Source organism: Gardnerella sp. KA00288 (genome assembly GCF_049244085.1).
GTDB lineage: Bacteria > Actinomycetota > Actinomycetes > Actinomycetales > Bifidobacteriaceae > Bifidobacterium > Bifidobacterium greenwoodii.
Map to the genome: position 1 here is coordinate 1,268,774 of NZ_CP058373.1, position 115,343 is coordinate 1,384,116.

Annotated in this window: 108 protein-coding genes, 7 tRNA genes and 1 pseudogene (1 of these 116 cut by a window edge); 19 read left to right on the forward strand and 97 right to left on the reverse strand. The window is 43.7% G+C overall.

The genetic code is table 11. The annotated features are described in order from the left end of the window. The 29 genes from rpsE to HXT52_RS04990 form a co-directional block, all read right to left on the reverse strand. A protein-coding gene (gene rpsE / locus HXT52_RS04850) for a 30S ribosomal protein S5 (RefSeq protein WP_004134284.1) crosses the window boundary here: on the reverse strand, window positions 1-234 show its start. The gene continues 495 nt to the left of window position 1, outside the view; 234 of the gene's 729 nt are visible here — the first part of the coding sequence; the start codon lies at window positions 232-234; its stop codon lies off the left edge, out of view. Then, window positions 231-602 carry a 50S ribosomal protein L18 gene (gene rplR / locus HXT52_RS04855; protein WP_004135717.1) on the reverse strand — a complete coding sequence of 124 codons (372 nt, stop codon included), beginning with the start codon at window positions 600-602 and terminating at the stop codon, window positions 231-233. Before rplR ends, rpsE begins: the two co-directional genes overlap by 4 nt. Window position 603: 1 nt before the next feature. After that, window positions 604-1,143: a 50S ribosomal protein L6 gene (rplF, locus tag HXT52_RS04860; RefSeq protein ID WP_004135719.1), complete on the reverse strand. Its 540-nt coding sequence runs from the start codon at window positions 1,141-1,143 to the stop codon at window positions 604-606. Window positions 1,144-1,159: 16 nt separating this feature from the next. Next, window positions 1,160-1,558: a 30S ribosomal protein S8 gene (rpsH, locus tag HXT52_RS04865; protein ID WP_004105495.1), complete on the reverse strand. Its 399-nt coding sequence runs from the start codon at window positions 1,556-1,558 to the stop codon at window positions 1,160-1,162. Window positions 1,559-1,644: 86 nt separating this feature from the next. Beyond that, the gene (locus HXT52_RS04870; RefSeq protein WP_003808046.1) at window positions 1,645-1,830 is read right to left on the reverse strand and encodes a type Z 30S ribosomal protein S14; all 186 of its coding nucleotides are present in this window, start codon (window positions 1,828-1,830) and stop codon (window positions 1,645-1,647) included. Between the two features lies 1 nt (window position 1,831). Continuing rightward, entirely contained in the window at window positions 1,832-2,404 is a 573-nt protein-coding gene (rplE, locus tag HXT52_RS04875) for a 50S ribosomal protein L5 (RefSeq protein WP_004129048.1), read from the reverse strand. Beyond that, window positions 2,401-2,736 carry a 50S ribosomal protein L24 gene (gene rplX / locus HXT52_RS04880; protein WP_004129050.1) on the reverse strand — a complete coding sequence of 112 codons (336 nt, stop codon included), beginning with the start codon at window positions 2,734-2,736 and terminating at the stop codon, window positions 2,401-2,403. The genes rplE and rplX overlap by 4 nt, the downstream gene beginning before the upstream one ends. Window position 2,737: 1 nt before the next feature. Further along, window positions 2,738-3,106, reverse strand: coding sequence for a 50S ribosomal protein L14 (gene rplN / locus HXT52_RS04885; protein ID WP_004129052.1), 369 nt, complete (start codon window positions 3,104-3,106; stop codon window positions 2,738-2,740). Window positions 3,107-3,197: 91 nt separating this feature from the next. Continuing rightward, on the reverse strand, window positions 3,198-3,464 hold the full coding sequence (gene rpsQ / locus HXT52_RS04890) for a 30S ribosomal protein S17 (RefSeq protein WP_004114365.1): 267 nt from the start codon (window positions 3,462-3,464) through the stop codon (window positions 3,198-3,200). Window positions 3,465-3,466: 2 nt separating this feature from the next. Next, window positions 3,467-3,718 (reverse strand): 50S ribosomal protein L29, encoded by a 252-nt coding sequence (rpmC, locus tag HXT52_RS04895; protein ID WP_004129054.1) that lies wholly within the window; start codon window positions 3,716-3,718, stop codon window positions 3,467-3,469. After that, window positions 3,718-4,137, reverse strand: a complete 420-nt coding sequence (gene rplP, locus HXT52_RS04900) for a 50S ribosomal protein L16 (protein WP_421775839.1) — start codon at window positions 4,135-4,137, stop codon at window positions 3,718-3,720. The genes rpmC and rplP overlap by 1 nt, the downstream gene beginning before the upstream one ends. 4 nt (window positions 4,138-4,141) lie before the next feature. Then, window positions 4,142-4,957 carry a 30S ribosomal protein S3 gene (rpsC, locus tag HXT52_RS04905; RefSeq protein ID WP_004129057.1) on the reverse strand — a complete coding sequence of 272 codons (816 nt, stop codon included), beginning with the start codon at window positions 4,955-4,957 and terminating at the stop codon, window positions 4,142-4,144. Between the two features lie 2 nt (window positions 4,958-4,959). After that, window positions 4,960-5,319 (reverse strand): 50S ribosomal protein L22, encoded by a 360-nt coding sequence (gene rplV, locus HXT52_RS04910; protein ID WP_004105510.1) that lies wholly within the window; start codon window positions 5,317-5,319, stop codon window positions 4,960-4,962. A gap of 16 nt (window positions 5,320-5,335) precedes the next feature. Further along, window positions 5,336-5,614: a 30S ribosomal protein S19 gene (rpsS, locus tag HXT52_RS04915; RefSeq protein WP_004114357.1), complete on the reverse strand. Its 279-nt coding sequence runs from the start codon at window positions 5,612-5,614 to the stop codon at window positions 5,336-5,338. Between the two features lie 15 nt (window positions 5,615-5,629). After that, window positions 5,630-6,460 carry a 50S ribosomal protein L2 gene (gene rplB, locus HXT52_RS04920; protein WP_004129060.1) on the reverse strand — a complete coding sequence of 277 codons (831 nt, stop codon included), beginning with the start codon at window positions 6,458-6,460 and terminating at the stop codon, window positions 5,630-5,632. A 34-nt stretch (window positions 6,461-6,494) separates the two neighbouring features. After that, a complete protein-coding gene (gene rplW, locus HXT52_RS04925) occupies window positions 6,495-6,791 on the reverse strand; it encodes a 50S ribosomal protein L23 (protein WP_004105515.1) in 297 nt (98 codons plus the stop codon). Window positions 6,792-6,796: 5 nt separating this feature from the next. After that, window positions 6,797-7,462, reverse strand: coding sequence for a 50S ribosomal protein L4 (gene rplD, locus HXT52_RS04930; RefSeq protein WP_004135723.1), 666 nt, complete (start codon window positions 7,460-7,462; stop codon window positions 6,797-6,799). A 5-nt stretch (window positions 7,463-7,467) separates the two neighbouring features. Then, window positions 7,468-8,118 (reverse strand): 50S ribosomal protein L3, encoded by a 651-nt coding sequence (gene rplC / locus HXT52_RS04935; RefSeq protein WP_004135726.1) that lies wholly within the window; start codon window positions 8,116-8,118, stop codon window positions 7,468-7,470. A 13-nt stretch (window positions 8,119-8,131) separates the two neighbouring features. Further along, window positions 8,132-8,440: a 30S ribosomal protein S10 gene (gene rpsJ / locus HXT52_RS04940; RefSeq protein ID WP_003808013.1), complete on the reverse strand. Its 309-nt coding sequence runs from the start codon at window positions 8,438-8,440 to the stop codon at window positions 8,132-8,134. 321 nt (window positions 8,441-8,761) lie between these two features. Further along, complete coding sequence (gene adhE / locus HXT52_RS04945; RefSeq protein ID WP_004135728.1) at window positions 8,762-11,464, reverse strand: bifunctional acetaldehyde-CoA/alcohol dehydrogenase; 2,703 nt, start codon at window positions 11,462-11,464, stop codon at window positions 8,762-8,764. A 343-nt stretch (window positions 11,465-11,807) separates the two neighbouring features. After that, window positions 11,808-12,296 carry a 30S ribosomal protein S9 gene (rpsI, locus tag HXT52_RS04950; protein WP_004129066.1) on the reverse strand — a complete coding sequence of 163 codons (489 nt, stop codon included), beginning with the start codon at window positions 12,294-12,296 and terminating at the stop codon, window positions 11,808-11,810. Window positions 12,297-12,313: 17 nt separating this feature from the next. After that, a complete protein-coding gene (gene rplM, locus HXT52_RS04955) occupies window positions 12,314-12,763 on the reverse strand; it encodes a 50S ribosomal protein L13 (RefSeq protein ID WP_004129067.1) in 450 nt (149 codons plus the stop codon). 273 nt (window positions 12,764-13,036) lie between these two features. Then, the gene (malQ, locus tag HXT52_RS04960) at window positions 13,037-15,202 is read right to left on the reverse strand and encodes a 4-alpha-glucanotransferase (RefSeq protein ID WP_410314559.1); all 2,166 of its coding nucleotides are present in this window, start codon (window positions 15,200-15,202) and stop codon (window positions 13,037-13,039) included. A gap of 8 nt (window positions 15,203-15,210) precedes the next feature. Next, window positions 15,211-15,843, reverse strand: coding sequence for an AbrB family transcriptional regulator (locus HXT52_RS04965; RefSeq protein ID WP_421775840.1), 633 nt, complete (start codon window positions 15,841-15,843; stop codon window positions 15,211-15,213). Between the two features lie 39 nt (window positions 15,844-15,882). Beyond that, the gene (locus tag HXT52_RS04970; RefSeq protein ID WP_421775841.1) at window positions 15,883-16,560 is read right to left on the reverse strand and encodes an IMPACT family protein; all 678 of its coding nucleotides are present in this window, start codon (window positions 16,558-16,560) and stop codon (window positions 15,883-15,885) included. A 6-nt stretch (window positions 16,561-16,566) separates the two neighbouring features. Next, on the reverse strand, window positions 16,567-16,860 hold the full coding sequence (locus HXT52_RS04975; RefSeq protein ID WP_004135739.1) for a metal-sensitive transcriptional regulator: 294 nt from the start codon (window positions 16,858-16,860) through the stop codon (window positions 16,567-16,569). A gap of 196 nt (window positions 16,861-17,056) precedes the next feature. Continuing rightward, window positions 17,057-19,957, reverse strand: coding sequence for a peptidase (locus tag HXT52_RS04980; RefSeq protein WP_421775842.1), 2,901 nt, complete (start codon window positions 19,955-19,957; stop codon window positions 17,057-17,059). A 306-nt stretch (window positions 19,958-20,263) separates the two neighbouring features. After that, window positions 20,264-20,350, reverse strand: a tRNA-Ser gene (locus HXT52_RS04985). A 99-nt stretch (window positions 20,351-20,449) separates the two neighbouring features. After that, window positions 20,450-21,382 (reverse strand): EamA family transporter, encoded by a 933-nt coding sequence (locus HXT52_RS04990; protein WP_421775843.1) that lies wholly within the window; start codon window positions 21,380-21,382, stop codon window positions 20,450-20,452. A gap of 97 nt (window positions 21,383-21,479) precedes the next feature. On the opposite strand from HXT52_RS04990, the gene dinB reads away from it, so the two are divergent. Further along, the gene (dinB, locus tag HXT52_RS04995; protein WP_421775844.1) at window positions 21,480-22,790 is read left to right on the forward strand and encodes a DNA polymerase IV; all 1,311 of its coding nucleotides are present in this window, start codon (window positions 21,480-21,482) and stop codon (window positions 22,788-22,790) included. A gap of 34 nt (window positions 22,791-22,824) precedes the next feature. Here the strand turns inward: dinB and fdxA are convergent, their stop codons facing one another. The 15 genes from fdxA to HXT52_RS05070 form a co-directional block, all read right to left on the reverse strand. Then, complete coding sequence (gene fdxA / locus HXT52_RS05000; protein ID WP_415699622.1) at window positions 22,825-23,157, reverse strand: ferredoxin; 333 nt, start codon at window positions 23,155-23,157, stop codon at window positions 22,825-22,827. A gap of 167 nt (window positions 23,158-23,324) precedes the next feature. Beyond that, complete coding sequence (locus tag HXT52_RS05005; protein WP_421775845.1) at window positions 23,325-24,956, reverse strand: APC family permease; 1,632 nt, start codon at window positions 24,954-24,956, stop codon at window positions 23,325-23,327. Window positions 24,957-25,235: 279 nt separating this feature from the next. Further along, on the reverse strand, window positions 25,236-26,516 hold the full coding sequence (locus HXT52_RS05010) for an FAD-binding protein (protein WP_421775846.1): 1,281 nt from the start codon (window positions 26,514-26,516) through the stop codon (window positions 25,236-25,238). Window positions 26,517-26,640: 124 nt separating this feature from the next. Then, a complete protein-coding gene (gene rpmG, locus HXT52_RS05015) occupies window positions 26,641-26,811 on the reverse strand; it encodes a 50S ribosomal protein L33 (RefSeq protein ID WP_004105548.1) in 171 nt (56 codons plus the stop codon). 53 nt (window positions 26,812-26,864) lie between these two features. Further along, a tRNA-Met gene (locus HXT52_RS05020) sits at window positions 26,865-26,938 on the reverse strand. Between the two features lie 4 nt (window positions 26,939-26,942). Beyond that, window positions 26,943-27,014, reverse strand: a tRNA-Thr gene (locus HXT52_RS05025). Window position 27,015: 1 nt separating this feature from the next. Continuing rightward, a tRNA-Tyr gene (locus HXT52_RS05030) sits at window positions 27,016-27,097 on the reverse strand. A 111-nt stretch (window positions 27,098-27,208) separates the two neighbouring features. Beyond that, complete coding sequence (gene hisC, locus HXT52_RS05035; RefSeq protein ID WP_421775847.1) at window positions 27,209-28,306, reverse strand: histidinol-phosphate transaminase; 1,098 nt, start codon at window positions 28,304-28,306, stop codon at window positions 27,209-27,211. A 134-nt stretch (window positions 28,307-28,440) separates the two neighbouring features. Beyond that, window positions 28,441-28,734, reverse strand: a complete 294-nt coding sequence (groES, locus tag HXT52_RS05040; protein WP_004127748.1) for a co-chaperone GroES — start codon at window positions 28,732-28,734, stop codon at window positions 28,441-28,443. A 175-nt stretch (window positions 28,735-28,909) separates the two neighbouring features. After that, the gene (locus tag HXT52_RS05045) at window positions 28,910-29,881 is read right to left on the reverse strand and encodes a hypothetical protein (RefSeq protein ID WP_419389126.1); all 972 of its coding nucleotides are present in this window, start codon (window positions 29,879-29,881) and stop codon (window positions 28,910-28,912) included. 316 nt (window positions 29,882-30,197) lie between these two features. Next, window positions 30,198-30,965, reverse strand: a complete 768-nt coding sequence (locus HXT52_RS05050) for a hypothetical protein (RefSeq protein WP_421775848.1) — start codon at window positions 30,963-30,965, stop codon at window positions 30,198-30,200. 197 nt (window positions 30,966-31,162) lie between these two features. Further along, complete coding sequence (locus HXT52_RS05055; protein ID WP_029600038.1) at window positions 31,163-31,339, reverse strand: FmdB family zinc ribbon protein; 177 nt, start codon at window positions 31,337-31,339, stop codon at window positions 31,163-31,165. 120 nt (window positions 31,340-31,459) lie between these two features. After that, window positions 31,460-31,666: a hypothetical protein gene (locus tag HXT52_RS05060; protein ID WP_004127727.1), complete on the reverse strand. Its 207-nt coding sequence runs from the start codon at window positions 31,664-31,666 to the stop codon at window positions 31,460-31,462. Then, a complete protein-coding gene (locus HXT52_RS05065; protein WP_421775849.1) occupies window positions 31,663-35,412 on the reverse strand; it encodes a helicase in 3,750 nt (1,249 codons plus the stop codon). Before HXT52_RS05065 ends, HXT52_RS05060 begins: the two co-directional genes overlap by 4 nt. A gap of 16 nt (window positions 35,413-35,428) precedes the next feature. Continuing rightward, the gene (locus HXT52_RS05070; RefSeq protein WP_421775850.1) at window positions 35,429-36,859 is read right to left on the reverse strand and encodes an FHA domain-containing protein; all 1,431 of its coding nucleotides are present in this window, start codon (window positions 36,857-36,859) and stop codon (window positions 35,429-35,431) included. A gap of 374 nt (window positions 36,860-37,233) precedes the next feature. Here HXT52_RS05070 and HXT52_RS05075 point away from each other — a divergent pair. Further along, window positions 37,234-37,398, forward strand: a pseudogene (locus HXT52_RS05075) (ATPase); the annotation flags it as partial. A gap of 342 nt (window positions 37,399-37,740) precedes the next feature. On the opposite strand, the gene HXT52_RS05080 reads toward HXT52_RS05075, so the two are convergent. From HXT52_RS05080 to HXT52_RS05175, 20 genes are all read right to left on the reverse strand, one after another. Beyond that, on the reverse strand, window positions 37,741-38,505 hold the full coding sequence (locus tag HXT52_RS05080) for a hypothetical protein (RefSeq protein WP_421775851.1): 765 nt from the start codon (window positions 38,503-38,505) through the stop codon (window positions 37,741-37,743). 596 nt (window positions 38,506-39,101) lie between these two features. Further along, a complete protein-coding gene (gene rplL / locus HXT52_RS05085; RefSeq protein ID WP_004134236.1) occupies window positions 39,102-39,482 on the reverse strand; it encodes a 50S ribosomal protein L7/L12 in 381 nt (126 codons plus the stop codon). Between the two features lie 97 nt (window positions 39,483-39,579). Continuing rightward, a complete protein-coding gene (gene rplJ / locus HXT52_RS05090) occupies window positions 39,580-40,101 on the reverse strand; it encodes a 50S ribosomal protein L10 (RefSeq protein WP_004129547.1) in 522 nt (173 codons plus the stop codon). Window positions 40,102-40,481: 380 nt separating this feature from the next. Continuing rightward, window positions 40,482-41,876 (reverse strand): NCS2 family permease, encoded by a 1,395-nt coding sequence (locus HXT52_RS05095; RefSeq protein ID WP_019260703.1) that lies wholly within the window; start codon window positions 41,874-41,876, stop codon window positions 40,482-40,484. A gap of 255 nt (window positions 41,877-42,131) precedes the next feature. Next, on the reverse strand, window positions 42,132-42,911 hold the full coding sequence (gene pstB / locus HXT52_RS05100) for a phosphate ABC transporter ATP-binding protein PstB (protein WP_004135767.1): 780 nt from the start codon (window positions 42,909-42,911) through the stop codon (window positions 42,132-42,134). A 53-nt stretch (window positions 42,912-42,964) separates the two neighbouring features. Continuing rightward, on the reverse strand, window positions 42,965-44,002 hold the full coding sequence (pstA, locus tag HXT52_RS05105; protein ID WP_415682650.1) for a phosphate ABC transporter permease PstA: 1,038 nt from the start codon (window positions 44,000-44,002) through the stop codon (window positions 42,965-42,967). Continuing rightward, window positions 44,003-44,887 carry a phosphate ABC transporter permease subunit PstC gene (gene pstC, locus HXT52_RS05110; RefSeq protein ID WP_421776188.1) on the reverse strand — a complete coding sequence of 295 codons (885 nt, stop codon included), beginning with the start codon at window positions 44,885-44,887 and terminating at the stop codon, window positions 44,003-44,005. A 219-nt stretch (window positions 44,888-45,106) separates the two neighbouring features. Continuing rightward, entirely contained in the window at window positions 45,107-46,333 is a 1,227-nt protein-coding gene (pstS, locus tag HXT52_RS05115) for a phosphate ABC transporter substrate-binding protein PstS (protein WP_415682647.1), read from the reverse strand. A gap of 207 nt (window positions 46,334-46,540) precedes the next feature. Beyond that, entirely contained in the window at window positions 46,541-47,266 is a 726-nt protein-coding gene (gene mtnN / locus HXT52_RS05120; RefSeq protein WP_415682645.1) for a 5'-methylthioadenosine/S-adenosylhomocysteine nucleosidase, read from the reverse strand. Further along, entirely contained in the window at window positions 47,259-47,765 is a 507-nt protein-coding gene (locus HXT52_RS05125) for a hypothetical protein (protein ID WP_415682643.1), read from the reverse strand. The genes mtnN and HXT52_RS05125 overlap by 8 nt, the downstream gene beginning before the upstream one ends. A 112-nt stretch (window positions 47,766-47,877) precedes the next feature. Further along, on the reverse strand, window positions 47,878-49,059 hold the full coding sequence (locus HXT52_RS05130; RefSeq protein WP_421775852.1) for a 3-deoxy-7-phosphoheptulonate synthase: 1,182 nt from the start codon (window positions 49,057-49,059) through the stop codon (window positions 47,878-47,880). Window positions 49,060-49,214: 155 nt separating this feature from the next. Then, entirely contained in the window at window positions 49,215-50,549 is a 1,335-nt protein-coding gene (locus HXT52_RS05135) for a C1 family peptidase (RefSeq protein WP_375169115.1), read from the reverse strand. Window positions 50,550-50,618: 69 nt separating this feature from the next. Next, window positions 50,619-52,052: a cell division protein gene (locus HXT52_RS05140; protein WP_421775853.1), complete on the reverse strand. Its 1,434-nt coding sequence runs from the start codon at window positions 52,050-52,052 to the stop codon at window positions 50,619-50,621. A 169-nt stretch (window positions 52,053-52,221) separates the two neighbouring features. Next, complete coding sequence (locus HXT52_RS05145) at window positions 52,222-52,893, reverse strand: pyroglutamyl-peptidase I (protein WP_421775854.1); 672 nt, start codon at window positions 52,891-52,893, stop codon at window positions 52,222-52,224. A 29-nt stretch (window positions 52,894-52,922) separates the two neighbouring features. Further along, window positions 52,923-53,888: a polyphenol oxidase family protein gene (locus HXT52_RS05150; protein ID WP_415682638.1), complete on the reverse strand. Its 966-nt coding sequence runs from the start codon at window positions 53,886-53,888 to the stop codon at window positions 52,923-52,925. Window positions 53,889-53,901: 13 nt separating this feature from the next. Then, a complete protein-coding gene (locus HXT52_RS05155; RefSeq protein ID WP_004135784.1) occupies window positions 53,902-54,765 on the reverse strand; it encodes an aldo/keto reductase in 864 nt (287 codons plus the stop codon). A gap of 122 nt (window positions 54,766-54,887) precedes the next feature. Beyond that, a complete protein-coding gene (locus HXT52_RS05160) occupies window positions 54,888-57,680 on the reverse strand; it encodes a polyribonucleotide nucleotidyltransferase (protein ID WP_004135786.1) in 2,793 nt (930 codons plus the stop codon). A gap of 288 nt (window positions 57,681-57,968) precedes the next feature. Next, window positions 57,969-58,238, reverse strand: a complete 270-nt coding sequence (gene rpsO, locus HXT52_RS05165) for a 30S ribosomal protein S15 (RefSeq protein WP_004135787.1) — start codon at window positions 58,236-58,238, stop codon at window positions 57,969-57,971. A 132-nt stretch (window positions 58,239-58,370) separates the two neighbouring features. Further along, window positions 58,371-58,703 (reverse strand): hypothetical protein, encoded by a 333-nt coding sequence (locus tag HXT52_RS05170; protein ID WP_421775855.1) that lies wholly within the window; start codon window positions 58,701-58,703, stop codon window positions 58,371-58,373. Between the two features lie 368 nt (window positions 58,704-59,071). After that, window positions 59,072-59,842, reverse strand: coding sequence for a hypothetical protein (locus tag HXT52_RS05175; protein ID WP_032841583.1), 771 nt, complete (start codon window positions 59,840-59,842; stop codon window positions 59,072-59,074). Window positions 59,843-60,082: 240 nt separating this feature from the next. Here HXT52_RS05175 and HXT52_RS05180 point away from each other — a divergent pair, with 240 nt between their 5' ends. Together HXT52_RS05180 and HXT52_RS05185 are read left to right on the forward strand one after the other, a co-directional pair. Next, a complete protein-coding gene (locus tag HXT52_RS05180; protein WP_421775856.1) occupies window positions 60,083-60,751 on the forward strand; it encodes a DedA family protein in 669 nt (222 codons plus the stop codon). Between the two features lie 106 nt (window positions 60,752-60,857). Further along, window positions 60,858-60,930, forward strand: a tRNA-Ala gene (locus HXT52_RS05185). Between the two features lie 63 nt (window positions 60,931-60,993). Here HXT52_RS05185 and HXT52_RS05190 read toward each other — a convergent pair. From HXT52_RS05190 to HXT52_RS05235, 10 genes are all read right to left on the reverse strand, one after another. Next, window positions 60,994-63,411, reverse strand: coding sequence for a hypothetical protein (locus tag HXT52_RS05190; RefSeq protein ID WP_004135793.1), 2,418 nt, complete (start codon window positions 63,409-63,411; stop codon window positions 60,994-60,996). A gap of 102 nt (window positions 63,412-63,513) precedes the next feature. Next, window positions 63,514-65,439 carry a serine/threonine protein kinase gene (locus HXT52_RS05195; protein ID WP_004135796.1) on the reverse strand — a complete coding sequence of 642 codons (1,926 nt, stop codon included), beginning with the start codon at window positions 65,437-65,439 and terminating at the stop codon, window positions 63,514-63,516. Window positions 65,440-65,606: 167 nt separating this feature from the next. Beyond that, on the reverse strand, window positions 65,607-66,968 hold the full coding sequence (murA, locus tag HXT52_RS05200; RefSeq protein ID WP_050543282.1) for a UDP-N-acetylglucosamine 1-carboxyvinyltransferase: 1,362 nt from the start codon (window positions 66,966-66,968) through the stop codon (window positions 65,607-65,609). Window positions 66,969-67,078: 110 nt separating this feature from the next. Continuing rightward, the gene (locus tag HXT52_RS05205) at window positions 67,079-68,371 is read right to left on the reverse strand and encodes a metallophosphoesterase (protein ID WP_004129597.1); all 1,293 of its coding nucleotides are present in this window, start codon (window positions 68,369-68,371) and stop codon (window positions 67,079-67,081) included. A gap of 503 nt (window positions 68,372-68,874) precedes the next feature. Further along, window positions 68,875-68,946: transfer RNA gene (locus HXT52_RS05210), tRNA-Gln, on the reverse strand. A 40-nt stretch (window positions 68,947-68,986) separates the two neighbouring features. Next, a tRNA-Glu gene (locus tag HXT52_RS05215) sits at window positions 68,987-69,059 on the reverse strand. A 185-nt stretch (window positions 69,060-69,244) separates the two neighbouring features. Further along, window positions 69,245-70,807, reverse strand: a complete 1,563-nt coding sequence (gene gltX / locus HXT52_RS05220) for a glutamate--tRNA ligase (RefSeq protein WP_004135799.1) — start codon at window positions 70,805-70,807, stop codon at window positions 69,245-69,247. Window positions 70,808-70,834: 27 nt separating this feature from the next. Next, window positions 70,835-71,815 carry a hypothetical protein gene (locus HXT52_RS05225; RefSeq protein WP_421775857.1) on the reverse strand — a complete coding sequence of 327 codons (981 nt, stop codon included), beginning with the start codon at window positions 71,813-71,815 and terminating at the stop codon, window positions 70,835-70,837. A gap of 44 nt (window positions 71,816-71,859) precedes the next feature. Beyond that, a complete protein-coding gene (locus HXT52_RS05230; protein ID WP_421775858.1) occupies window positions 71,860-72,576 on the reverse strand; it encodes a histidine phosphatase family protein in 717 nt (238 codons plus the stop codon). Between the two features lie 15 nt (window positions 72,577-72,591). Further along, the gene (locus HXT52_RS05235; RefSeq protein WP_421776189.1) at window positions 72,592-73,101 is read right to left on the reverse strand and encodes a GtrA family protein; all 510 of its coding nucleotides are present in this window, start codon (window positions 73,099-73,101) and stop codon (window positions 72,592-72,594) included. Between the two features lie 84 nt (window positions 73,102-73,185). Between HXT52_RS05235 and HXT52_RS05240 the strand changes: the two genes are divergently transcribed. Further along, window positions 73,186-73,533, forward strand: a complete 348-nt coding sequence (locus tag HXT52_RS05240) for a phenylpyruvate tautomerase MIF-related protein (RefSeq protein ID WP_016636848.1) — start codon at window positions 73,186-73,188, stop codon at window positions 73,531-73,533. 29 nt (window positions 73,534-73,562) lie between these two features. Here the strand turns inward: HXT52_RS05240 and HXT52_RS05245 are convergent, their stop codons facing one another. The 11 genes from HXT52_RS05245 to HXT52_RS05295 all read right to left on the reverse strand — a co-directional run bounded on the left by HXT52_RS05245 (window position 73,563) and on the right by HXT52_RS05295 (window position 89,127). Further along, a complete protein-coding gene (locus HXT52_RS05245; RefSeq protein ID WP_004134179.1) occupies window positions 73,563-74,627 on the reverse strand; it encodes a LacI family DNA-binding transcriptional regulator in 1,065 nt (354 codons plus the stop codon). After that, complete coding sequence (locus HXT52_RS05250; protein WP_116794366.1) at window positions 74,624-76,018, reverse strand: glycoside hydrolase family 13 protein; 1,395 nt, start codon at window positions 76,016-76,018, stop codon at window positions 74,624-74,626. The genes HXT52_RS05245 and HXT52_RS05250 overlap by 4 nt, the downstream gene beginning before the upstream one ends. 55 nt (window positions 76,019-76,073) lie before the next feature. Then, on the reverse strand, window positions 76,074-76,916 hold the full coding sequence (locus tag HXT52_RS05255) for a carbohydrate ABC transporter permease (protein ID WP_004135807.1): 843 nt from the start codon (window positions 76,914-76,916) through the stop codon (window positions 76,074-76,076). Further along, a complete protein-coding gene (locus tag HXT52_RS05260; RefSeq protein ID WP_116794367.1) occupies window positions 76,900-77,865 on the reverse strand; it encodes a carbohydrate ABC transporter permease in 966 nt (321 codons plus the stop codon). Before HXT52_RS05260 ends, HXT52_RS05255 begins: the two co-directional genes overlap by 17 nt. A gap of 2 nt (window positions 77,866-77,867) precedes the next feature. Beyond that, window positions 77,868-79,148: an ABC transporter substrate-binding protein gene (locus HXT52_RS05265; protein ID WP_421775859.1), complete on the reverse strand. Its 1,281-nt coding sequence runs from the start codon at window positions 79,146-79,148 to the stop codon at window positions 77,868-77,870. Window positions 79,149-79,518: 370 nt separating this feature from the next. Continuing rightward, a complete protein-coding gene (gene brnQ, locus HXT52_RS05270) occupies window positions 79,519-81,066 on the reverse strand; it encodes a branched-chain amino acid transport system II carrier protein (protein WP_421775860.1) in 1,548 nt (515 codons plus the stop codon). 256 nt (window positions 81,067-81,322) lie between these two features. Continuing rightward, window positions 81,323-83,119 (reverse strand): arginine--tRNA ligase, encoded by a 1,797-nt coding sequence (argS, locus tag HXT52_RS05275; protein WP_421775861.1) that lies wholly within the window; start codon window positions 83,117-83,119, stop codon window positions 81,323-81,325. A 119-nt stretch (window positions 83,120-83,238) separates the two neighbouring features. Next, window positions 83,239-85,998, reverse strand: coding sequence for a valine--tRNA ligase (gene valS, locus HXT52_RS05280; protein ID WP_421775862.1), 2,760 nt, complete (start codon window positions 85,996-85,998; stop codon window positions 83,239-83,241). Between the two features lie 47 nt (window positions 85,999-86,045). Beyond that, the gene (locus HXT52_RS05285; protein WP_415704092.1) at window positions 86,046-87,536 is read right to left on the reverse strand and encodes an ABC transporter substrate-binding protein; all 1,491 of its coding nucleotides are present in this window, start codon (window positions 87,534-87,536) and stop codon (window positions 86,046-86,048) included. Between the two features lie 136 nt (window positions 87,537-87,672). Further along, the gene (gene nth / locus HXT52_RS05290; RefSeq protein WP_421775863.1) at window positions 87,673-88,344 is read right to left on the reverse strand and encodes an endonuclease III; all 672 of its coding nucleotides are present in this window, start codon (window positions 88,342-88,344) and stop codon (window positions 87,673-87,675) included. 9 nt (window positions 88,345-88,353) lie between these two features. Then, on the reverse strand, window positions 88,354-89,127 hold the full coding sequence (locus HXT52_RS05295) for a winged helix-turn-helix transcriptional regulator (RefSeq protein WP_421775864.1): 774 nt from the start codon (window positions 89,125-89,127) through the stop codon (window positions 88,354-88,356). 273 nt (window positions 89,128-89,400) lie between these two features. Between HXT52_RS05295 and HXT52_RS05300 the strand changes: the two genes are divergently transcribed. Next, complete coding sequence (locus HXT52_RS05300) at window positions 89,401-90,192, forward strand: beta-carotene 15,15'-monooxygenase (RefSeq protein WP_421775865.1); 792 nt, start codon at window positions 89,401-89,403, stop codon at window positions 90,190-90,192. A gap of 89 nt (window positions 90,193-90,281) precedes the next feature. Here the strand turns inward: HXT52_RS05300 and HXT52_RS05305 are convergent, their stop codons facing one another. Continuing rightward, window positions 90,282-90,776 (reverse strand): inorganic diphosphatase, encoded by a 495-nt coding sequence (locus tag HXT52_RS05305; protein WP_119521433.1) that lies wholly within the window; start codon window positions 90,774-90,776, stop codon window positions 90,282-90,284. A 189-nt stretch (window positions 90,777-90,965) separates the two neighbouring features. On the opposite strand from HXT52_RS05305, the gene HXT52_RS05310 reads away from it, so the two are divergent. From HXT52_RS05310 to pgl, 4 genes are all read left to right on the forward strand, one after another. After that, window positions 90,966-93,467 carry an acyltransferase family protein gene (locus HXT52_RS05310; protein ID WP_421775866.1) on the forward strand — a complete coding sequence of 834 codons (2,502 nt, stop codon included), beginning with the start codon at window positions 90,966-90,968 and terminating at the stop codon, window positions 93,465-93,467. A 131-nt stretch (window positions 93,468-93,598) separates the two neighbouring features. Further along, entirely contained in the window at window positions 93,599-95,179 is a 1,581-nt protein-coding gene (gene zwf / locus HXT52_RS05315; protein WP_004135828.1) for a glucose-6-phosphate dehydrogenase, read from the forward strand. Next, the gene (locus tag HXT52_RS05320) at window positions 95,176-96,117 is read left to right on the forward strand and encodes a glucose-6-phosphate dehydrogenase assembly protein OpcA (RefSeq protein WP_102695020.1); all 942 of its coding nucleotides are present in this window, start codon (window positions 95,176-95,178) and stop codon (window positions 96,115-96,117) included. Before zwf ends, HXT52_RS05320 begins: the two co-directional genes overlap by 4 nt. Before the next feature lie 78 nt (window positions 96,118-96,195). Continuing rightward, window positions 96,196-97,020 carry a 6-phosphogluconolactonase gene (gene pgl / locus HXT52_RS05325; protein ID WP_421775867.1) on the forward strand — a complete coding sequence of 275 codons (825 nt, stop codon included), beginning with the start codon at window positions 96,196-96,198 and terminating at the stop codon, window positions 97,018-97,020. Window positions 97,021-97,101: 81 nt separating this feature from the next. Here pgl and gndA read toward each other — a convergent pair whose 3' ends face one another. Further along, complete coding sequence (gndA, locus tag HXT52_RS05330) at window positions 97,102-98,556, reverse strand: NADP-dependent phosphogluconate dehydrogenase (RefSeq protein WP_421775868.1); 1,455 nt, start codon at window positions 98,554-98,556, stop codon at window positions 97,102-97,104. Window positions 98,557-98,918: 362 nt separating this feature from the next. On the opposite strand from gndA, the gene nrdH reads away from it, so the two are divergent. The 5 genes from nrdH (at window position 98,919) to HXT52_RS05355 (ending at window position 104,143) form a co-directional block, all read left to right on the forward strand. Then, window positions 98,919-99,179 (forward strand): glutaredoxin-like protein NrdH, encoded by a 261-nt coding sequence (nrdH, locus tag HXT52_RS05335; RefSeq protein WP_004129649.1) that lies wholly within the window; start codon window positions 98,919-98,921, stop codon window positions 99,177-99,179. 3 nt (window positions 99,180-99,182) lie between these two features. Next, the gene (gene nrdI, locus HXT52_RS05340) at window positions 99,183-99,683 is read left to right on the forward strand and encodes a class Ib ribonucleoside-diphosphate reductase assembly flavoprotein NrdI (protein WP_004135836.1); all 501 of its coding nucleotides are present in this window, start codon (window positions 99,183-99,185) and stop codon (window positions 99,681-99,683) included. A 78-nt stretch (window positions 99,684-99,761) separates the two neighbouring features. Next, the gene (gene nrdE / locus HXT52_RS05345) at window positions 99,762-101,996 is read left to right on the forward strand and encodes a class 1b ribonucleoside-diphosphate reductase subunit alpha (RefSeq protein ID WP_119521425.1); all 2,235 of its coding nucleotides are present in this window, start codon (window positions 99,762-99,764) and stop codon (window positions 101,994-101,996) included. A gap of 110 nt (window positions 101,997-102,106) precedes the next feature. Beyond that, on the forward strand, window positions 102,107-103,186 hold the full coding sequence (gene nrdF, locus HXT52_RS05350) for a class 1b ribonucleoside-diphosphate reductase subunit beta (protein ID WP_004129655.1): 1,080 nt from the start codon (window positions 102,107-102,109) through the stop codon (window positions 103,184-103,186). Between the two features lie 363 nt (window positions 103,187-103,549). Further along, window positions 103,550-104,143: a hypothetical protein gene (locus tag HXT52_RS05355; protein ID WP_415704013.1), complete on the forward strand. Its 594-nt coding sequence runs from the start codon at window positions 103,550-103,552 to the stop codon at window positions 104,141-104,143. Window positions 104,144-104,523: 380 nt separating this feature from the next. Here HXT52_RS05355 and HXT52_RS05360 read toward each other — a convergent pair whose 3' ends face one another. Genes HXT52_RS05360 through HXT52_RS05370 form a run of 3 tightly spaced genes read right to left on the reverse strand, consistent with a single transcriptional unit; the run spans window position 104,524 to window position 106,880 of the window. After that, complete coding sequence (locus HXT52_RS05360; protein ID WP_421775869.1) at window positions 104,524-105,696, reverse strand: exodeoxyribonuclease V; 1,173 nt, start codon at window positions 105,694-105,696, stop codon at window positions 104,524-104,526. A 34-nt stretch (window positions 105,697-105,730) separates the two neighbouring features. Next, entirely contained in the window at window positions 105,731-106,384 is a 654-nt protein-coding gene (locus tag HXT52_RS05365; RefSeq protein ID WP_308582999.1) for a response regulator transcription factor, read from the reverse strand. Window positions 106,385-106,418: 34 nt separating this feature from the next. Then, window positions 106,419-106,880, reverse strand: coding sequence for a hypothetical protein (locus tag HXT52_RS05370; protein WP_004129675.1), 462 nt, complete (start codon window positions 106,878-106,880; stop codon window positions 106,419-106,421). A 589-nt stretch (window positions 106,881-107,469) separates the two neighbouring features. On the opposite strand from HXT52_RS05370, the gene HXT52_RS05375 reads away from it, so the two are divergent. Together HXT52_RS05375 and HXT52_RS05380 are read left to right on the forward strand one after the other, a co-directional pair. Beyond that, entirely contained in the window at window positions 107,470-109,668 is a 2,199-nt protein-coding gene (locus tag HXT52_RS05375) for a hypothetical protein (RefSeq protein WP_415704011.1), read from the forward strand. Window positions 109,669-109,674: 6 nt separating this feature from the next. Beyond that, the gene (locus HXT52_RS05380; RefSeq protein WP_421775870.1) at window positions 109,675-110,346 is read left to right on the forward strand and encodes an ABC transporter ATP-binding protein; all 672 of its coding nucleotides are present in this window, start codon (window positions 109,675-109,677) and stop codon (window positions 110,344-110,346) included. Between the two features lie 89 nt (window positions 110,347-110,435). On the opposite strand, the gene HXT52_RS05385 is transcribed toward HXT52_RS05380, so the two are convergent. The 6 genes from HXT52_RS05385 to HXT52_RS05410 form a co-directional block, all read right to left on the reverse strand. Further along, a complete protein-coding gene (locus tag HXT52_RS05385; protein WP_421775871.1) occupies window positions 110,436-110,723 on the reverse strand; it encodes an addiction module antidote protein in 288 nt (95 codons plus the stop codon). Beyond that, window positions 110,717-111,028 (reverse strand): type II toxin-antitoxin system RelE/ParE family toxin, encoded by a 312-nt coding sequence (locus tag HXT52_RS05390; protein ID WP_004129677.1) that lies wholly within the window; start codon window positions 111,026-111,028, stop codon window positions 110,717-110,719. The genes HXT52_RS05385 and HXT52_RS05390 overlap by 7 nt, the downstream gene beginning before the upstream one ends. Before the next feature lie 118 nt (window positions 111,029-111,146). Continuing rightward, window positions 111,147-111,320 (reverse strand): hypothetical protein, encoded by a 174-nt coding sequence (locus HXT52_RS05395; protein WP_004129684.1) that lies wholly within the window; start codon window positions 111,318-111,320, stop codon window positions 111,147-111,149. Beyond that, window positions 111,317-111,610 carry a DUF2089 family protein gene (locus tag HXT52_RS05400; RefSeq protein ID WP_004134118.1) on the reverse strand — a complete coding sequence of 98 codons (294 nt, stop codon included), beginning with the start codon at window positions 111,608-111,610 and terminating at the stop codon, window positions 111,317-111,319. The genes HXT52_RS05395 and HXT52_RS05400 overlap by 4 nt, the downstream gene beginning before the upstream one ends. 273 nt (window positions 111,611-111,883) lie before the next feature. Beyond that, window positions 111,884-113,107: a histidine kinase gene (locus tag HXT52_RS05405; protein WP_102695034.1), complete on the reverse strand. Its 1,224-nt coding sequence runs from the start codon at window positions 113,105-113,107 to the stop codon at window positions 111,884-111,886. Further along, a complete protein-coding gene (locus tag HXT52_RS05410) occupies window positions 113,101-113,841 on the reverse strand; it encodes a LuxR C-terminal-related transcriptional regulator (protein WP_421775872.1) in 741 nt (246 codons plus the stop codon). Before HXT52_RS05410 ends, HXT52_RS05405 begins: the two co-directional genes overlap by 7 nt. A 193-nt stretch (window positions 113,842-114,034) precedes the next feature. Between HXT52_RS05410 and HXT52_RS05415 the strand changes: the two genes are divergently transcribed. Beyond that, entirely contained in the window at window positions 114,035-114,538 is a 504-nt protein-coding gene (locus tag HXT52_RS05415) for a hypothetical protein (RefSeq protein ID WP_032841559.1), read from the forward strand. A 4-nt stretch (window positions 114,539-114,542) separates the two neighbouring features. Here the strand turns inward: HXT52_RS05415 and HXT52_RS05420 are convergent, their stop codons facing one another. Next, on the reverse strand, window positions 114,543-114,809 hold the full coding sequence (locus HXT52_RS05420) for a hypothetical protein (RefSeq protein ID WP_375169579.1): 267 nt from the start codon (window positions 114,807-114,809) through the stop codon (window positions 114,543-114,545). A gap of 262 nt (window positions 114,810-115,071) precedes the next feature. On the opposite strand from HXT52_RS05420, the gene HXT52_RS05425 reads away from it, so the two are divergent. Then, window positions 115,072-115,308: a hypothetical protein gene (locus HXT52_RS05425; protein WP_004135860.1), complete on the forward strand. Its 237-nt coding sequence runs from the start codon at window positions 115,072-115,074 to the stop codon at window positions 115,306-115,308. Window positions 115,309-115,343: the final 35 nt, after the last annotated feature.

Here is a 115,343-nt window from a genome sequence, read left to right on the forward strand (position 1 = left end):
TGCTGCAAAGCTGAAGGTACGACCACCCTTGTGGGTCTTGGAAACACGGTTAATAGTAACTACGCGATCCAGAAGCTCTTCGCCGCGGTTTTCTTCACGACGGTTACGACGCTCGCCGCGCTTACCCTCGCCCTTATTGCGGCGAGAACGACGATCATCGTTGCGTTCCTCAGCGGATGCCTGAGTGTTCTGAGTTTCTTCAGCCACTTGGGTTTCCTTTTCGTTGTCGCTCACAGTGCTAGACCTCCCTGACGGGCGCCTTCAGCTACTGCTGCGACGCGACCATGATATTTGTTACCGCCACGGTCGAAGACTACAGCGGTGATGCCCGCTTCCTTCGCCTTAGCCGCTACTAATTCGCCAACCTTGGTTGCAGCTTCAGTCTTCGTACCGGTGAAACCAGCGAAGTCAGCTGTCAAAGTGGAAGCGCTTACCAAAGTAATACCCTTGGTATCGTCCACAATCTGAGCAACCATGTGACGGTTAGAACGAGAAACAACTAAACGAGGACGTTCAGATGTGCCAGCAATGCGCTTACGAAGACGGGCGTGACGACGCAAACGTGCGACTTTGGTACCCTTACCGAAAATCTTAACGCTCATATCACTTACCAGCCTTTCCAGCCTTGCGCAGGATACGTTCATCGGTGTACTTAATACCCTTACCCTTGTAAGGTTCTGGAGCACGAAGCTTGCGGATGTTAGCAGCAACCTGGCCAACAGCCTGCTTATCGGTTCCCTTAACGATTACCTGGTTAGGATTTGGCAACTCGAACTCAATACCTGCCGGTGGTTGAACGGTAATAGTGTGAGAATAACCGAGCGAGAACTCAATGCCCTTGCCCTTCATTACTGCACGATAACCGGTACCAACAATATCCAAAGTCTTGGTGTAGCCTTCGTGCACACCCTTAACCATGGAAGCAACAATTGCGCGAGCCAAGCCGTGCTTTGCACGAGTTGGACGCAAATCGTCAGCTGGAGTCAAAACAATCTGATTCTCAGCAACTTCCGCGGTAATACCCTCTGGAATTACATAGGAGTCAGAACCCTTAGCGCCCTTGACGCTGAAGGACTGACCTTCAATCTTTACTTCCACGCCTTGAGGAATGTCGACGGGGAGCTTACCAATATGCGATGCCATCTTCAGCTCTCCTTTCTCACCATACGTAGGCGACAATTTCGCCGCCAATGCCTCGGTCGAGGCATTCCTTCTGAGTCAACAATCCCGAGCTGGTCGAGATAATAGCGATACCGAGACCACCAAGAGGCATTGGCAAAGCATCAGACTTAGCGTAACGACGCAAGCCTGGCTTAGAAATGCGCTTGATGCCCTGGATAGAACGCTGGCCATTGGAGCCATACTTCAACGTAATTTCCAACGTCTGTCCAACCTTAGCTTCCTTAGCAGCGAAGTCCTTAATGTAGCCTTCGTGCTTAAGGATCTCGGCGATATTCGCCTTGAACTTGGAGTACGGCATTTCCACGGTATCGTGCTTTGCCGCGCTCGCGTTACGCAGACGTGTCAACATGTCTGCGATTGGATCTGTCATTGTCATGTGGGCTAACGCCCTTTCTCGCCGTGGTTTCCACCGCCTCTATATAAGACCTTTGTCTTTAGGCAGTGGACCTTCAGCGTCGATATTTACCAACTGGACTTCGTAACACCCGGCAACTCACCGCGATGAGCCTTCTCACGAAGGCAGATGCGGCACAGACCGAACTTGCGATACACGGAGTGAGGACGACCACAAACCTGGCAACGCGTATAAGCGCGTACCTTGAACTTCGGCTTAGCGGCCGCCTTGTTTTTCAGAGCGGTTTTTGCCATTTCAGTTCTCCTTGAATGGGAAACCGAGGTGCTTAAGCAAAGACTTGGCCTCCACATCGTCCTTGGTGGTAGTCACCACGGTGATGTCCATACCACGCTGATGATCAATCGAGTCAGGATCAATCTCATGGAACATAGACTGTTCCGTAAGACCGAAGTTGTAATTACCCTGACCGTCAAACTGGTTGCCGTTAATACCACGGAAATCGCGGATACGAGGCAAAGCCAGAGTAAGCAAACGATCCAAGAATTCCCACATACGATCGCCACGAAGGGTTACGTAAGCACCGATAGCCTGGCCTTCGCGCAGATGGAACTGTGCGACAGACTTCTTTGCCTTAGTGACCTTTGGCTTCTGGCCGGTGATCAAAGTGAGATCCTTAATCGCACCTTCGATGAGCTTGGAATCACGTGCTGCAGCGCCGACGCCCATAGAGACGACAACCTTCTGTACACGAGCCACCTGCATAGGATTGGTGTGGCCAAATTCCTTCTCCAAGGCTGGAACGATTTCATCCTTGTATTGTTGCTTTAAGCGCGGAGTTGCCGGCAACTCAACTGTAGTATCGGTCATGCCAGCTCCTTTCCGGACTTCTTGGCGACACGCACGCGCACGGTCTTAACCTTGCCGTCACGAGCCTCTTGCTTAACAATCACGCCGACGCGAGTAGGCTGCTTGGTTTCTGGATCAATAACCATCACGTTAGAGCGATGGATTGGAGCCTCAACCGAAACAATGCCCGACTGCTGACCCTGCTGGGTGGCGCGAACGTGCTTCTTAACGACCTGAACGCCTTCTACGACTAAACGGTCGTCGGCAAGTACGCGAAGTACTTTGCCTTCCTTACCGCGATCCTTACCGCGGATAACCTTCACCTGGTCGCCGGACTTAATCTTGGCTACCATATCAGATCACCTCCGGGGCAAGGGACACAATCTTCATGAAGTGCTGATCACGCAATTCACGACCGACTGGTCCGAAGATACGAGTGCCTTTTGGTTCACGGCCAGAGCCGAGAATGACGGCGGCGTTCTCATCGAACTTAATATAGGAACCATCGACACGGCGATGTTCCTTGACAGTACGGACGACGACAGCCTTAACTACGTCGCCTTTCTTGACCGACCCGCCAGGGATCGCGTCCTTGACGGAGGCGACGATGATGTCGCCGATGCCGGCATAGCGTCGCTTCGATCCACCGAGCACGCGGATGGCAAGTAATTCCTTAGCACCCGTGTTGTCGGCGACATGAAGCCGCGTTTCCTGCTGAATCATTGATTCTCCTTAGCCGAGCTGGTTCTCCCCACTCACCTGTGCCTGCCCAAAGAACAGACACAGGTGAAGCGCGGAGCCTTGCCGAACTTGTTTACTTGGCGCGCTCGATAATCGAGTCGAGACGCCAACGCTTGGTCTTGCTCAGGGGCCGAGTTTCCATAATACTCACGAGGTCGCCAATATGTGCCTCGTTGTGTTCATCATGGGCTTTGACCTTGCGGGTGGAGCGAACGACTTTACCGTAAAGCGGGTGTGTCGAACGCTGCTCCAGCTCAACGGCAATCGTCTTGTCCATGGCCTCGGACACGACGTAGCCGCGACGAACCTTGCGGAAGTTGCGCTCTTGGTTCTCAGCCATGCTTACTTCTCCTTGACCTCAGTGGCGCCAGGCTCTTGGCTGATGCCGAGTTCACGCTCACGCAGGACAGTATACATCCTGGCTATGTCGTGCTTGACCGCCTTGAGGCGAGCGCTGTTTTCAAGTTGACCAGTTGCTGCCTGGAAGCGCAAGTTAAAAAGCTCTTCCTTGGACTTCTTCAAGAAGCCTTCAATTTCAGCATTGGTCTTCTCGTTCAAATTCTTGATGGTGTAGTCTGCAGTTCCGACTGGCATCAGATGTCACCGCCTTCACGCGCAATAATGCGGCATTTCATTGGGAGCTTATCGATAGCGCGGCGCAAAGCCTCGCGAGCGATGTCCTCAGAAACACCACCGATCTCGAACATTACGCGTCCTGGGTGGATGTTGGCAATCCAGAATTCTGGAGCACCCTTACCGGAACCCATTCGCGCACCAAGCGGGTGCTTGGTTAATGGACGATCTGGGAAGATCGTAATCCACACACGACCGCCACGCTTAATGTAGCGGGTCATTGCGATACGAGCTGCCTCGATCTGTCGGTTAGTGATGTAGGCCGGAGCCAGCGCCTGAATACCGAAATCGCCGAAAGCAATCTCGGTGCCACCCTTAGACATGCCGCTACGGGTAGGACGGTGCTGCTTACGATATTTAGTCCTCTTTGGGATAAGCATCTGCTCACTCCTTCGTTTCCGTTGCGGCAGGAGCTTCAGCAGCTGCAGCTTCAGCTGGCTTTTCAGCCTGTGCTTCAGCAGCCTTCTGCTGGTTAGCAGGACGTGCGCCACGACGTGGACGACGATCGCCACGACGGCCTTCACGCTTACCCTGCTGAGCCTGCTGCTCTTCAAACTCACGCTCGGTCATATCACCCTTGTAAATCCAGACCTTAACGCCAATACGGCCGTAAGTGGTCTTAGCTTCAAAGAAGCCATAATCAATAAGGGCACGAAGGGTCTGCAGTGGAACGCGACCCTCACGATAGAACTCAGAACGGCTCATTTCGGCGCCACCAAGACGACCGGAGAGCTTAATACGAATACCCTTGGCACCAGCGCGCATAGCATCCTGCTGTGCTTTACGCATAGCACGACGGAATGTAACGCGGTTTGTCAACTGTTCCGCAATTCCCTGAGCAACCAACTGAGCGTCAAGTGCAGCATTCTTCACCTCAAAGATGTTGAGCTGTACTTGCTTGCCTGTGAGCTTCTCCAGCTTTGCACGAACGCGCTCAGCTTCAGCACCACGACGGCCGATAATAATACCTGGACGAGCGGTGTGAATATCAACACGAACGCGATCACGAGTGCGCTCGATGACGATACGAGATACGCCAGCACGCTCGAGGTCATGGCTCATTTCCTTGCGAATCTTGTCATCCTCAAGGACGAAGTCACGATAACGCTCGCCAGCCTTGTTGGAGTCGGAGAACCACTTAGAACGATGATTCTCGGTGATGCCCAGGCGATAGCCGAAAGGATTTATCTTCTGACCCATCTTTAGCGGGCTCCTTCCTTAAGCGAGACGATAACGGTGATATGGCTTGTGCGCTTGTTAATGCGCGCAGCGCGACCCTGTGCACGAGCGCGGAAACGCTTAAGCGTTACACCCTCATCCACGTAGGTTTCCTTGATGACCAAGTCCTGCTCACGGAATGGTTCACCGGCTTTTTCAGCCTTTACGCGAGCGTTAGCGATCGCGCTTTCAAGAACCTTGCGCACCGGCAAAGATGCGTCCTGAGGAGCAAACTTCAAAATGGTAATAGCTTCGCTTGCACGCTTGCCTCGGATGAGGTCGACCATGCGGCGAGCCTTGCGCGGCGTCACGCGGACGTGACGAGCGATTGCTTTAGCTTCCATGTGTCCTAACTCTCCTTTAGCGGCGTGCCTTTTTGTCGTCCTTCACATGACCCTTGAAGGTCTTGGTTGGGGCGAACTCACCGAGCTTATGACCAACCATGGCTTCGGTAACGAATACCGGCACATGCTTGCGGCCATCGTGTACGGCAAAGGTGTGTCCAATGAAATCAGGAGTGATCATCGAACGACGCGACCACGTCTTAATGACGTTATGCGTGCCCTTGTCGTTTTGCTCGTCGACTTTCTTCTGCAAGTGGGCGTCGACGAAAGGGCCCTTCTTGATGCTACGAGTCATCTATTCGACACTCCCTTACTTGCGGTTCTTACCATTCGGGCGACGACGAACAATCATCTTGTTCGAAGCCTTCTTTGGACGACGTGTACGAACCTCGCCCTTGCCCCATGGAGAAACTGGCGGCTTGCCACCACGGGTACGACCACCATGTGGGTGGTCCACAGGGTTCATGGATTCGCCTCGAGTGATTGGCCTACGACCAAGCCAACGAGCGCGACCAGCCTTACCAAGTTCAATGTTGGCGTGATCAGAATTACCAACTTCGCCAATCGTAGCGCGGCAACGAGCGTCAACGTTACGAATTTCGCCAGATGGCATACGCAACTGAGCGTAAGCGCCATCCTTAGCGACGAGCTGAACAGCAGCACCAGCGGAGCGAGCAATCTTTGCGCCACCAAGTGGACGAAGCTCGATTGCGTGAACCACGGTACCGGTTGGAATATTCTTCAGAGGCAGGTTGTTGCCTGGCTTAATATCAGCCTGAGCACCAGTCTCAATAACGTCACCCTGGGCAATACCTTCAGGAGCGATAATGTAGCGCTTCTCACCATCTGCGTAGTGCAGCAATGCGATGCGAGCGGAACGGTTAGGGTCATACTCAATATGAGCGACCTTTGCTGGCACGCCATCCTTGTCCCAACGCTTGAAGTCGATGAGACGGTACTGACGCTTGTGACCGCCGCCGCGATGGCGAGAAGTCATGCGGCCGTAAGAGTTACGACCACCAGTCTTGCTGAGTTTGCGTACCAACGATTTTTCAGGCGTAGAACGCGTGATCTCGGCAAAATCCGAAACCGAAGCGTTACGACGGCCTGCAGTCGTCGGCTTATAAACGCGGATAGCCATAATATAGTATTCCTTTACTTTTCTCGGCTAGCCTTCAGTTACCAAAGATGTCAATCGTTTGACCTTCAGCCACGGTGACAATAGCGCGCTTCTGGTTCACACGACGGCCGAAACCGGTGCGAGAGCGCTTCAACTTGCCAGCGCGGTTCAAAGTGTTAACGTTTGTCACCTTGACCTTGAAGATTTCTTCGATAGCCTGCTTAATCTGAACCTTGTTAGCATCTGGAGCCACTACGAAAGTGTACTGGCCACGATCAGAAGCTGCATAACTTTTTTCAGAAACAACTGGCTTAAGAATTACGTCATGTGCTGGGTTATGGACTGCGACCATTTAAATCAGGCCTCCTTAACGACAGGCTCGGTCTTAGCAGCAACGAAGGCTTCGAAGCCTTCCTTGGAGAAGACGACGTACTGAGCTGTAACAACATCGTAAGTGTTGAGCTGATCAGCGAAGATCACGTGAACAGTTGGAATGTTGCGTACAGACATCCACTCATTGATGTTCTCACGAGAAAGAACAACAGTAGTGAACTGGTTATTGGTCACAGGGGTAAGTGCTGCAACAGCTGCCTTTGTGGATGGAACATCCTTAATACCAAAGTCAACTACAGCAATACGTCCAGCATTTGCACGATCCGAAAGAACGTAACGAAGAGCAGCTGCCTTCATCTTCTTCGGGGTGCGCTGATCGTACTTACGAGGAACTGGACCGTGAACAACGCCACCATGTACCCACTGTGGAGCACGAATGGAACCCTGGCGAGCACGACCGGTGCCCTTCTGCTTCCATGGCTTCTTACCGCCGCCGGAAACATTAGCACGATTCTTCACAGCATGGGTGCCCTGACGAGCAGCAGCAAGCTGAGCGATTACGACCTGATGAACCAGTGGGCCGTGAGCCAAAACGTCTTCGTTGGAGATGCCGAAAATTTCAGCAGGAGCTTCAACGGTTCCGCTTGCCTTGCCCTTAGTATCAGTGACGTTCAGAGTTACGTTTGCCATAATTATCAGGCTCCCTTCACTGCCGAACGGACGAGAACGATTGCGCCCTTAGGACCTGGAATAGCGCCCTTAATAGCGAGAATGCCGTTCTCGACATCCGAAGAAACGATGGTGAGGTTAAGCGCGGTGGAAGTCACATGACCCATGCGACCAGCCATACGCTTGCCCTTCAAAATGCGGCTTGGAGTTGCGCAAGCGCCCACAGAACCTGGGCGACGTTCGTTCTTGTGCGAGCCGTGAGTACGACGATAGGACTTGAAGCCCCAACGCTTAATAGTGCCAGCAAAGCCCTTACCCTTGGTAGTGCCAGTGACATCTACTTCAGAACCCTCAGCGAACAATTCAGCAGTCAATTCCTGACCTGGCTGATAATCTGCTGCGTTCTCCGTGCGCACCTCAGCGAGGTGACGACGAGGAGTTACACCAGCCTTTGCAAAATGACCGGCCAATGGCTTGGTCACCTTGGTAGGATCAATCTGGCCATAACCGAGCTGTACTGCGCAATAACCGTCAGACTCTACAGTCTTTACAGCGGTAACTACGTTAGTAGCAACTTCAACCAGAGTTACGGGGACGAAGAAGCCGTTTTCATCCCAAACCTGCGACATACCAAGCTTGCGGCCAAGCAATGCAGTGCGATTCATATTATGCGACATTTTCTCCCCCTTCCTACAGCTTAATCTCGATGTTTACATCCGCAGGCAGGTCAATGTGCATCAAAGAATCCACAGCCTTTGGCGTTGGATCTACGATGTCAATGAGGCGCTTATGAGTGCGCATCTCGAAATGCTCGCGAGAATCCTTGTATTTATGAGGAGAACGGATAACAACAAACACGTTCTTCTCGGTCGGCAGAGGAACCGGACCCACCACTGTGGCGCCCGCGTTCGTCACCGTCTCGACGATTTTCTTCGCCGATTGGTCGATGACCTCATGGTCATAGGACTTAAGCCTGATGCGGATTTTCTGTCCCGCCATTGCCGTCCGCCCTTTCTAGCGATTCGTTTACTGTTTACCAACCTGAATTCAAGGGCACCGGCGAGAATAAGCCCCTAGGGCAATTCCACATCAGTGCGCGGCATCAAAAACCTATTCATACAAAAAAATTCGATTCAAAGTTTTTGCTTCCGCGCTCGCTTTTTTTAATTACAATATGCGAGCCTTAAAACAGGCAACTAAGTAATTAAACCATCAACCTTCGATTATTAAAAACCGGGCGTGTCGGCTATTTTCCAACAAAAAATGGCAGAAACTACAATTAGTTTAGCTTCTGCCATTATTAACTAAATACGCAAATAATTACGCGGCTTCACGCTCCAAACGCATGCGATGGCCTTCTTCTTGAGAAACACCATAATATGCAGCAATAGCAATATCCTTCATATCCTCAATTTGCGGAATACGAGGATTTGCAGGAGCGCACTGATCTTCGTAAGCGCGCATGCCAATATTGTCAAGTATCGACCAGTAGTATTCTTCGTCTACGCCACAAGCCTTAAACGAAGCGTCCATTCCAAGCTTTTCATTTCGATACTCTTCAACAGCGCGAGCAAGATTTTCCACGCCTTCTTCAGGGGTTTTACCAGGATCTACACCAAGATTCTTAGCAATCTCCTGATACCTTTCAAGCGCAATATAATGATTGTACTTTGGCCAGCTAGTTGGCTCTTGCGGAATCTGACCGTTGTAGCGAATAACATAAGGCAGCAAAATTGCGTTCGTATGTCCGTGCACAACATGGCACAAAGCACCAATAGTATGAGCCATAGCGTGGCACATACCTAAGAATGCGGAACCAAATGCCATTCCAGCCATAGTAGCGGCATTGTGCATTTTTTCTTGCGCCTCAACCTTGCGCTGAGAATCTTCACAATTCACAGAATCGTTGAGATTTTCCCAAATAAGTTTCGAAGCATGCAATGCCATAGCGTCCGTGAAATCATTCGCGTAAACAGACACATAAGCTTCCATAGCGTGAGTTAAGGCATCAAAACCAGAATCGCACGCCAAACGACGAGGCTGCGTACGAGCTAACACAGGATCTACGATTGCAACCGTTGGAGTCAAAGCGTAATCCGTAATAGGATACTTGTATCCAGTCTTGTGATCTGTAATAACAGCGTAAGGCGTAACTTCAGATCCAGTTCCGGAAGAAGTTGGTATGCAAACAAGCTTAGCTTTGCCACCAAGAGGCGGAATCTTAAATGCGCGCTTACGAATATCGAAGAACTTTTCGCGCAAATCAGCGAAAGAAATCTCCGGATGCTCGTACATAAGCCACATAATCTTAGAAGCATCCATTGGAGAACCGCCACCAACAGCAATAATTGTGTCTGGCTGGAATTCGTCACGCATCATTGCAGCGCCACGCTCAACCGTTTCAACGCTTGGCTCAGGCTCAACGTAATCAATAATGCGGAAAGTAACGCGATTATCTCGAGCACGAAGCTGATCAATAATCTTATCTACTACGCCAAGCTGCTCCATAACTTTATCGCACACAATAACTGCGCGCTCAACGCCGTACATATCCCTCAAATAACGAATAGCATTCGGCTCAAAATAAGTTTTAGCCGGAATCTTGAACCATTGCATATTATTATTCCTTCGTGCAATACGCTTAATATTAAGAAGATTTATAGCTTGTACGTTGCCAGAAACGGAATTTCCACCGTAAGATCCGCAGCCAAGAGTGAGCGAAGGAGCAATAGCATTATAAATATCTCCAACGCCACCAAGAGATCCAGGAGAATTCCAAACAATTCTGCAAGCATGCATACGAACGCCATATTCGCGCACAAGATCTTGATTATTTGTGTGAATTACAGCAGTGTGGCCAGCTCCATGCACAAGCATCTGCTCACACATATTAAAGCCTTGTTCTTTATTTTCGGCGCGAAGCATTGCATGAACAGGAGCAAGCTTTTCCATAGTAAGCGGCTCCATCTCGCCAACTTCTTTGCACTCAGCAACTAAAATCACAGCATCTTCTGGAATTTCAAATCCAGCTTCGTGAGCAATATATTGAGGAGATTTTCCTGGAACAGTGGAGTTAAGTTTTGGCGTATTTCCAGAATATGCAGTGCAGCCAAACATATATTGCTCAAGCTTAGCTTTTTCATCAGCATTAACAAAATATGCTTTCCTGCGCTTCAATTCGCGAAGTAATGGCTCATATACGTCCTTATTCGCAATAATTGCCTGTTCGGTTGCGCAAATCATTCCGTAATCAAAATGCTTTGAAAGAATTAAATCGTTTGCAGCACGCGAAATATCAACATCACTGTCAACATATGCAGGAGCATTTCCAGCTCCAACACCGAGAGCTGGCTTTCCAGAAGAATACGCAGCTTTTACCATTCCAGGACCGCCTGTTGCAAGAATGGTTGCAATCTTCGGATGCTTCATTAACGCGCCAGTTGCAGCAATAGAAGGATGCTCAATCCACTGAATGCAATCTTTTGGCGCACCCGCAGCCACAGCAGCATCACGAACAATTCGAGCTGCTTCAGAAGAGCACTTTTGCGCGAAAGGATGGAATCCAAAAATAATTGGGCAGCGAGTTTTTAGCGCAATAAGAGACTTAAAAATGGCTGTTGAGGTTGGGTTTGTAACTGGAGTTACGCCTGCAACAATACCAACTGGCTCAGCGATTTCGTCAATTCCAAGAACATCATCTTCGCGAATAATTCCAACTGTTTTCTGTCCTGCCAAGTAATGCGTAATATGTTCGCATGCAAAAATGTTTTTTGTTGCTTTATCTTCAACAAGACCGCGCCCAGTTTCGTCAACAGCCATTTTTGCAAGAACCAAATGCTTATTTAGCGCTGCAACAGATGCTTTAGCTACAATATGATCAATTTGTTGCTGATTAAGCTTTTCAAATTCATCTAAAGCATGTGATGCTTTTTCAACAAGTTGATCAACCTCTTGCTGTGCTGCCAATTCAACATCATCGACGGTTTTAGACTCTGTTTCGGCCTTATTCTGTGCCTCAACCATGAGTAGTCCTCCTTGATCTTTACCAACGGCATTAATAACGACGTTAATAACGACGTTAATAGCAAATATTTTTTGCCTGTTGTTACTCACAGTAAGTAAATATGTGATACAAGTCACAATTTAGCCGTTTTACTGTACTTTTGCATCTTTGCAGCGAGTTGCGCTATTTATGATTGAGCACGGTAGAGTTATGTTCGTTTTTTGAGTACTTTTGCTTACTTTTACGTTCGTTTTTATTTTTTTATATAGATTTTGATATTTAGATTTTGTTAGATTTTGATATACAAAAATGGCTCCAAGCAAAAGCCTGAAGCCATTTTGTAAAATATATATTCTGCGAAACTTAACGCTTCGAGAACTGAGGTGCACGACGTGCCTTGTGCAAACCAGCCTTCTTGCGTTCCACAACGCGAGCGTCGCGAGTCAAGAAGCCAGCCTTCTTCAAAGCAATACGGTTTGCATCGCGATCGATGGAATTCAATGCACGAGCAACACCCAAGCGAATAGCACCAGCCTGGCCGGTAGTGCCGCCGCCGTCAACGAGGACTACGACGTCGAACTTGCCTTCAAGCTTGAGCAACACGATTGGTGAATTCACTTCGCGCTGCAATAAGCGAGATGGGAAGTACTCTTCCAAAGTGCGACCATTGATGGTCCACTTACCAGAGCCTGGAACCAAACGTACACGAGCAACAGCTTCCTTACGACGACCAGTGCCGTAGCCTGGCTCGATTGCGGAAGTGCCGGTGCCTGCACCAGCGTTAGTTTCAGTAGTGTAGCTAGTCAGTTCTTCTTCGTTTTCAAGAACCGCGGAGTTGTTATTTTCTGCCATATCTATTCTCCTTGATCTCACTTAGCCTGCTGAGAGACCTGAGCGATCTCGAAGACCTGTGGCTTCTGCGAAGTGTGCGGATGCTCAGCGCCAGTGAACACACGAAGGCGGTCAAGCTGCACCTTAGCAAGACGATTCTTTGGAAGCATGCCCTTGACAGCAGCCATGATAATACGCTTTGGATTCTTCTCCAAAAGCTCTTCATAGCTATCACGACGAAGGCCGCCTGGACGACCAGAGTGGGAATACAGTTCCTTGCTCAACTTATTGCCAGTCAAAGCAATCTTTTCAGCGTTAATAATAATAACGTGATTGCCAGAATCAGCATGAGGAGCAAACGTTGGCTTATTCTTACCACGCAGCAAGATTGCTACCTGAGAGGCCAAACGACCAAGTACCACGTCAGTGGCATCGATGATGTACCAGTCATGAGTCAAATCTGCTGGTTTCGGTGTGAAAGTCTTCACAATCGTACCTTTTCTCTATTGTGTTTCGAGCGTTGTATTTTCTTGGTTTATAGAAAATACGTTACTCATAATCCGTGGGCTCCCTGAAAGTCCTCGATGGCGAGTGGGAAAAGCGCTTTGAAGGACCCCTTAGGGAAACACAACAATCTGCAAGTATATCGCCAAGTGGCGACTACTTGCAAGTGTCTATTTTATATAAGGCTGAGACGAATACAAAACAAATTGCTCAACAAATTGCTCAACAAATTGCTAAACAAAATAAATCACAAGATGTTATGCATTCATAATCGCAGCAAGCGAGCGCACACGAGGCAAATCAAACATAGTATCCAAAGACACCGGATTGCCGTCACCATCAGCTAACGGAATACGCCAATTCGGGTACTCATCATTAGTTCCAGGCTGATTTTGCGCACGATACTCACCAACTGCATCAACCAAAGAAGCAGCAAGCAAACGTGAAGGAGCATCCTTCAAAGCACGATACAACGCCTCAATAATCTCCTGAGTATGAGCATCCTCATCCTCAAGCAACTGAGCATCCAAATAACCGCCCTTAACTAACATGCGCATCATGGCACGATGCTCTGCTTCAGCTCCAGCGCGGAATTCTTCAACAGAACCCGTAAGCAAGTGCAAACGCTCACGAATATTAACCTGCTCATAGCGCAAATAGCCGGCAGCAGGAGGTAAATCGTGGGTATTTACAGAAGCAAGTGTCATTTCGCGCCACTTATCTGGAGAACGGAATTCACCATCTTGCACCTCGAACCATTCAACCGTGCAACCAAGCACAGCCTTCTTGCGCAGCACATCCAAAGCATTTGCAGGCAAAACACCCAAATCTTCGCCAACAACTACACCGTGAGCGCGAGCGGCTTCGATTGCCAAAATGCCAAGCATAATGTCAGCATCGTAGTAAACGTAAGCACCGCCACTTGGAGCTGAACCTTCTGGAATCCACCATAAGCGGAAAAGTCCAAGAATGTGATCAATTCGCACAGCACCAGCTGAAGCAAACATTCCATGAACCATATCTCGGTATGTTTTAAAACCAGTGCGCTCAAGCTCAAACGGATGCAGTGGAGGCTGCGACCAATCCTGGCCCTGCTGATTGAAGTAATCAGGCGGAGCACCAACGGTAGCACCGTTAGCAAATCTCTCTGGATTCCACCAAACTTCAGATCCTGCAGGATGCACACCAACAGCCATATCTGACATAATGCCAATCTTCATGCCAGCAGCACGTGCAGCAACTTGAGCATCATGCAATTGCGTAAAAGCAACCCATTCAAGCCAACGATAAAACTCAAGAGTATCCGGGAAGCGCTTAGCTAATTCGCGCACTTGGTCAGAATCTTTAGTAAGAGTCTTCTCCCAGCAATCGTCACCCTTTGGAGCACCCCACTTGTCGTAGCAAAGGCACCATGTGGCATAGGATTCAAGACGCTCGCCCATTTCCTGCTTAAACTCGTCAAAAACGCGAGTGCGATTTTCTGGCATGCCAGCCTTGAAAATCAGCCAAAGTGCGCGCATTTTCACTCGCCACATAGAATCTCTATCAATGATTTGAGCATCGTTATTAAGAGGATCTACCTGGGCATGTAATTTTTCGACTTCTTTTCGAGTTTTATCGTCCAACGTAGCGTACTCAGGAATACTTTCTGGACGAATATACGTTACGTTTACCATTCCCCTAGCAACTGGCAAGTACGGAGATGGTGTAAGTGGAGTCACAGGCTCACCTGCATGCATTGGGTTAATTAACACAAAGTCAGCGCCAGTTTTTTTCTTAGCTTCAGCAAGAAGAGTTGCTAAATCTGCAAAATCGCCAACACCCCAAGACTTTGAAGAACGGATTGAATAAAGCTGAGCCATCCATCCCCAAAGCTGCTCACCGTTTGCTTCAAGAGAATCAAGTGTAGTTATGCTTTCTGGAGCACTAATAAGTGTTGCTTCTTCTTGACGCTCTCCAACAGTTACTCGCAAAGTGTGGTAGCCCATTGGCAAATCTTCAGGAATTTTAATTAAAGACGTAGCTACAAACTTGCCATTTACAGGGTATGCAGTGGTGTTATCGTTAGGTACGATTTCTAATTCACCCTCATACTGTTCGCCGTTTTCCAACGTAATAGCTGCCACTGGATACTCAAGGATTCCAGTATTCACAGTTACTTCATCGCACTTGCCAACAGTATGTAAAACCGTTGGAGCAACAATACGCCCGTGACGGTAAGTCAAAACATCTTGCATAGATTTTTCTATTGCAGCATCGCTAGAAGCATCTACGCCTAATGCGGCTAAAACAGACACCAATACGTTATCTTGAATTTCATGTTCTTTATTGTCGGAACCAACGTAACGCACACCTACGCCCATTAATTCTGCTAGGCGATGCAGTGGCGACGCTTCTGTCACTTCTTCTGTTTTATTATTCATGTGTTCCATTATTCGCGAGAGCAACGACCGCGCGCCGCCAAAGCTACATCTTCCGACTTGTCGTTGCACAAAGTTTGCAAAACATTCTGCGGAACTCCAGGATTTAGCGCAACTGCTCTACGCACCATAGTCGCCAATACGTCTGGAGCGTTTTCTTCTATACTTACTCCAAGAGATGCAAGATATTGCAAGGTTTTCGCGCTTACACCATCTACTTGTGCACCTTCTAAACGCATTTTCCAAGATGCTTTTGGATTACACAATGCGGCATCGCGAACTTTAGGGCAAGAATCTTTTGTAAGTCTTCCAACTAACCAATTTTTAGCATCGTGATTTTCAGCAACAGCTAAACGCACATCGTCGGATGCGTCTTCCGAAAGTTTCACTAGTATATTTGGGAATGGCATTGAAGTAGCTAAGTAGATTCTGTCTTCTTCTGGAGTATTTGCGTTTCCAGCAACAGCTTCTAGTAAAGAAGTGGCCCTAGAAAACGCGGCTTGATCAGACCTATCTGGCAACTTACGTCTAGCAAATTCGTGAAGTTCTGCAGAATCCTCACTATGGCGCAAATGCTCATATACTGCGGTTAAAGGCTCATATTCTGCATCATTATTTGGCTGCTCTTGATTATTCGTACTCATAAAATCACCTTTAACGCTTTATGTCGATTAGCTTATTATTTAGAGTACCATCTGCTTTCGGCACAACACTTCAGGAACAACACTTCCAGAAAAAGAATTTTTAACTAGCAAAAGAAATTCTTCCGATTTATAAGTTGGTACGGAAATATTTAGAGTAATATCAACTCCATAATTTTCGCTGTCAATTGCACCTTCTACTTGATTGACTATATGCTGCAACATGCGCAATTGCTGGTATTTAAGATTGCAAGCAAAGCTAACGCAAGAAACAATATCTACGATTTTTGCTGCTGCAACCGCCATACTTGCAGACTTAGCATAAGCTCGCGTTAATCCGCCCGAGCCAAGTAAAATACCGCCAAAGTAGCGCGTTACTGTTACTACGCAATCGGTTAAATTCGCTGAGCGTAAAACATCAAGTATTGGTTTTCCAGCTGTTCCGGAAGGCTCGCCGTCATCGCTCATTCGTTCGCATAATTGAGCTCCACGCATTCCGCATATAGCAGCATACGCAACGTGACGCGCTTTAGGATTCGCAACTTTAACCGACTGCACAAAATCCAGAGCTTCATCAAGAGTTGTTACATGACAAATATTGCCAATAAATTCTGATTTTTTCTCAACAAACGCATCATGCGCAGGATTAGAAGAATCTTCTTGCACTGTGCGTAAAACAGTATGCAAAACAGTATTCGAAACAGTATGCGAAACTGGCACTATATACTAGGCCTTTTCGTAGCGAAGCAAACGATCAATAATCTCAGTAACATCTTCCATTGCTTGCTTTGCGCCTTCAGCCGTGCCTGTTTCAACAGCACGATGTATATCACTATTGACATGCTCACGCGCAGTCAGCACAGCTAATGAATGCAATGCAGCTGTTGCAGCAGAAAGTTGCATAAGAACATCTTTGCACTCAGCATCTTTCTCAATCATAGTATTGATAGCACTAAGCTGCCCTTGCACTCTATGCAAGCGTACTAACAGTTTATTTTTATCAATATCATAATCTTTCATTGCTGCTCCCTCTTCTATAAAAGCACAGTAACATATATGTCATAACGTCATACCCAATATAGTACAAGCTGACATACTACTCATATTATGCGCAAATTGTAAAGTAATTACAACAAAAATTTGACGCGCTAATCATATTTTTTGAAAAATTCATAAGATTAACGCGCCAAATTCCGAATATTCCTAGGAATAAGTACTATACCAATCTACGTTTCAATTGGCGAGCACCACCGTGACGCGCATTGTCGAATTTGCGTCCGTGTCTAGGAATTACAGCAACAAATCGCCCTAGGAACATTCCACTAGCGAATGTTAGTGTTGTTAGTGAAAGAAGCATTACAGTCGCGCCCGAAACGCCAGTAACAGCCAGTGAAGATGGGTTTGTATTTGTTATTTCACCACTATCATCTTTATCTAATCTGTTATCCGACAATTCATCCAAATTGTTCGGAGTAGACTGTGTATTACTTTTTCCACTCTTATCGTTATTCCCATTATTGCCATCCGCAAAACCAAAATTCTTCAGATCAATTGGATAATTTGAATTTGCATCAGACTTACCGCCTGCACCGCCTTTACCACTTTTGTTGTTTTCGCCATTTACACCTTGATTGTCAAAATCATCTTGATCATCCTGATTCTGATCTCCATAAGAGCGCGCAGAATTATCCATCACCTGCACAGTTTCACCCTCTACACCCAAAACATGAGTAGCTAAAGGATGCCCTTGAGCATCGAAAACTTCCGCCTTCCAATAAACAATTCCGTCGTGGTTCAAAGTAATATCAGCAGATTTAACGGTAATCGGAGATTTCTTGCTATCTTCAGATTGCTTATCCGTAATATTTACGCGCGATTCAGGCATAATCTCATCGCTTTGTGCAGATGTTACAGAGTTAGCAGCCGGTGAAGCATGAGGCGCATCAGTTGATTTTGCCTTTGCCTTTGCTTTTGCCTTTGCTTTTTCTTCTGCATTAGACTTTAGCGAAGAAGACTTGTATTTATCGTTAGCATTATCGTCACCATACGCATATGCGCTAAATACTACGTAACTTCCCTTTGGAACATCACCGGTAATACGAGCATTGTCATGGAACTTTTCTCCAACCTGCACTTTATCGTCACTAACTCTAGTTGTCACAGATACAGGATGAACCAAAGTAGTTGGTTCTACATACGTGCGGCTCCACAAATTGTCGTAAGCCGATTTATAAGCTACAGCGCGCGAAGATCCAGGAAAATCGTACACAAACACATACCAGCCTGAAGCACTATTCTTATCGGCACGAATATGCACGTTATTTTCCAAAACTTTCGGCTCAGTAGTAGACCTATCAGTTCCAGCAATAGGTCTAAGCGTAATATTTCCGTTGCCAATCTTGTACACGCCATTAACTGCAGGAACATCCCACTTAGCAATCAAACGATGATGACTATCTTCTTTTGGCTCTTGCGCGGACGGCTCGCCTTTAGATCCAGGCATATAATTTTCGTTATCTTTTTTAGTAGGATTTTCACTACCTGCACCGGCCCACCAAACGCGAATATGCGCTTTTTTATCTTCATTAAAGCCGTAACTGTTATTTCCCTTAAAAGATCCGTAAGTTTCAGGAAGACCTCTTACAGTAATCTCATTAACAATTTCCGTATTAAGCCCAACAGTTTGCTGCTTAGCAACAATATCTGAGCTCACAGTTGCTTGATGAACAGCCGTAGTGTCTGTAGAACCAAATAGCTGCACAACATCATCTTTCAAAAACTCTCGGTCAGATTTATTCTGAGAATCTCGAGAAATAATCCAAACCCATGTGCCAAACAAACCTGCTTCTAAATCATTTACTTTATAAGCTTCTGCTTTATCAAGATCAGATGCAGTAATATCGCCATTAGCACGTTTTGCTACTGCAGTTATAGTTTCGCCAGAATTAGAGAAATTAGCTTTAGCCGCAGCAACTTGACGCAAATTAGGCATAGAGCGCATGCGATTCAAGTACTCTTTAGCAGATTCACCACTATTTCGCTGTTGAATATGCAAAATATCTTCAGCTGAACCTACAAAATAGTAGCCTTGCGCGCGAAGACGAACATTTTCTGGCCAAGAATCATTTCCCGCAACACCGCTAGTTACAGTACTATCTACCTGCTCTCCTGCACGCAGCTCATGCTTTGATATTTTCGACTTAAGCAGCGGCTGGAAAGTTTTTTCTACACCAAAAGAAAAATCTTGCGGATACCATGTATTTTCAAAAGATCTAATCACATCTTGACCATCTGGAGAGAATAAACGTTCAGCTTTTGGAGCATTAAAAGAAACTTCAATTCGAGCGTTTCCAGCATCAAGTGCGTTCCAAGTAATGTCTAAACCTTCTTTTTTAGATTTTCCTTCAAAAGACTCAGATCCGTTAGCAAATTTAATAAGATTATTTGAGGATTTTACTTTAATAGGTACTCCTCCTAAAGAATCTCCATTAGAATTTTGCAGACTAATATGCATTACGCCAACGCGCTTGCCCTTAGTGTAATCATTTTTTAGCACAGCCTTAACCGGAGTTTCTTTAACACCCTGCTGCCACAACTCATCTGCCTTATTCCTTAAAGTTTCTGTTTCAACGCCTACAAATCCGTTTTCAACAACCTCCTTCCATCTATCTTGATTAATATCAAAACGACTATGAATCATAAACGCCAAAGCAGCCTGAGTTAGATCATCGTCATTGGTGTTGTGCGTTTTAATAATATTTGCAGCAATACGATAATCTTCACCATTCATCTGCTTAATATCGCCTTTGTAATCTATAAATACGGAAGATTCAATGCAAAAAATAGAATTCTTTCTACCTCCCCACTTATCCGTAACAGGACCGAGCCTTAGCCTTGCAATCTTTTCGCTTAGCCATTCAACAGTATTCGACTTTTTGTAATAATAACCCGTTAATTTATCGACAGATCCCATAGCAATTTGCGAACAAAGCACCGAAGGAACTAGTACTGCGGAAGTAAACAATGCCAACATTTTGCGAATATTTTTTTGTTTCATGAGGTTTCGCAATTTATTTGCACAACTAAAACTAGTATGCTTCCCCAAATATGTTTCCATAAAAATCTCCTTTAACCCAACCCTTAATGCAATAGCGAATTATGAGAATAATTTTCTATTTGCATTGAGCACTAGAGTAAGCGCTCATAACATCAACTATGACTTTAGAAAAGATTTGCGTAAATATTTTTTTAGTATTGTGGTTAAAAGGTCAGATTTGAATAAAAGTTATGCACAAATCCACAATTTTGCCTAAATCTCTTGCCTAAATTTTTGCCGCTTACCCGCAGCTTACCCAATTTTTTCTTGTGGAGATTTTTAAAAAACAAAAACTCCGGACTGCAAAAAGCAATCCGGAGCAATCCGCGGAGTCAGAGAGATTCGAACTCTCGAGCCGCTTACGCGACTAACACCTTAGCAGGGTGCCCCTATCGGCCACTCAGGCATGACTCCAATTATTTGTTGCGTACAATTAGCAACAGATTGACACTATAGCACCTCTTACGGACTGTAAACAAGCCCGACGCGACACACTTAAAATCAATCAAAACACTAAACAGGATTATGGTCGCCAGAGAACGTAACCACCACAGCACACATAACCAAAGCTATACCAGCAACATCGCTTAGAGTTGGAATCTCACCAAATCCCATTCCAATAACAACCGCAATTGCAGGATACAGTGCTTGCATAACAGAATATTTTGCGGAGCTAACGCGCTTAAGTAAAACCTGGTCCAGCAAAGCCGGGAAGAATGAAGCGCATACTGCAATCACAAGCATCAATGCAAGCAAAGCAAAAGATCCCCCAGGCCTAGCAGCCCACGTAGCTTCTGCTTTAGGCCAAATAACATTCTTAACTGCAGGAACAGCAAGAACTGTAGATTGCAAAAGCCAGCCAATAAGAGCCGCAACACTTACGCGGTCAATAGCATGCGAAGCTTTTGCAATTTTTCGTCCGGAAACAATATACACGCCCCACATTAAGCCGCCAACAATAATAGCGCATAAACCTATTAGAAAATGCTGACTTACTGCACTATGCATGGAAGCGCTTGCAAGTAAAGCAATTCCGCAAACAGCAATTACCATACCCGCTCTTTCACGCCATTCATGACCGGTAATAACAGCCACAAGCAGCGGGCCAATAAATTCTATAGTTACAGCCACACCTACAGGCATGCAGCTAATTGCCACATAAAACATGGTATTCATAGCAACTAAAGAAATTCCGACCGCAATAACAATTGCCCATTCATGCAAAGTTTTTGGCAACAAGCTACGTTTTGTACGCGAAAATGGTCTTCGCCAAGCCAGTAGCATCAAAGTCATAAAACCAACGCGATACCACACAGCATAAAGTGGGTCTAGCTGACTAAATGCAACTTTTGCAACAGACGTAGCCGTATACACCATTACAGCTTCAATAACTATGATTAGCAGCACTGGCATGCGATGTAATACATTTACGACAAATTGCTTCATAGCAACAACCCTACATGAATATATAGGCGACATTCGCTTTTTTGCAAAAAACATTACTTTTTTCTACAAAATCGAACGTTTGTTCTATTATAAATTTATGAGTACAGCACCGAGAGTACAGGCAGCAAAACGAGATTGGGGTCACGATACCTCCGGCTGTAACATACTTCATGTTGATATGGATGCGTTTTATGCTTCTTTAGAAGTTGCAAGACACCCGGAGCTTAAGGGAAAGCCGCTTATTATTGGCACAGGAAATCGTGCTGTAGTTTCTGCAGCAAGTTACGAGGCTCGTGCTTATGGTGTTAATTCAGCAATTCCTGTTGTTAAGGCTAGAAGTCTTTGCCCGCAGGGAGTTTTCTTGCCAGTTGACATACCTTACTATTCAAGCGTTTCTAAAAGTATTTTTGAAGAAATTTTTTTGCATGTTACTAATCAAGTCGAAAAAGTTTCTGTTGACGAATGCTACATGAACGTTAAATCGGCTTTATTACAGTGGAAGTCACCTGTAAATATTGGGGCTTGGATACGAAAAGAAGTATTTGAAAAATATCATATTACGTGCTCTGTTGGCATTGCCAGCAATAAACTTATTGCAAAAATGGCTTCAACTAACGCAAAACCTAATGGCATGCTTCTTATTCCGCAAAAATGTAATGAAGATTTTGTGTCAATAATGCCTTTGCGCGCAATACCAGGAATCGGCCCTTCTTTAATACATAAGCTTGAAGACTGGGGATTATCTACTGTTGCGTCACTTAAAAATGTTGATGAAAAAACGCTTGCTCGCATAACAGGCTCGCAAAGCATGGCAAGAATGATATATCAGTCTGTTAGGGGCATAGACGAGCGCACTGTAGTACCGCGAGCGCCAGAAAAATCTATTGGCACCGAACGAACTTTAGATTCAGACACAACTAGCGAGCAAACTGTTCAACAATTACTGCAACAATGCTGCAGCGAAGTAACTCAGCATTTGCGAAATCGTAAGCTTATGGCGCGAACTATAACGCTAAAACTGCGATTTAGCGACTTGCATTATGTTACTAGATCTTCTACTTTGCAAAATGCCACTGATTCAACGCACGAGTTTTACAAGCACGCCATTGACTTGCTTTCTAAAGCTAATCCAACTGTTCATAATTACATTCTTGGAGGAAACAACACAAAGCTTTTAAGTCCGGTTCGCTTAGCTGGGATTACAGCGAATAATCTTGTGCCAGCAAATAAAGTTTCGCTGCAGCCTTCATTAAACGATATTCTGGAAGAAAATACGCGCGAATCTAAAAATCCTGCGCAAAACAGCATATCTGCAATGAATAAAAATACTAGATTGCGTCACGCGGAGCACGCTTTAGACGCCGTTCGTAAAAAATATGGCGACGATGCAGCACATATTGGATTGTAAACTCGCGCCACATCAAACAATACTTTGCAAGTAGTTAGCTACTTGATTTATCCGCACGCGAAGGCAAAGCTGCAACATGCTCTTCATCCCACCCGGAAGCTCCAGCATCTGTAGCTCCGCCTAAATCTCCAAGCTTGTCGAAATAGTCAACTGCAGCATCTCGATACCATTCCCAGCCTTCTGGCAAATCATCCTCGTAAAAAATAGCTTCTACCGGGCAAGCTGGCTCACAAGCTCCGCAATCAACACACTCGTTCGGGTTAATATAAAGCGTGCGATCTCCCTCATAAATACAGTCCACAGGACATTCGTCTACGCATGCTTTATCTTTTACATCTACGCAAGGTTCTGCAATTACATATGGCATAATGCCCTCCTTTCTGTTTTATGCAACTTTCCTATTATAGAACATTTTTGAAAAGTCTATAACACAAAAAGTCGGCATGCGAATTTAACCGTATGCCGACTTCTTGCTACTTCAATAATCTATTAATTTTGATTATTTTACTAAGATGCAGACTGTTAAGTTGCAAACTACTCAGATGCAGACTGAGGTGCAGCAGCTACCTCAGCTTCAGCCTCCGCGCGAGCTTGCTCTTCAGTTTCTCCTTCAGCTACCTTTTCCGCAGCTGCAGCATCTTGAGCAAACAAGGTTTCAACCGGTACGCCGAGCTTCTTGGCTTTACGCAACTGCTTTCCAAGTAGAGAGTTGCGGTAAGAGTAGCCGAAGTACACCGCAAAACCGATTGCCAGCCACACTGCAAAACGAATCCAAGTCAATACAGACAAGTTAAGCATGAGCCAGAATGTGGAAAGAGCTGCGAACATAGGAAGCCACGGATTGCCAGGAACACTGAACGAACGGTGCAAATCTGGTCTACGCATACGCATAATCGGAACGCCTGCGGAAACAAGCAGGAATGCAGAAAGCGTACCAATGTTCACCATGTCGGAAAGAATACCAATATCGAGAGTGGAAGCAACAACTGCCACAACAATACCGGAAACAATCTGAAGCCTTGCAGGAATACCACGCTTACTCACCTTGGAGAAGCTACGTGGAAGCAAGCCATCGCGGCTCACAGCGAAGATAATTCGCGTAAGACCGAGCAAAAGAACCATTACAACGGTTGTTAAGCCAATAACAATACCGAGGGAAATAATCTTTGCAGCCCAAGTAGCTCCCACGAGTTCGAAGCTTGTGGAAAGCGAAGGAGATGATGGCTGATTTGCCAAATCCTTGTAGGAAACCATACCGGTTGTTACGACTGCAACGAGGATGTAAAGAGTGGTAACAATAAGCAAACCAAGACCAATGCCTCGTGGAATGTTCTTATGAGGATCCTTAGTTTCTTCTGCTGTGGTTGCAACAACGTCAAAACCGATGAATGCGAAGAACACGAGAGCCGCGCCGGAAAGAATGCCAGGAACGCCATAAACGGCTGGCTGCATACCGGTTACCCACTGCCACAAAGGCTGGCTCATAACACCAGAAACTTCCAATCCCTTTACGTTTGCAGCGTCAGTTGCAGGTGGCACGAATGGCGTAAAGTTCGAAGCCTTAATGTAGAAGAAGCCCACAACTACCACGAACAGAACAATACCAATCTTTAAGATTGTTAAAGCGCCATCGAAGCGTGCAGAAAGCTTGGTTCCAAGAACAAGCATAGTTGTAAAGAATGCAACGATTATAATTGGCGCCACATCAATAGGGAAACTGCCTATCTTAAATGTGGTGGTCATATTCAAGCCAAAAAGCTTCATTAAATCGTTAAGATACACACCCCAATACTTTGCAATTACTGAGCCTGCCATCAGCATTTCCAGGATCATATCCCAGCCAATAATCCAAGCAACAAGCTCGCCTACTGTAGTGTATGTGAATGTATAAGCAGATCCAGCAACAGGGATCATAGAAGCAAATTCTGCGTAGCACATTGCAGCAGAACCGCACACAACGCCTGCAATAATAAAGCTAATAATTACAGCAGGGCCAGCGTGAAATGCTGCAGCCTGAGCGCCAACAGAGAAAATACCGGCGCCAACAGCGACGGCAACACCCATAACTGCCAGATCCCACGCATTTAATGTACGTTTAAGATGGCGATCACCATCCATCGTCTCTGCGATAGTCTGTTCAACAGACTTTTTTCTCCATATTTGCATAATAAACGCACTTTCGTTGATGTATAGGTATAAAGGTATTAGACGCAATTAGCAACGCACCAACGAATTGCGCGAAACCGTTGCGACTTAATCTATATAAAATTCTGCCAAATCACAATAAATGGGATTAAACAAAACTTTTATACGGATAATGTAGGTAAATATTACACAAAACATTGCTTATACGGTAGTTTTACCGTGTGTTCCTTTATTATTTACGAAATTTTACGAAATAACTTTATATATTTCTCTGTAAACACATGCATAAGTGTAAAATTTTTAGTTTACAGAAAGACCTATAAGCACAGGTTCCGGTATAAGCGTCACACCAAACTTATTTAGCACACCGTCAATAACAGTTTTAGCTAAAGAAAGCACGTCGCTAGAAGAAGCATTATTGCGATTCGTCAACGCTAAAGTATGCAAGGAAGAAAGACCTGCTGCAGAGACTTCACCATTTTTACTAAGCCTAAATCCTTTATGGAAACCAGCATGGTCAATAAGCCAAGCCGCAGAAGTTTTTACACCTTTAGAACCGTCCGGAAGAAGCGCTTCAAAACGAGGAGCATCCTCAGGCAATAAATCAGCCTCAGCTTTTGTCATTACCGGATTCATAAAGAAACTTCCACAACTATGACGATCACTATAAAGATTATCCCCCTGCAAAAATTCGCCAGTAATATAGTCTTCACTTTGCAATTTCAAAGCAATATCAACACTTTGAGCGCTTTTTGTGCCACACATCCAATGATTTTTGTATCTCAAAGCATCTTCGAGCATGCCTTTGGAAGCTCTAACACGCAAAACTTCGCGACGAATTACCGAAGTTTTCATACGCTCGCCTACTTCAACTTTCAAAGCACGAGCCAACTGCGAATGAGCAACAACGCCTGTATCACTATGCTTCAAACAAAAAGTAACAGAAAGCACAACGTAACGAGGAGTAGGAAAATACGAATCGCTTGGAACTCCTGCAGAAGCGTACATGCTTTGTTTAAGAGCAGAAGTACGATACCCAAAATGCAACTGATCTTTTGACAATTCAAGCGTTACTTTATTTTTGCGATCCCAAACTTCTACAGAAGTAACGCTTTGAGAAACTTCCTGACCATACGCACCAATATTTTGTACAACAGAAGCACCAACAGTGCCAGGTATTCCAGAAAGTCCTTCTACACCCTCTAAACCAAGATTAATAGCGTAAGTTACAAAATCATCCCAATTGCAGCCAGCCTCTGCATTCACATGTACAATATTTGCACCAGTTTTGGCGTCAACACCATCTTCTGCGGGCGCTGCTTCATCGAGAACGTTAATAGCGCGACGAGCATCGCGCACAACTACACCATTAAAGTCAAGATCTGAAACCAGCATATTAGATCCGCCGCCGATTACACATAGCGGAAGATTAGCCTCATCTGCATCTTCAACGGCTTCAATAACAGCAACGCGCGTTTTTGGTTCTACGAAGCGAGTAATTTTGCCACCAACACCAATTGTTGTAATATCTGCGAAAGTTGGATTTGTGGTAGACGTAGTAGATGATGCTTGCATAGTCATAGTTTTAATCTTAACAACACTAAATAACAAAAACCCCGCAAAAAGCGGGGTAATAAGTATAAAATCTGCGCAATCTAAATAGGTCTAAAAAAGACGCTATATTAACGCAGCAAGCTGAATATTTTCAGCGAGTCTCGCGATGAAGCGTGTGCTTGCCGCAGCGTGGGCAGAACTTGTTCAACTCAAGACGATCAGGCGTGTTACGACGATTCTTCGTCGTGATGTAGTTACGCTCCTTGCACTCCGTGCATGCCATTGTGATGCCCGGACGGATGTCGGCGCTCTTGCTTGCCATTTCGTTCACCTCTACAATTCATTGTTGGCCAGCCAGTCTCCTACTGGCCGTTGTAGCGAGGAAGAGACTCGAACTCTTGACCTTACGATTATGAGTCGTACGCTCTAGCCAGCTGAGCTACCCCGCCAGAGAGCCTCGAGTGAGAATCGGACTCACGACCTCTTCCTTACCAAGGAAGTGCTCTACCACTGAGCTATCGAGGCGTGGCGGGTAGTGGATTCGAACCACTGAAGCACGAAGCGGCTGATTTACAGTCAGCTCCCTTTGACCACTTGGGAAACCCGCCAGCAGTCTGTCGTAAGAAGTGAACTTCAAACGGCAACTTTGCTATTTTGCCACGAGTGCAAGACGAATGCAAGTCTAAGACACGCCGAAAACAAAATTTTATGCAAAAAAGCTAGTTATTTAGCGAAAAACCATCTTTTTTTAAATCTTCGCAAACTGTTAGAACGCGATCATTCGCCTCGCGCTCACCAATGCTAATACGAATACCTTCGCCAGCAAAAGCACGAACCGATAACCCGACTGCCACGAAGCGCTCAGTTACACGCTCAGTATCTGCACCAAACGGCATCCAGAAGAAGTTTGCATACGCATCCTCAATATTCCAGCCTTGATTGCGCAAAGCCAAAATAATGCGCTCGCGCTCAGAAACAAGAGCCGCAACGCGCTCATTCATCTCCTTAACTGCTAAATCTTCCAAAGATGCCAAAGCTGCAACCTGTGCTATTTGAGAAACTCCAAACGGAACAGCAACCTTTCGCATGCCCTCTACAACCTCTGCAGGAGCAATACCGTAGCCAATACGCAAACCAGCTAAGCCATACGCTTTCGAGAAGGTTTGTGCAACAACCACATTTGGATACTCACGATACAACTTCATGCCATCTGCCGTGCCTTTTGCGGTATTGAACTGCACATAAGCTTCGTCAATAAGCACAAGTACATCGCTTGGAACAGCGTCCAAAACTCTGCGCGCGTCAGTTTCGCTAAGAGACGCAGAAGTTGGGTTATTAGGATTGTTCAAAATAACTAAGCGCGTACGCTCATTAATTGCGTTAATAATTCCATCTACGTCGTGAGAGCCATCGGCACGATTAGGAACTTGCACGCTTTTAGCTCCAGCGCCAGTCACAATAATCGGATAAGCTTCAAAGCTTCGCCAAGGGTACACAACTTCATCACCAGGTCCTGCAACAAAGTTAACAAGCTGCGTAATAACTTCCGTCGAACCGCAGCCAAGCACCACTTCGTCTGGCGTAACGCCAAAACGCTTAGCGAGCTCTTCAACAACTTGCGTACCGCGCATATTTGGGTAACGGTTGACTACATTAAGCGCGCGAGTTGAAATAGCTTCTTTTACACTTTCTAAAGGCTCATAAGGGTTCTCATTGCTGGAAATCTTATACGCGCGAATGCCATCCAATTTAGGAGCTGGTTTTCCCTGTTTGTAGCTAGGAATCGTATCTACAATGTTACGGTGTTTGTATGTCATACTTCTCCATAATACTCCACGCACGACTTAACTGTGCAATAGCGCATCACATCTTACGTGCAGCAATAAAAAACGCTGGGAATGACATTTGCATCATTTCCAGCGTAAGTTTTATTGTTTCAACCGGCTAAAGACTAGCCAAGAATAGCAAGCACGTCGCGAGAAGACACGATTAAGTAATCCTCGCCATCGTAATGCACTTCAGTGCCACCGTACTTGGAGTACAAAACCTTGTCTCCAACCTTAACATCCATAGGAATACGCTCGCCCTTGTCATCACGACGACCAGGACCAACCGCAAGAACTTCGCCCTGCTGTGGCTTTTCCTTTGCATTATCTGGAATATACAAGCCAGAAGCAGTCTGAGTTTCTGCCTGAGCCTGCTTTACAATAATCTTATCTTCCAACGGTGTGAGCTTAATCGACACTGTCGCCACCTCTTTCTTAAGAGAGATACTAATTTTGTACGCAAGCGTTTTACATACGAGGCTGACGATCACGTTTGCAATCGCACTTACGTTCTGTGTTTCATAGTAGCGCGAAATTAGCACTCTAACAACTCGAGTGCTAATCTTTTAAGAAAATTTTTAGAAAATTCTTAAATTAGGCATTGCGACGAGCTAAAACTTCGCGCAAATTTGCCACTCCGAGTGAGTCTGCGGAACTTGCCGGAGCTTCTACTTGACTTTTCTGCTCTTCTGCATGGAATTGCGAAGAAGTTGACTTTTGCAAATTTTTAGCATACTTAGATTCAGAAGTCTTCGCACTTTTAGCAGCTTTAGATTCAGCAGGCTTAACCACAGGTATTGCTTTAGCAACCTGCTTAGTTGACTTGATTTCCAAACTTTCTGGAGCTTTTGCTGCAGCAACAGAATTGCCCAAATCATACTTGACGTCGCTTCCAAGAGAGAATGAAATCAAATCTTGATTATTTTTGATAGCCGCGGAATCTTTAGAATCTTCTTTAACAGCTAAATTAGCTTCTTTAGAGTCTTCTTCGTACTCGTTTTCAGCAATATCTTCAGCAACGTTTTCAGCATTTTCAGTTGCTTCACTTCTTGCAAGAAGAGCCGCATTACGCTCCTCTTGAGCGCGCATTAACGCGACTTTAATTTCGCCCTTTTCCATAACAGAAGTTGCGGTATCGTCGCGAGAAGAATGTTGCTCAACTGATTCTGAAGGTTCACTCTTCAAAGATTGTTCCTTTGAAGATTGCTCCTTTGAAGATTCAAGTTTCAAAGATTCACCATTCAAAGACTTGTTGCGCAAAGAATCATTTGCCAAATCTACAGATTCCAAAGATCCAGCACGCATCTTAGCTACGCGAGCTTCCCATTCGCGAGCATGCTTAGCGGCACGAGAACCAAAATAAAGAACTGCAGCCAGCATAGCTCCTGGAATAAGCACGAAAGCTGGCGAAAATGCTCCAGAGCACCCAACTATAAACACAAGAACTGTTAAAACAGCAAGAGCGCCAACCAATACGCAACGGCGACGAATAGCGGCTCGTCTTGCAGCACGAATACGCGCAATACGTTCAGGAGTTAATGTTCGTTTTCGTTGAGTCGGTTGCATACAAGCCCCTTTTGCCAACATACCTGTGCCGTCACAAATGCGTGCAGCACTCCACTCACCTACAAGATGTAGTGTTGGTGAAAACCTATCCTCGCGATGCTCAAGCATGGTCTTCATGCCATTAACCGTGCGTTTAGGCAACCACCCGAACCATAAGGCTACGAGGATGATTAACACAATTAGTGCGCTAACCGATTCATAACCCATATCTATTAATATAAAGACGTCTAAGGATGTGTAGCAATATAAACGCGTCGGCGTGTCGCCAAAATGTGGGAATATGCCATCTTTCTTCACACAATATGCTGTGTTAACACTAACGGTTATTAACGTGCTTCATAGCAACAATCGCAAGTGAAGGATTCACAGACTGAGCTTGCAACAAACGTAAAGCATCTGCAGCAGGCATGGCAAGAGTCGTAGTATTCTGCTGATCTTGAGAAGATTGTTGACTTTTAGCTATTCGCATTACAATAACGTAATTAACAACATCTACATACCTTCTATCAATCTGCGTAATATCAGTTTCTTCAGTTTCTTCAGTTTCTTCAGATTCTTCGTCGCTACTTTCGCTATTTTTACTATTTTCGACATTCTCGCTATTTTTACTACTTTTACTACTTTTACTTGCAGAACCGCCGGCTTCCTGCGTATTTTCATCATTTTTCGTAGAATCATCCGACTTTTCGCCCTCGTCTTGCAAAGGCTTACTAAAAGCAAGATCTACCTCTTCTCCGGGTATTATCGTGTGATCTGCGCTAGATAAATGCACTGAAATCGAAGTAAAACCTTCAGGAATATTCGGCAAATGACTTACAGCATTTTGCAAAATTGGCATACCAGTTTTGATTTCGCAAGTTGCAATAAGCAGATTGCGCGAGTTTACTCGCCCAGCAAGCGCATAACGAAACACAGAATGTTGCGGAACTCGAATGTAATTAACATCCGTTTCGCGGATCTTAGATCCTTGATGAATATTACGAGCAGCTACTGGTATTACTTGCGTAGCTTGGGAATCAATAATTGTAGATACAACTAGCAAAGACACAATTGCCGCGCATAAAATAACAATAATTTTCCGCACAAAATCGTGTTGGCGCCTCTTAATCAATGCGCTAGAGCTATCGGAACGTTGAAACCCCGAGAATAAAGAAAAACTTGTACTCATAACATGCATTTTTACGTAAGCAAAAGAGTCACGCAATAAAAATTGCGCGTTGTGGATAAAACCTATCAACGCGCAACTAAAGTGCAAGCAAAACGCAAATAAAATGCTTTTATTTACTTATCAGTTCTGTAAAAGCCTTTGCCTTTAAAATTGATTGGAGGAGCAGAATACACTTTGCGAACAGTGTTTTTGCCGCACTGAGGGCAAATGGTAATAGGTTCATCCGAAAATGATTGATGTTCAGAAAAATCGTATCCGCATTCTTTACAACGGTAATGATAAGTAGGCAAAAGTTCCTCCGAAGTTTCACAAATATAAGACAAAAAACTTACTGTTCCTTCAAATATCCTATTATACGCCGTGACAGCCGAGGCAAACACATAAGTTTATTTGCAAATTAGCGAGCACAACTAGTTTCGCCCGCGCTCAGAAAACACAGCCCAATGCGGAGGAAGCTCGCTTAAAATGCGATTATCGTCATCCAAAGCACGCTGCTCTTTCGTAAGTTCATCAGAAGGCTCTAGTTTTACGCCATCGGCATCAAAAAGCTCAGAGCCTTCACGCACTACTCTTACAGATTTGCGCGGAGAGCGTCGATTAGGATCATAATCGCTCATTCGTTGTCACCATACAATTCGCCGAGCCTTGAAACAACGCGGTCAACTTCTTTTTCTGGATTAACGAATGCACCAACGCTCCAAACAGTCATAACAGACCATCCAAGAGCTTCCAAATCTTGAATCATCATACGATGACGTTCACGAGTGGACTGAACACTCATAAATTGAGCATCGTCAGTAAGCACAGCCAAAGCAAACGGCTTATCTGCAAGACCGACAACAAGCGGAATACGAACGCCGTTATCGAAACCATAATTAACCGCTACATTTAATCCGCGCGAACGAATACGCTCAGCTAAATCAGTAAATAGCACATTATTTTGAGCAGATTCAGCAGCAACTTGCGCTTCAATATCATGAGCATCTTCCGGACGCAAAGGCTTATCGCTTAACTGCTCAGCCCACTGCAACAAAGTCTTAAGCAGCTTTGGACCATCCTGATGCAAACGCTCATCATCCATATCTTTGGAAGTAAATGCGCTAACAATATCAAGATGCCTACGAGCCAAAGCAAGCGAATCCAAAAGCATACCCTTGCCGCCTTCTTCTTCCAACAAACCAAATTGCTGGAGCAAACGTCCGTGAGAAGTTTTTGCGTAGCACAGAGACAGAATAACATCCGTAGCAATAGCTCCGGAAGCTTCGTGAACACTCATTAAACGCACATGACGCAAGAATCGAGCCATATTTTCATCTTTAATAGACAAAGACTTCAATTCCGCACCCAAACGACTGCGGAATACGTTTGTTAAAGTCACAACCACAAGCATGTAGCTTGAAGGAACAACAGTGAAAGTCTTCGCGCGCTGACGAATAAGCTCAACTACTTCGTCAATTTCGCGCTGACTGCTTTCAATCAGTCCGGAAGACAGCACTGGAACTCCCGTAGCATCAACCTGGTGCAAACGCACCTTTCCTTGCAAGCGTTCAATAGGAACATCGTGACGCAACTTTCCGTAACCGTGTTCTTCCAAGAATCGAGCCAAGCGCAAGGAACGCCTTGTAGCGCGAGAAACAACTGTAACAGACGGCAGAATAGAAATAAGCTTACGCAAGCTTTCGGAGCTTACAGTCTGCTTATGCGCAAGAACAACTACTTGCGAAGCGCGAGCCAAAATAGAGAATAGTTCAATATTTGATATATGCTCTGCAGAATCAATAATTACAGTGTCTGCAATGGTGCTAAGCGGAGTCATCATAGTAAGCGTTGATGGCATAGCCACTAAGATTGGCTTTGCAGCAAGCAGAATCTCGGCATAATTGCGCAAAAGCTTATTAAATGTTATTCCGGAACGGTTGCTTGCAAGCATAGTGTGCAGTTGATTTGCTTCCTGAGTATGCGAGAACAGCAATTCGCACAAATGCCTCATAGCTTCTTGCTGAACCATTGGGCCAATAGAACGCACATGCTCAGTATCTACTTGTACAAAACGATCCGAAGCATCCTGCATAGCAGAACCATCTTGATGCGAAATAATCGCAGAAGAATTAACAATATCTTCAAAAACTGTAGTCCACCAAGCAAGCTGCAACTCGCCGTCAAGAGCATCTCCTGTAATATGACGATGCCGCAAATCGCTTACTAAATCAAGCAAACCAGCCTTGCTGAATTCACTTTCCAACTTGCAGCGACCTGGAAGAGTATCAAGAGATGCGCGATCGTCGTGCAAATCCTGCAAACGTGACTCAAGCTGCGCAAACTCAATATTTTCAAGATCTGCACCTTGACGAGTCGTAGATAATACTGCGTCAAGAGCAACCAGATTCCTAGATAATACTTCTTGAGTATTTACCAATTCGTCTAATTTTGGCGGCAAAACAGGCCATCCGCCGTGAGGCACAAAAGTACGCCACTGAGCAGCCTGCTGAGAAACAATCTTCAAAGCTTCATGCAAGTCGTCAACCTTAGCTCCAACTCTAAGCAAACTACGCGCTTCACGCACGTGACGGCGACGCTCCCAGAAGCCCATAATCGTGCCTTCAGCTTTTCTAACAGCTTTCGGCTTACTAGCTTCAATCATTGCGTCCAAATCGCGCTCAAAAATTTCAGGTTGGAACACATCGAGTACGCGTCGCAAATTTTTCAAAACCGTAACTTGTCTGCTCCATTCGCGCGCAGTTGTTGGAACAGGGAAACCGCAGCTTTGAACAGTGCTTTTAACCTGCTCGCGAGTAGCAGGAAGTAGCTTAAGAAGAACGTCTACTATTCGCTGATACACCGATACAGCTTCGTTTTCGTCGTAAATAGAAGCGCCAAACCACGGAGTATCTTCAGGATTAATATTAAATTCACCAAGTTCGTCCGCTTGATGGAATTTTTGCAACCAAGTATCGATTTGACCAGTAATTGCATGTGCTGCAGCAACGTCTAAACGCACGTGCGTAGAAGGATGCGTTGGTAGCATAGCAATTGCAGCAAGATTTTGTATTGTTTGATACGCCGACACTCCCCAAGTTTCATTAACTCCGTGAAGGTCACCTAAATAGCGAGTAAGACGCGAGCGCACACCAACTAATTCGTCGGCAACCTGCTCAAAACGCGATGTTGCAACGCTTTGACGCGCCCCAACTGCAGAAATAAGCTGCGAATCAACATGCTTAGCAATGTGCCCATCTGCAACGTCTAATGCTAATGAAGAAATTTCATGCGTATTAAGCGTATAACGGAATCTACGCTGCTGTTCAATCACATTTGGCACATACAAAACTGAGCGTCCTGCAAGAACCGAGCGTGAAGCGATTGCGGCAGCAATAGCGGCCGAATCAGAACCGGAATCAATATTAACGAATAACGAGTTTCCGGAAGAAACAAGATCTGCAGCATAGCGAACGGTGTTGTCAACATCTCCAACTTCGCACTCACCATGTGGATCTGCATCAAAAGGACTATATTCCGGCTTATTATCAGCGTTAATCGCTTGTATTGAACGCTCATCTCCTGCCATAGCGTCAATAAGCGTATTCCCAACATTGCCGGACTGTAAAGCGTTAAGAATTTGCTCACTTTCCGCCACAAAACGAGATCCTGCATCCGTAAAGCATCCAAGTACAATATCTCGCTCAATGTCGAAATCTGGGAAAGAAGTGCGTGCTTTCTTGCAAATAGCGTCAAAAACAACAGAAGTTTCTGGAGTACCGCTTTCGTATTGAGAACCGTCGAACAGCACGTCCTCACGAAGCTCAACTCCGCGAGCACTCAAACGCTGAACAAGCGCATGGTTTAGTCCAACGCTACCGGAGAAGTAAATAGTTGCTGCAGTTTCATCTTGATTAGTATCACGAACTACATGCACCGGGTATGTGAGAACCGGAACATGATTACCATTCCACGATGCAACTCCAACAACCAGAGAAAGCTCAGATACGCCGCTTTCGTGCGCTTTTGCGTCGCGATCCTCAAAAACGCGATCCAATCTACGCCCAGCAGCACGCAACATCCCAGCATCGCGGAATAAAGCTTTTAACGTTACTTTTCCACTTGCAAAAAGTTGCGCTATTCCAGAAGGATGTGCGTGAGTAAGCTCTAGTTGCGCTGCAAGTTGCGTAATATCTTCTAGCGGAGAAGGAGATAACTGAGACTGATACTGCTGCTTCCAAGCAACAATATTTTTGATTGCGCTGCTTCGAGCACTTACTTGTGAATTGTTTCGATCAACGCTGTTCTCAACATTTTGATCAACGTTCAGCTCACTTCTTTGCTCAACGTTTTGCTCGCCATTCTGCTCGCTGTTTGCCTCACTCATTTTCCCACCTACTCACTTACTGTTCAATAGCTTTACGGTATGCACTATAACCGCTGTTACGCGCAAGTGCTGCATCTACATCCGCATTGCCTTGTGCTGCAAGCCAAGCGTATAAGTCGTCGTACAATCCAGGATTTGACGCTAAGTATGGCAGCAATTCGGAATGTTGAGCCATCTCAAATTGCTTTGAAAAATCTGTACTTTCTTCTGCTTCTTTAGAAGTGAATCCGCCAGCTTCTACAATATTTTGTTGAGCGTCAAACTCGCCTTTCGATACTTTCTCAAATACGGATCCAGGTTCAAAAGCAGGAGTATAAGATGCGTCGGAATCAATACCACTAATATCACTAATATCAATACTTGTGGCTGTAAAGCGCGAATCAAGCGGACCTATATTTGTGTAATTTTCGTACGCTTTATTAGAGTCTTCGTGAGTTAAGTAATATCGATTACCTTCTAATGGATTTGATGCGGTTTTGGAAGGTTCGACTTCAGCTGGTTCTGTTTCAGCTGATTCGATTTCAGCTGATTCGACTTTATCTGATTCGACTTCATAGGACTCAGCTTGAGCAGATTCTGCTTGAGATTGCTCTGCCTGAAGAGGCTCTACATTAAGCGGTTCTGCTTGAAGAGGTTCTGCATTAAGCGGTTCTGCTTGAGATTGCGCAACTTGAGCATTTTCGCTCTCTGCTTGAGCATTTTCACTTTCCGCTCGAGCGTCCGCAAACAAATTACGCGGCTCAACAGGCGCTTCCTGCTGCTCCAAAACAACAGGAACTGTTACATCGTGATTAATTGGTGCAGCATTGATCGGATCTGAATCAACCGACGCATCATCAACCGACGCATTATCAACCGACGCACTACCCTCAAGCGCATCCTTAATAGATTTGCCTTTTTGCCAAGACAATCCAGGTTCCGACACTGACTGTGCGTGGAAAATTCCAGTCGGCTCGCCCGCGCGCAAATCAAGAATCTGATCTACCGACAAACCAGACGCGGCAGGCTCCTCATGCTTTTCATCATCAGTGGCATAAGAGAACAAGTCACGCACATTACTAGTCTCTTCTTCCTGAACTTCATCTTCTACTCGCACAAAATCAACAGGAACATCACCAAACTGCATTCGCATTAAACTGTCTGGAAGCTGGAAATCAACATCTGGGTCAAGTCGCAACAAATCACCATTTGAGCCAACTAAGTAAGTTCCGTTTGTTGAATGTAAATCGCGTATTGTTGCCACGCCTTTAGGATCAACAATGAGTAGCGCGTGGCGCTTAGACATAGAACGCTTATTATCTACTATGTCAATGCGCTTAAATCCATCTTCACGCAATGGGCGTATAGGCTTTCGACCAATCTCAACCGACTGACCTGCTCCAACGCGCGCCTGCTCAACACCACCTACTGTAATCATCCAGCGCTGCACGACTTGTCGCTCACTCACGTGATCTGCTCCCTTCAGAAAACACACACTACCTTCTATTGTGTCATGCTTTGTGTATATTGCGCTAGTTTTTATTGATTTTTCGCATAAAAATATTACATATTTACGCGAGAGGCATAAACTACTCACCGCTGCGCTGTTTTGGTCGGATTTTCTTGCGTAGGCGACATAAACTACTCGCGCGCGTGCTGTTTAGGTCGAAATCTTCCGCAAAAGCGACCTAAACTTATAAATACTATGTCTTAAACTTTGATTTTTCGTAAGTTTAAGTTGGCGCTATAACAAACACCACTTTCAAAACTTAAAAAATATTACAGTTTTGAAAGTGAAAATACGTATCTACTTTCAAAAGTGAAAAATACTACTATTCCGAAAATAATATTAGCGATGATTCCACATTGGAGCGCGAACTTTCGCCACTAAAAGCAATAAAAGACTCTTACCCTAAAATCCTGCTTGCAAATACGCGTCATGATGCTTACGACATTGAAGGAATCCGCGTAATAGACATAGCGCAATGGCTTCTCGAAACAAATTGAGCCAAACAGTGGAACGCATACGAAGAAAGGGCTTGGAGCCTGATGCCCCTAGTAGCACCAAACCCAAGCCCTTTAACAAAACCGACTCGTTTCCCTAACAAACAAGCCAGCCAAACACTCAACAGTCACGCCCCCGAAAACCAGCGCACAACACCACTGTGAAGAAAGAGATTTGGCAAAACAGTAGAATCATGCAAAAGCCCGAAAGCAAACCCGCCACAAGAACATAAAGCCCTTACAGCACGTTGAGTGAAAGATTTAACAAGTGAGCGCACCATACTCACATACAGTGCGCTCACAAACAAACCATTAAACAATCAACACACTTAATGTGCTAACAGCTTAGTGACGGATCTTGCGAAGAGCAGCACCCATGCCAGCAAGCACGGAAGCAGCAACAGCAGCCAAAGCTACAGCAGCACCGGTCTTAGCCAATGGAGCAGAAGCGCACTTCTTAGCTTCAGCCTTAGCAGCAGCCTTAGCTGGAGCAGCGGCAGCAGCTGGAGCGGCAGCCTTCGCCGGAGCCTTAGCTGGAGCCTTATCTCCATCGATTGGACGATGAGACTTCATTACGGTGCGGTTCTTGGAATCGCGTGGGCCGTAAACATCCTCAGTAGAAAGGCTTGGGAGACGGTTGTTAACGAAGTTCTCCTTCTCCTTCTCCATCTCAGCAACGCACTTTTCCTTAGGTGTTACAAGAGCATCAGCAGTGCCGCATGCGTAAATCTTTTCAATCTTCTTGTTGTACAAGCGAACAAGCTCATTGTTCTTAGCTTCTACAGCACCAGCATGCTTGGAATACTCAGGATTGTAACCCTCGTTGTAAACTGGGTTCTCATATGCTGGATAATCTGTAGCCTTAATGCCCTTTTCATCGAACTTGGAAGCTTCACCAAAACGCATGTCGCTAGCCTTCTTAGGAACGGCTGGGGAATCAGTCTGAGTAGTATCACCGAGCTGTTCAGTAGTGCCGTGCTTAGTAACGTCACCATTAGTGCCGGAACCATAGCCAGAAAAACCTGCAGCGAAAGCTGGAGCAGCAAAAGCCAAGCCAGAAACGAGGGTGGCGCCAGCAGCGAGTGCGGCGATAGCCTTCTTGTTAAACATAATATTTTCCTTTCTTCTTCTCCACCACGCTTAAAACGCAGTGAAAAAACATAAACCCACAAAATCAATCTCTTGTGAATAACTTTCAGATAGAGCATCTAGCTGAAAGCTGTTATTAACATACCCCCCCCCCCGTTCGAAAAAGTCAAGAGCAAAAACAAGCATCCAACACAGAAAATATCATCAAAATTACAAAAATATTCCAGTAAAAGCTCATAAAACCATAAAAAATACAACAAACTACACTGTTTAATCGTAAAAAATGCTATTTCACAATTTTCAAAGATTTTTCTCAGAAAACTCTCAGGAAACTCGCCGCCGCTCCCCCACACCGCCCCCAAACCCTTGAAAAACCGCCACTTTCCCCGCGACACGCGCGGAGGTCGCCTTCACACACGACCCAAACTACTCACCGCTGAGCAGTTTAGGTCACATCACACCAGCAAGCAGCACCCACACAAGCTGCCCCCCCCCCCCACACACACACAAGCAGCAAACGCGCAACAAAAAAGGCGGCAGGTACAAAACCTACCGCCATATTCACTATGCACACACGCACAAAACTGCGTTACGCGCAAAGCAATAAAAAGCTAGAACTACTTAAGTTCCACGGAAGCGCCGGCCTCTTCGAGGGCAGCCTTAGCCTTCTCAGCATCTTCCTTCTTAGCCTTCTCGAGAACTGGCTTTGGAGCGCCGTCAACGAGAGCCTTAGCTTCAGCCAAGCCGAGGTTGGTCAAAGCGCGAACAGCCTTGATGACTGCAATCTTCTTGTCGCCAGCAGCGGTAAGAATGACGTCGAACTCGTCCTTCTCTTCCTCAGCAGCGCCAGCAGCAGCTGGAGCAGCGGCAACAGCGGCGACAGGGGCAGCAGCCTCGACGTCGAACTTCTCTTCAAAGGCCTTGACGAACTCAGAGAGCTCAACGAGGGTCATTTCACCAAAAGCTTCAAGAAGCTCTTCACTAGTGAGCTTAGCCATAATTGGCTTCCTTTCTTACTTGGCCAGGCACACGGTGTGCCTTACGACCATAACATTTTTATTATTGGTTGGTCTCATGCAGCAAGCTGCAAGGGAATCAAGCGGCCTTTTCCTGCTTCTCGCGCAAAGCGTCGATAGTACGCACAGTCTTGGTTGGCAATGCGTTGAACAGGTAGGCGGCCTTGGACATGGTGCCCTTGAGCGCGCCGGCCATTTCGGAAAGCAACTGTGGGCGAGACTTCAAGTCTGCAAGCTGCTTTGCACCTTCGGCATCGTAAACAGTTCCATCTGCGAAACCGCCCTTGATGACGAGAGTCTTATTCTCTTTGGCAAAATCACGCAAGGTCTTAGCAGCCTCAATGAAATCACCCTTAACAAAGGTGATTGCAGTTGGGCCGGCGAGAAGCTCGTCAAGACCTTCAATGCCCGCTTCCTTAGCAGCAATACGAGCAAGCGTGTTCTTCGCCACAGAGTAGGAAGTATCGCGGCCTAGCTTTTCACGCAGAGAAGAAATCTGCGGAACGGTAAGCCCGCGGTACTCGGTAAGGTAGACAGCGTCTGCATTACGGAAAAGTTCCGTAAGATCGGCAACTACCGCTTCCTTTTCGGGCCTCTTCATGGCGTTCCTTCCTAAATCGGCCGTCAGTTCGAAAGAAACACATCAAGCTTAATTAAACAGGGCAATAAAAAAGCCCTGCGCACTGGCAGAGCAACATACGAAGCACACTAAGTGCTAAATAAAACTTACAACATACTCGCTGTAAATCTTGCTCAACCTGTGCTGGCCTGACGCATCAATTTCAGGAATCTTGCGATTCCACCAACGGTCTGTGGTTTACGTTGGGCAAGTTTAATACAAAATCAAGACAATGTCAATAAAAATTTATGCGGAAACTATAAATAAAAAGAGGGCGCGCAATTGCACACCCTCAAATACATTATTTTCACTGCTATGTAAGCTTATGCTACCTAAGTTTATTGCTTACATATCAGCAACTTTTACAGCACAGCGTTAGCAACGAAATCAAGCAAGAACAGCAAGGAAACAATCCAAAGCATTGGATGAACTTCCTTAGCACGCTTCTTGCAAGTCATAACTAAGCAGTACATGATGAAGCCTGCAGCGATGCCGTAAGAAATAGAGTAAGAGAACGCCATAAATACGGCAGCAAAGAATGCAGGAATTGCTTCGGAAATATCGTCCCAAGCAATTTCCTTCAAGGAGCTTGCCATCATGCAACCAACAACAACAAGCACGCCTGCAGTTGCTGCAGCAGGAACTGCAGAAGCAAAAGGCGCAAGAACAATAGAAAGCGCGAAGCAAATAGATACGACTACGGAAGTCAAACCAGTGCGACCACCGGCACCAATACCAGCAGCAGATTCTACATAAGTAGTGGTGTTAGAAGTACCGCAAATTGCGCCAACAGAAGTAGCAATAGAATCAGCAAACAATGCGCGATCCATCTTGGAGCTAAATCCGGAGCCGTTTTCAAGAGCCTTTTCGTCAGCCTCAGAGAAGATACCTGTACGACGGCCAGTACCAATAAAGGTGCCGAGAGTGTCAAAAGTATCCGACATTGAGAATGCGAAAATAGTTACCAACACAAGCGGCAAACGAGCAGGATCAGCAAACAAAGATGCAAAACCCTTATCGCTAAAAATAGCACCGAAAGTAGTTGGAAGCTGAGCAAAAGCGTCAGTAACAGACACTGCATTGTTCAAAGAAGTCAATCCCAAAGGAATACCAATTAAAGAAGTTGCAATAATTGTAATAAGCAAGCTTGCGCGAACTTTAAGAACTGTAAGAACAATAGCAAAAAGAAGTCCAATAAGGAATAACCAAAGCACAGGGTTATTCATAACAGCAAGACCTGGAATAGCAGCAGTTGGTTTACTCTTTGCAGCGGCGGCAGGATCCTTGGAAGTAAAAGTAATCAAACCAACGCTCATCATGCCAACATAAGCCACAAATAAACCAATGCCACCGCCGATTGCTTGTTGAAGCGAAGTCGGGATGGCACGAATAATCATTTTACGAATCTTGGTAACGGTAATAATAATGTTAATTAAACCGCACAAGAACACCATGCACATGGCCTCTTGCCAAGTAAAATGCAGGCCGAAGCAAACTGTGTAAGTAAAGAATGCGTTAAGACCCATGCCAGCAGCCTGTGCGTAAGGTACGTTAGCAAACAAGCCCATAACAAGGGTACCAATGATTGCTGCGATGATTGTAGCGAGGAAAACGCCACCTTTAGGCATGCCAGTTTGGCTTAAAATCATTGGATTTACGACGATAATATACGACATTGCGAAGAATGTAGTGAGACCTGCAGTGATCTCCGTTGATACATTCGTGCCGTTTTCTTTGAGTTGGAAGAACTTTTCCATAAACTCTCTGTTCCTTGGTTTTGACGCGCAAAAGACCATGAAAAAGCGCGGCGAAAGCACTTGAGCAATCGCGGACGCAATTACATTTGGGCATTCACGCAGAGGTTACTGCGACTCGTCGAATGAACGAAGGCATCACAAAATCTCACATAAAATTATGAAAATTGCGAAACCTTTGAACAACCGAACAGCTCTGACCTTACGCGCACGTGCTGACCAAGGAAATACACTGAAATCAAAAAAGTATATAACAAATCAGCCAAAACGGCCGGAAATATAACGCTCGGCTTCGGCATTGCGCGGATTGTTGAACATGGTAGTTGTGTCTGCAAAGTATTCCAAATGCCCCGGCTGACCTACAGCTTTCAAATTAAAGAATGCCGTGTAATCCGCAACACGCGCAGCCTGCTGCATGTTGTGAGTCACAATCACAATCGTGTAATCGTTTTTAAGCTCGTTAATTAAATCTTCTACAGCCAACGTAGAAATTGGGTCGAGCGCCGAGCAAGGCTCATCCATAAGCAAAACTTGCGGATGCACAGCAACGGCTCTAGCTATGCAAAGTCGCTGCTGCTGACCGCCAGAAAGACCAATACCCGGCTTATCTAAGCGATCCTTAACTTCATTCCACAAGTTTGCGCCTCGCAATGCCCACTCGACTAAATCGTCAGCATCCTGCTTAGAAATTTTGCGATTATTTAAGCGAACTCCCGCAAGCACGTTTTCTCGAATAGACATAGTTGGGAAAGGATTTGGACGCTGAAAAACCATTCCAACATCGCGGCGAACTGCCACAGGGTCAACGTCTTTGCCATATAAATCGCGGCCTTCAAGAAGAACCTGGCCTTCTACGCGAGCGCCAGGAGTAATTTCGTGCATGCGGTCTAAAGTGCGCAAAACTGTTGACTTTCCGCAGCCAGAAGGACCAATAAAAGCCGTAACTTTATTTGGCTCAATATTAATATTTACGTCTTCTACGGCAAGAAAATCACCGTAGTAAATATTTAAGTTCTTCACATCAATTCGTTGACCCATTTTATGCTCGCTTTCTAAAAAATCTATTTCGCTTTATTTCGCCTTATTTCGCCTTATTTCGCCTTCACTGAAAACACTCGAGCCACAACTCGCCCCAAAATATTTAGTAACAACACCAACACAATAAGCGTTAAAGCCGCAGCCCAAGCCCGCTCCATTGGAATTGTTGTAACGCAAGAAGCCGGCGCATTAGCTGGGCAATTTGCAGAAAGTTTGGAATATTCCTGATAAACGTACACAGGCAAAGTCGTCATTTGCCCGTCAAATAAGTTGAAATTCGTTGAAGCAATAAAGCCTGAAGCCATAAGAAGTGGCGCAGTTTCGCCAATAACGCGCGCAACCGCAAGAATACAGCCAGACACAATTCCCGGAAGAGCAGTGCGCAAAACGATTTTCGTAATCGTGCGCTGCTTAGTCACGCCTAAAGCTAAAGCCGCCTCGCGCAAATCGTTCGGTACAATTTTTAGCATTTCTTGAGAAGATTTAACAACCGTTGGAATCATAAGAAGAGAAAGAGCTACAGATCCTTCAAAGCCATTGATTGTGCCAGGACCTGCAAGAAGAGCAAACATTGAAAAAGCAAACAGACCGGCAACAATAGACGGAATGCCACTCATAACGTCAACAAGCAGATTAATTATGCGCGAAATTTTATTTCCTCTAGCATACTCAACCAAATAAACAGCACACATTAGGCCAATTGGAATCGAAATAACCATAGCTCCAAGCGTAATTTCAAGAGTTCCAATAATTGCGTGCAAAATACCACCGTAACCGCCAGTTCCAGTAGCATTTCCGCCAACAACGTAAGTCATATTATGCGTTAAAAAGTCAAGATTTAAGCGCTTAATACCGTTAATAATTGTTGTTAAAAGCAAAGAAACAAGCGGAATAAGCGCCACAACAAAAGACAAGAAAATCAGCACACGCATAAGCATATCTTTGCGTTTACGCGCGGCTATAGAAGATCTAGTTGGACGGAATTTGTTGAAGTCAATAACCGGAGCTGCGCTATTTTCGGCGGACTTTTCGGCACTATTTTCAGCAAAATCTACAGCACTTGCGGCAGATTTATTAATTTGATTCTCCATTTATGCGCCCGCCTTTCCGGTAATTTTGCGAGCAATAAAGTTGACTGCAAAAGAAATAACAAACAAAACTAATCCGGTTGCAATAAGCGCACTTACTCCAAGACCGTTCGCTTCCGGATACTGCGCTGCAATATTTGCGGCAATAGTTTGATTTTGGGAAGCCTTTAAAATATTGATTCCAAAAGTAAATCCAGGAGACAAAATCATCAAAACTGCCATTGTTTCACCAAGAGCGCGACCAAGGCCAAGCATAGAAGCAGATACAATACCGGACTTTGCAAACGGCAAAACAGCTAACTTAATCATTTCCCACTTTGTAGCGCCAAGAGCAAGCGCACCTTCCTGCTGCAAGCGCGGAGCTTGTTGGAAAATATCTCTAGCCATAGAAGTAATAATCGGCAAAATCATAACAGCTAAAACTAAGCTAACTGTTGCAGCACTTCTGGAAGGATTCGCAGCAGGGCCGGCAAAAAATGGAATCCACCCAAAAACTTTAGAAACCCAATCCCAGAACGGATACATTGCTGGCACAAGCACCAATCCGCCCCACAAACCATAAATTACGGACGGAATTGCAGCAAGCAAATCAACAACTCCGCTTAAAAGCGGAACAATTTTTTTAGGAGCATAATACGAAATAAACAGAGCAATGCCGAGTGCCACGAAAAATGCGAACAGCAGCGCGAGCGCAGACATAAGCACAGTTCCAAAAATAAGCGGAGCTACGTAGCTTATAAAATCGTGCGCTTTGCCACCAGTAAAGTCGGAAAATACGCGACTTACCTGCGCATGATTCCCGCTTATTAGCGGCCACGCGCGAAACAGCAGGAATACTGCAACTGCAGTCAGCACAAGCAAAATCAGCATGCCACAGCTTGCAGCCACGCCTTTAAAAAGACGGTCTGCAAAATGAGTGCCTGCACAATTTTTGCTATTACTCTCAGAAACTTGAGTAGCTTCGCTTGCGCTATCCGCAACTGCTGCTGCATTTTTCGTAGAACTCAATCATTCTCCTTTTTAACTGATATTTTTCATAATATCAGTTACGAAAAGTTTTTACTTTACAGTTTTACTTTTCGATTTTTATTTTTTATTTTCTAGTTTTTACTTTCCGGTTTTAATCTCTTGAATTGACTTGTTAATTTTGCCAACCAAGTTTTGCGGAAGTGGAGCCGTTCCAGCAGCAGAAGAAGCAGCATTCTGACCTTCCGCGCTAGTTACGTAGCTCAGCCAAGACTTCACAAACTGAGCAGTTGAAGAATCCTTATAAACCGGGCAAGAAATATCGTAAGAAACCAACACAATCGGGTACGCACCCTTAGTTTGCGTATTATGATTAATTTTCATAACAACGCGATTAGGATACTTTGCCGAAGCATCAGAATCAATCTCGGAATCAGCTAAAGTTTTCGACGCTGCATCCGGAGAAATCTCATTATAAGTATCTCCCACCTTCACAGCAACTGTGCCAAGCTTACCAACTTGCGAAAAATCAGCGTAGCCAATAGCACCGTCAGCCATACGAATTGTTGACACAACACCGGAAGTGCCTTTCGCGCCTTGACCGACGCTATTTGGCCAGTTTTCAGAAAGATCGTGTGACCAATCGTCTGGAGCTGCATCCTTCACATAGCTTAAGAAATTCTGCGTTGTGCCAGACTTATCGGAGCGGTGAACAACCGTAATTGGAGTGCTAGGAAGTTTTAGCTTAGGATTTTGCGATTTAATTGCGTCGTCATCCCAGCGCGTGATTTTGCCGTCGAAAATTTTAGCAATCGTCGAAGCGTCCAAATTAATATGCTTGCCAGCATCCGAAACGCCTTTTAGATTAAAGATTACAGCGATTGGAGATACATATACTGGAACGTCGAAAGCTGTAGTACCATTTGCGCAAACCGACTTTGACTTTTCTACCTCGTCGTCGCTTAGCGGCTTGTCTGAACCAGCCCAAGCTGTGGCACCAGTCATAAATGTTGTAACTCCTGCGCCAGAGCCTGTTGGATTATAAGCGATTTTTACACCGTTGTTTTTTGATTGGAATCCTGCAATCCACGCTTCTACTGCAACCTGCTGTGAAGAAGCGCCAGAGCCTTGGAAATTGCCGGAAATTTTTGCATTCTGCGCGCCGGTTGCGTTGTTGTTGTCTGCTGGACTATTGTCGCCGCAAGCAGCGCAAGTTGCGCACAAGCCGAAAGTGAGCGCCGCCGCAGCAATACTACGGAACTTAAGTGCGCTTTTATTCATATTCAATTTGTTCATATTTGACTTATTCATATTGTTACGCATATTCTTCTTTCCTTTCGCGAAGAATTGCCTTGCACCCCACCACATTTTCGCGTTCCTATAGCCATATTTGCGAATTGGGCGCATTCTTTTAATTAATCCCTATCTTTTTTTATTAACGCAACCATCATAAATAGGTGGGTTAAACCGCACCGGCAAAAACAAAGTGGGTATCAAAAATGGCGGTATTTGGCGCTATATTTAACGCGAGCTAATCAAAATGAAGGTCGGCGACCGCCTCGGCGTGTCGAAATCTCACAAATTGCGAAGAATATTTACCGTAATTCTTGCAGCAGTGTCTGCATATTCGGAAATGTCAAAAGTGTGAAAATCCTCGTATTTTGTGTCTGCATTATCACTCATTGCGCGCACAACCAAAGCAGGAACGTCGTTACGCGCAGCTACGTGCAAGACGGCAGCGCCTTCCATTTCCACAGCATCGGCTTGAGTAGCTGCAATTACTTCCGCAACTTTTTCTGGAGAATCAACGAAATATCCGCCGGACGCAATCGTTCCAGCAATATGTGTGATTTTCATATCGGTAAGCACTTTACTAGCTACTTTAAGAAGATAATCATCCGAATGAAACTCGCTTGCAAACGGCTTCCACTGGCCAATTAAGCGCATATCAGTATCGAGATATTTTACAGTTTTTCCAAGAACAACATCGTTCGTATGCAAATTTTTATTAAGATTTCCAGCAATACCCGAAAAAATTACGGCTTGAGGATTGTATGCGTCAATAAGATACTGCACAGTTGCAGCAGCATTTACTAAGCCCATTCCGCCAACCGTAGCCGCGACTTCGATTTTTCTACCATCCGCAGAGTCGAGAGTGCCGCAAGATACGTCAAGACTTGCAGACTTATCGTGAGTCACGTTTTCAAGCGCGCTAGAAATATGCGCAACTTCCTCCTCTAAAGCGCCAACAATAGCAACTTTAGTAATATCAACTTTCGTAAGTTTTTCAGTGTTAGACATTAACAGAATCATCCTTTTTTACTTCACTACTTACGCATTTATCGTTATTCTTAACCAAAAACACGCAGACTAAAGTCATAATAACAAAAGTCAAAGTCGCGATCTTCAGCAATGCGCCACACGTAAAATCAAACCACGGATTCGTAATAGGAACGTTGAAAAACGCAATAATCTGATCATGCAGGGCAAGAAAAGCGAAATATCCAGCTATAAGCAACACACAAACTAAAGTGCCAATAATGCGATGCCATCCGCGAGCAAAAATAAGCAAAACGATTCCAGTTACAAACGGCATAAAAGCACTAAACCACAAAGCAGAAAACTCAACAAGCGTATACCCAGCACTATGAGTGCCACGATACCACGCAAAAGCAAGCAAAATAACACCAGTTGCAATCAAAGCAAACAGCACATATTTCACAATCGGAAACGCTTTACACGCAAAACCTTTATTCGCTTTATCTGCTTTATTCGCTTTATTCAAGTCTTTGTTATACATTTCAACACACTCCCTTGTACGCAAAATATAGTGCAAAACTTAACTGGCAAATACAGTAAAATATAAGCCTAGTAGAAGTAAATTGAGATTATCTTACTACAATCTCTAGTCTCTAATCTCTACGGCGTGTTGCAACAGATTTAGCTAAAGTTCTTAACAAATCGGCAGTATCTTCCCAAGAAATACAACGATCCGTAATAGACTTGCCGTACTCAAGCTCACTCAAAGGAGCAGGATCCTGGCTTCCGCCCTGCAAGAAGCTTTCCATCATAACGCCCTTAATGCCCTGCTCGCCAGCAGCCAAACGATCCGCAATCTCGCGCACAACCTCAATCTGACGATGCTCATCCTTGCCAGAATTACCGTGCGAACAATCCACAACAACGCCATGGGAAGCCACACAACCAGTGCCCAAACGCAAACGAATTGAAGCCACAGCAGAAGCAACCGACGCAGCATCATAATTCGGGCCCTTACTAGATCCGCGCAAAACCACGTGGCAATCCGGGTTGCCAAGAGTCTGAACAGCGCAAGCGCGACCAAGATGATCAATACCAAAGAACGTATGATGCTGGCTCGCAGCCAAGCAACCATTCACAGCAGCAGAAACAGAACCATCAGTAGCATTCTTAAAACCAACCGGCATAGAAAGACCACTAGCAAGCTGACGATGAATCTGAGACTCAGTATTACGCGCACCAATCGCGCCCCAACTCACAGCATCCGCAATAAACTGAGGGCTAGTCGGCTCCAAAAACTCAGTAGCAGCAGCCAAACCAGCATCCAACACACCAAGCAAAGTCTTACGCGCAAGAAGCAAACCCTTATGAATATCATGCGTTCCGTCAATATCTGGGTCGTTAATCAAACCCTTCCAGCCAAGAGCCGTGCGCGGCTTTTCAAAATACACGCGCATAACAATAAGAAGCTCATCTTCAAGCTCCGAACGCAACTTAGCTAAACGATTCGCATAATCGAGAGCAGCCTTAGGATCATGCACAGAACACGGGCCAACAATAACCAACAAGCGATCGTCGTCGCCATTCAAACAGCCACGAATCTCATCACGCGACTGCGCAACAATATCCTGCGCATACGGCGACAACGGCAACTCGCCAAGCACCTGAGCAGGAGTCGGCAGCGGCTCAAGCTCCAACACGCGGCGGTTAATAATGCGATCCACACCAACCTGGTCTTCCCAGCGCTGGAACTTCGCGGAATTAAGAGGGTTGCGCCCCTCCTCAACTTCCTTCTTTACCGCGAGAGAAGTACGCTGCTCAGCTGTAGAAGACATTTGTTCACCATCCTATAAAAACTGCTTGGTGTGGCCGGTGTTTGCATCTTGAATAAAGATGCAAACACCGCCGAACTCGCGCAGAGAGTCCACTGGACTCTCTGCAATAGCGAGTTCGGCGCATTAGCATAGCTTGAAATCCTAATGATTTCAAGCTATGCTAATGCGCCCATTGGGTCCCACGCCGGCAAAACGATTGCTGGCTCTTCTAGTGCTTTGCGATATTCTTCCGGAAGCAGATTCTTCGGCACTGCAACCTCATACACATACTCAGTAAACCAATCGTCACTCATCGTAAAGTAACCCTTATCCGCAATGTCAGTGCCCCAAGAGTTCTCTACGCGCCAGCGACGAGTAGTTGTGCCGTCGTCAGCAACATCCACACCAGCAAAAGCCATAGCGTGATTCATCGCAGAATCAGCAAAGCGCACGCGCTCTTCCTTATCCAAATCGAAATCAACGCCATAAACTCGTCCGTACTCGAACAAATCCGTAGCCCAAGCGCCATTTTCGCGATCCATCATAGGATGGCAGTCGGCACCAAACCAAACTGGAATGCCCTTCTCAACCAAAATCTTACGCACGCAATCCTTCATAAACTGGTTTGGCACGTTCAAATACTCGGTTGCGTCTCCGCCGGCAACATTACCCAAATGCTCAATAGCAATCTTCTTGCCCTTAGGATGCTCAGCGCGAGGATCGTCAACCAAGCACACATAATCCTCAAGACCAGCGTTCACATACTTCTTCCAGAACTCAACTGGCGTAATCTCACCATCGCGATGGAACTTGCCGTCGCTATCAGTCCACTCCCAATCGAAGCTCTTAGGCGGCTCGCCCAAGTGAATTGTCAAAATCCTATGACCTGCAGCAGTAGCGTCTGCAATAATCTCATCAATTTCAGTAGCATTAGCATACATATGAGCCACAGCAGTATGCAAAAGCGCACGCAACTGTGTATTCATAGCGCCAGTATTCTTAGAAGAAGCGGTTTCTGGGAACAAATCTTTAGGAACAGCACCATACTTCTTGTAAACGTTCATAGCCATGGTCCACTGACCGCCATCGCCCATAACGTCGTGCAACAAATGCTGAATCAAACGAGAATCTGAAGGCTCGCCCGCGCGAACCAAAGCCGCAACATCCTTCAAGAAGTAGTTAATTCGCTCAAGCTTGTCGTAATACATTGCGTAGTTCTGAGAAAACTCAAATTCCTTCAAACCAAGCGACTTTTTAGCAATGAAACGAGCCACGTTCAACGAGCTAAACAGCCAGCAGCGTCCAGAACGATCCTGATGCGTAGCATCACCGTTGTCAACAATCGTGGAAAAACGACGCTGCAACAAGCGAGCGCGGTCATAATTACGCGCAACCTTATCAATACCAGCAGCAGTCACACCATTCATGGCTAAACGGTTTAACGGATTCGCGTCAAAATCCTCACGCAAACCTTGCAATGCTTCATCAGTTAAAGCGGTGATCTCAGTCACTATTCTTACCTTTCCTATTAATTATTTAGTTAAATTTATTTAGAAAATTTGTTTAGAAAACTTATTTTACTAATTTTCTTGAGATTCGTCATATTCACTGTATTCGTCAGATTCGTTAGATTCTTCAGATTCCGCAAGCGCAGCCTGAACATCTCGCTGAGCCTGCTTTGCTTCGGCAGAAGATTTCGCATCCGCAGAATCGTCAACATCGTCAGAAGCCTGCTGAACATGCTGATCCTGCTGAGCATCTCCAAAATCAAAACCAGAGAACGCGTTTGCAAACAGCGAACGTAATTCTGTAACTCGCTGCGTAATAGTTGCCTCGCGATGCTGCAATTGGCTCAAGCGCGCAGTCATACCATCTAATTCCTGCTGTGCTGCAGCCCTACGCTCTTCAACCTGAGCAGTCGCTTCCTGCATAGCTTTGCGCACAATATCAGCAGCCTGATTATCTGCAGCCTGATGCGTTTGCGCCGCATATTCGTCAGCTTCCTGATGCACAGTTTTCGCGCGAGCTACCAAAGCATCGGCTTCTTCTTGAGCTGCACTCTCCTTTTCCTTCAAGCCAGAAAGCAAAGCGTCAACCTTCTTAGTTGCTTCTTCCTGCTGGGCAGCAATATCTGCACGAATCTGCTCAACTTCTGCACTAACTTGGCTTAACGTACGCGTGCGCTCAACTTGAGCATCATCCGCAATTTCCTGAGCTTTTGCGCTAGCTGCATCCGTAATTTCGCCAGCCTTACGCTGAGCATCCGCCATCATCTTAGAAGCATGTTCGCGCATATCTGCCAACTTTTTATTCGCCTCTGCCAACGCAGATTCGATTTGATCGTTAGTTTCAGCCTTTGCGCGTGCAATTTCTTCGTTTGCAGCCGCACGCTGTTCTGCAATTTTTTGAGCAGCTTCCGACTTAAGCTGGGAAATACTGCTTTCTTGCTGAGCGCGCTCAGAAGCCATGCGCTTAGTGTGCTCCTCTTGAGCATTTTGCAAAGCTAATTCTGCAGCATCTTTTTGCGCTTGAACGTCTTTTGCTGTAGTATCTCGCAAACGTGCAGAATCTTCTTGAGCAGCTTGCATCATTTGAGTCGACTTTTGCGTAGCGTTTGAAAGCATTGTATCGGCTTTAGTTTGTGCCTCCTGCATTAAGTGAGCTGCATCTAATTTAGCGTTATTAAGTAATGTTCCAGCCTGAGCTTGTGCATTCTTTTTGATTGACGCAGCATCCTGCTTTGCTCGCTCAAGTAATTGTGCACTTGTTTGTTCTGCAGATGCTAGTAATTGTTGCGCATTTGCACCCAAAGATGCGAAAGTATTTCCGCTTTTTGCGCGCTTTACATTATTTTTTTCTTCTTGCAATTGAGCTTGCAATTGCAAAATTGATTCGTCACTGGAACGCACTTGTTCACGCAAACGCGAAATTGTACGCTCATAGTTAGCAAAGGCCTCATTTACCTTGTCTTTATCGTAACCACGCAACGCGGTTGGGAATAAATCCGTTGCCATAATATTCCTTTCACAAGCCCCCAGTAAGCTGCACCGACTGTGTGCCTACGCCATCAGCATCAACGCTATCACTTAAGAGCGCAAAATACTCGTGTGTTGCGCACGTTTTTGCTAAGCTCACACAACTAATTTATCATCACCTATTTAGTAACAAATAATTTAGTAACAACTACTTTAATAACATTCCTTCTGCAGAAGGTTGCATATAATATCTGACTGCTTCACGCACAATATCTTGCCCTGCTTCAATCTGCTGTTTTAATGGCAAACCGTTTCTAGCATCGTGCAAACTTACAACCGGAGGAAAACTCACAAAACCGGCAAGAACACGCTTATTATCTTTAGCCGCCCAGTGCAAAAGCTGATAAAACAAAGAATTGCACACGTACGTTCCTGCGTCGGAGCTTAAATTAGATGCAATTGAGTCGTGAGCAAAACGCTGCAAAATCATTCGCAAAGGCAGCCTCGTCCAGTAAGCTGCAGGACCATCTTCAACAATCGGCATTTTTTGCGGGCGACTATTATCTACATCCGGCTTTTTAGCATCAATAACATTAGTTGCGCATCTTTCAAGCTGCACACCTCGCGCAGTGTGCTTTGTGCCGGTGGCGATTACAATATTTGCCTGCTCGCGCTCAATTGTTTCTAATAATTTAGGCCAAGCATTCGCAAAACTAATCGGAAGCATAACAGACGTTACTTTTACACAAATATCTTCAGAAGGCTGCATTTTAGCAAGATTTTCCGCAGATTCTAGTGCAGATGGAACTTCGTAAGAAGGGTTGACTTCTAAATCTGAATATGGACCAAATCCTGAAATTACAACGTTAATTTGATTCATAATATTAGCCTACTTTCTGAAGATTTTAGCTACTTGTCTAGTATTACAAGCGCAAGAAGTCTGCCTTCATGCGATTTTCCAGCAAGTTGAGCGCGCCTATGCGAATACCACAGAGGATTTTCCAAAGTGCACATTGGGTTTTGCAAATTTTGCAAACGTTCCGGCAAAGATTCTCCTTCACCGTCTACTTCGCAAATTGTGCGCAATTCCTCATCTTCACGCAAATATTGCGTTGCAGCAGTAACTCGAGGCATTGCGTCAACAATATTTGCAACTCCTGCGAGAGCTAAGTCAATTCGAGCAGCCTCAGCAATATCAATGCCGATTCCGCCGAAACGAGTTTCTGTTACGGTTTGTGGGTAGCGTTTTTCAAAATCGAGCGCAATACTTTCGCCAACTTCGTAGCAGTTTCCGCAAATACATGGGCCTAAAACCGCATTTATTCGCGAGCGTTCAGCACCTTTTTTACACATTGCTTCAATAGCAGAATCAAGAACTCCAGCCATTAACCCTTTTCTTCCGCAATGCGCTGCTGCAATTACTCCAGCCTCGTCGTCCGCAAGTAGAACAGGCAAGCAGTCGGCTGCAAACATTCCCAAAGCAAGCGAGTAGGCTGTAGAAACTTGAGCATCTGATTCAATACGCAATTGAGAATCCGCAAAACCAGTTGCGTCGAATCCGTAAGGCGTATTCCATGAATCAACTACTGTATCCGCGTCAAAAACTTCATTTCCGTGCACTTGAGCAACTAAAGATAAGTCCGCTTGTAACGCACACTGTAATGCTGCGCGATTGCTTGTAACAGCTTCCTCACTATCTCCTGCACGACCACCTAAATTAAGCGAAGCAAATGAACCTTCAGAAATGCCACCCAATCTAGTAGTAAAAACTGCATGAGCGCGAGTTCCTAATGCAACTGGAATAGTTACAGGAATTGGCTTGCCTTCGTTATCTTCATGCGGCAGCGGCATGCCAGTTACGCTTGTTTGTTGCATATGTTACTTTCTTTCACCCTAAATAAGCCAATTCTTCATCGCTTAAGTTCAAATCTGAAGCTTTTAAGCTGTCGAGAATAGTTGCAGGCCTGTGCGCTCCTGGAATCACAAATACGTGCTCACCTTTTGCAAGCTCCCAAGCCAAAACTACCTGCTGGTAGCTTACGCCATGATTCTCGGCAACTTTGCGGAATGGATCGAAAAGATGCTCGTCATACGGATGACGGAATCCACCAAGAGGACTCCAGCAAACAAAAGCAATTCCAAGCTTTTCGCAATATTGCAAAGTATCCTCATTCTCTAAATGAACTGGAGAATATTGATTTTGCACTGCTACTAGCTTTTCTCCTAAAATATTGCGCGCAATATCGATTTGTTCCACAGAAGCGTTAGAAATTCCGATTTCTCGAGCAACTCCTTCATCAAGCAGCTGTTGCATTGCTTCAATGGATTCGTTGTATGGAACTTCTGGATCTGGCCTGTGGAAATAAAGCAAGTCAATAGTATCTACGCCAAGTGCCATAGCTGACTCTTTTGCGTGACGGATTAAATGCTCCGGCTTGCCATCCTTGCCCCACGTTGGGCGGCCATCCGTAAAGTTACGGAAATGACCTACTTTTGTTGCAACTAAAATAGAAGATTTATTGCCCTTCCAGCTTTCTAAAGCCTCACGAACAAGCTTTTCTCCAGTTTGCTCCTCACCACCAGAGCAGTAATACGCCCATGCGGTATCAATATGCGTACAGCCAGCATCAAGAGCTGCATGAATGGTTTCAATGCCCATGCTGTGTCCAAGATTGTTTTCGATTGTAAGCGGCATTTCACCAAAGCCAATGGCTGTTGTGTCAAACGACCCCAGTGTACGATGCATAACCATATTTACCTCTTATCTAAACAGTTTTAAAATGCCTCCAAATGCAAGCGCAATTTGAAGGCATTTCGTAAGTTATTAATTTATTTATTACCGATTAGCATTTACTTTTCGATAATTTTATGCGATTAATCTTCCTCAAATGGGTCAAAATCGCGGCGCACGCGACGACGAGGACGCTCGGTACGCTCTTCGCGAGCAGAACGATACTCATCATAGTGATCGTCATCTGCAGCGTAGCGAAGATTGCGATCGGAGCCACGGCGAGCTTCCGAATTGCGTCGGCTATTGCGCTCGTCGCGCTCTGCACGATCGTCACGATCTGCGCGATTGTCGCGATTGTCGCGCTCGTCACGCTCCTCGTAACGGTCATCGCGATGAGAAGACCTGCGCGGACGGTCATCAAAATCGCCGTCAGCGTAACGGTCGTCGCGCTCCGAACGATCTGCACGATCCGAACGACGATCATCTCGACGAGAATTGCGATCTTCGTAACGGTTGTCACGATCGGAATAGCGGCTGTCACGGCTGTCACGGTCGTCACGATCATCGCGATCATCACGCATGCGACGACGTGGACGATCATCTCTATCCGAACGATCACGGCTGTCGCGATCATCTCGACGGCCACGTCCACCGCGGTAATCATTACGAGAATCGCGATCGTCACGAGAACCGCGGCCGCGATTTTCGCGAGGAGCTGGAGCAGAAGATTCTTGATCTTCAAAACCTGGGATTGCCAAGGAAATCTTGCCGCGCTCATCTACGCTTTGAACGATAACCTCAACATTATCGCCTTCCTTAAGCACATCTTCCACAGTGTCAATTCGCTCACCATTAGCCAAGTTGCGAATTTGCGAAATGTGAAGCAAACCGTCAGTTCCAGGAGTCAAATTAACGAAAGCACCAAAGCTCGTAGTCTTCACAACCTTACCAGTGAAAGTTTCACCAGCCTTTGGAACGCGAGGATTTGCAATAGAATCAATGATTTCCTTTGCTTTCTGAGCAGCTTCGCCGCCTTCGGAAGCAATATAAACTGTACCATCATCTTCAATAGCAATCTCAGCACCAGTTTCTTCCTGAATTTGGTTAATCATCTTGCCCTTAGGGCCAATGACTTCGCCAATCTTATCAACAGGAATTGTGGTTGTAATAATGCGTGGAGCGAATGGGCTCATTTCTGCTGGGCAATCGATGCACTCGTTAATAACTTCAAGAATAGTTGCACGAGCTTCGTGAGCCTGCTGCAAAGCGGCAGCCAAAATGTCTGCAGGAATACCATCGAGCTTAGTGTCGAGCTGCAAAGCAGTAATGAACTCGGAAGTACCAGCAACCTTAAAGTCCATATCACCAAATGCATCTTCAGCACCGAGAATATCAGTCAAAGTCTTGAAGATATGCTTTCCATCAACATCCCCAGAAACCAAGCCCATAGCAATGCCAGCAACTGGAGCCTTCAAAGGAACGCCAGCAGCAAGAAGTGAAAGCGTAGAAGCACAAACGGAACCCATAGAAGTGGAACCGTTAGAACCAATAGCCTCAGAAACCTGACGAATAGCATATGGGAACTCTTCGCGGCCTGGCAAAACTGGAACCAAAGCCTTCTCTGCCAAAGCACCGTGGCCAATTTCGCGACGCTTTGGAGAGCCAACGCGGCCAGTTTCACCAGTGGAGTATGGAGGCATTTCGTAGTTGTGCATGTAGCGCTTAGTCTGTGGGCCAGAAAGCGCATCCACCTGCTGCTCCATCTTAAGCATGTTCAAAGTTGTTACGCCCAAAATCTGGGTTTCACCGCGCTGGAAGAGTGCAGAACCGTGAACGCGAGGCACAACATCAACTTCTGCAGAAAGTGTACGAATATCGCGCAAACCACGTCCATCAATTCGGTAATCTTCCGTCAAAATACGACGACGAACAATTTGACGCTGCAATTCTTTAAACGCGTTGCCGAGTTCCTTTTCTTTCTCAGCTTCGTCCATATCAGTGAATTCTTCTGCGATTGCAGCACGCACGCCTTCCTTAATTTCAGCGATGCGATCTTGACGAGGAAGCTTTTCTGCAATAGAAAGAGCCTCATCCAAGTCTTTGTGTGCGATTTCGTCAATACGCGCGTAAAGTTCGTCCGTATATTCTGGGAAGAGCTGGAATTCCTTGGTTTCCTTAGCTGCAATGCGCTTCAACTCATTTTGAGCGTCGCAAATAACCTTAATAAATGGCTTTGCAGCTTCCAAACCACCGGCTACAACTTCCTCATCCGGCTTAGTTTGACCTTCATTATAAATCAAATTCCAAGCGTTCTTGCCGGCGCCAGCCTCAATCATTGCAATAGCAACATCGCCGTTTTCAATCACTCGGCCAGCCACAACAATTTCAAATACTGCACGCTCACGTTCGCTCCAACGTGGGAAAGCAACCCACTGGCCGTCAATCAAAGCCAAACGAACACCAGAAACTGGGCCTTCAAATGGCAAACCAGAAATCATAGTAGATGCAGAAGCCGCGTTCAAAGCGATTACATCGTAAGCATCGTCAGGATTAATAGACAAAATAGTTTCCACAACCTGCACTTCGTTACGAAGAGTGTGTGGGAACAGTGGGCGCAATGGGCGGTCGATAATTCGGCATGCCAATGTTGCTTCGTTAGAAGGACGTCCTTCACGGCGGAAGAATGAACCTGGAATCTTTCCAGCGGCATACATCTTCTCTTCCACATCAACAGTAAGTGGGAAGAAGTCGTAATTTTCCTTCGGACTAGATCCTGCAGTCGTCGTCGACAAAATCATGGAATCGTCATCCAAGTAGGCAGCAACAGCACCGTCTGCCTGTTGTGCGAGTCGACCAGTTTCAAAGCGCAGCGTGCGCTTACCAAATGAACCATTATCAATAACAGCTTCTACAGCCTTAATTTCGGGACCCTCCACGGGTTCCTCCTTTTCTTAACTTACCTAATCAACCAACATGCGTAATAACATTGGCGACTTCGCGTTGTTATTATCCCTAACGATTTTTCGCAATCCTTCACGCCAATATTTCGTAGTGTTTTTTGTTTCGGTTACTTCAATCATCCGTATTTAGTTATGCTTCAATCTTAAATTATTTTAATCTTAAATTATTCTTCAATCTTTAGTTATGATTCAATTTTAAATTATGCTTTCAATTATGTATATATAAATATATACAAAAGCCCGAGCTAAGCCCGGGCTAAAAGACTATCGGCGCAAGCCGAGTCGATCAATCAAAGAACGATAGCGATTGATGTCAACTCGCTTCAAGTAATCAAGAAGACGGCGACGGTCACCAACCATGAGCAACAAGCCGCGACGAGAATGATGATCGTGCTTATGCTCCTTCAAGTGCTCAGTGAGGTCAGAAATGCGCTTGCTAAGCAAAGCAACCTGCACTTCTGGGGAACCCGTGTCACCCTCGTGCGTCGCGTATTCGTTGATAATGTTCTTCTTATCTTCAGCCGTTAATGCCACGGCGTCCTCCTTAATATCACTGCGCGGTGCCACAACCTTCTGTTGTAGCGCTTGTGAATCCGCGGGCGTTACACGCCGAATTTCTATAATACAACCACTCGTCAACAAGTTGAACTACACATATGACATCTTTTAATCATATTCATAATTATGCGTCACATACATATCAGATATAGACAGTGAGTGATTAAGCAATTCATATTTTGCTTTTTCAATGTCGCTCGTCGCGTTCTTAAATTTAAAATAATCAAAAAGCATTGTGGTTATCAGTGGCACGCCTTCGTCCGACAGCTTATCTTGACAATCATTACATGAAAGTGGAGCAGATTCTTGTATATTAGGTTCATGGCCAGGAGCTTTTTTATGAGCAATTTCCAACGATTCTGTAATTGACCCATCAATATCAAGAGCATAATCCAAATCGTAATATTGTTGATAGTACGATTCTTTTGCGCCATTTAACATATTAAAAACGCATAGCCATACAATGATGTACACTGCCACGCATCGCAATACGATATACCAGCGCTTATTGTCTCGATTACTGTGAAATAAACCAATATGTAATTTCATATACACCTATATCTAAAAATCTTTTAGTAAAGACTCTGCAAACCAACCCAACGAGTCTTCCCACCATAATTTTTATTAGCCATTTTTACTGAAGTTGAAAAAGGCCAATCATGCCTATTCACAAACAATGCTTTTGCTATATCGCTTCATAATAAAGCCACTTTCTTTTAAAGAAGAGCGTATACATCACCCGGTATAGCACTAGATACGATTATCGTCAACAAGTTGTTATCGTTAATCAAAATTTGCCGTACAGAATATTACATTGCGGTCATAAAGCCACCAAATATCACAACTATAATTGCCAAAACTTCAACAGCGTAAAACATAATAAAAGATGCCCAGCTGCGAGTTAGTACATTTAGACGCGATTTTTTAGGAATAATAACAAGCAAACCAACGAATAATACAGCAAAAACGGCCACAGCAAATCCTGCAGAAATAATGCCAAGATTAGCTGCGTTAGCAAGCCCGGAAGCAGGACCATAAACTACGTAAGTTGAATACCAAAAACTCATACTTAACATACACAATCCCGCAATAAGCTGTTCAAAAGCTAGAAATACAACAAAAATAAATCTCCAAACCCAGCTACTTGATTCAATTAAAGCCATTGCAAGACTTGTAAAAGCAGCAACTGTAATAACCCAGGAAATAAAAACTACTCCTTGAGCAGACAGTCCTGCACAATGCGAAACAACCCACGACGTATATTGAACAGCAAGAGTGCGCCCAACCCAATACGGTAGAACAATTGCGAGCAATAATATTCCTAAATATATCCACCAACGCTTAGGATTCGCATGTTTACGCGAAAAATCGGCAATTGATAATTCTGTTTCAGGCAAATCTGAGCTTAAATACTCATCTGATACTTCTTTTACAGGCGCAGCATTTTTTGTGGGCGCGTCATTTTTTGCGGGAACATCATTTTTTGCAGGCGCAGCACTTGTAGAAGATGTTGGACGTCGTCTTACTTTTATTGGCGTAAAGCTTTTAGGACTCTCACTATGTTCATCGTTCAATGTCATAAGATAATTCTCCTGCCAATCTTTAGCATTCGCCCAATCCTTCGCAAGTTTAAGCACACCTGCGTAACAGTAATAATACTTTATCAATACTTTATTATTGTATTCAATAACTTGCGCAAGAAGTAGTGCACTTAACATGTTTGCCGTTTATGCCGACTGCTAGTCTCATTGTAAAGGCATGTTTTGCATGCGTTTTGCTTAAAAAGCGGCGTTTAGTCGCAAAAAATACGACGGGATATCATGGGATTTATTCATTTTATTGTCAACTTACTTAAGGATCCACGCTCCGCTATTGCAAGTTGGATTGCGATGGGTACAGCTCCAGCATTAGGTCTTATTTTTCTAATTATTTTTATTGAAACAGGCGTAGTATTCTTCCCATTTTTGCCGGGAGATTCCTTGCTTTTTGCGGCTGGTTTCTTTGCAGCTCCCGATGCTCAAACCGGTCACAGCGCACTGACTCTTCCACTGTTGCTTGCGGTTGTTTGGCTAGCGCCTATTATTGGCGATCAGTGCAACTATTTTATTGGCCATTTCTTCGGCCGCAAGATTGTAGAATCCGGTAAAGTTAAGGCTCTTACTCCAGAGCGCGTTGCTAAAACCGAAGCAATGATTGAAAAATGGGGGCCTTTAGCCGTATTTTTGGGCAGATTCTTCCCATTTATTCGCACGTTCATGCCGTTTATTTCCGGCGTATCCGGAATGCGCTGGGTTCGTTTTACACCATTTTCTATTCTTGGCGGAATTATATGGTCCTCACTTTTCACGCTTCTTGGATACTTCTTTGGAAAGATTGATTTCGTACAGAAGAATTTTGAATTAGTGATTGTTGCCATTTTACTTATTTCACTTGTTCCAACTTTTATTGGCTTATACAAGGCACACAAAGCAAAAAAGGCATCTAAATAGACTGTACTTACGACACTCATGCACACTGCACTATAAGAAATATTGTTTTTATACAAGATTTGTAGTACAGTGTGCAGAGTCGTAAGACAATATATTTTTTAATTTTGGGGCTATAGCTCAGTTGGTAGAGCGCTTCGTTCGCATCGAAGAGGTCGTGGTTTCGATTACCATTAGCTCCACGAAGCCCACTGCATTCATTCCACCGCAGTGGGCTTTTTTATTCGCTTACCCCTATTGCGCACTTAATCATCTTCCTTACTACTTTTATGCTTTTTGTAGATTATTCCAGCTCCAAGAGCCACGCATAACAATGCCACAACGATTATTCCAACATACGCAAGCACTACTAGCAGATTTGACGAGCTTCTTCCACTTGTGTTTTTATCATTCAAATCGCTGCTCAAATCATCATTAGATACTCCATTAGAATCCGCTTTATTTGCATTATTTGCATTAGAATCTTGCACTTGAGAACTTGCTACATCATCATTTTTATTGTCTTTTTTGCTCCCATTTTTCTTCTTTTCTAATGCAGAAATCTTTTTTAAACTGTGTGAAATCTGCACAACTTTCACATTGTTGTATCTTAACTCTGTTATGTTTCCTGCATAATCTACAGCTTTTACAAGAACATCGTGTGCCACCCCATCAGGCTTCATTTTCAAAGACAGCACTGGCTTATTAGCCGACTTTCCTCGCCAAATATGCTTAGCTTTGCCGTCAACATTAAATGACACTAATTTCAAAGCCATATTATCTTTTGCACTAATTCTCACTAATTTTCCATCTTTTTCAGTTTTGTAAACTGAATTTTTACGCATATCAAATGCTGTTGCAAGAGGAGCAAGATGATCTACAGTAAATCGCAAAGACGCAGAAGATGCGCGTAGCGCTCCGTTAGACTCACCTGCTACTCGCTCGTTAGAGGAATGATTACCTGCTTTGTCTACGGAATTAATTAACACTCTGTAATTTGCGTTATCCGCAAAATTGCGTTGAAAAATAGTGTATGTTAAACGAGGCCAACCGCGATCTGTGCTTACAGCTACAGAAAAATCGTTTTTGCTTAAGTTTCTTTCAACGCCGTCTTGCACAACGCTTACTTTTGCAGGATGTGCCAAAGAGCTTGCATTAACTTCTTCAATACGAACATATTTCGCATGCTGCAACTGTTTGTTGTTCATTGCAGCAGTTGAACCATCTAATCTAAACGTTGATCCGGAGCTGTTAATAGAAAATTGCATACTTCCGTGAATCTCATGATTTACCACATCTTTTGCACTCCACTGCAACTGATAAATATCGTCATCGCTTGGACCGCTATAAAAAGCTTCGTACTGGACTTTTGCACTGTTATTACTAAATTTTGCAGAAGCCGGATTTACATTCTGACCACCGCGAACGCGATGCAGCCAGCACTTTACACTTTTTGGATTCAAATAATTATCACTAATAACAACCGTTGGTTTTACTCCACGAGAATAAGCTCCACCATTACTAACACCGGTAATTGAAACAGTTGGAATGCGAGTATCAATAACAAAATTGTCACTACGCGAAGAGCTGAAATTTCCCGACAAATCTTGAGCAGCATATTTAGCTTCCCAAAAAGCATCTTTATTAAACGAAATATCTGCATACCAAATATTTGGATGCAAACTGTCGTTTTTAAACTGTTGAGCAGTTAGATTAATAACTTGTTTTCCGTTCGCTTTAACAGTTGCTATTGGCGAAGAGTCTCTAAGAAGATAAGAAAAAGCAAAAGAATCATCGTCTATTATTACCCTAGCTGAACGATTCGCCTTAAAATATTTACCTCCGTAAACAGTATTGTTGTCGTAAGTAACTTTTAAACGCGGCTCAGTATTATCAATAACCACAAAGCGTGCAGAGTCTAGCATATTGCTACTTTGCGTTGAATCCGAAATATTTACAGCTAAAGCAGGAATATTTAGTATTGGCTCTTTAAAATTCATTTTATTTGTAGAAGATTTTGCTACGCGAGTAACACTAGACGCCTTATTTTCGTTCTTTTTATTTGCATTACTACCGCCCCATATGCGATGCGGCCGAATTGCTACGGGCGCAATTCGCACTGAAACGTCGCGCAAATCGTAAATTCCGCAACTTTTCAACTCAACTTTTACTACTCCTACCGGGTTAGGACGTAGCTGGTAGCGGAAATTAACTAAAGACGACAACACTTCTGTTTTAGCCAATTCAGCTTTAGAATTAGCAACTTTGTACCGTCCAATATTTACATAAACTTTGTGAATACGCTTTATTGTTGACGCATCCATTCCGTCAACCGTAACAACTAGCAAAACTGGACGCTTAGTAAACATGTACTTAGCTTTAGAGCGAACTGTTCGCTGGTTTGGCATAACAGAAATATGTCGTATGTGCAAATTGCGATCAGTGTTGATATTCTGCGTTTTTACATGGTTTTCTGTTGTTGCACTAATATTCTTTGTTTGAGCGTAGGAAGCATTAATCGGCAGCAATACTGCAACAATGCTCATAAAGAAAAATGCAGAGATGCAAACACCTGCAATAAATCTTGCTAAAGGTCTTTTAATAAGTTTATTAAAAGACATCTCTGCCTTCCCCCACAAAGAATGTTTTGACTTAGCAAACCCTTCTCGATTTTGCTGTTTCATATATTCCCCCTTTTGTTAATCCCTTATTTGTTTTATTTTGTTATTACTTTGCTGTTACTTTGTTCTACTTTTATTACCTTTTATTAATTTTTATTACTTAAATTATTTTTCTGAAAAAATTGAGTTGATTTCATCTTGAATTTGACGCACACTATCAAGCGCAGCTTTTTGCCTTTTTGCAACATCATCATTCGAAGCATGTGCCTGATCAAGAAGATTTTTCGCATCATCACATAACTGTTGAACTTCTTGCTTACTAAAACCACTTCCGCGCAACATCCGCATCCAAGAATGTAAGGATTGCAGCACCAATTCACCAGTATCAATGCGAAGTATGTTCACATTATTCTGCTTAGATATTTTTATAAGATTCTGCAAATAGTTCACATACTGTTTATACGTTTCTTCATTTGGAGCATCTGTACTAACATCAACAAGACGAGCGTAGCAATCAGAAATAGCAACATAAGCCTTAAACATGCTTGCTTTATTACTTGCTTTCTTGTGTGCTTCGTGCACTTGATTTTTCACTAAATCGGATTTGGAAGTTGTCAATGCGTCAACAAACCAAGCCCTCGCCACTCGCATGCGCGAAAGTCTTTCCGTATTCGCAACTTTTCCAGAAAATCCTGCAAAATAGTACCAATACGCTTTACCAATATCGCCAGAAATACTTGCCCAATCGTTGCTATTTGAACGCAGCTGATGATCATACTTGCTTATTAAGCTCATAAAATCACGCTCCTCAACCGCGCTCCACTGCTGATCTGCAAGTTGCGAGCGCAGCAAAACGCGCAAAGGTCTAAAAGACATTTGCCGAACGTAATGCTTTTGCAACATACTATTTTGGATTTTCATAGCGCGCGAAATATAGCGTTTAGCAAAATCGGAGCTGCTTTCACGTTCCGCCATACGTATAAGAGAATCGTAATCTGCTTTATTTTTCTTTATTAATTTCAGGCGACTTATTTTCGCTTCTGCGCTTAAAGTTTTGTTCGTAGGCTTAACCGCTGCATTGCTGCTAAAAATAGGCAGGCAGTTGAATAATACGACCACAAAAAATAGCAGCAATGCAGATAAGCCTGCAGTTTTTACAGGAGTGCTAATCTGCAGGCTATGCTTTCGTCTCTTTATAGAAGATTCTCGACTTTTTCGCCTGCTAATAACAGAATTTTTATTATTTAATGAACTTCTACTGCTGCTTAATCCGCATGACTCTAGCGCAGAAAGCATCTCTTCGCAATCTTTATACCTGTGGGAAGGGTTAGAAGTAGTTGCCAGTGCAATAACAGATACTAGATTCTCAAACAATTCGCGATTTTCGCTACTTACAGTTACAGCTTGCAGACCTGCTTTAGAAGCATCGCTAGGAAATAACGCGTATCTCAATGTCATTCCAAGAGCATAAACGTCACTAGCAGGAGTTATTTCCTCACTACCATCTAAAACTTCAGGCGCTGAAAAACGTGGAGTTGCAAAACGCAAATCCGATTTCTCAAAACCTCTCATACTAGCAGATTGAAAATCAACAGATCCTTCGCGAGTATACAATTTGCTTGCTGCACCAAAGTCAATTAGACGAACTGTTCCGTCTTGCGAAATAATAACGTTTGAAGGTTTAAGATCACCATAAATAATTGGAGGATAATGCGAGTGCAAGTAAGCTAAAACCGAGCATAATTGCACTCCCCAGTTTTTAACCGTTGCAGGGTTTTGTAAACCTTCTTCGTCAACAATTGATTTAAGAGAACGTCCTTTTACATAATCTCGTACGGCATAAGCTCGACCATTTTCTTCAAAAAAATCGACGATTCTAGGTATTGCAGGGTGATCGCACTCTTTTAATACATCAACTTCAGCACGTAAAGATTGGACTATATTTTTGCGATACGATTCGTCACCTTGAAGCAAGGTTTCTTTTACAGCCCACTGTTTGTGCAGCACGGTATCAACCGCAAGAAATACGGTTGAAGTACCACCGCAACCCAGCTCTCCTAGTAACTGGTATCGCCCTCCTACACAAACCATCGTTAAGCCTCGCAATCTAAATAATGTAAATTGCTCGGCAAAATTTGGTTAATTTACTGAGCAATTAAATTACAATTGCGACTACTGTATCGATAATTTCGTGCATAAAAAAGCTTTTTTACCTATTGTGGTTAAAAGCTTAGAATCCTACAAAATACTTGGATTAATTAGTCAATATCCGCGCCAAGTGCAAGAAGTTTTCCGCGAAAATCAGCGTAACCGCGATCAATTAGCGAAATACCACGAACATTAGATGGACCTTTAGCAGTAAGAGCTGCAATCAAGTGACTAAAACCGCCTCGCAAATCCGGAACGTCAATATCTTGACCGGTTAAAGGAGTAGGTCCAAAAATCACGGCAGAATGCTTGTAATTGCGCTGCTGGAAGCGGCAAGGAAGAGAACCCAAGCACTCACGATACAGCTGAACCATAGCACCCATTTGGACAAGAGGCTTAGTGAAACCAAAACGATTCTCGTAAACCGTTTCATGCACAATACTCAAGCCCTTCGCCTGAGTAAGCGCAACAACAAGCGGCTGCTGCCAATCCGTCATAAAACCAGGATGCACGTCGGTTTCAATAGCAACAGGATGCAAATCTCCACCCGGATGCCAGAATCTAATACCTTTATCCGTAACGTCGAATTGTCCGCCAACTTTACGGAACACGTTTAAGAAAGTCATCATTTCCGGCTGAGTTGCGCCCTTAATAAACACGTCTCCGTGAGTAGCAAGAGCCGCCGAAGCCCAAGAAGCAGCTTCAATTCGATCGGTTAGTGAAGTATGCGTATAGCCTTGTAATTCTTTTACGCCTTCAATTCGGAAAGTACGGTCAACGTCTACAGAAATAATCGCACCCATTTTTTGCAAAACAGCTACCAAATCCATAATTTCAGGCTCAATTGCAGCACCCGAAAGCTCAGTTCGACCTTCTGCAAGAACTGCTGCAAGTAAAGTCTGCTCCGTTGCTCCAACAGAAGGATACGGCAGATGAATTTTAGTACCGTGCAAACCGTTAGGTGCAGTAATATGAATGCCATCCTCGTGATCTTTATCTACATTTGCACCAAGCTTTCGCAAGGTTTCAAGATGGAAATCAATTGGGCGACCGCCAATATTACAGCCTCCAAGCGCTGGAATAAATGCTTCTCCAAGACGATGAAGAAGAGGACCAGAGAAAAGAATAGGAATACGCGAAGAGCCGGAAAGAGTATCGACGTCTGCAACATCTGCGAGCTGCACTTTTGTCGCGTCGATTGTAACGATTCCTTCCGGACCATTTACGTCTACAGAAACACCATGCAAACGCAATAAATCTGAGACAACATGCACGTCACGAATTTCTGGAACATTTTTAAGCACAGACTTTCCAGGTGCTAAAAGAGCAGCAACCATTGCCTTGCTTACAAAATTCTTCGCACCACGCACTTTAATAGTGCCATTAAGCGGCTTACCACCTTCTACATGCAACACGTCTGCAGCATCAATGCCACTATTGTTGTTCTGTTCAGCCGTATTATGTGCGGACACGTTTACCTCTTTCGTTCGCGCTAAAAAACTATTAACTATCATACCGGCAGACTTGCCAACGCGCTCAGATATATTGCTTAATAAAATACTAACTCCACTAAACTCGCATTTTAATGGGTTTGATGCTGACGCCATCTGCGAATTAACTTAGTTAACAATGATGGTTTTCGCAATAAATCAACCTCAGGTAAATCATGCTCAGATTCTGCGGTAAGACCATACGTATAAGCCTTTTTAGTTGATGGTTTGCCAACAAGATTGCCAAATTCCAGCATTTGCGTGCGCGGTTCAAATGGGTGACGAATATCAAATTCAAGCAAACGTACACCACGCTTTGCAGGCTCCGGGCCGTATGAACTAAATCCACAAGTAGGAGTTGCAATAAGAAGCATATTCTTTTCAGGCTCTTTACCAGCAAAAGCATTTAGATGATCGTGACCAGCAACAACAGCAAACGCGCCAACTTTAGCTAAAAGCGCAAACTCGCCGCTGTCAACATCTGGACAACTAATACCCTCGCCCAAATAGCCGTCCGGAAGAACACGATTCTCGTCAAGAGCGTAGTAACGTCCAGAAAAAGTACGATACCCTTCAATTGCGCTTTCTTGTGCAGCAGAATCTTTAGAAACCTCACGAAGAACACGATAATACTGTTGCAACGGAAAATGCTGAAACACGCAGAAACGAGGCGGCAAAGAATCCGGAAGCTTTTCTACAAAATTAAGAGCCTTTTTAGAAGGCTGGCCGTAGCCGCCCGATTGAGAATAATCTCCTGAATCTATTAAAACAATTGAAAAAACAACATTTTCTTGACTTTCGTCCATAACTGGAAGAGCGAAAGTACCAGGCTCACAAGGCAATATAATCTGCTTGTGTAAAATACAATTCGTTGACTGCATTGCGCTTGATGAAGACGTATAGTTAGAAACACGATTCATGCAGCAAGAAAATTCACGATACAGTGAGTCAAGCTCCTCGTTACTTAATCCACACTGAAAATCATGATTACCATATGTTACAACCCATGGAATTTTGCGCTTTTCTAATGGTTCAACTAAGCGAGATATTCCGTTTTTAACCTGCTGAAGTAGCTGCTTCCTATCACAGTCAGGCATATTTTCAGACTTCTGCCAACGTCTGCGCGTAAAAGTGCTTGAAAAAACTTTTTCGTAGCCAGCAATCTGATTACCTGTAAACACAACCAAATCGGGACGCACGGCGCTGCAAGCAGATTCAATTAGTCGAATAGTATCCGACGACACTTTAGGAACATCTTGAACATCTGCACATTGAAGTACGCGAAACTTACCAGAAAGATGGAACTGTAAGCGTCCCAATCGCGCTGAAATTGATAAAGGAAGCTCTGCGTTTGCAGTAACTTCAGATTGTGCAGAATCACTCATACTTTAAGCATACGGCAGATACGAAACGACTCACTAAATTTTTTGCAGTGTTTTCAAAAATTCGCTAATTCTTGTAAAAATCTGTTTGCTTGCAAAATGATTGAGATTCGCAAAACTCGTTGATCCAACGAAAAAACAGGTGCAAACTGGTGAAGAATGGGTAGAAATCAGCAAAAATCAGCAAAATAGTTACAAATTCACAGGAAACTTACAGGCAATCGCATTATTGCACTCAGCATAATGTGTTTATTATAGATACATCAAAAGGAAAACGAACTACAAACAAGTAGTTACGAAACCTTAAAGAACTTAACCTCTCTTCTTCTCTTTTCTCTAACCCCGGTCACGCGCCGGGGTTTTTGATTTTTGGACTGCCAAAAGCAATACAATCGTGGTAATCGACCAAAACTACTCAATCGTGAGTAGTTTATGCCGCGCGATGACAAAATACGCAGAGATGCAGATAGATAACAAAAAAGCCCTCGTTCTACGAGAGCTATTCGCTGGGGTACCTGGACTCGAACCAAGAATGGATGAACCAGAATCACCTGTGTTGCCAATTACACCATACCCCAATTGGCAGGCTTCGCGGCTCTTGGAACCGTTCCGTCTTCGTACCCCCGACCGGATTTGAACCGGTGTTGGCGCCGTGAGAGGGCGTAGTCCTAGGCCGCTAGACGACGGGGGCTTTCATTTATCGCTACGCCTCTTGACGCAACAAATAGCGACTTTACAACATAAAGCAAATACATGCAACCGCGGCGTGTCGAAAATATATTAAAACATAAAACAAATAAAAAGGCGGAAACGTAGCAATAGTGCCACACTCCCGCCTTATTAAAATTTTATTTGCGATTATAAATTATTTGTGATTTACAAATGCTCACGCAATCCAGCCAAACGCGCCAGAGTCACGTCTTTGCCCACAATTTCCATGGACTCAAACAGTGGAGGCGAAACGCGACGGCCAGAAAGAGCAACTCGCACAGGGCCAAACGCCAAGCGCGGCTTGTAATCAGCTTCCTCAACAAGCTTCTTGTTCAAAAGCTCATGCAAGGAATCAGTATGCCAATCAGAAGCATCAACGTCCTTCAAGGCAGCGAGCGCAGCGTCAAGAACCTCGCCTGCAGATTCCTTCAACTGCTTACGAGCGTCGTCATCTGGAGCAATGTAGCCATCTTCACTAAGAAGGCTTCCAACCATTCCAGCAACCTCACCAAGCAAACGCACGCGAGGCTGCACGAGTGGAGCTGCAGCAGTTAGCACTTCACGTTCGCGGTCAGTTAAGGCATCCCAATTATCCGCACTAACTACGCCATCCTTATGCAAGTATGGCACGGAACGGTTCAAGAAATCTTGCGGATCGAGCATACGAATATGCTCAGCGTTAATCGAAATTGCTTTATCCAAGTCAAAGTGTGCAGGATTTGCTTTAACGTCTCGCACATCAAACTTTTCAATCATTTCGTCCATAGTGAACACGTCACGATCAGGCGCAATCGACCAGCCAAGCAAAGCCAAGTAGTTCAGCAAGCCTTCTGGAATAAAGCCGTTATCTCTATGCAAGAACAAGTTGGACTCTGGATCTCGCTTAGAAAGCTTCTTCTTACCTTCGCCCATAACGTAAGGCATGTGTCCGTAAAGCGGAGTTTCCTTAGCAATACCCATTTCCATAAGGTAACGGTAAAGCACAATCTGGCGAGGTGTGGAGCTAAGAATATCCTCACCGCGCAAAACCACGTTCACGTCCATTAACGCGTCGTCAACAGGGTTCGTAAGCGTGTAAAGCGGATCGCCATTCGGGCGCACAATCACATAATCTGGAACAGAACCAGCCTTAAAAGTGATTTCGCCACGAATTAAATCGTTAAAAGTAATGTCTTCATTTGGCATCTTCAAACGAAGCGCAGGCTTACGGCCTTCGTCGCGGAAAGCTTGCTTCTGCTCTTCAGTAAGATTGCGATCGTAGCCATCGTAGCCAAACTCAGCTGGACGACCAGCAGCAATATTACGCTCCTTAATTTCTTCAGGAGTAGAGAAGGATTCGTAAGCGTATCCTGCTTCAAAAAGCTTTTTTGCTACGTCTTTATAAATCTCCATGCGCTGGGACTGGCGGTATGGGCCGTTATCTCCACCAACATCAATACCCTCGTCCCAATCAATATTTAGCCAACGAAGAGCCTCAATAATCTGCTGGTAGCTTTCCTCACTATCGCGCTCATTATCGGTATCTTCAATACGGAACAGCAATTTGCCGTGAGTATGGCGAGCCTCTGCCCAATTAAACAGCGCGGTACGAACCATACCAACGTGAGGTGTGCCGGTTGGCGAAGGGCAAAAACGCACACGAACATTCTTTGGAAGTTCAGGCTTTTCGGATTTTGCTGCAACTTGCGCAGCGTTTTGAGTTTCCTCTGTATCAGTCATAAGTTCCATTGTGCCGCGCGTTACGGACGGATTACATCAGTCCAAAGCTTGCGTAGATTCCTTATTTCCTTCTACATGCGCAAATTTTGCTGCTAACGCTTCGCGAGACTTTCTATCGTCCTCTTCTTTTGCAAGCTTCTTCGCAACTTCTGGATCCCACAACACATCTTCACGATGCTTTTGCCATTCAGCAGCTAACAAAGGCGACGCAAAATTAATTAAAGCGCTAATACTATTTTCGTTACTTTCGTTACTTTCGTTGCAATCTACTTGCGAATTGCGCACGTAATCAACAAGCTCGCACCACTGAGTATCTTTAAACATCATGCGAGGCACTCCAGCACACTCGCATACTTCGTTAATATAAAGGAAAATCGGTAAAGTTTCTTTAATATCACTAGTTTTTGCAACTAGCTTGATAAGAATACACAAAACCAGCATAATTTTTTGCGACTCTACAGATTCCATGTATTTAGAAGATTGCTTTTTTGCGTATTCTACAGCTTTTTGCAAATCTTCAGCAACCCAATTTCCTTGCACTCCCAGCGTATCTGCAGCGATATTAATTGCATCAGCATCCGCAGAAGAGTGATAGGCAAGTTTATTAAAAATAGTTTCTATATTATTGACGTTATTATTGACGTCGTTTTCTAAAATTTCCGCTTCCGCTTCATCGTAATTAGGATCATAGCAAGAATCCATTGCGTCGTATGCGTCCGCAGCAGCGAGCAAAGCGTCAACAATTTCTTGAGGTCTGCCCGGAATTTCATCCGCACCTTCATACACAAATTCAGCATCCGGCACAGTAACGTCAAGATTCGTAAGCATTCGCGCTATTGCTCGCATTGAGCGCACTTCCAGATTTTCAGCATATTTTGCATCGTTATCTAAGTGTCGCGCTTCTGTTAACGGCCACAACGCGGTCAAATTTGCGGCAGATTGAGCTGCGTTCTTTAGATTTTCCGCGCTTTCATTTTTTGCGGTTTCAACTTCCGCGCTTTCAAAAGAATCTACCATCGAACGTCCCTTTACCTTCATCGCTTACTTACAATTCCTCTATATTACTTAACGTTTGCTGCAGGATCTACATACGTAATAGAAAGTACGCGCAAAGTCTTGCAATCGTAAGCAATAGAAGTAATTGACGCCAACGCCGTGTGACGAAGAAGCATATTGTGCTCAGCATGGCCAGTTTCCAGCAAATGGCGGTAAGACCAAATCGGCGACTCATGCGTTACAGCCACAATTTGCTCGCCAGGATGCTTACGAACCTGCTCGCGCGCAAAATCACCAACGCGAGTAGCAATACTGCGGTAACTTTCTCCCCAACTTGGCTTCCACAAGTTCGCAACAAGCTTCCAATTATTGTTTTTCCACAATGCACCTTCACCATAGCCGATGCGTTTTCCGCGGAAATTATTACCAGCTTCAATCAAGCGCTTATCTAAAATAATGTCGCTTTCATGAGATTGCACAGAAGATTGCACAGAAGATTGCGAAGAATCCTCACCGCAGTGCGCTTTTACATAGCAAGAATCAGGAACAGCACGCAAAGCATCCTCGATTTCGCGCGCTGTTTCGCGAGTGCGGTCAAGAGGAGATGAGTAGATTGCGCTAATCCCACGCATTTGCGGCACAGTTGCAATATATTGCGCAGTAGCTCTTGCCATTCGCACGCCTCGCGCAGAAAGATGGAATCCCGGCAGACGCTCGTACAGCACATGATTCGGATTATCTACTTCTCCGTGACGCACAAAATGAATTGTTGTAGCCGGCATTACTAACTCCTACTTTTACTTCCAACCTTTTGGCGTATGATTCAGCGACCACTCACCCAACTTATGCGCAAAAGTATTGTCTTTAGCGGCATCATAATCAGGTTTTTGCGACTTTGTATCGTCTAAAAGCCACTTTCTAATAACAAAATTCCATATAGCTACAACTACTGTTGCAATAAGCTTGCCAATGTTTGTGCGAAGCATGTAAATCGCAGTACCACGCAAAGTTTGTGCCATTCCAAAAGTGCTAGCCCAAATAATCGCATCGTTAATAAGCAAGCCAATAACCGCAGAAATAACGAAAATCAACAATTCAAGCCAACGAGCCATGTCTTCGCGGTGCTTAAACACGTACTTCATGCTTGCAATGTAGTTAAAAATAAGCGAAATAATAAACGAAATAGTGCCTGCAGCAACATTATTTAAGTGCACAAGAAGCAACAAATTCAGAAGCGCAACATCAATAATAAGCGCGATAATTCCTACAATTCCGAATTTAACAACCTGTTCAATAAGCTTTTTCATATATTCCATTAAACACGCGACGGCTAACAATTAACATATAATTGTTACGTAATAAAACTTACTAAATTTAGCAAGGGAGCAATTATGCCAGTTATTCATACTCATGTTTCTGTAAGCACAACACCTGCCCAGCGCGACGCATTAAAAGCTGCTTACGGCAAAGCGATTAGCGCAGTTCCAGGCAAAAGTGAGCATTGGCTTATGTGCCCATTTGAGGATAATATGCCGATTTATTTTGCAGGAGATAATTCTAAGCCTGCAGCTTACGTTGAGGTGAACGTGTTTGGTTCCAGCGTGCCTGGGTCCGCTTGGGAAAAGTTGACTGAGCAGATTATGGCAGCTTTGGAGCGCGAGCTTGGCGTGCCACAGGATCGCACTTACATTCGTTACACTGCAACCACCGACTGGGGTTGGAACGGCGGCAACTTCTAGGTAAAAACTGCAAAATATATTAAAGCCAATTACTTCTTAGTAGGAGCTGCCCCAACAGATTCACGCACGATAAGGGCAGTTCCTAGTTTTTTATGCGAAACAGGCAAAGCTTCTTCATTAAAACGTATTTGATCAATCAAACTTTCTGCAGCCAAACGTCCTTTCGAAGTAATTGGCTGATGAACCGTAGTTAATCTAGGCGTGCAAATTGTAGACAAAGGCAAATCATCATAACCAGTAATAGAAAGATCTTCAGGAACGCGTAATCCTTGCGCTTGAGCTGCTCCAAGCACGCCTAGCGCAATAATGTCACTAAACGACACAATCGCAGTAGGCCTACATTCAATATCAATGTCATTCCACATTTTGTTGAAAACATCAGCCCCACCCTGATACGTGCAAGGCGTTTCTATAACGGTAATCTCTTTATCTTCCGGCGATAAGTTGTGCTTTCTAAGCGCACGCACAACACTTGCCATGCGTCTACCAACTATTCCTTGCCATCCCGGATAATCAGTATGCGATTTCGTTTCAATTGCTGCAATACCAATATTCCTATGACCTAAATCAATAAGTCGATCTACTAAATCTTCAAAATCATGCTCATCGTCGACTTCTACAGTTGGAACGTTAATAGGTTGAGCAGGATCAACAATCACTACAGGAACATGCTTATTCAAAATTTCAACAACTTCTGCACGCTCAGCTTCCAAGCCGCAAATTATAAAACCGCTTACTGCAGCTGTAGGAATAGCTTTTAACATTGAACCTCTTAATGGAGGGACAAGCATCAAAGTGTAGCCTTCCGACTGGCAAACCTGCCCAATTCCTTGAATCAAAAGTGAATAATAAGGATTTTGCAAAATCGTATCAATACCTTGCGGAAGCAACAAGCCCAAAGCATTCGAAGAATTCGTGCGCAATGCTCTAGCTGTTGCACTTCGCACATATCCCATTTCTTCAGCAGTTTGCATAATATGCTCAACCGTCGCCTCAGACAGTTTTGACGGATCATTATATGCAAAAGATACTGCAGACTTGGAAACATTAGCTTTCTTTGCAACATCCTTAATAGTCACTCTACGAACATTCATAGCTTCCCCACTGCTTCACCTTCATACATTATGATGGATTTTTCTCCCATACGGTATTGATTACCTATTATACTTGGCACACCAAATAGCGCACGATCCATACGCACTGGCAAATCATCACAATTGATGTAAGCTCCAGATCCGCGATGCACTAAGCATAAGCACGCGCGCCCTGAAGGCAAAGTACGCGTAACACACACAGTATGTTTACCTAAAGCAGCTACATGCTGCCTGCCATATTGGAGAGCAGCATTTTCTCTACGCAGACGCATTAATTTGCAAACTGTTTTACGAACAGATAAATTCCAAGCATTCTCATCCCAAATCATAGGAGCACGACAACCCGGATCATTTTCTCCTTCCATGCCATTTTCATCGCCGTAGTACACCATAGGAGCACCATCAGCAGCAAATAACAGCGCATAAGCTAAATTCTCAGCGTCTTCAGCAGGCGTATCCCAAGCATATTCATGAGCTTTTGTACGTGTAAGCAATCGTTCAGTATCATGACTACCAAGCAAATTCAACATACAAGAACGGTGCTCTTCTGGAATATCGTTATACAAAGCATTCATGCCATCTGCAAAATCATAAGCATCCAATGTTTCATCAGCACAAAAACCTAGGACTAAATCACGAACAGTATAATTCATGGTTCCATCCATAAGTTCCGGCGTAAGCCATTGAGCAGGGTTACGCCATTCTTCAGCTACTAAGTATTTATCATCTCCAAAAGATTTAACTATATTATGGAAACCTTTCCAAAATGTTTTATTAACGAAATATGGAACATCTAAACGCCAACCATCAATACCACGATTTAACCAATATTTAGCAACGTTATAGTGATGTCTACGAACTTCTGGATTATACACATTCCATTTTGGTAAATAGTAACAGCCTGAACATGTTTTATAATTTGGTTCCGGATGAGACACTACAGGAAAACCCTCTACTGAAAACCAATTAACATATTGCGATTGTTCACCGTTGCGAACAACATCTTGGAAAGCCCAGTGGCCTATTCCACAATGATTGAATACACCATCTAAAACTACACGAATCTGCAATTCATGAGCGCGCTTAATAAATTCATCAAAATCTGCGTCATTCCCAAGTCGAGAATCAATTTTGAAATAATCAGTAGCGTCATAGCGATGATTCGTATCTGCTTGGAAAATTGGAGTTAGGTATAAAGCATTGACACCCATATCCGCAAGATATGGCAGATGCTCCCTAATCCCTTTCAAATCACCACCGAAAAAATTATCTCTAGTTGGAGATTTATCCCATGATTCTACAGGATTAGGGTTAATAGAAGCATTTGCATTTGCGAAACGCTCCGGAAAAATCTGATAAAATACACTTGATTTTACCCATTCAGGTTGCATGACTTGTTCCTAACAAATAGTAAATTTTACAAATTACGAAAGTTTTATCACTTCTTCAATCTTTAAGACCCGTAGAAGCTATTCCTCGTTCAAGAGCTTTTTGGAAGAAGAAGAAAATAATAATTGATGGCAAAGTTGACGTCAAAGTTCCAGCCATTAAATAATTCCATGAAGTACCATAACGTCCAACAAAACCGCTTAATCCGATTTGAATAGTACGCATTTCTTCTGCATTTGTAACCAACAGAGGCCACAGGAAATCATTCCATGCGAATAGGAATGAGAATACACCAAGAGTTGCAAGAGCAGGCTTAGAAAGCGGCAGAATAACTTTAATAAAAATACCAAGACTTGAACATCCATCAATTCGTGCAGCTTCATCCAACTCACGCGGGATAGTAGTAAAATGCTGTCGCAGCAAAATAATGCCGAATACATCAGCCAAACGTGGAACTGTTAAGGCTGCCATAGTATCAATCCAACGCAACTGAGCGATAATACCGTACATAGGTATAACTGTTACGAAGGCTGGAACCATGAAAGCAGAAAGTAGCAGCACGAATAATATTTTCTTTCCAGGAAACTCTAATCGCGCAAAAGCAAAAGCTGCCATAGCATCAAACGCAAGGTGACCAATTACAATAATTGCCGACATAATCAAGCTATTAATATAATAGTTTGCAAATGGAGCGCTTTGCCAAGCATGCAAATAATTTTCCCAATGCCATGATGTTGGAATTACTGATTGAACAGCATACGTTTCGGCTTTTGTTTGCAACGAGGTTGTAAACATCCACATAAATGGAATAAGTACCGAAGCTGCACCAATAATGAGCACAATATGTCGAGCAAGATGCAATGAACGCAATCTCGTAAAGACTTTACTTATTTTCTGCATTGCTTACCTTCCATTGCACAAGAGTTACGATAAGTACCAATACCAGCGACGCTATTGCGATTGCTGTGCCATAACCAAAATTGCCTAACCTAAATGCTTGACGATACATAAACATTCCTAGTACGTCAGTGCCCCCTCGAGGACCACCTTCAGTAAACACGTAAATTAAATCAAATGATTGGAAACTACTAATCAGCGCTTGCACAACCACGAAGAATGTCATTGGTCTTAACAGAGGAACTGTAATATAACGCAGCTGTTGCCAGCTCGTAGCACCATCAAGACTTGCTGCTTCATAAGTTGACTTAGAAAGAGATTGCAAAGCAGTCAAATATAGAATGATATTAAAACCGAGGTTCTTCCAAACCGTAAGAAATATAGTAGCAAATAATGCTAGCCACTTATCGTGGAGCCAGTCGGGTCCTGCAATACCTAGGGATGAGAGTACAGAATTTACAAGACCCGATGGATCCAACATATATTTCCACACAATTGCTACAGCCACCGAGGAGGTAACGACAGGAAGGAAATATATGGTGCGATACAATCCGCGAGCGCGAATTGGCGCATCTAGTAATACCGCAAAAATCAAGCCGGAAACAACCGATAACACAGCTACGCCAAACGCATATATAACAGTCACAGTTAGACTATTCCAAAATTCTGGATCTTGAGATAGTTTTACATAATTCTTCAATCCAATAAAATCTGGATTTGCAGAAAAACCGTTCCAGTTCGTTAAGCTCGTGTACGCTGCAGAAACAATTGGATAAAAAGTGAAGATGACGAGAATCACTAATCCCGGAAGCAACAATCCCCATGCTGTGAGAATTTGCTCCCATTTTCCTACAGTTTTACGACCATTTCGCATCAGCTTACTACTGCCACTTTTTACGTTGTCAATAGCATCTGTCTGCTTATTTTTTAGCTGTGTTATCGGGTTACGCATGATTACTTACCTTGCGCTATTACGTCGTTGACTGCTTTTTCTGCATTCTTTAATGCAGTATCAACATTTACTTCGCCAGAAAATGCTTTTTCCATTTCCTTTGCGAATGCCAACGAAATCTGTGGATATAGTTTGGTGTTCGGGCGAGTATGAGCAGTTGCCATTTGTTCAATGTATGGCAGCAAGCGAGGCTCTTTCTTCTCAACCCAAGAACGATACTCTGCGTTGCTAGCTGCACTCTTTGTTGCAGGCAGGAAGCCGGTAGATTCACACCAATCAAGAACTTGTTTATCTTGCAAGAACCAAGTCACAAATTCAGCAGCGGCTTTTACTTTTGCATCATCATTATTAAATAGCATTGCCTGTTCTCCGCCAAGGTTAGTAGATGGCTTACCACCTTCAGGGGTTGGCAATGGCGCTGCAGCAAAATCAAACGGCGGATCAGCAGCCCAAATACCTACCATCCATGAACCTTCCTGCGCAGAACCACCTTGACCTTTTTCAAACTTGCCCCATCCAGCATATGGGCTCACTCCACTTTTAATAAGATCCATCCAGAAGTTTGCAGCTTTCTTACCTGCAGGAGTGTTAAATGCTGCAGCAGAGTTATCTTTCTTTAAGAATTCGCCACCAGCTTGCCAAAGATTGACTTGGAAGTTCCAGGTAAGAGCCTCACCGCTGTCTCCTGCTTCAGTTGGCAAATCGTAACCTGGAAGACCAGTCTTATCTTTAATCTGCTTGGCCATTTGCTTTAATTCATCCCAAGTTTTTGGCGGCTTATCTGGATTTAAACCAGCCTTCTTAAATACTGTGCGATTGTACATGTACGCAAGATTATTGGCTGACATTGGAACTGATACTAAATGACCGTCAATTGAACCGAAATTCTTTAATGCTGGGTTAATATTATCAATTACTTCAGGCTTGAGAAGCTTTTTTAAGTCTGCAGATTTGCCAATTTGCGCCATTTGAGGCATCCAAATCAAATCACCTATGGCCATATCAGGCAAAGTATTTGACGTAGCAGATGCACGTAATTTTGTTAAGAAATCAGCATTAGGAACATTTGTAGTTTTAATCTCAATGTTCTTGTGCGAAGCATTAAATGCTTTTACTTTTTTATCGAAAGCATCTGCATTAGCACCATCCCAGTAGTGCCAAACAGAAACGGTCGTTTTACCTTGAGTATTACTTGTAGAGCTTGTGCCGCCACCGCATGCAGTAAGAGACAGCGCAGCAGCGAGCATCATAGAGATTGCTCCAAACTTTTTTAGTTTCAACATCGTTGTTCTTCCTTAGAAATATTTAGAGAAACTTAAAGGTTCTTGGACATACCGCCCAATGAATCATTTGATATATAGCAACGCCAGACTTATGCTGCAAACAGCGTCGTTTACTCCTTTCACTCATGAACAACCACTTTTGCTAATGCCTCAACATCGAGCATTAGACGCGTGCCTTTTGTATCTTGCTTTACTGGCTAAGCGAGAATTACTTTAGATTGCACATTATTTTGTTCGTTATTGAAATATACTAAATCGTTCCAATAAATAAGTCAAGTGCGCGTTTTAACAAAAATCGCCATATCTTGTTACGTAAAATACGCATCAAAATATGGCGATTATTATGACGTCTACGCGACGCTACAAAACTTTAGGATTGCTCACTAAAATTAGGTTCATCAACGTTCGACGTAGCGAAGTCAGCAGGCTCGTTAAACTCAGCATTGTTTGAAGAATAATCATCGTCGCTAGCAACGCTGCCTTCAAGATCCGGGCCAGCAGCCGCACGAGCCACTTCTTCCATACCTTTGTTGTCGCATAAAACCATGCGCACATAGCCAACAACAAATCCAACAACAGCTGGGCAAACCCAAGCCATGCCAAATTCCGAGAACGGCAACCAGTTTTGAGCAACAATCAACATATCGTTCATATGCAATGCGTCGCGCAAAGCGTTTGGCAAACTATTCAAAAAGTCAAATACAGCTGCAATGCCAGTAAAACCAAGCGTCCAAGCGTACACGACTTTGGAATTTCCAAAAAGTCGACCGCACAAAGCCAAAAGAATAAGCACGATTGACAGTGGATACAAGAACATTAATACTGGAACAGCGTATTCGATGATTGCGCTCAAACCAAAGTTTGCAAGGCCGAACGAAACAAGCGTAATCAACACAGCCCAAACACGGTAGCTAGGGCCCTTAGGGAATAACTTAGAGAAAGTTTCCGAGCAGCTTACGATTAAGCCAACCGCAGTCTTTAAGCATGCAAGAGTTACAGTTGCAGCAAGCACGAATAAGCCAACGTTACCAAGATGGTAGCGTGCAACTTGCGCCAAAGTTACGCCACCGTTTTCCGCAGGTGGGAACAGCGCGCGGCTACGCACGCCAACAACAACAATCGCAACATAAATCACTGCCATAAGCAAGCAGCTAAAGAATCCAGAACGAGCAGTATTCACTGCCACATCTTTAGGATCCTTTACACCAAATTGGCGAATAGTACTAACAACCACAATTCCAAATGCCAAGCTAGCTAAAGCATCCATTGTGTTGTAGCCATCTAAGAATCCTGTAAAGAATGACTTATTAACGTAATTTCCCATAGGAGCAGCATCCGCAGAAGCGCCACTTACAGGAGAAAATAGTGCTGTAAATACCAAAATCGCTAGGAACACAAGGAAGATTGGCGTAAGAACTTTACCAACCCACGTAAGTATGCCGCTTGGCTTCATAGCAAAGAAGAACGCAAGCGCAAAGAACACTACTGAGAACAAGAATAAGTAAAGCTGACCGTTTCCATCTTGCGGAACAACGCGCTCTAAGCCAACAGTGTATGAAGTTGTTGCGCAGCGTGGGATTGCAAAGAATGGGCCGATTGTTAAATACAGCACACAAGTGAAGAACATGCCGTACTTTTTGCTAGCTTTGCTTGAAAGCTCAAAAAGACCGTTTGCGCGGCTCATTGCGAGTGCTGTAACGCCAAGCAATGGCAAGCCAACGCCAGTAACAATAAATCCTAATGCTGCAGGCGCAGAATTAGTGCCTGCATTAGCTCCAAGAAACACAGGGAAAATCAGATTTCCTGCGCCAAAGAACATGCCAAACAACATGACCGCCACGTATGCGGATTCAATAATTGTCAGGTTCCTTTTTTTCGGGGCACTGTCTGTGCTGACACTTTGTGTTGTGACGCTCATGCTTACACCTCCTATATGGTGAAAAATTGTTTAAGCATATTATTCAGCCAAATCCCTGACTTTCTTGTGGATTTAAAGCGAAAATAATATTAGGGGGTATCTTAATAAATCACATGTACTTAATCGGCATAAATTTACAATCTCGCGCGTGTCTTCTTATCAAAAAATAAGTAGGACGCTGGCATATTACCAACGTCCTACTTAATCAAAAAATGCTATACGTTTTTGCTCTAAACCTTATATAAAATAAGCAAAATCACATCTTTTCTGGAGCAGAAACACCAAGCAAATCAAGCCCTTCTGCAATTACTGTGCGCACAGCAGAGTTAAGCTTAAGCCTGGCTGCAGCACGAGCCGGCTCTGGGCACTTTGCAATGCGAGCCGCCTCACGCTCTTCTTCTGGCAAGCGATTTTCTGGGTCGCTTAACTCCATTGGCACTACGCGCTCAAGGTTGTACCACTTGTGGTAGCTTGCGGCCAAATCCTCAAGATAATGCGCAACGCGGTGAGGAGCGCGCAAATCGCCAGCTTGTGCCAAAGCAGCAGGCCATTGCGCCAAAGCAGCCAGCACTTCGCCATCTGCCTCGGTGTTAAGCAAGCTTAAATCAGCGCCATCTTGCGTAATTCCAGCATCCGCAGCGTTACGAGCCACATTGCAGCTGCGCGCGTGAGCGTATTGCACATAATACACAGGATTATCGTTGCTGTGAGAAGCGAGCAAATCCAAATCAATATCAACGCTTGTGTTGTAGTCAGTGCGAGCAAGCGAGTAGCGCGAAGCGTCAACACCAATTGCATCAACTAAATCGTCAATAGTAATAACGTTTCCAGCACGCTTACTCATGCGCACAGGCTTGCCGTCTTTCATAACGTTTACAAGCTGGCCAATAAGAATCTGCATATTTTCGCCAGGATTATCTCCAAAAGCAGCGCACATTGCCATCATTCGGCCAATATAGCCGTGATGATCAGCGCCGAGCATGTAAATTGCTACGTCTGCAGGATTCTGATCACGGTGACGCTTGTTGCGATAGTATGCAATATCTGCAGCGAAGTAGGCGTAATTGCCGTCGGACTTAATAATTACGCGATCCTTATCGTCTCCATGCTTGGTGGATTCAAACCAAGTTGCGCCATCTTTTTCAAAAATATCTCCACGCTCACGCAAGTCTGTAATAGCGCGCTCAACTTCGCCATCTTCATACAGGCTGTTCTCGTGGAACCACACGTCAAAACCAACACGAAAATCGCGCATTGACTTGCGAATTTCCGCAAACATCATTGGAACTGCGCGCTTTCGGAACTCTTCTCGCTGCTCGGAATCACCTTCGCCAAGCGGCAAGCCTTCCTCGTCTTTACCAAGATCGACTCTAGGCAAAGAAAGAATATCAACGCCGTCTGCTTGCGATTCTTTTATAACAGCATCCGCGATTTCGTTAATATACGCGCCTTTGTAGCCGTCTGCAGGCGTTTCTTCGCCATGAGCTGCAGCAACTAAAGACTTTGCAAAACGGTTGATTTGCTCGCCGTGATCGTTGAAGTAGTATTCGCGCACAACTTTTGCGCCGTTCGCTTCCAAAACTCGAGCCATGGAATCGCCAACCGCAGCCCAGCGAGTTCCACCAATATGAATTGGACCAGTTGGATTTGCGGAAACAAACTCAAGATTCAAAGTTTTGCCGCTTAAATGCGTATTTTTCCCAAAATCCGCGCCCTGCTTTAAGACTTCGTCAACAACAGCCGCGGCAGACGCAGAATCAAGCGTTATGTTAATAAAGCCAGGGCCTGCCACTTCTACGCGCGCAATACCTTCCGCATCTTGCAAACGCTCGGCAAAAAGTTCCGCTAAATCGTGAGGCTTCATACCAGCTTTTTTAGCGAGCTGCATAGCAACGTTCGTAGCCCAATCGCCGTGCGCGCGATCTTTTGGTCGCATAACTGCAAGTTTTTCGGCAGCAGGAATCAAATCTTCTGTTAGACTGCCAGCTTTACCGCTTGCTACTAAATCTTTAGCAATTTTTTCAATTAATTCACTTAAGCTTTCTGGATTCATGGTTTACAGTCTAGCGTTACCGCGCGATGCTTAGCGATTAAATACACAAAAAGCGCTGGAGTCGAAGGTTGACTTCCAGCGCTTTTGTTTTGCGATTAACTATTTTCGATTACTGGCGATTACTTCTTTTTTGCAGGAGCTTCGCCGAGTTCGCTTTGAGCAACAGAAACGTTTACGTTAGTTGCATCAGATTCCGCAGATTCAGAATCAGAAGAATCTCCAGCATCTGCAGCCTTAACAGCGTTAAGCTTTACTTCTCCAGTAACGCGACCCGCTTCCGCAACGTCTCCCAAAGTCTCTTCAACAGACTTGTAAGCGTTTTCTGCAACGTTCAAAGTCACTTGCAAAATAGGAGTCTTCATAGAAACTTTTGCTTCAGACTTAATCTTTCGCAAAGTAGCCAAAGCCTCGCCCGCGTAAGCCAAAGTGTCTGCAGAAACACCGTTTGCAGCAGCCTCATATGCCTTAGCGCATGGCCAGCTTGCACGATGCACAGAACCTTCGCCGTCGTGCATCCAACTCCACACTTCTTCCGTAGCGTAAGGCAAGTAAGGAGCAAGCAGGCGAGCCAAAGCGTCGAGCGCAAGACCAAGAGTTGTGCGAGCAGACTTTACAGCAGCTTCACTTGGAGTGCGTCCAGTGGATTCTGCAGTACCGTAAGCACGATTCTTTGCAAGCTCGATGTAATCGTCGCAGAACTCCCAGAAGAAGGTTTCGATTGCTTCCAAAGCCTTGGAATGCTCGTAAGATTCAAGCGCATCAGTTGCGGTACGAATAACGGATGCAAGCTTTGCCATAACAGAGCGATCCAAAACTTCCGTAACGTTTGCAAAATCCCAATCCGCGCTAGCAGGCTCCAAAACTTGATGTTCATCGTTTTCTCGGCCAATCGCGAGCGCAAACTTAGTAGCATTCAAAAGCTTAATCGCAAGGCGGCGGCCAATCTTCATCTGGCCTTCGTCGTAAGTTGCATCCAAGCCAAGTTTTGCAGAAGTCGCCCAGTAGCGCACAGCATCCGCACCAAACTCTTCAATTGGCTTATTTGGTACAACAACGTTTCCCTTAGATTTAGACATCTTCTTGTGGTCTGGGTCCAAGATCCAGCCAGAAAGCGCAGCGTGCTTCCAAGGCAAGCAGCCGTTTTCAAGATACGCGCGGTCAACCGTGCTAAACAGCCAAGTACGAATAATATCCTGGCCTTGTGGACGCAAATCCATTGGGAAAGTAGCCTTAAACAAAGCCTGGTTTTCCTCACCTGGCTCTTCCCAACGAGTCACAATTTGTGGAGTTAAGGAAGATGTGGCCCAAGTGTCCATAATGTCTTGCTCGGCAGTAAAGCCATTTGGCTGGTTACGCTGAGATTCATCAAAGCCTTCTGGAACGTCAATAGTTGGATCGATTGGCAAACGATCTTCGCTAGGAGTCAAAGGATGCTCGTAATCCACTTCCCCATTTTCGTTTACTGGGTACCAAAGTGGGAATGGCACACCAAAGAAGCGTTGGCGAGAAATAAGCCAGTCGCCATTCAAGCCATGAACCCAATTCTCGTAGCGCACGCGCATAAAGTCTGGGTGGAAGTTAAGTTCCTTGCCGCGCTCAATAAGCTCAGCGTTTAACTTTTCGTCCGTACCGCCGTTCTTTAAGTACCATTGGCGAGAAGTGACGATTTCCAAAGGTTTATCGCCCTTTTCGTAGAAGTTCGTCATACGCTTTGTTGGCTTTGGTTCACCTTCCATTTCTCCAGCAGCTTGCAAAGCTTCAACAACTTCTTTACGAGCGGAGAAGGTGGTTTTACCAGCAATTTTCTCAAACATTTCACGGCCAGACTCGTCCGTAATCCAATCAGGAGTTGTCATCACGATGCGACCGTTTCGCTGAATGATTGGTCGAGTTGGCAAACTCAAGTCGCGCCACCACTCGACGTCTGTTACGTCACCGAAAGTGCAGCACATTGCAATGCCAGCACCCTTGTCCATTTGAGCAGCAGAATGAGCCAAAATCGGAACCTTCACCTTAAATAGCGGTGAGTAAACTTCCTGACCAAAGTACTTCTTGTAGCGCTCATCTTCTGGATTTGCAATCAAAGATGTGCAAGCAGCAAGTAATTCTGGGCGCGTAGTTTCAATATAAATTGGCGTACCATCTTCGAAACGGAACGCAATCTTATGGTAGAAACCAGGATATTCGCGCGATTCAAGCTCAGCTTGAGCAACAGCAGTCTGGAATGTAACATCCCACAAGCCTGGAGCATCTTTCTGATATGCTTCTCCGCGAGCAAGATTGCGCAAGAATGCTTTTTGTGCAACTCGGCGAGGCTGCTCGCCAATCGTGTGGTAAGTTTGCGACCAGTCCACAGAAAGACCGAGCCTACGCCACAAAGCTTCAAACAGCTTCTCATCTTGAGAAGTTAAGCGTTCGCAAAGCTCAATAAAGTTCTGTCGGCTTACAGGAACCTGATCTTTCGCCTCAATCTTCTTACCTTCAGTGCCTTCAAAAGGCGGCTTAAAATCAGGATCATATTTAAGCGAAGTGTCTACGCGCACGCCGTAATAGTTTTGCACGCGACGCTCTGTTGGTAAGCCGTTATCATCCCAACCCATTGGGTAGAACACGTCAAAGCCTTGCATTCTCTTATAACGCGCAATCACATCCGTATGCGTGTAAGAGAATACGTGACCTACGTGCAAGTGGCCGCTAACGGTTGGAGGTGGAGTATCAATAGAATATACGGCCTTGCGGTCGCGGGAATTGTGGAAAGCGTAAGTCTTGGCTTCTTCCCAATTATTACGCCACTTGTCTTCAAGACCATCAACACCAACCTTGTTAGGCAATGGTGTTAAATGTGCGTGTTTTACTGCGTTATTATCCTGTTCACTCATGAACTGAATATTAGAAACTCAGTTCGACAACGCAAATCTTACGCTTTCTACTTCACGCTTACATCGTGCAATGGAAGCAGCTGATCAGTCATATTCTTTGTGTAACCGCTTATATTAGATTTCACAGCCATTATGCTTTTACGAGCATAAAGCCAGTGTGCTGCAGCATTATTGCTTACTTCACGCGCATAAGCACGAACGTTTGCTTCATATTCGGAAGCATTTCTTGAGTGGACTGCATTCGCCCAAGCCTGCTGAGCTCGAGAATCCTGCAAAACAAACGGAGATCCGCTTTCTGCAAAAGCACCTTCATCTAAAGTATTACTCAAAGTTGTAAGAGCAATATCATATTTGCCTTCGCTTATACGCTGTTGCAAAGTTTTTTGATCAACCTCTTCAAGATTGACCTTAAAACCACTTACAGAGCTAATTTGCTTAGACAGTTCGCGGCCAACATCGCCTTCGCCCTGCGAAACAAGGAAGCTAATAGTTCCTAAATAACTTGAGCTGAAGTAATGGAAAAGTGGGCCAGCTTTTGCAGGATTATAAGGATACAATCCAGTTAAATCTTCATATCCTGTTGAAAGAGGGTCAATAGGTCCACCTACAGGAACACCACCATTACCATCGGCAGACATCACTGTTTGCACATTCATAGCGTATCTAGCAGCTTTACGCGCTTGCTCATCGCAGAAAATAGATGCAACAGTCGAGTTAAATGCAAGGAATCGAACGCGAGTGCTTTGGCCTTCAACCATTTTTGTATCCGCAATAGCAGCAAGACGCTTGTTTTCATTGCCTTCAAGCGGAACAGCCATCTGAATATTGCCTTTTTCCATAGCATCTGCCAAAGCGGTATCACTATCAAAATATTGCAAAGTAATACTTGCGCAAGATGCAGGCGTACCCCAATATCTATTGTTGCGCACAAGCACCAAAGAATGTCCTTTATTGTAACTGCTAACAGTAAAAGGACCAGTTCCTAAAGCACCATTCGCATAATCAATAGCAACAGCTTTAGTGTCATACACTATTCCAGCTCTACCCGAAAGTCGACGCAAAAGTAGAGCGTTAGGCTTTGTGAGCGTAAAAACTACAGTATGATTATCTGGGTTAGCAACTGTTTTAATAGTGTTTAAAGCTTCATAACCTGGATAATTATTAGTAATTCCTTGCTGCAATGATTGCAACACAGAATCAGAATTCATAACGTCACCGTTGGAAAATCGCACACCTTGGCGCAAATTAAAACGATACGTTAATCCATCTTGAGAAACATCCCAAGATTGTGCCAAGCCAGGCTGCAAACTGTTATCGTCACCACGTTTTACGAGAGTTTCATACACGTTGCCAATTAACGCCTGCTGCAAAGAATCGCTGCTATCTTTACGAATATCAAGAGAATCCGGAGCCGTTCTTAAACCGACTTTTAACACCGAATTACCAGCAGGATGCGTAAAAGAATCAATAGGCGAACGCCCTTGGTATATCTGCCATCCAAGCCACAAAACACCAATCATTACTACAGAAACAACCATGAATACAACCCATGGAACCCAACCTGCACTAGAACGACCATGAGATGATCTGTAAGTACGATATGCGTATTTGCCTGTTCTTGACATAGTTCATAGTTTATATCAACAACTGAATGTAGAACAACACGCAATTGCCTTAAACGAATGTATTTGACGAAGGACATGTTGTTTTTAGAGGGCATGAAGCGCATTTAGGATTGCGAGCAGTGCATATTTTTCTGCCGTGCAAAATAAGACGGTGAGAAAGATTAGTCCAATCTGCAGGCTCAAAATAAGATGTTATTTCCTTCTCAATAGATTCTGGATTTGCATACTTTTTAGACTTATTGCAATCTTTACGCCAACCTAAACGGTCTGTGACACGTATTACGTGAGTATCTACAGGGAAACCAGGCAATCCAAAAGCGTTTCCTCTAACAACATTAGCCGTTTTACGACCAACTCCAGGCAAAGATGTTAAATCTTCCATTCTTGAGGGAACTACGCCATGAAAAGCGCTTTCCAAACGTACAGACAGCGCAATAATATGCTGAGCTTTTACTCGATAAAATCCAAGAGGTTTAATAATAGATTCGACTTGCTCAACTGAAGCCGCAGAAAGCGAACGTGAATCTGGAAAAGTATCAAAAAGTTCCGGAGTTACAGAGTTAACTCGCTTATCGGTTGTTTGAGCGCTTAAAACAGTAGCAATAAGCAGCTCAAAAGGATTAGAAAAATTAAGCGCACATTTAGGATCAGGTATTTCCTTGCAAAGAAGATCATACTCTTCGTGTATACGCGCAAGTTTTTCCTGTTTTGATTCTTTCATACTATAAATTTATAAGTTCGTTGAAGAAGAATCTGCATCGCTTGGAGCATCTTCATTCGCATCGCTATTTTCTTCCGCTTCAGACGGATCAAAACGATACCCAACATTTCTTACCGTACCAATTAAATGCTCGTACTCAACACCAAGCTTAGCGCGAAGACGTCGAATATGAACGTCAACCGTTCGAGTGCCACCGTAGTAGTCATATCCCCAAACTTCCTGAAGCAAATGTGCTCTAGTAAACACTCTCCTAGGATTCTGCACAAAATACTTTAGTAATTCAAATTCTTTATAAGCTAAATCAACAGGATGGCCATGCAAACTCACGGTATAACTGCGCATATCAACAACAAGATCACCCGAGCGCATTGTTCCATCGTCAACAGCAGAATCACTAATTTGAGAATCTTGAGATTGCGCAAACGACCCATTACTTGCAATACGCTGAGAAGCTAAGCGCAATCTTCCTTCTACTTCTGCAGGGGAAGCGCTTGTAAGCACAACGTCATTAATATTCCACGAGGAATTTACTACAGTAAATCCACCTTCTGTAAGAACTAATACGACTGGAACTGTAATATTTTCAGCGCGCAAAAGAGTGCATAAAGATTTAACCAAAGCCAAATCTTCACGAGCATCAATTAGAAGAACTGTTTGCGCAGGAAGTTTAGATAAACTCGCAGAATCTAATGAAAGGACGCGCACTCTATGAGAAAGCAGCGCTAGCGAAGGCAAAACAGTTGCCGGAGAAGCGCACGAAGTCATCAACGTAATATCGGTCATGTGATGCCTCCATCCAACAAATAATGCAATGCCAAATACAAGCCTTTACAGGAATTGTAAACCATGCTACGAAAAATATCGACTTACCTTTAATTTATTTCGCATAAAGTTGCGTCAACAATATAGCAATCCAAAAGTTCTGTGTAATCAACAATCGCAAAAAATAAGTGCAGGTTGTAAGCTACATTAGTAATAAGAAATAAGTAATATGTAGCAAGTTTATACATATATTACTATTCATAAGAGCGAATATTTACCTTAAATAGGAGTGCTATGAGCGACGAAACACATATCTGCAATAAACAAGTGCAGAACGATGCTACTTCTTGTACTAGCACTCAAAAACAAGCACATATTCCTCACACTAATTTTCTAGCAATGATTGCAAGCCAGATTTTTGTTGTGATACTAATTGCAGGAGCATCTGCACTACCAATAGCAACAGCAAAAATAACTCTTGTTGTGTGTGCGCTTATACTTTTAACTTTCCTTACTTTTTGGCCGCTGCACGGAAATGTTATTGATCGAGCTATTGCTTTACTATCCTGCATAGCTTCAGCATGGTGCGCAACTCTTGCGCTAAAAGGCTGGCTTCCACAAAGCGTTATTATTGACAATGAAACTGTTTCAATGAGTAAATTCATTGCAGCAATACGACCTTATGAGCGTTGGGCTGTGTCGTTTGCGCTAATTCTTGTAGCAGCAACATTCATAACTTTCTTAAGACAAATGCTGCGCGAAAACCGCACAAATTTAGTTAGAAACCTTTCTCACACTCTAACAGCAAGTATTGCTTGTGCAGCTCTTCCTGGCTGGATGTTTTTGCCTTCTATTATTAGATTTATGCCATCTTTGCGCAACACAGACGGCGGAATATTTGTTGCTGCACTATGCATATTGATGGTGATTTTGATTTCCGGACTTTCGTATTTGTGGGTTAGGAATAATTGCAAAAATTACTACGAAAATAACGTAACTCGCGACGTTGCTATTTCGTTACTTCCAATAATGTTTTCAGGAATGTTGATTTATATTGCGGGACTTGGTATGCTGGTAGTTGCATGAAAATGCATTATAGGTTTCCCCTGTGAGTTTATTTTTTTAACTATTTTTTCCATGAACTCGCAGGGGATTTTTTATTCAGAAAGCAAAACCTACTTTTCGCTTTCTGCCAAACGCTTGCGAGCTTCGACGATTTCCTTCTCAGCCTGCTCTACACCAGCCCAGAAGTCACCAGGAAGAACTTCCTTGCCTGGCTCCAAAGCCTTGTACTGCTCGAAGAAGTGCTTAATTTCTGCCTTGTGATATTCGTTCACATCATCAACATCCTTAATGTCGTCGAAACGAACATCTGCTGGAACGCACAAAACCTTATCGTCTCCGCCAGCTTCATCAACCATGTGATACAAACCAACAGCGCGGCACTCAACAACGCATCCTGGGAATACGGAGTTTGGAATCATAACAAGAGCGTCAAGAGGGTCGCCATCTTCGCCCAAAGTTCCTTCAATGTATCCGTAATCATCTGGGTAACCCATTGCAGTGAAAAGCGTGCGATCCAAGAAAACACGACCGGTTTCGTGATCCACTTCATACTTGTTCTTAGAACCACGTGGGATTTCTACCACAACGTTAAAAGTTTCTGCCATTTTGGCTCCTTTATTATCTTTAATAACAATTGACACAACTGTTATATTTCACTTTAGCGCGCACTAAAGAAAGCATTATTTCAAAACACGCTTTGAGGTTCAAAAGTGTCGAAAGACACAGTTATTATGGCTCTGTTTTACACACAATATGTGCACACACAAAAGCATGGTTGACGAAGCGCAGGCAAGATGACAAAGAAGAAACGCGTGAATACTTCCACTGTTTCACCGGCCAATAGAAACTTCCGCCAAAAGGAAGCTGAGGCCGCAAATAATGCTAGTAAAACACTCGTAAATAAAAAGCTTGCAAATGAAAGCGCTAAATCAACTAATACTGTTAGTGAAGTAAAAAATCAGATTGAATCTAAACGAAATCCTGCAATAGATGGCTTGCGCGCTTTAGCAATTATTGGAATTGTTTGCTTCCATATGCGCCCAAGCACACTTTCTGGAGGATTTTTAGGAGTAACGCTATTTTTAGTTTTAGCTGGATACTTTTGCACACATTCAATACTTCGCTATTTAGACTCTCAAAAAAGCGCTACGACTAGCAGCAGCACAAGCGCTAACACAAACGGAAATGCAAGTAGCAATGCAAACAGCATTGAGAAAAGTAAAACAAAAACTGGCGAATTTAAAAGATTAATCACTTGCTACTTTAATTACATTTGGCATCGTTTAAAGCGAATTTGGCCACCAACCCTTGGAATTATTGGAGTTAGTGCACCAATAATGTGGCTTTTTTCGCCGAGCCTACTTCCAAAATTACAGGCGGACGCTTTTTCTGGAGCTGGCTTCTTTAGCAACATAATGTACGTTGCGCGAAAACTATCTTATTTTGAGCAAACAGGATTGCCTTCCCCGATTAAACACTTATGGTATCTTGGCTTAATCATGCAAGCATTCGTTGTGTGGCCACTTATTCTTACGGCCCTCGTGAAGCTTGTTAAACGCGCAATTACTCGCATGTATATTACTGCAGGATTGGCGATACTTTCTACAATACTTACGTTTACTTTTGCCTACATGTTTGGCGATTACACTACTCCAGCTCGCGTCTATTATTCTCTTGACACAAGAGCATCGGAATTCTTGCTAGGCGCAATGCTGGCAATGTATGGAGCTTGGTTTACAAAACATTCATTACACGCTTGGATTATTCGCGTATTTTATTGGATTCGTGGCAATAAGCATGCAATAGTTAAGATTTCCACAATATTGCCGAAATCTGGTATTACTAGCTCTTCTTCAAACGAAACTTATGCTGAAAAGAACACAAGCAACAAGCAGATTGATGAAAATGCTGCAAAATCTTCTGCTGAAAATAGTATTCCAGAAGATTTGCGAGCTGGATTACAAATTGATTTGTCTGACAATGCTGAAATTTTGCAAGACGACTACAAGAATACAGATTTAGAAGATTCTTCTAAATCTGAAATACACGAACTTCCAGATAACGTATTTACCGCTCCAAAAACAGTGTTTTACAACCCTTTGCACGCGTGGCAAAGATCCTTAATAGGTATTGTTACAACAATAGTTCTGATTTTGTGCTTTGTTTATGCAGACGGCACATCCTCAGCGTTTACTTTTGGTGGATACACAATAACCGCTGCGGTCTGCGCGCTAATACTGTGGTCTTGCACTCAGACTGATAATATTTGCTCAAGAATTTTCGCATTTGCGCCGTTATCTTATCTTGGAAAGCGCGCATTTGCTATTTATTTAGTACACTTCCCAATTTTGGAATTGTGCAATCCTGCCACAAGAACAACAACTGTTTCTTGGGAAGAGCAGATTTTGCAAGCTGTAGTAATTGTTGCAGTAGCAGAATGTTTCTATCAACTATTTGAAAAACAAACAGAAAAATATCTGCAAAAATTAGTACATTTCGTAGCATTAGCAATAGTTTGCGTAATAACTATTTTCTTAATTGCTTTGCCGTTGAATTGGAATAGTATTGCTCAACAACGCGCAATACAAATTCGACCAGAACTAACTGTAAATGCTGCTAAAAGTGCTGAAGCAGAAAAAACAAAAACTAATAAAAAGGCAAACGCATCCGCTTCAAATAAGAAAACAAAAGGATTGCACAAGTCTGTAGTAAAACAAGCGCTTCCGCCAACACCATCAAAGCATCCTGTGCTTTTCCCAATTGCAGAAAAAGTTCCGCAAAATCTTTCCGCATCACACACTCGTATTGATAAAAAGCACAACACTTGCTCAGTAAACTTAACTATGGTAGGCGACTCTATTACCGAAGGCGCAAAACCATACTTGCTACAAGTAATGCCTAATGCCTATATTGACGGAAAAGTAAGCAGGCAGATTTTCCACGGAGCTGACGAATACGCTCAAGATATTTCGAACAAACATGCTGGGGATGTTGTTATTTACGCGTTAGGAACAAACGGCCCGCCTCACGACGACAGCGTTCTTCAGCACATGGTAGATGTTGCTAAGGGTAAGCCTGTTTATTTCGTTACAACTAGAGTTCCACAGCCATGGCAAGACGTTACCAACGACCGCCTTCGTAAGTTTGCTCAAACGCATCCTAATGTTGGCATTATTGACTGGAATGGTTTCAGCAAAGATCATTCTGAATATCTAACTGACGATGGCGTGCATTTAACCCCAGTTGGCGGTCCAAAATACGCAAAAATGATTCGACTCGCGCTATGCGGAGCCTGATTTATCAATAACGCGAATTTTGGCATAACTACAAGTATTTTGCGCACGATACAAGCAAATCCTATAACGAATCTCAATGAAAATAACGACTCGTGTAGGAAAAATAGCAGCGAAATATTACGATAGTATGTATGACTGAGTTGAGGATTCCTTTTAACACGCAACACACTGCTGATGATGCGTCTGCGTGGACGAACCCATTACGAGATCCTAGAGATTTACGTTTGGCTCGCATTGCCGGCCCGTGCAGTTTAGTAATTTTTGGTATTACTGGCGATTTAGCACGCAAAAAACTTATGCCAGCCGTATACGACTTGGCTAATCGAGGGCTTTTACCACCAGGATTTGGTTTAACTGGTTTTGCGAGAAGAGACTGGACTGATGAGCATTTCGTAAATTTTGTGCGCGAAAATATTGAGCAACACTGCCGCACACCATTTCGTGAGTCAACTTGGATTAATCTTGCAAAAGGAATACGCTTTGTGCGCGGCACTTTTGACGACGCGTCTGCGTTTGAACGTTTAAGCAAAACAGTAAATGAATTAGATAGAGATCGCGGCACGCGCGGAAACCACGCATTTTACATGTCTATTCCTCCTTCAAGCTTCCCTATTGTTGCTCAACAGTTGGCAGCGTCTGGACTTTCTCACTCTTCCGAGCACGCGTGGCGTCGCGTAATTATCGAAAAGCCTTTCGGACATGATTTAACGAGCGCTCGCGAATTAGACCGCGTTGTTTCAGAAGTTTTTGATCCTAATTCCGTATTTAGAATCGACCATTACTTAGGTAAGGAAACCGTGCAAAATTTGCTGGCTTTCCGTTTTGCCAACGCAATGTACGAGCCAATTTGGAACGCAAATTATGTTGATCACGTGCAAATTACGATGGCTGAAGACATTGGTATTGGCGGGCGTGCCGGTTATTACGATGGCATTGGTGCTGCGCGCGATGTTATTCAAAACCACTTGCTTCAACTTATGGCTCTTACTGCTATGGAAGAGCCTGTAAGTTTCCGCGCTAGCGATTTGACTGCTGAAAAAACGAAAGTTCTATCCGCAATCCGACTACCTCAAGACTTGGCTGCCAATACTGCTCGAGGACAGTACGCAGCAGGCTGGCAAGGATCTTACAAAGCAGTTGGTTACTTGGAAGAACAAGGAATCGACCCTAAAAGCACTACTGAAACGTATGCTGCTGTGCGACTAGACGTTGACACTCGCCGATGGGCTGGAGTGCCATTCTATTTGCGCACTGGCAAACGTTTAGGCAAACGCGTTACAGAAATTGCCGTGATTTTTAAGCGCGCTCCGCACTTGCCGTTTGAATCAACTGCTGTTCGAGAGCTTGGTAGCAATGCTATTGTGATTCGCGTGCAGCCAGATGAGGGCGTTACTATGCGTTTTGGAGCGAAAGTTCCTGGCGGAACTGCTATGGAAGTCCGCGACGTTTCTATGGACTTTAGTTACGGACGTTCATTTACTGAAAGTTCACCTGAAGCTTATGAGCGTCTGATTCTTGACGTTCTTCTTGGCGAGCCTCCACTGTTCCCAACTACTGAAGAAGTAGATTTGAGCTGGAAGATTCTCGATCCTATTGAGGAATTTTGGAGTTCACTTGGCACACAACCACAGCCGTATCGCGCTGGAACTTGGGGTCCTAAGGAAGCAGACGACATGCTTGCTCGTAATAATCGCCATTGGAGGCTGCCATGATTATCAACCTTCCTGATACTAATACCAGTAAAATTTCGCAAAAAATCGACGAATTGCACGAAGAGCGTGGAGAATCCGCAACTGGGCGCGTGCTTACTCTTTTAATAGACACAGATCTTCAAGAATTGGAACATGCTCTCGAAGCTGCTAATGCTGCGAGCCGCGAGCATCCTTGCCGCGTTATTGCTATGGTTCGCGACTGGTCTAGCGAACATGCTGCTGAGCGCGGAGAAATTGTGCCAAATCTTGACGCTCAAGTGCGTTTTGGCGCTGATGCTGGAGCTGGCGAGATTATTATTTTGTATCCGCATAACGGTTTGGTTCGCCACCCGGATACGCTTGTTATTCCGCTACTTGTGCCAGATGCGCCGATTGTTGCGTGGTGGCCGACGAACGCTCCGGAAGACCCTGCTCACGATTTGCTTGGAGCTATGGCAAGTAGCAGAATTACTGATGCTCAGCGCGCAGACGACACTCTTAAAACTGTTCAAAACTTGCGCAAAAACTGGTCTCCGCAAGACGCAGACTTATCTTGGACGCGTTTAACTCCTTGGCGCGCGTTACTTGCTTCTATGCTCGATCAGCCTCCGCATTTGCCAATTACTAGCGCAAAAGTTACTGGCCCTACGCACTATGTTTCTTTGCATTTACTGGCAGCTTGGCTTAAGAGCAGTTTGCGAGTGCCTGTAGAAATAGTTGAGAATCCTGAGGCTAAAGCTATTACTTCCGTAACTTTAGAGCGTGAGGATGGCACTTTGTCTCTTACTCGCCCTGCTGGCGGAGATCAGGCTTTAATTAGTCTTCCCTATCAGACCGCTCAACCAATTGCGCTTCCTATTCGCACCTTGGATGATTGCTTAAGTGAGGAATTGCGACGAATTGATCCGGACGAAATTTACGCACAGCTGGTTCGAGATAATCCTGCAGAAAACAATTAAGTCTATAAAAATACACAACGCGTGAAACAACCTGTGAAACAGCGTGTGAAACATTTTTAATGGCATAAAAGGAATGACATGACAGATAATGAAGTTACTTTTGCACACAACGCAAACATCTACGGCTACAATAATCCCGATGTACTTTCAGCCGTCGCAGCTCAACGCTTAGTAACGTTTATTATGGAGTCACAAAATAATGTGCAAAATCTAAACAAACCATTCCATTTACTTCTTACTGGCGGCACGGATTCAATTCGCATGTTCCAAATGCTTGCTAGCAACCCACTTTTGCCAGCGATTAATTGGAATTTAGTGCATATTTGGTGGGCAGATGAGCGTTTCGTAGCTTACGATAGCGAGGATCGCAACGCACGTAAAACTCGCGAAGCTTTGCTTAACTTACTTACTTCTAACAAAGCTTTGGCAGAATCTCATATTCACGAGATGCCTGCAGATGAGCGCAGCGCGGAGGAAATTGCAGCAGCCAGCGACTCTGAAAATGACGCTATTTTGGATGCGGCAGCGCACGACTATGAGGAAGAAATTATAGGATTACTTGGACCAGAACCGGTGTTTGATTTAGCAATTCTTGGCATGGGCCCGGACGCACATATGGCTTCGCTTTTCCCAGGATTGCCACAAGTTAATAATCGCGAGCGCATTGTTGTTGGAGTAAACCACTCCCCTAAACTTCCACCAATGAGATTGTCTCTTACAGTTCCCGTGCTATCTCACAGCCGTCGCACTTGGTTCTTGACTGCCGGAGCAGAAAAGGGAGCTGCTTTAATGAACGCACTTTCGGGAGCTAATAATCCTGAATATCCTGCGTCTTTTGCAAACGGAACTGACGAAATCTCTTGGCTAACCACCGCAGAAACACTGCAAGCTGCAATTCAATAATCTACATAATATTCAGCACAATAAAATACAGGCTTCTGCATAACAAATACAGAAGCCTGTTATCTATAAATATTATTTGATTTAATCTTGCTTTACTTCTGGGCGATTAGTCTCTGCCCACAAAGTGTGGAATACGCCCGGCTCGTCAATGCGGCCATAAGTGTGCGCACCGAAGAAATCGCGTTGAGCCTGAATAAGCGAAGCTGGCAAACGCTTGGAACGCAATCCATCGTAGTACGCAAGCAAGCTAGAGAATGCTGGAACAGGCACGCCATGCTCAACTGCACGCGCAATAACACGACGCCAAGCAGCTTGAGACTTTTCAATAGCATCCTTAAAGTACGGTGCAAAAAGCAAAGAAACGCTTGCTTCACCAGACTCAAAAGCCTCGGAAACGCGGTTCAAGAACTGAGCGCGAATAATGCATCCGCCTCGCCAAATGCGAGCAACAGCAGCCTGGTTAATCTTCCAATCATGCTCAATTGCAGCAGCAGCAATCTCGTCGAAGCCCTGAGCGTAAGAAACAATCTTAGAAGCGTACAGAGCTTGACGAATATCCTCAATAAACGCCTTACGCTCAGCATCATTCAAATCAAAATGCACATCCGGACCAGTCAAACCCTGGTTTTCAGCAGCTTCTCGCAAAGCAACCTGGCTTGAAAGTCCGCGAGCAAACACAGCTTCTGCAATACCCGTTACAGGGATTCCAAGCGAAAGCGCAGACTGCACAGTCCAAGTACCAGTGCCCTTCATGCCAGCATGGTCCACCATCATCTCAACCAAAGGCTTACCAGTCTTAGCGTCCTTCTGGCGAAGCACATCCGCAGTAATCTCAATCAAATAAGAATCAAGCTCACCCTTATTCCACTCGCTAAACACGTCTGCAATTTCGTCGGACTTCATGCCCAAGCCGCGAAACATTAAATCATAGCTTTCGGCAATAAGCTGCATATCCGAGTACTCGATGCCATTGTGAACCATCTTCACAAAATGACCAGCACCATCGGTACCAATATGCGTTACGCAAGGCTCACCTTCTGCAACAGCCGCAATAGACTTCAAAATAGGTCCAAGAGTCTTCCAAGATTCTTCAGTTCCACCAGGCATCATAGAAGGGCCGCGCAAAGCACCTTCCTCGCCGCCAGAAACACCGCAACCAACATAATGAAGACCGCGCGCGCGAATGCTGCGCTCTCTGCGAATTGTGTCTTCAAAATAAGAGTTTCCGCCGTCGACGATAATATCTCCAGGCTCCATAGCATTTGCGAGCTCTTCAATAACGGCATCCGTAGGAGCACCAGCTTTTACCATAATGATTGCTGTGCGCGGACGCTTGAGAGAAGCCACAAATTCTTCGACAGTTTTAGATGGAACGAAAGCACCCTCAGTGCCGTGCTCATTCATTAACGTTTCAGTTCGCGAATAATGACGATTATAAACTGCCACAGTATTTCCGTGATGCGCAAGATTTCGCGCTAAATTAGATCCCATTGCAGCCAAGCCAACAACGCCAATATTTGCCTGAGCTTGAGTCATTACGACACCTCTTATCTTGTTGTTATATTTTCGTTTCTGCGTTACTCCCCTTCAGGAAACACACTTTTTAATTTTATCGGCCTATATGCACAAGATTTTCGATGCAAAAAATGCAAGTTACACTAAGTAAATTTTGTGATATAAATTACATTTTTAATACAAACAAATCGTTCTCAAAATCTCCAAAAAAGTACGACACGCTTACAAACACGCGGATTTTGTAAATATAAACAATAACTATATGTAGTGTTTGAATAATCGACACACCACTACAAATAGTAATTATGAGTAGTATGCTGACTTTTGGCTTTTGTGCTAACACCGCGGAATTTAACGATTCCCCATCACCAGAGGAGATTGAAATGACAATTACAGTGTTTACAAAACCTCATTGCCCACAGTGTGATGCCACTAAACGACAGTTCACAAAACTTGGCGTGAACTTCGAAACTGTAGACTTATCAAAAAGCCCTGAAGCACTGGATCAATTGCGCAACGCTGGATACCGTCAAGCACCTGTAGTTATTGCGCCAGACACATCATGGAGCGGTTACCGCCCAGATTTAATCGCGCAAATTGCGGATAAACTCGGAACTTCCTCAGAAACAGCAAAAGAAGCATGATAAATGTGTGAACAAGAAAGAATCCAACAGCCAAGCGAGCCAGAATCTCGCGCACAAGGCGAATCAATCGGAGCTGTAGTCTACTTTTCATCAGTTTCCGAAAACACATTACGCTTCGTGCAAAATTGCGATTTTCCTAGCAACAATGTAAACGTGTATCGCATACCGCTTCGACCAAAAGACCCGGAATTAAATGTGCGCGAACCGTACGTGCTAATCGTACCAACTTACGGCGGCGGAAATATTGCAAAAGCAATACCAATGCAAGTACGCAAATTCCTAAACAATCGCGAAAATCGTTCGTTTATTCGCGGAGTAATTTCTTCCGGAAACACGAATTTTGGAGACGCTTATTGCGCTGCAGGCGGTCAGATTGCAGGAAAGTGCGCAATCCCAAATATGTATTCGTTTGAGTTGACAGGAACTCAAGAAGATATTGAAAAAGTAGCGCAGGGAATACCTAGATTTTTAAAGCAATTAAAAGAAGCAGAAGAAACTAAATAATCAAAATAAGTAAAAGAATCAAAAAAACAATCAGCGTTTGAAAAGCAAAAATAACGCATGAAGAAAGGAATCAATCAAATGAATAGCACGGATCCGATGAGCGAATCTACTTCGCTTAATCTTGATCACACTGACTCCAGCGAAACTGCAAACGCAGCTGCTAGCAGCACAGCAGAACGCATTCGCAACAGCCGCGACTACCACGTTCTTAACGCTATGCTCGGTCTTTTCGATCCAGAAAAAGGCATTCAGTTCGACAAGGACCAGGAAGCAGAAAAGCTTTACGTTTCGGGTTACGTGCAAGAACACAGCATGAAGTTTGCTTCAACTCGCGAGCGCTTGAACTATTTGATTGACAACTACTACTACAACGGCAATGTGTTCGGAAAGTACAGCGACGAGTTTCTAGATAAGTTCTACGAGCACGCAGAATCCGCTCACCACACTTTTGGCACTTTCTTGGGCGCTTTTAAGTTCTACACTTCTTACGCTTTAAAGACTTTTGACGGCAAGCAGTATTTGGAAAACTTCGCTCAGCGTGCAGCTGCAGTCGCTTTGGAACTTGCAGATGGTGATGAAAAGGCTGCACTCAACTATTTGGACGAGATGCTTGCAGGACGCTTCCAGCCAGCCACTCCAACGTTCTTGAATCTTGGTAAAGCCCAGCGAGGCGAGGCTGTGAGCTGCTTCCTCGTGCGTTTGGAAGATAACATGGAGTCTATTGCGCGCGGAATTAATTCTGCTTTGCAGCTTTCTAAGCGCGGCGGCGGCGTAGCTCTGCTTCTTACTAATTTGCGCGAGCTTGGCGCTCCTATTAAGCGCATTGAGAATCAGTCGAGTGGCGTTGTGCCTGTTATGAAGCTTTTGGAAGATTCATTCTCTTACGCTAATCAGCTTGGCGCTCGTCAGGGCGCTGGCGCTGTGTATATTAGCGCACATCACCCAGATATTATGCGTTTTTTGGACACTAAGCGTGAGAATGCAGACGAGAAGATTCGTATTAAGTCGCTTTCTTTGGGCGTTGTGATTCCGGATATTACTTTTGAGCTTGCTAAGCGTAAGGAAAAGATGGCTTTGTTTAGCCCTTACGATGTTGAGCGCGAATACGGAAAGCCTTTTGCAGACATTTCTGTTACAGAACATTACGATGAGATGGTTGCAAATCCTCGCATTCACAAGAAGTACATTGATGCTCGCGAATTCTTTATGACGATTGCGGAAATCCAGTTTGAATCTGGCTACCCTTACATTTTGTTTGAGGATACTGTGAATCGCACGAATCCTATTGAGGGCCGCATTACTATGAGTAACTTGTGCTCCGAGATTTTGCAAACTCAGGAAGCAAGCACTTACAATGCAGACTTGTCTTATAGCCACGTTGGTCGCGATATTTCTTGCAATCTTGGCTCTCTTAATATTGCTAAGGCGATGGATGGAAACTTGGGTGCAAGCGTTGAGCTTGCTGTGCGCGCGCTCACTTCTGTTTCGGAGCACACTTCAATTGATTCTGTGCCTTCGATTCGTCGCGGAAACGCGGAAGGTCATGCTATTGGCTTGGGTCAAATGAATTTGCACGGTTTCCTTGCTCGCGAGCACATGCAGTACGGAAGCGAGGAAGCTCTTGACTTTACAGACATGTACTTTATGACGGTTGCTTACCACGCTTATAAGGCTTCTCACGCTTTGGCTGTGGAGCGTGGCCGCGCTTTTGCAAGCTTTAAGACGAGCGCCTACGCTAAGCCTGCAGGCAAAGGCAACTACTTCGATAAGTACACTGACGGCAGCCGCTCTCTTGAGCCTAAAACTCAAGCGGTTCGCGATTTGTTTGCTCGTTTTAACGTTGCAATTCCAACCGTTTCGGACTGGGAGCAGTTGCGTGACGATATTTTGCGCGACGGCATTTACAACGAGTATTTGCAAGCTGTTCCTCCAACTGGCTCAATCTCGTACATCAACCATTCCACGAGTTCGATTCACCCTATTGCTTCTCGCATTGAGATTCGCAAAGAGGGCAAAGTTGGACGCGTCTACTACCCTGCCGCTTATATGACGAACGACAATATGCAGTACTTTAAGGATGCTTACGAAGTTGGTTGGAAGGCGATTATTGACACTTACGCGGAGGCAACTCAGCATGTGGATCAGGGATTGTCTCTTACTTTGTTCTTCCCAGACACTACTACTACTCGCGATTTGAACAAGGCTCAGATTTACGCGTGGCGTAAGGGCATTAAAACTCTTTACTACATTCGTATTCGCCAAAAAGCTTTGGAAGGTACGGAAATCGAGGGTTGCGTAAGCTGCACGCTGTAAGGAGTAGCGCTAAAAATCGCAGCGACGTAAATCTATCAGCGTAAATCTTTTGCAAATTAAATCAAAAACTTAAAAATTTTATAAACGTAAACACAAGATCAGGAGTAATTATGACAGAACTCGATCCAACAGCACTACGCAGTAGTCTCGATAAGCCTTTCGGCACGAATCGCGTAATCGCAGATGACTCTATGATGGCAGCTTCCATCACACCAGCTCAATACCGCTACCATCACGGCTCACGCGTGCGCCCAGTTAATTGGAATAATATTGTTGACGACAAGGATTTGGACGTTTGGAATCGTCTTATCGCTAACTTCTGGCTTCCAGAAAAAGTGCCACTGAGCAACGATATTCCTTCTTGGCGTTCCCTCACCGACCTTGAGCGCAAGACAACTACTCGCGTTTTTACAGGTTTGACTTTGCTTGATACCAGCCAGGCAACTATTGGTGAGCTTTGCCAGATTGAGCACGCTCGCACAGAGCACGAGCAGGCTATTTACACGAATATTGCTTTCATGCAGTCGATTCACGCTCGCTCCTACTCCTCTATTTTCTCCACTCTTTGCTCTAGCGAGGAGATTGACGAAGCTTACCGTTGGGCTGTTGGAAACGACGTTTTGCAGCAGCGCGTTACCACCGTGCTTTGCGAGTATGAGAGCGAAGACCCGCTTAAGCGCAAGATTGCAGCAACTATGCTTTCTTCATTGCTTCTTTACGCAGGCTTCTACCTTCCGCTTTACTTTGCTTCTCGCGGAAAGATGATGAACACTGCCGACATGATTCGTTTGATTTTGCGCGATAAGGCAATTCACGGCTATTATTCCGGCTACAAGTTCCAGCGCGGTTTGGAGCTTAGAAGCGAGAATGATAAGAAGAATCTTGAAAAGTTCACTATGAACTTGCTTGATACTTTGTACGATTTGGAAGTTGAGTATTCTGGTCAGATTTATGAAGGATTTGACTTCCACGATGACGTTTTTGACTTCGTGCGTTACAACGCTAACAAGGCTTTGATGAACCTTGGCTACCCTGCTAAGTACAGCGAAGAAGAGACTCACGTAAGCCCTGAGATTCTCGCAGCTCTTTCTCCTGCAGCCGACGAAAATCACGACTTCTTCTCCGGCTCTGGTTCCAGCTACATTATGGGCAAGTCGGTTGAAACTGACGACGATGATTGGGACTTCTAATCTCACAGTTTGCTAACTGACTGATTTACTAAATAACTGAATAACTAACTGATTGGTTAGCTAATTATCTTAATTAGCTAACCAATTTTAATTTAGTTAGGTTAATTATTGCAGCAAAATAGATCCTATATAAAAGCTAGAAGTCAAAAAATAACACAGGTCACTCAGCCTTTATGCTACACTATGTGAAAAGGAACCGGTCTTGTTGATTTGTTTATGCAAAAATCAGCAGTGCCGTCACTCCTACTCACGTTCAAACCAAGATTTTTGAACTGAACTGAGCAGGCACTAAAGTTGGAGTTCAAGTTTATAAAGATGACTAACATCCGTTAGACGCATCTAGAAGAAGAAAGAAGTCCATTTATGGGGAAAATGACTTATAAAAAATTACTTTGTGTTGTAGTGCTCTTCAGCTCGCTGGTTGGGCTAGCAGCCTGCGGTAACTCCAAAGCAAACAAACCAGTGCCAACAAAAATAAGCCGTCATTCTACTAAAAAACATTCAAAACCAGTCAAAAAAGCCTCAAAAAAGAAAATCGCCGAAGCTTTTGTAAAGGGACAAGAAGGTACTTTGGAAGCCCTAGGTGAAACTAAACGCGTTATTTGGGACGCTTATCCTGATCAGTTGGCTTACGTGAAAGATGCTTTCTATCACTGGACTCTTCAAGACGACTGGTTCCAGGTTGATACTGGCCATTATATGGTCGTTGACCGTTTGAACAGTTCAGGCATCTTATTAAAGAAACTCCAAAAAGGCATGCCAGTTAAATTAAACGGCAAAGATTACAAAGTGGCGGATTATAAAGACTTTGAGGGTGGCGGAAGCTCGGATAAGTTGCTAAAAGTATTCAAAGAGTACGTTGACCAATTCCCTAAGTCTGCTTACTTTATTCAAACTTGTCTCGATGCCAGAACTTATGGCGGACAACGTCTAGTAGTTCTTGACGTAGCAAAATAGTAAACGATTTAGCCGCAAAACTTAGATTATTTACCAAATTTTGTTGTCTTGAAAATATTACCTGTGCATCGACGAGGTTGATGAACAGGCAATATTTTTTAACTGATTACGCGACAATAGTTAGACCATATCGCGCGGCCGAAATCACGCGTTATCGTGGCAAAAATTGCAAAATTAGCAAAAACTGCCACGATAACTCGATATAAAATAGCAACGAAACAGCATTCTACATCACAGATTAACCGCCTACTTACATCTGCTGCGCAAAGACGCGTCCAAATACTCGGTCGAAATACGTCCAAATACTAGATTGAAAAGCGTCCAAATACTCGATTGAAATAGATCCAAGTACTCGATTAAAGCGCAAGAAAGCACAATAACTATTTCTCTACATGAAGTGGAACGTGTACATTAATAATCCACGAATCGCCATCTTCAATAACTTTAAAAGTTCCGCCAACTCGTTCCGCAAGCATCTTATGAAAACGCAGTCCATATCCTAATTGCAAGTTAGCAAGAATACCGCGTTGCGCACTATTTATACACGTAATATGACATTCATGGTCATTAAGCATTACATTCATAGCGTATTCTTTAGGCTTTGCAGCATGCTTTTTTACGTTCGCAAGTAGTTCTCTGCAAATATATTCAATTTGAGCACATTCTTCAAAAGGCAAATGGATTGACCGAGAATCTTCAGCAGTTAAATCACTACTCAAGTCAATGGAACCAATATAGCCAAGCTTTTCAAATGACTTTTGCTCACAGTCAAATAAAACACGTAAGCCTGTGCAAAAATCTTTATAACATGTAGTAGATTGCATAACATCGCTAGTGCTTGCAGTTGTAGCATTGTCAAGAAGAGAAATAATATTACGTGCTCTATGAACAGTTGTAGTAGCACGTTGAAGAATCTCTCGCGAATTTTCATGCTCTTGTTCATGAGTTGTTTGAGGTTCAATAGATTGTTGGGCCATCATCATAATGCTGGAAAGCTCATTAGTTACTTCATCGTGAATGCGAATTGCTGCAATAGTGGTATATTTTTGAAAAACGTTGTAACGCTGTGCAAATAACTGTTCCTGTTGCTGGTGAATAGTAGCAATATAGTATTTTACGATTGCGCTAGAAATAAGAGTGATAAGAAGCCACCACGCCAACACATAAGCGTTTTGAAAATCGCATATAATAAAGAACCATGAAGATACCCCGCAAGAAGAAAGCACAGTGTACCAAGGTTGAGTAATTACAGCAATTGCCAAACAAATCAATATAGTAAGCATCATAGATGAGTAGTTGATATTTGGCGCAATAATTACCAACGGCATCCAAATGAGCACAATAAAAGATGCCTTACGTGGCCATATTGCAATGCATAAGCAGATTACAATCCATACTATTTCAACCGTAATTGCATGCCAATTAGAGTAGTAATGAAGCTTATTATAGGAACAAATTTCAAGAATCAAAGTACAACTTATGATTGCACCAATTCCAATTTTCTGCCAAGCATCATGCGGCAAAAAATTGATCATACGCGTTAATAATTTCATAACTACCTACTTTTACACGTTAATTTCTTACACGTTATATGTCATGCGAGTATTTTGCGAGCGCAGCGAGCGCTTGCATACGACTTTTAACTTGAAGTTTTCCATAAATACGCCGTAAATGCGTGTTGACTGTTGAAACTTTCACATTAAGCTGATCTGCAATCTCTTTCGTAGAATACCCCTGTTTGCACAAGCGCATAATTTCCGATTCTTGAGGAGACAAAACTGAAGTCTTCGGAAGTTGAGAAATCATATTAAATGATTCTTGCGGAGTGTGAAAATAGTCAATATATTGTGGCAATTCTGGACACCCGTAGCTTGTTGCGCGCGATTGGATAGCTGCAACTACGTCTGATAAATTGTCTTTATGTATTAACGCTTGACCACCCGACTTAGCAACTTGCAATACGTATTCATCTAACATGTAGGAAGTAATGCCGATTAAAACAATATTGCTATTGCGCTCGCGAATTGCCTTAATTACATCAACGCCACTCATTTCTCTCATTGACATATCTACTAAAAGTACGTCAGGAGTATTTTCTGTAACGCAACGATGAATAGCTTGTTTTGCAGAAGAACACATCCATGCACAAACAAAGTTTTCAGGCAAACGACTTTTTAGAAGAAGTTGCATGTACCGCAATACAAGCGTGTCATTATCAACAATTGCGTAGGTAGTGTTCATACAATATATGGTATCTTGTTTTGGAATCCACTTATCAAGAGATGTGCGATTGTATTGTTTTTCTCAAATTATCAAGATTGTACACATTAAAGTGCCATACGCTAGCACTTTCCGTTGGCACACTCCATTCTTCGGTTTTGCCATTCGCAGTAAAACGAATTATTTGAGTTGTTGGCTTACTTATAACTTCAAAATTAGTGAGTTGATTCCACGCAATACGACGAAGATACTTATCGTCTAATTTAGCTAGATTACCCGAGCCTAAAATGACATTCGGATTAACAATAATAAACTCATTATTAGTGGCAGCAATAATACGCGCAACAACGCTTTGCGCTACATAGAATAATTTAGGTAACAAAAATAGTTTGATTAAATCTTTCCACCAAGGGTCGTACTTCATAGTAAGCACATACGTTTTGCCAACTGAAAGATTATGCGCTTTAAAGTACTTAACAATATCCTCTTCTCGTATACCGCGCAAAGGATTAGTCATAATAAGCACCTCCTCGTGATTCTTGTTTTGTAAATTACCAACATACTAACGTGCAGATTTTATCTACACAAATAGGCGTACCTATTTTTAACGATAGTGCTTTTAGAAAACTTTTTAAAAAACTTTTACTATTAGCAGTTTGCATATTCTCAACAATCAACATTTAAGAATATTTCCGTTTTGGAAATATTCTTAAATAGAGGCATACTTATGGAGTTATCATGGCAGTTTTTGCTGGATTTGCAATTTTTGCCACGATAACTCGTATAACATAACAACGAAACAGCACTATGTATCACAGATTAACCGCCTACTTACATCTGCTGCGCAAAGACGCGTCCAAATACTCGATTAAAACGCATCCTTAACATTTCTTGTTGACGCAACAAACAAGTAAATCTATCATGTTAGTGGGAGACACATTGCCCCCCCCCCCAATAAATAAGTTGGAGGTTTACGATGAAGAAAAATTTCACGTATTGCATCGACAGTAGTACTAGTAGTTTCCATGGCATTGGTTCCATGTGCTACTGCATATTGGGATTGCAAATAATCTGTATGTATGAATAACTTATCATAGGGGTATGCGATGTCTCGATTATTGCGTTCATTGTCATGCGCACTTGTTCTTCTGCTTGCATTATTTGCATCGCTGTTAGGTTTGACAAAAATGAACGACTCCTTGGGTGATTGTATTGCTATATATCCGCAGACGAGTCGCCTTTTTTCATTACGCGGTGTGACAGAAGACAAAGCTGATCAAATTTATGCATTACTCAAGAATACTGTTGCTCAACATAATGCTTTTGTGGTTCGTAATGATATGCGCTTGGCAGCGAGTGACGCCGGTGTAGATGGTTTTGAGCTTGGCATATTTGGCAATCCTCGAGGCAAAGAAGATTTGATTACTTTGTCATATCTCGGAACGCCGATTCTGACATCGCATGCCTTTACGCAATTATTGCACAGCGAAAGTAACAAAACGCTTGGACTTGATATGGCAAAAGCAGACATGCTTGCTGATCTGCCCACTATTTCCATTGAGGGTTCGCGTTTAGTTGTTCGTCAATTAGATGTCCTCGTCAACAATAGTAAAACAAAGCTTGGCGATTACAGGATTGTGGGACTTTCCAATCGAGACTACCATGCATTAGTTACTCAAGCTGCTCGCATCGCTGGTACAACCTACCAAGATTTTCAACGTGGAAAATCTGGAATAGCACGATCCAATAGTTTTAATCAACTTACTTTTGCTATTGTTTGCATTGTAACAGTGTTGCTTCTTGGGATTACGATAATTGCTGATGGGTATCTTTCGTATAGAACATTGGGAAGCTACCTATTGTTGGGTTGGTCACGTTCATCGTTTGCTTTGCGTCACCTTATACCGATGCTTGTTTCAGCGCTCGCCGTATATCCTCTTGTTTGTATCGTGATGAGTTTATTTACTCACGGATTTATATGGAATATTCAATTGTTAATGCAGGCACTGATTATAGCGTTGCCAGTTATTGCAGTTGTGTTGCTCCTCAGTGCATTAGTCATTTTGATGATTATTTCTGTAAAACCAGTAGATGCAATTCGTAATCGTATCACCAAACGCGGTATGCTTATTGCTCTTGCACTCGTTTATGCTATTGCATCAACATGCGTATTAGAAGGTGTGCATAGCATAGATGGGCCAATAGGCGAGTTGACGAAAAGTGTGGAAGTTGCTCGTATGTGGCATCCTGTATTAAACCAGAGAATTATGTATCACCACCTCGTAGGGCAAGATGGTGCTTCGGTATCTGGTCAATCGACGCAGTATGCCAAAGATGCTTTTGCATGGTATCGTTCTATTGAGGATAAGCCAGGAGTAAGGCTTATTTACACAAGCTTCTTTGATGCGGATATACTACAAGATTGGCGCAACGGTAGCGTATATAAGCATGTGCCTTCTAAGCCATTCTGGTCGTTTGTGGCATCGCCTAAGTACTTGCAAGATCAAGGATTTACTGTAGATAACGAGGTCAAAAACCTTGCTCGTCAGGGCGTGCGCATTTACTTCATTCCCGACACGTATAATCCTCAAGAGCAGACTTCGATGAAGCAGTGGCTTCAAGAGTCAGACAACTTAACGTCTACTGATGTTTCGACCAAGTTTACTGCGCATCCACAATTCGCATTCCGCACGTATCATCCTTCTCGCGAGTGGTTTAACTGGTCTACGGATATTCATCATAAAGTTATGGTAAAAGATCCTATTATTTTTTATGCGACGAGCGATAATTTGAATGCATCTGAAAGTGAATCATTACTTGCTGGCGGCCTTGACAATAGCTACATTAAATTGAATGATCAAGCAGCAGCTCGATATCTGAGCGACGCTTATACTGCACGGTATCATCTTGATGATAATCATCTTCAATTCTTACAAGTAGGAGAATGCATTGCAGGCTACCAAAAGACGATTATGCAGACGTTGCAATTGTTTGGTAGCGTAATTCTGCTTATTACCCTGCTTATGTTGATATTGCTTATAGCGATTATTGCTATGTTTGCAGCATGCTATCAAGAAAGTATTGCGGTGAAACGATTGCTTGGTTTTTCGCTATTACGCATATTCTCTATGCCATTCTTGCTTGTGGGAATCGTTCAAGGAGGGCTTTTTATTATTGCTTCGATTGAACGGACTCGTTCTGGCATGATATATGTGCTGATTTCGGCAATTATTGAACTCATATTATTAACGATACAAACATATTATTTGAGTAATAAACACATTACTTCTATGGTAAAGGAGTAGTTGATAATGCAAAACAATGGTATTGAACCTTTAATAAGTGTACGCAATCTTTATAAATCATATGGGAATCGACCGGTTTTACATAATCTTAGTTTTAGTGTGCAACAAGGAGAATCGTTAGCAATCATGGGGGCTTCCGGCTCTGGAAAATCCACTATTCTAAACATTCTCGGCATGCTTGAAACCTATGATAAAGGTGAAATAAAGATTGCTGGCAAAAAACTTCCAGCTATTAATTCTGTTGCTGCTACTAAGTTACGTCGTTATCATATTAGCTATTTATTTCAATCGTTTGCATTGCTCAATAATCGAACTGTATTTGATAATTTGTGGATTGCGATGGCATATAATAAAGAGTCAAAGTCTGTTAAACACCAAATGATTGATGCAGTTCTTGCTGAACTCAATATTGAGTATGCTAAAAATGACCGTATTGCTGTGCTTTCTGGTGGTGAACAGCAGCGAGTTGCGATTGCTCGTGCAATGATGAAACCTGGCTCGTTGATTTTGGCAGATGAGCCGACGGGTTCACTTGATAGAGATCTTGCTGATAAAGTGTTTGCGCAATTGCAATCGATGAATAAAGAATATAACAAGACATTGCTTGTAGTGACACATGATCCTTTGATTGCTCAGCGATGTGATCGTGTGTTACATATTGAGGCGCTAGCTCGGTAGTTGCATTGCTTCTCTTCCCCTTGTTAAATTTCGCGTTATCGTGGCAAAAATTGCAAAATTAACAAAATCTGCCACGATAACTGCGTGCGTCACGCATTTGCTGGTTCTATTGCAATACGTCCACCTAATGCTTGAACAACCTTCGCAATAGTTTGGAAGCTGGGATTGCCGTCTCGTCTTAAGCTTTTGTAAAGGCTTTCCCTTCCAACCTCGGCTTTTTGAGCAATTTCTTTCATTCCTCTAGCTTTTGCAATATCGCCTATAGCGGCTTGCAGTAAACAAGGATCATTTAGTTCTGCTGCTGCATCGAGATACGCAATAACATCATCATCGTTCTCAAGATACTCACTCGCATCCCATTTACTTATATTTACCATTTCTTCTCCTCAATTAACTGTGCAAGGAGTATCTTTGCTTGTTTAATATCTTTACTTTGACTACTTTTATCTCCACCAGCGAGTAACAGCATTAGTTTTGAGCCTTTTTGCGCAAAATACACACGATATCCTGGCCCAAAAGTAAAACGCAGCTCGCTAATGCCATTGCAAACTGGATGCAAATCACCTACTGGCTTGCCTGCAATTTCACATAATCTCAGCCTCGCGTTAATTCGAGCTTTAGATTGCGTATCGCGAAGTTTCTTCATCCAATTGCGATACTCATCTGTTTTAAGTATCTCCATAAAAATATTTTATCCTGTAGGATACAGTTTTGCAATAATAAGTAAACAGTCATATCAGTTATCGTGGCAAAAATTGCAAATTTAGCAAAAACTGCCACGATAACTCGGTTTTTGTGTTTTATAAGTCCTGTAACGCAATTCTTTTATCTTCTGCAGACTGCTTAGACGACTTATCGTCCTTCTTAAGAGAATGCGCATAGCGAATAAGACTTCTTGCAATAAAGAACACTAAAGCACATATAACAAGTGCGATAAGAATGTCAATTATCGGACCAAATAATGCATAGCTCATGATTCATCCTTTCTTTTTCTATATTCGTTTATGAGTGTTCGAGCTGTGTCAACATCGTATTTATCGTCAATAGCAAGACTCTTTACTAAAAGAACGAACGGGTCTTCTGGTTCATTGTCGCTTATTCGAATTTTTTCAATGAGCCTGTTAAGCCTGATTCTCATCGTTGGGTAAGAGACTTGATACATTTGCGACATTTCTTTTAACGATCCAGACGATAATACAAAGTTCTTTATAAACGACATGTCTTCGTCTGTGAGATTAGCCATCCATCTTGGAATGTGATCCATATCACCCCTTTCTTCAGCCTATAAACTTTAATTAAATTAAACTTTTATTAAAAATATTAAAGTCGCTGTATGGGTTTGTCAAGCATGAGCATGAGAGATATGACGCAAAGCGACATTTTTATGTCGCCAAAATTGCCGTCTTGTCGCCAAAATAATAAAGATATATATTTACGTAACATATGAGAACATGTAGTTATCGTGGCAGTTTTTGCTAGATTTGTGATTTTTGCTAATTTGCAATTTTTGCCACGATAACTCATGATTTGAGTGATGTTAGTTTAGCGGAATAACAACATTGACCAACCAAGTGTCATCATCTTTTTGCGCCTTTAAAGATCCGCCTAAGCGTTCCACAGATTTTTTGTGGAATAGTAGTCCTTTGCCAAAAACAAGCTTTTCGCCAAACTTGTTCAACGTCGAAATCGAATTCATGCACATTATTTTGCATTCACGCTCATCAACCGTAACATTCATAGAAAAATCAACGCTAGTACTGCAATGCTTACGAATATTAGTAAGCAGCTCGCTGCACATGCGAATAGCGCATTGAGCTTTTTCGCCATTAACGATTGCAGATACAGCAAAATCGTTACTTCCCGAACTTTCATCATTTACTGTTATAGAGCCATAATACCCAAGCTGCTCGCAAATTTTACGCTCAGATTGCAATCGTGCGCGAATATTGCATAGAAAATCAGCCAAAGTCATGCAATTATTGCCATTAGAACCATAAATAAACTGCGTGCTAGCAATATTTGAATCTAAAGAATCATCATACTTTTGTTCAGCTTGCTCAAGCAGGCTGATAACAAGTCTCGCTTTGGAAAGTGCATTACGCGAATGTTCAATAATCTGCTCTAACGATTCTTTTGTATGATCACTTTTCTCAGCATATAAAGCATCCGTTGCAAGCAACGTAATATCAGTAATCTCATTGTTCACATCGTCGTGCAATTGCAATGCAACAGACGCAATATAAGACTGGAATTCGCTGCGCACAATATCCATTTTTGCGCGACTGTTTTCCTCCAACATGGTCAAATACTTGCGCAAAGCGTAACCGCAAATCATGGAAATAAGAATAAAACAAGGGAAAGTAAGCGGAATGTACGCCATTTTTGCAAAGTACATAATATTCAGCGAAACTATGTATGCACAAAGCAAATACTTCCACGAATCGTAAAAGCCTGCAACAAACATGCTAGCAATCAATGAAAAAAGAAAGCAAGTTGCATTTACTCCTGGCATTGCTAGCGTTAAACAATACAAAATCGGAGTTACGAGTGATATTTGACGCGGAAAAGCAATCATAAGAAAAGTTGCAAACATCCAAACGTATTGGCACACAGATTGCTGCGGGTTATGCCACAAACCAGCTGTATTGCAAGATTGCACGTCCATTGATACTACAAGAATCGCCAATATTATGAATAAAGTTCGCTGAATTTTCCAGCTTTTAACCAACTCGATAACGCGCGAAAATGTGTTCATTAACATGCATTATCCGTTTCTTGCAAAAGATTTGGATGATTCTGCGGCGAATCATTAAAATATTGCATATTGCTATCTTGCTCACGATTTTGCATCGCAGCAAACGCGGATATTGCTTGCACTCGGTTAGAAACATGCAATTTTTTGTAAATTCTATGAATATGCGTGTTAATAGTGTTTGGCATAAGGCCAAGTTGAGCCGCAATCTGATTCGTTGTGTAACCTTTAGCAAGCAGATCCATGATTTTTAGTTCTTGAGGCGGCAAAACGCTGCGCGACCTTGATTTAGAAAGCCTAATAAAAGATTCTTGCGGTGTAGCAAAATCGTAAGCAACGTCTTTAACGCAACGGCAGCCATACACATTCTGCTTATCGCAATATTGCAAAGCTTCTGCTAGCCCTTTGAAATTGTCTTTAGCAACCATCGCTTGCCCGCCAACTTGCGAAACCATCGAAGCGTAGGATCTACAATCGTAAGAAGTCATACCAATTAAAATAATGCTGTTGTTTTTTTCGCGAATTGCGCGTATTACGTCTACTCCAGACATGTCTTTCATTGACATATCAATCAAAATATAATCTGGAGTAGTTTTTGTTACTTGGCAGTATTCCAAAGCTTGCACGCCTGATTTTACGCACCATTTGCACGCGTACTCGCTTGGCAAAAGCTTGCTGAGCACGTTTCGCATAACCGCTAAAACTAATGGGTCGTTATCTACTATTGCATACGTTTTTTGCATAATGGCTTTCTTGCAATCTTATGCTACTTTTCTTATATTCTACTTTATAAGCATGCGCAAAGTAGAGCAAATCGTGTAGTAATAAATGATTACAAGTAATGCATGTAAATCAAATGTGATTATAATAAGTAACAATATGTGACTTTTGGTTGCGTTGAAAATTCATTTTCAATAATGATTGCAGCAGGATTATATGACAAAACGACTAGTAGTATTGCACTCCGCAGAAGTAGCTGCGATGGCGTTTGCCTCAGCAGCTGCTTTTATGCGTAGCTTTGACCTTTTCGCTTTGTGGCTTGTTCTAGGACTTCTTTCTGTTGCAATGTATTCTTGTGCATATTTTTTCTTGCTCAACAGCGTTATTAAAGCAAAAAATGCGTATATAGAAAATAATATATCTAAGCTTAGCGGCGCGGGCGCTAACAGCATAAGTAGTGACGTTGAGAATACAGAGAACAACAAAGATTACATAATTACTCTTGAGCAAGAACGCAAAAAAGTCGAATCACAAAATAAGCAAATACTCAACAATTACTCAAATAATTTAATAAATATTATTTCATGCTTTATTTGTGGGCTTATTCACGTTCCTTGGATTTATTACTACGGAATTGCAAATGGCGTTTTAACATTGGTGATTTTGTGGCGAGTAATAAAGCGCCCACAAGGTCACCCTATTGATGAAAGCGATTTCTAAGGAATTAATGCTTATGTTGCTTTTCTATTGCAACGTTAAATCCTTTTGCAGCTTTGTGAAAATCTTCCATGCGATCTCCATAACCGTCTGCAATAATAGCATCATCTTTTACAACAAAAGAGCCATTTTCTAGCACAATATATTTTGTAAAGAATTCTTCTAATTGCTTAGCTAATTCATCAATTTCATCTTGCGAAAGCTCTTCGCTACTATTTTCCGCAAGTTTATCTTCCTGCTCTTTAGTTTGATTGACAGTATTTTCACTATCCATATTTGTGCTATTCATGTTTGTATCTCCTTATATTTGTAATATATTCGCAACTTATATTCGCAACTTATTTGTGCGTTGCTTTAAGTCTAATTACAAACATTTTCCGCGCAATCTTGAGTACTGAGTTTTGAGTACATCATATTGCTGCAAAAAATTGCAATATTTATACTAGAAATACAAAATACGTATGAACGAGAAGCAATGTACGCGAATTAGCTACAATGCTCACAAACAAAACAGCAAATTGGAAGGGAAACAACTCATGAGCAAGTACTATATAAAACTTATTAAAGAAACGCTTATTTGGATTCTTAAGTGGGCAATATTTACAGCATTCGAATTCTTTATTTTGTACGTTGCGATTATTTCTTGGAATCATGATTTTGTACAGTTCATGCACGAATACAGTAATGCTATTATTCCATTTATAGCAACTACCGGAGCAAGCACAGCAACGATGACTCGAAACGAAGGCACTATTTTTGAAGTCAAAGAGTAAGATAGCTATGGTACTAAAACGCAATATTGCAAACA

What these genes read in the sequence shown, in the direction of transcription:
- malQ (WP_410314559.1), bottom strand. Translation starts at nt 15,202, where the DNA reads ATGAATAATAAAACAGAAGAAGTGACAGAAGCGTCGCCACTGCATCGC.
- HXT52_RS05180 (WP_421775856.1), top strand. Translation starts at nt 60,083, where the DNA reads ATGGGATTTATTCATTTTATTGTCAACTTACTTAAGGATCCACGCTCC.
- mtnN (WP_415682645.1), bottom strand. Translation starts at nt 47,266, where the DNA reads ATGTCTAACACTGAAAAACTTACGAAAGTTGATATTACTAAAGTTGCT.
- gltX (WP_004135799.1), bottom strand. Translation starts at nt 70,807, where the DNA reads ATGGAACTTATGACTGATACAGAGGAAACTCAAAACGCTGCGCAAGTT.
- HXT52_RS05140 (WP_421775853.1), bottom strand. Translation starts at nt 52,052, where the DNA reads ATGGCAACGGATTTATTCCCAACCGCGTTGCGTGGTTACGATAAAGAC.
- HXT52_RS05225 (WP_421775857.1), bottom strand. Translation starts at nt 71,815, where the DNA reads ATGGTAGATTCTTTTGAAAGCGCGGAAGTTGAAACCGCAAAAAATGAA.
- HXT52_RS05390 (WP_004129677.1), bottom strand. Translation starts at nt 111,028, where the DNA reads ATGGAGATACTTAAAACAGATGAGTATCGCAATTGGATGAAGAAACTT.
- HXT52_RS05355 (WP_415704013.1), top strand. Translation starts at nt 103,550, where the DNA reads ATGGGGAAAATGACTTATAAAAAATTACTTTGTGTTGTAGTGCTCTTC.
- HXT52_RS04980 (WP_421775842.1), bottom strand. Translation starts at nt 19,957, where the DNA reads ATGGAAACATATTTGGGGAAGCATACTAGTTTTAGTTGTGCAAATAAA.
- HXT52_RS05310 (WP_421775866.1), top strand. Translation starts at nt 90,966, where the DNA reads ATGACAAAGAAGAAACGCGTGAATACTTCCACTGTTTCACCGGCCAAT.
- HXT52_RS05380 (WP_421775870.1), top strand. Translation starts at nt 109,675, where the DNA reads ATGCAAAACAATGGTATTGAACCTTTAATAAGTGTACGCAATCTTTAT.
- HXT52_RS04870 (WP_003808046.1), bottom strand. Translation starts at nt 1,830, where the DNA reads ATGGCAAAAACCGCTCTGAAAAACAAGGCGGCCGCTAAGCCGAAGTTC.
- pstA (WP_415682650.1), bottom strand. Translation starts at nt 44,002, where the DNA reads ATGGAGAATCAAATTAATAAATCTGCCGCAAGTGCTGTAGATTTTGCT.
- HXT52_RS05305 (WP_119521433.1), bottom strand. Translation starts at nt 90,776, where the DNA reads ATGGCAGAAACTTTTAACGTTGTGGTAGAAATCCCACGTGGTTCTAAG.
- rplR (WP_004135717.1), bottom strand. Translation starts at nt 602, where the DNA reads ATGAGCGTTAAGATTTTCGGTAAGGGTACCAAAGTCGCACGTTTGCGT.
- HXT52_RS05010 (WP_421775846.1), bottom strand. Translation starts at nt 26,516, where the DNA reads ATGACTATGCAAGCATCATCTACTACGTCTACCACAAATCCAACTTTC.
- rpsC (WP_004129057.1), bottom strand. Translation starts at nt 4,957, where the DNA reads ATGGGTCAGAAGATAAATCCTTTCGGCTATCGCCTGGGCATCACCGAG.
- HXT52_RS05385 (WP_421775871.1), bottom strand. Translation starts at nt 110,723, where the DNA reads ATGGTAAATATAAGTAAATGGGATGCGAGTGAGTATCTTGAGAACGAT.
- rplE (WP_004129048.1), bottom strand. Translation starts at nt 2,404, where the DNA reads ATGACCGATACTACAGTTGAGTTGCCGGCAACTCCGCGCTTAAAGCAA.
- rplJ (WP_004129547.1), bottom strand. Translation starts at nt 40,101, where the DNA reads ATGAAGAGGCCCGAAAAGGAAGCGGTAGTTGCCGATCTTACGGAACTT.
- HXT52_RS05195 (WP_004135796.1), bottom strand. Translation starts at nt 65,439, where the DNA reads ATGGTTTGTGTAGGAGGGCGATACCAGTTACTAGGAGAGCTGGGTTGC.
- rpmC (WP_004129054.1), bottom strand. Translation starts at nt 3,718, where the DNA reads ATGCCAGTCGGAACTGCAGACTACACCATCAAGAATTTGAACGAGAAG.
- nrdH (WP_004129649.1), top strand. Translation starts at nt 98,919, where the DNA reads ATGACAATTACAGTGTTTACAAAACCTCATTGCCCACAGTGTGATGCC.
- HXT52_RS05080 (WP_421775851.1), bottom strand. Translation starts at nt 38,505, where the DNA reads ATGTTTAACAAGAAGGCTATCGCCGCACTCGCTGCTGGCGCCACCCTC.
- nrdE (WP_119521425.1), top strand. Translation starts at nt 99,762, where the DNA reads ATGAATAGCACGGATCCGATGAGCGAATCTACTTCGCTTAATCTTGAT.
- HXT52_RS05235 (WP_421776189.1), bottom strand. Translation starts at nt 73,101, where the DNA reads ATGAAAAAGCTTATTGAACAGGTTGTTAAATTCGGAATTGTAGGAATT.
- HXT52_RS05130 (WP_421775852.1), bottom strand. Translation starts at nt 49,059, where the DNA reads ATGTCTTCTACAGCTGAGCAGCGTACTTCTCTCGCGGTAAAGAAGGAA.
- rpsI (WP_004129066.1), bottom strand. Translation starts at nt 12,296, where the DNA reads ATGGCAGAAAATAACAACTCCGCGGTTCTTGAAAACGAAGAAGAACTG.
- HXT52_RS05190 (WP_004135793.1), bottom strand. Translation starts at nt 63,411, where the DNA reads ATGAAACAGCAAAATCGAGAAGGGTTTGCTAAGTCAAAACATTCTTTG.
- HXT52_RS05425 (WP_004135860.1), top strand. Translation starts at nt 115,072, where the DNA reads ATGAGCAAGTACTATATAAAACTTATTAAAGAAACGCTTATTTGGATT.
- HXT52_RS05405 (WP_102695034.1), bottom strand. Translation starts at nt 113,107, where the DNA reads ATGTTAATGAACACATTTTCGCGCGTTATCGAGTTGGTTAAAAGCTGG.
- brnQ (WP_421775860.1), bottom strand. Translation starts at nt 81,066, where the DNA reads ATGAGCGTCACAACACAAAGTGTCAGCACAGACAGTGCCCCGAAAAAA.
- pstB (WP_004135767.1), bottom strand. Translation starts at nt 42,911, where the DNA reads ATGGGTCAACGAATTGATGTGAAGAACTTAAATATTTACTACGGTGAT.
- hisC (WP_421775847.1), bottom strand. Translation starts at nt 28,306, where the DNA reads ATGACATACAAACACCGTAACATTGTAGATACGATTCCTAGCTACAAA.
- HXT52_RS05005 (WP_421775845.1), bottom strand. Translation starts at nt 24,956, where the DNA reads ATGCAAATATGGAGAAAAAAGTCTGTTGAACAGACTATCGCAGAGACG.
- pgl (WP_421775867.1), top strand. Translation starts at nt 96,196, where the DNA reads ATGACAGATAATGAAGTTACTTTTGCACACAACGCAAACATCTACGGC.
- rplF (WP_004135719.1), bottom strand. Translation starts at nt 1,143, where the DNA reads ATGGCATCGCATATTGGTAAGCTCCCCGTCGACATTCCTCAAGGCGTG.
- rplV (WP_004105510.1), bottom strand. Translation starts at nt 5,319, where the DNA reads ATGGAAGCTAAAGCAATCGCTCGTCACGTCCGCGTGACGCCGCGCAAG.
- rplX (WP_004129050.1), bottom strand. Translation starts at nt 2,736, where the DNA reads ATGGTAGCCAAGATTAAGTCCGGCGACCAGGTGAAGGTTATCCGCGGT.
- zwf (WP_004135828.1), top strand. Translation starts at nt 93,599, where the DNA reads ATGACTGAGTTGAGGATTCCTTTTAACACGCAACACACTGCTGATGAT.
- nth (WP_421775863.1), bottom strand. Translation starts at nt 88,344, where the DNA reads ATGAAAGAATCAAAACAGGAAAAACTTGCGCGTATACACGAAGAGTAT.
- rpsJ (WP_003808013.1), bottom strand. Translation starts at nt 8,440, where the DNA reads ATGGCGGGACAGAAAATCCGCATCAGGCTTAAGTCCTATGACCATGAG.
- HXT52_RS05155 (WP_004135784.1), bottom strand. Translation starts at nt 54,765, where the DNA reads ATGGTTATGCATCGTACACTGGGGTCGTTTGACACAACAGCCATTGGC.
- rplN (WP_004129052.1), bottom strand. Translation starts at nt 3,106, where the DNA reads ATGATTCAGCAGGAAACGCGGCTTCATGTCGCCGACAACACGGGTGCT.
- rplC (WP_004135726.1), bottom strand. Translation starts at nt 8,118, where the DNA reads ATGTCGCATAATATGAATCGCACTGCATTGCTTGGCCGCAAGCTTGGT.
- HXT52_RS05060 (WP_004127727.1), bottom strand. Translation starts at nt 31,666, where the DNA reads ATGAGCGATTATGATCCTAATCGACGCTCTCCGCGCAAATCTGTAAGA.
- HXT52_RS05245 (WP_004134179.1), bottom strand. Translation starts at nt 74,627, where the DNA reads ATGAATGTTCGTAGAGTGACTATTAAGGATGTTGCAAAGAAAGCTAAT.
- pstS (WP_415682647.1), bottom strand. Translation starts at nt 46,333, where the DNA reads ATGTGGTGGGGTGCAAGGCAATTCTTCGCGAAAGGAAAGAAGAATATG.
- HXT52_RS05095 (WP_019260703.1), bottom strand. Translation starts at nt 41,876, where the DNA reads ATGGAAAAGTTCTTCCAACTCAAAGAAAACGGCACGAATGTATCAACG.
- HXT52_RS05250 (WP_116794366.1), bottom strand. Translation starts at nt 76,018, where the DNA reads ATGCAACCTGAATGGGTAAAATCAAGTGTATTTTATCAGATTTTTCCG.
- HXT52_RS05375 (WP_415704011.1), top strand. Translation starts at nt 107,470, where the DNA reads ATGTCTCGATTATTGCGTTCATTGTCATGCGCACTTGTTCTTCTGCTT.
- HXT52_RS04965 (WP_421775840.1), bottom strand. Translation starts at nt 15,843, where the DNA reads ATGAGTACGAATAATCAAGAGCAGCCAAATAATGATGCAGAATATGAG.
- rpmG (WP_004105548.1), bottom strand. Translation starts at nt 26,811, where the DNA reads ATGGCAAGCAAGAGCGCCGACATCCGTCCGGGCATCACAATGGCATGC.
- HXT52_RS05360 (WP_421775869.1), bottom strand. Translation starts at nt 105,696, where the DNA reads ATGAAATTATTAACGCGTATGATCAATTTTTTGCCGCATGATGCTTGG.
- nrdF (WP_004129655.1), top strand. Translation starts at nt 102,107, where the DNA reads ATGACAGAACTCGATCCAACAGCACTACGCAGTAGTCTCGATAAGCCT.
- HXT52_RS05230 (WP_421775858.1), bottom strand. Translation starts at nt 72,576, where the DNA reads ATGCCGGCTACAACAATTCATTTTGTGCGTCACGGAGAAGTAGATAAT.
- HXT52_RS04990 (WP_421775843.1), bottom strand. Translation starts at nt 21,382, where the DNA reads ATGAAGCAATTTGTCGTAAATGTATTACATCGCATGCCAGTGCTGCTA.
- dinB (WP_421775844.1), top strand. Translation starts at nt 21,480, where the DNA reads ATGAGTACAGCACCGAGAGTACAGGCAGCAAAACGAGATTGGGGTCAC.
- HXT52_RS05065 (WP_421775849.1), bottom strand. Translation starts at nt 35,412, where the DNA reads ATGAGTGAGGCAAACAGCGAGCAGAATGGCGAGCAAAACGTTGAGCAA.
- HXT52_RS05260 (WP_116794367.1), bottom strand. Translation starts at nt 77,865, where the DNA reads ATGCGTAACCCGATAACACAGCTAAAAAATAAGCAGACAGATGCTATT.
- rplD (WP_004135723.1), bottom strand. Translation starts at nt 7,462, where the DNA reads ATGGCAAACGTAACTCTGAACGTCACTGATACTAAGGGCAAGGCAAGC.
- HXT52_RS05295 (WP_421775864.1), bottom strand. Translation starts at nt 89,127, where the DNA reads ATGACCGATATTACGTTGATGACTTCGTGCGCTTCTCCGGCAACTGTT.
- rpsS (WP_004114357.1), bottom strand. Translation starts at nt 5,614, where the DNA reads ATGACTCGTAGCATCAAGAAGGGCCCTTTCGTCGACGCCCACTTGCAG.
- rpsQ (WP_004114365.1), bottom strand. Translation starts at nt 3,464, where the DNA reads ATGGCTGAGAACCAAGAGCGCAACTTCCGCAAGGTTCGTCGCGGCTAC.
- HXT52_RS05410 (WP_421775872.1), bottom strand. Translation starts at nt 113,841, where the DNA reads ATGCAAAAAACGTATGCAATAGTAGATAACGACCCATTAGTTTTAGCG.
- HXT52_RS05265 (WP_421775859.1), bottom strand. Translation starts at nt 79,148, where the DNA reads ATGTTGAAACTAAAAAAGTTTGGAGCAATCTCTATGATGCTCGCTGCT.
- HXT52_RS05205 (WP_004129597.1), bottom strand. Translation starts at nt 68,371, where the DNA reads ATGAGTGATTCTGCACAATCTGAAGTTACTGCAAACGCAGAGCTTCCT.
- rplL (WP_004134236.1), bottom strand. Translation starts at nt 39,482, where the DNA reads ATGGCTAAGCTCACTAGTGAAGAGCTTCTTGAAGCTTTTGGTGAAATG.
- HXT52_RS05365 (WP_308582999.1), bottom strand. Translation starts at nt 106,384, where the DNA reads ATGAACACTACCTACGCAATTGTTGATAATGACACGCTTGTATTGCGG.
- adhE (WP_004135728.1), bottom strand. Translation starts at nt 11,464, where the DNA reads ATGGTTGAGGCACAGAATAAGGCCGAAACAGAGTCTAAAACCGTCGAT.
- HXT52_RS05370 (WP_004129675.1), bottom strand. Translation starts at nt 106,880, where the DNA reads ATGACTAATCCTTTGCGCGGTATACGAGAAGAGGATATTGTTAAGTAC.
- HXT52_RS05300 (WP_421775865.1), top strand. Translation starts at nt 89,401, where the DNA reads ATGAGCGACGAAACACATATCTGCAATAAACAAGTGCAGAACGATGCT.
- HXT52_RS05045 (WP_419389126.1), bottom strand. Translation starts at nt 29,881, where the DNA reads ATGCAACCGACTCAACGAAAACGAACATTAACTCCTGAACGTATTGCG.
- rplW (WP_004105515.1), bottom strand. Translation starts at nt 6,791, where the DNA reads ATGGTCGCAGTCCATAACCCAGCACATGACGTAATTCTTAAGCCAGTT.
- HXT52_RS05255 (WP_004135807.1), bottom strand. Translation starts at nt 76,916, where the DNA reads ATGCAGAAAATAAGTAAAGTCTTTACGAGATTGCGTTCATTGCATCTT.
- HXT52_RS05240 (WP_016636848.1), top strand. Translation starts at nt 73,186, where the DNA reads ATGCCAGTTATTCATACTCATGTTTCTGTAAGCACAACACCTGCCCAG.
- HXT52_RS05395 (WP_004129684.1), bottom strand. Translation starts at nt 111,320, where the DNA reads ATGAGCTATGCATTATTTGGTCCGATAATTGACATTCTTATCGCACTT.
- HXT52_RS05150 (WP_415682638.1), bottom strand. Translation starts at nt 53,888, where the DNA reads ATGCAACAAACAAGCGTAACTGGCATGCCGCTGCCGCATGAAGATAAC.
- HXT52_RS05175 (WP_032841583.1), bottom strand. Translation starts at nt 59,842, where the DNA reads ATGACATTGAACGATGAACATAGTGAGAGTCCTAAAAGCTTTACGCCA.
- rplP (WP_421775839.1), bottom strand. Translation starts at nt 4,137, where the DNA reads ATGCTTATCCCAAAGAGGACTAAATATCGTAAGCAGCACCGTCCTACC.
- HXT52_RS05125 (WP_415682643.1), bottom strand. Translation starts at nt 47,765, where the DNA reads ATGTATAACAAAGACTTGAATAAAGCGAATAAAGCAGATAAAGCGAAT.
- HXT52_RS05415 (WP_032841559.1), top strand. Translation starts at nt 114,035, where the DNA reads ATGACAAAACGACTAGTAGTATTGCACTCCGCAGAAGTAGCTGCGATG.
- HXT52_RS05320 (WP_102695020.1), top strand. Translation starts at nt 95,176, where the DNA reads ATGATTATCAACCTTCCTGATACTAATACCAGTAAAATTTCGCAAAAA.
- HXT52_RS05420 (WP_375169579.1), bottom strand. Translation starts at nt 114,809, where the DNA reads ATGGATAGTGAAAATACTGTCAATCAAACTAAAGAGCAGGAAGATAAA.
- HXT52_RS05170 (WP_421775855.1), bottom strand. Translation starts at nt 58,703, where the DNA reads ATGTTAAATGGCGCAAAAGAATCGTACTATCAACAATATTACGATTTG.
- nrdI (WP_004135836.1), top strand. Translation starts at nt 99,183, where the DNA reads ATGTGTGAACAAGAAAGAATCCAACAGCCAAGCGAGCCAGAATCTCGC.
- rpsH (WP_004105495.1), bottom strand. Translation starts at nt 1,558, where the DNA reads ATGACAATGACAGATCCAATCGCAGACATGTTGACACGTCTGCGTAAC.
- HXT52_RS04975 (WP_004135739.1), bottom strand. Translation starts at nt 16,860, where the DNA reads ATGAAAGATTATGATATTGATAAAAATAAACTGTTAGTACGCTTGCAT.
- HXT52_RS05285 (WP_415704092.1), bottom strand. Translation starts at nt 87,536, where the DNA reads ATGGTTGTTTCTGTAGTAATGATTGGTGTTTTGTGGCTTGGATGGCAG.
- HXT52_RS05400 (WP_004134118.1), bottom strand. Translation starts at nt 111,610, where the DNA reads ATGGATCACATTCCAAGATGGATGGCTAATCTCACAGACGAAGACATG.
- gndA (WP_421775868.1), bottom strand. Translation starts at nt 98,556, where the DNA reads ATGACTCAAGCTCAGGCAAATATTGGCGTTGTTGGCTTGGCTGCAATG.
- fdxA (WP_415699622.1), bottom strand. Translation starts at nt 23,157, where the DNA reads ATGCCATATGTAATTGCAGAACCTTGCGTAGATGTAAAAGATAAAGCA.
- HXT52_RS05145 (WP_421775854.1), bottom strand. Translation starts at nt 52,893, where the DNA reads ATGAATCAAATTAACGTTGTAATTTCAGGATTTGGTCCATATTCAGAT.
- rplB (WP_004129060.1), bottom strand. Translation starts at nt 6,460, where the DNA reads ATGGCTATCCGCGTTTATAAGCCGACGACTGCAGGCCGTCGTAACGCT.
- argS (WP_421775861.1), bottom strand. Translation starts at nt 83,119, where the DNA reads ATGAATCCAGAAAGCTTAAGTGAATTAATTGAAAAAATTGCTAAAGAT.
- valS (WP_421775862.1), bottom strand. Translation starts at nt 85,998, where the DNA reads ATGAGTGAACAGGATAATAACGCAGTAAAACACGCACATTTAACACCA.